The 115,343-nt window shown below is 56.2% G+C and carries 103 protein-coding genes, 1 other RNA gene, 3 pseudogenes, 1 riboswitch and 2 other annotated features (2 of these 110 only partly in view); of the genes and pseudogenes, 34 read left to right on the plus strand and 73 right to left on the minus strand.

The window, feature by feature from the left end:
* The 4 genes from ACOZ42_RS10350 to ACOZ42_RS10365 form a co-directional block, all read right to left on the minus strand.
* Positions 1-899 carry the start of a dipeptide ABC transporter ATP-binding protein gene (locus ACOZ42_RS10350; protein WP_426345107.1) on the minus strand. 988 nt of this gene lie to the left of the window's left edge, so only the first 899 of its 1,887 coding nucleotides appear in the window; it begins with the start codon at positions 897-899; its stop codon lies off the left edge, out of view.
* Positions 899-1,783: an ABC transporter permease gene (locus ACOZ42_RS10355; protein WP_003799258.1), complete on the minus strand. Its 885-nt coding sequence runs from the start codon at positions 1,781-1,783 to the stop codon at positions 899-901. The genes ACOZ42_RS10350 and ACOZ42_RS10355 overlap by 1 nt, the downstream gene beginning before the upstream one ends.
* Positions 1,780-2,793, minus strand: coding sequence for an ABC transporter permease (locus ACOZ42_RS10360; RefSeq protein WP_059318839.1), 1,014 nt, complete (start codon positions 2,791-2,793; stop codon positions 1,780-1,782). Before ACOZ42_RS10360 ends, ACOZ42_RS10355 begins: the two co-directional genes overlap by 4 nt.
* An 83-nt stretch (positions 2,794-2,876) precedes the next feature.
* Positions 2,877-4,400 (minus strand): ABC transporter substrate-binding protein, encoded by a 1,524-nt coding sequence (locus tag ACOZ42_RS10365; RefSeq protein ID WP_415301775.1) that lies wholly within the window; start codon positions 4,398-4,400, stop codon positions 2,877-2,879.
* 158 nt (positions 4,401-4,558) lie between these two features.
* On the opposite strand from ACOZ42_RS10365, the gene ACOZ42_RS10370 reads away from it, so the two are divergent.
* Both ACOZ42_RS10370 and ACOZ42_RS10375 read left to right on the plus strand, forming a co-directional pair.
* Positions 4,559-5,068: a 4-vinyl reductase gene (locus ACOZ42_RS10370; protein WP_240208577.1), complete on the plus strand. Its 510-nt coding sequence runs from the start codon at positions 4,559-4,561 to the stop codon at positions 5,066-5,068.
* Positions 5,061-5,741 (plus strand): GntR family transcriptional regulator, encoded by a 681-nt coding sequence (locus ACOZ42_RS10375; RefSeq protein WP_003799251.1) that lies wholly within the window; start codon positions 5,061-5,063, stop codon positions 5,739-5,741. The genes ACOZ42_RS10370 and ACOZ42_RS10375 overlap by 8 nt, the downstream gene beginning before the upstream one ends.
* Before the next feature lie 29 nt (positions 5,742-5,770).
* Here the strand turns inward: ACOZ42_RS10375 and bla are convergent, their stop codons facing one another.
* Both bla and ACOZ42_RS10385 read right to left on the minus strand, forming a co-directional pair.
* Positions 5,771-6,541, minus strand: a complete 771-nt coding sequence (gene bla, locus ACOZ42_RS10380; protein WP_426345108.1) for a class A beta-lactamase — start codon at positions 6,539-6,541, stop codon at positions 5,771-5,773.
* Between the two features lie 211 nt (positions 6,542-6,752).
* Positions 6,753-10,358 (minus strand): YhdP family protein, encoded by a 3,606-nt coding sequence (locus tag ACOZ42_RS10385; protein WP_426345109.1) that lies wholly within the window; start codon positions 10,356-10,358, stop codon positions 6,753-6,755.
* A gap of 100 nt (positions 10,359-10,458) precedes the next feature.
* Between ACOZ42_RS10385 and glnE the strand changes: the two genes are divergently transcribed.
* Positions 10,459-13,212: a bifunctional [glutamate--ammonia ligase]-adenylyl-L-tyrosine phosphorylase/[glutamate--ammonia-ligase] adenylyltransferase gene (gene glnE, locus ACOZ42_RS10390; RefSeq protein WP_003799245.1), complete on the plus strand. Its 2,754-nt coding sequence runs from the start codon at positions 10,459-10,461 to the stop codon at positions 13,210-13,212.
* A gap of 102 nt (positions 13,213-13,314) precedes the next feature.
* The gene (locus ACOZ42_RS10395) at positions 13,315-14,013 is read left to right on the plus strand and encodes an epoxyqueuosine reductase QueH (protein ID WP_003799242.1); all 699 of its coding nucleotides are present in this window, start codon (positions 13,315-13,317) and stop codon (positions 14,011-14,013) included.
* A gap of 291 nt (positions 14,014-14,304) precedes the next feature.
* On the opposite strand, the gene clpB is transcribed toward ACOZ42_RS10395, so the two are convergent.
* On the minus strand, positions 14,305-16,896 hold the full coding sequence (gene clpB, locus ACOZ42_RS10400; protein WP_003799240.1) for an ATP-dependent chaperone ClpB: 2,592 nt from the start codon (positions 16,894-16,896) through the stop codon (positions 14,305-14,307).
* A 324-nt stretch (positions 16,897-17,220) separates the two neighbouring features.
* On the opposite strand from clpB, the gene ACOZ42_RS10405 reads away from it, so the two are divergent.
* Entirely contained in the window at positions 17,221-17,949 is a 729-nt protein-coding gene (locus tag ACOZ42_RS10405; RefSeq protein ID WP_003799238.1) for a helix-turn-helix domain-containing protein, read from the plus strand.
* A gap of 139 nt (positions 17,950-18,088) precedes the next feature.
* On the opposite strand, the gene ACOZ42_RS10410 is transcribed toward ACOZ42_RS10405, so the two are convergent.
* The 10 genes from ACOZ42_RS10410 to aceA form a co-directional block, all read right to left on the minus strand.
* The gene (locus ACOZ42_RS10410; RefSeq protein WP_426345110.1) at positions 18,089-18,343 is read right to left on the minus strand and encodes a hypothetical protein; all 255 of its coding nucleotides are present in this window, start codon (positions 18,341-18,343) and stop codon (positions 18,089-18,091) included.
* 66 nt (positions 18,344-18,409) lie between these two features.
* Positions 18,410-18,613: a FixH family protein gene (locus ACOZ42_RS10415; RefSeq protein WP_003799234.1), complete on the minus strand. Its 204-nt coding sequence runs from the start codon at positions 18,611-18,613 to the stop codon at positions 18,410-18,412.
* 18 nt (positions 18,614-18,631) lie between these two features.
* Positions 18,632-20,131 (minus strand): cytochrome c oxidase accessory protein CcoG, encoded by a 1,500-nt coding sequence (gene ccoG, locus ACOZ42_RS10420; protein ID WP_003799232.1) that lies wholly within the window; start codon positions 20,129-20,131, stop codon positions 18,632-18,634.
* A 37-nt stretch (positions 20,132-20,168) separates the two neighbouring features.
* A complete protein-coding gene (gene ccoP, locus ACOZ42_RS10425) occupies positions 20,169-21,086 on the minus strand; it encodes a cytochrome-c oxidase, cbb3-type subunit III (RefSeq protein ID WP_059318834.1) in 918 nt (305 codons plus the stop codon).
* Positions 21,083-21,256 (minus strand): CcoQ/FixQ family Cbb3-type cytochrome c oxidase assembly chaperone, encoded by a 174-nt coding sequence (locus ACOZ42_RS10430; protein WP_003799228.1) that lies wholly within the window; start codon positions 21,254-21,256, stop codon positions 21,083-21,085. Before ACOZ42_RS10430 ends, ccoP begins: the two co-directional genes overlap by 4 nt.
* Positions 21,257-21,916: a cytochrome-c oxidase, cbb3-type subunit II gene (gene ccoO, locus ACOZ42_RS10435; protein ID WP_003799225.1), complete on the minus strand. Its 660-nt coding sequence runs from the start codon at positions 21,914-21,916 to the stop codon at positions 21,257-21,259.
* Between the two features lie 10 nt (positions 21,917-21,926).
* The gene (ccoN, locus tag ACOZ42_RS10440) at positions 21,927-23,414 is read right to left on the minus strand and encodes a cytochrome-c oxidase, cbb3-type subunit I (RefSeq protein WP_003799224.1); all 1,488 of its coding nucleotides are present in this window, start codon (positions 23,412-23,414) and stop codon (positions 21,927-21,929) included.
* Between the two features lie 174 nt (positions 23,415-23,588).
* Positions 23,589-23,774, minus strand: a complete 186-nt coding sequence (gene ccoS, locus ACOZ42_RS10445) for a cbb3-type cytochrome oxidase assembly protein CcoS (RefSeq protein ID WP_003799221.1) — start codon at positions 23,772-23,774, stop codon at positions 23,589-23,591.
* A gap of 1 nt (position 23,775) precedes the next feature.
* Positions 23,776-24,744 carry a hypothetical protein gene (locus ACOZ42_RS10450; RefSeq protein WP_051010383.1) on the minus strand — a complete coding sequence of 323 codons (969 nt, stop codon included), beginning with the start codon at positions 24,742-24,744 and terminating at the stop codon, positions 23,776-23,778.
* Between the two features lie 573 nt (positions 24,745-25,317).
* Positions 25,318-26,625 carry an isocitrate lyase gene (aceA, locus tag ACOZ42_RS10455; RefSeq protein WP_003799217.1) on the minus strand — a complete coding sequence of 436 codons (1,308 nt, stop codon included), beginning with the start codon at positions 26,623-26,625 and terminating at the stop codon, positions 25,318-25,320.
* 318 nt (positions 26,626-26,943) lie between these two features.
* On the opposite strand from aceA, the gene queF reads away from it, so the two are divergent.
* Positions 26,944-27,771, plus strand: a complete 828-nt coding sequence (queF, locus tag ACOZ42_RS10460; protein WP_003799215.1) for an NADPH-dependent 7-cyano-7-deazaguanine reductase QueF — start codon at positions 26,944-26,946, stop codon at positions 27,769-27,771.
* A 147-nt stretch (positions 27,772-27,918) separates the two neighbouring features.
* Here the strand turns inward: queF and ACOZ42_RS10465 are convergent, their stop codons facing one another.
* The 15 genes from ACOZ42_RS10465 to orn all read right to left on the minus strand — a co-directional run bounded on the left by ACOZ42_RS10465 (position 27,919) and on the right by orn (position 42,177).
* Positions 27,919-29,175: an MFS transporter gene (locus ACOZ42_RS10465; RefSeq protein WP_426345111.1), complete on the minus strand. Its 1,257-nt coding sequence runs from the start codon at positions 29,173-29,175 to the stop codon at positions 27,919-27,921.
* 5 nt (positions 29,176-29,180) lie between these two features.
* Positions 29,181-29,753 (minus strand): CDP-diacylglycerol--glycerol-3-phosphate 3-phosphatidyltransferase, encoded by a 573-nt coding sequence (gene pgsA / locus ACOZ42_RS10470; RefSeq protein WP_003799212.1) that lies wholly within the window; start codon positions 29,751-29,753, stop codon positions 29,181-29,183.
* Positions 29,754-29,795: 42 nt separating this feature from the next.
* Positions 29,796-31,619: an excinuclease ABC subunit UvrC gene (gene uvrC, locus ACOZ42_RS10475; protein ID WP_003799209.1), complete on the minus strand. Its 1,824-nt coding sequence runs from the start codon at positions 31,617-31,619 to the stop codon at positions 29,796-29,798.
* Positions 31,582-32,637: a beta-N-acetylhexosaminidase gene (gene nagZ, locus ACOZ42_RS10480; RefSeq protein WP_301605855.1), complete on the minus strand. Its 1,056-nt coding sequence runs from the start codon at positions 32,635-32,637 to the stop codon at positions 31,582-31,584. The genes uvrC and nagZ overlap by 38 nt, the downstream gene beginning before the upstream one ends.
* The gene (gene acpS / locus ACOZ42_RS10485) at positions 32,634-33,092 is read right to left on the minus strand and encodes a holo-ACP synthase (protein WP_240208571.1); all 459 of its coding nucleotides are present in this window, start codon (positions 33,090-33,092) and stop codon (positions 32,634-32,636) included. The genes nagZ and acpS overlap by 4 nt, the downstream gene beginning before the upstream one ends.
* Before the next feature lie 130 nt (positions 33,093-33,222).
* The gene (gene paaK / locus ACOZ42_RS10490; RefSeq protein ID WP_003799203.1) at positions 33,223-34,536 is read right to left on the minus strand and encodes a phenylacetate--CoA ligase PaaK; all 1,314 of its coding nucleotides are present in this window, start codon (positions 34,534-34,536) and stop codon (positions 33,223-33,225) included.
* Positions 34,537-34,609: 73 nt separating this feature from the next.
* Positions 34,610-35,071, minus strand: a complete 462-nt coding sequence (paaI, locus tag ACOZ42_RS10495; protein ID WP_003799201.1) for a hydroxyphenylacetyl-CoA thioesterase PaaI — start codon at positions 35,069-35,071, stop codon at positions 34,610-34,612.
* Positions 35,071-35,862, minus strand: a complete 792-nt coding sequence (gene paaG, locus ACOZ42_RS10500) for a 2-(1,2-epoxy-1,2-dihydrophenyl)acetyl-CoA isomerase PaaG (RefSeq protein WP_003799200.1) — start codon at positions 35,860-35,862, stop codon at positions 35,071-35,073. The genes paaI and paaG overlap by 1 nt, the downstream gene beginning before the upstream one ends.
* Before the next feature lie 14 nt (positions 35,863-35,876).
* The gene (paaN, locus tag ACOZ42_RS10505) at positions 35,877-37,541 is read right to left on the minus strand and encodes a phenylacetic acid degradation protein PaaN (protein ID WP_426345112.1); all 1,665 of its coding nucleotides are present in this window, start codon (positions 37,539-37,541) and stop codon (positions 35,877-35,879) included.
* An 82-nt stretch (positions 37,542-37,623) separates the two neighbouring features.
* The gene (gene paaE, locus ACOZ42_RS10510) at positions 37,624-38,706 is read right to left on the minus strand and encodes a 1,2-phenylacetyl-CoA epoxidase subunit PaaE (protein WP_131070683.1); all 1,083 of its coding nucleotides are present in this window, start codon (positions 38,704-38,706) and stop codon (positions 37,624-37,626) included.
* A gap of 4 nt (positions 38,707-38,710) precedes the next feature.
* Positions 38,711-39,211 carry a 1,2-phenylacetyl-CoA epoxidase subunit PaaD gene (gene paaD, locus ACOZ42_RS10515; RefSeq protein WP_003799195.1) on the minus strand — a complete coding sequence of 167 codons (501 nt, stop codon included), beginning with the start codon at positions 39,209-39,211 and terminating at the stop codon, positions 38,711-38,713.
* A 5-nt stretch (positions 39,212-39,216) separates the two neighbouring features.
* Entirely contained in the window at positions 39,217-39,981 is a 765-nt protein-coding gene (gene paaC, locus ACOZ42_RS10520; protein ID WP_003799193.1) for a 1,2-phenylacetyl-CoA epoxidase subunit PaaC, read from the minus strand.
* An 8-nt stretch (positions 39,982-39,989) separates the two neighbouring features.
* Entirely contained in the window at positions 39,990-40,274 is a 285-nt protein-coding gene (gene paaB, locus ACOZ42_RS10525; RefSeq protein ID WP_003799192.1) for a 1,2-phenylacetyl-CoA epoxidase subunit PaaB, read from the minus strand.
* A gap of 94 nt (positions 40,275-40,368) precedes the next feature.
* On the minus strand, positions 40,369-41,361 hold the full coding sequence (gene paaA, locus ACOZ42_RS10530; RefSeq protein ID WP_336579329.1) for a 1,2-phenylacetyl-CoA epoxidase subunit PaaA: 993 nt from the start codon (positions 41,359-41,361) through the stop codon (positions 40,369-40,371).
* A gap of 270 nt (positions 41,362-41,631) precedes the next feature.
* Complete coding sequence (gene orn / locus ACOZ42_RS10535; protein WP_003799188.1) at positions 41,632-42,177, minus strand: oligoribonuclease; 546 nt, start codon at positions 42,175-42,177, stop codon at positions 41,632-41,634.
* 43 nt (positions 42,178-42,220) lie between these two features.
* On the opposite strand from orn, the gene ACOZ42_RS10540 reads away from it, so the two are divergent.
* Positions 42,221-43,468: a M48 family metallopeptidase gene (locus tag ACOZ42_RS10540; RefSeq protein ID WP_301605857.1), complete on the plus strand. Its 1,248-nt coding sequence runs from the start codon at positions 42,221-42,223 to the stop codon at positions 43,466-43,468.
* Positions 43,465-44,364: a ribosome small subunit-dependent GTPase A gene (rsgA, locus tag ACOZ42_RS10545; RefSeq protein ID WP_003799185.1), complete on the plus strand. Its 900-nt coding sequence runs from the start codon at positions 43,465-43,467 to the stop codon at positions 44,362-44,364. Before ACOZ42_RS10540 ends, rsgA begins: the two co-directional genes overlap by 4 nt.
* Positions 44,365-44,443: 79 nt before the next feature.
* On the opposite strand, the gene ACOZ42_RS10550 is transcribed toward rsgA, so the two are convergent.
* Both ACOZ42_RS10550 and rplS read right to left on the minus strand, forming a co-directional pair.
* On the minus strand, positions 44,444-45,115 hold the full coding sequence (locus ACOZ42_RS10550) for an NUDIX hydrolase (RefSeq protein ID WP_003799183.1): 672 nt from the start codon (positions 45,113-45,115) through the stop codon (positions 44,444-44,446).
* Between the two features lie 153 nt (positions 45,116-45,268).
* Entirely contained in the window at positions 45,269-45,643 is a 375-nt protein-coding gene (rplS, locus tag ACOZ42_RS10555) for a 50S ribosomal protein L19 (protein ID WP_003799181.1), read from the minus strand.
* A gap of 274 nt (positions 45,644-45,917) precedes the next feature.
* Between rplS and ACOZ42_RS10560 the strand changes: the two genes are divergently transcribed.
* The gene (locus ACOZ42_RS10560) at positions 45,918-46,193 is read left to right on the plus strand and encodes a lipoate protein ligase C-terminal domain-containing protein (protein WP_003799175.1); all 276 of its coding nucleotides are present in this window, start codon (positions 45,918-45,920) and stop codon (positions 46,191-46,193) included.
* A complete protein-coding gene (locus ACOZ42_RS10565; protein ID WP_003799173.1) occupies positions 46,190-46,960 on the plus strand; it encodes a lipoate--protein ligase family protein in 771 nt (256 codons plus the stop codon). The genes ACOZ42_RS10560 and ACOZ42_RS10565 overlap by 4 nt, the downstream gene beginning before the upstream one ends.
* 31 nt (positions 46,961-46,991) lie before the next feature.
* Here the strand turns inward: ACOZ42_RS10565 and ACOZ42_RS10570 are convergent, their stop codons facing one another.
* The 6 genes from ACOZ42_RS10570 to ACOZ42_RS10595 all read right to left on the minus strand — a co-directional run bounded on the left by ACOZ42_RS10570 (position 46,992) and on the right by ACOZ42_RS10595 (position 52,933).
* Entirely contained in the window at positions 46,992-47,186 is a 195-nt protein-coding gene (locus ACOZ42_RS10570; RefSeq protein ID WP_003799172.1) for a hypothetical protein, read from the minus strand.
* Positions 47,187-47,491: 305 nt separating this feature from the next.
* Positions 47,492-48,133: a peroxiredoxin gene (locus ACOZ42_RS10575; RefSeq protein WP_003799170.1), complete on the minus strand. Its 642-nt coding sequence runs from the start codon at positions 48,131-48,133 to the stop codon at positions 47,492-47,494.
* Positions 48,134-48,317: 184 nt separating this feature from the next.
* Positions 48,318-50,135 carry an acyl-CoA dehydrogenase gene (locus ACOZ42_RS10580; RefSeq protein ID WP_131070685.1) on the minus strand — a complete coding sequence of 606 codons (1,818 nt, stop codon included), beginning with the start codon at positions 50,133-50,135 and terminating at the stop codon, positions 48,318-48,320.
* A 108-nt stretch (positions 50,136-50,243) separates the two neighbouring features.
* Positions 50,244-51,173, minus strand: a complete 930-nt coding sequence (locus ACOZ42_RS10585; RefSeq protein ID WP_131070686.1) for an electron transfer flavoprotein subunit alpha/FixB family protein — start codon at positions 51,171-51,173, stop codon at positions 50,244-50,246.
* Positions 51,174-51,923, minus strand: a complete 750-nt coding sequence (locus tag ACOZ42_RS10590; RefSeq protein WP_003799165.1) for an electron transfer flavoprotein subunit beta/FixA family protein — start codon at positions 51,921-51,923, stop codon at positions 51,174-51,176.
* 86 nt (positions 51,924-52,009) lie between these two features.
* The gene (locus ACOZ42_RS10595; RefSeq protein WP_301605859.1) at positions 52,010-52,933 is read right to left on the minus strand and encodes a histone deacetylase family protein; all 924 of its coding nucleotides are present in this window, start codon (positions 52,931-52,933) and stop codon (positions 52,010-52,012) included.
* Between the two features lie 11 nt (positions 52,934-52,944).
* On the opposite strand from ACOZ42_RS10595, the gene mltB reads away from it, so the two are divergent.
* The gene (gene mltB / locus ACOZ42_RS10600; RefSeq protein ID WP_131070688.1) at positions 52,945-54,138 is read left to right on the plus strand and encodes a lytic murein transglycosylase B; all 1,194 of its coding nucleotides are present in this window, start codon (positions 52,945-52,947) and stop codon (positions 54,136-54,138) included.
* On the opposite strand, the gene cysM is transcribed toward mltB, so the two are convergent.
* The 14 genes from cysM to gyrA form a co-directional block, all read right to left on the minus strand.
* Positions 54,135-55,040: a cysteine synthase CysM gene (gene cysM, locus ACOZ42_RS10605; RefSeq protein WP_059318826.1), complete on the minus strand. Its 906-nt coding sequence runs from the start codon at positions 55,038-55,040 to the stop codon at positions 54,135-54,137. The two genes, mltB and cysM, sit on opposite strands and share 4 nt — an antisense overlap.
* Positions 55,041-55,139: 99 nt before the next feature.
* Positions 55,140-55,526 (minus strand): ComEA family DNA-binding protein, encoded by a 387-nt coding sequence (locus ACOZ42_RS10610; RefSeq protein WP_003799156.1) that lies wholly within the window; start codon positions 55,524-55,526, stop codon positions 55,140-55,142.
* A 118-nt stretch (positions 55,527-55,644) separates the two neighbouring features.
* On the minus strand, positions 55,645-56,643 hold the full coding sequence (gene rfaD, locus ACOZ42_RS10615) for an ADP-glyceromanno-heptose 6-epimerase (RefSeq protein WP_003799154.1): 999 nt from the start codon (positions 56,641-56,643) through the stop codon (positions 55,645-55,647).
* Complete coding sequence (gene rfaE1, locus ACOZ42_RS10620; RefSeq protein ID WP_100214761.1) at positions 56,640-57,569, minus strand: D-glycero-beta-D-manno-heptose-7-phosphate kinase; 930 nt, start codon at positions 57,567-57,569, stop codon at positions 56,640-56,642. Before rfaE1 ends, rfaD begins: the two co-directional genes overlap by 4 nt.
* Positions 57,566-58,813, minus strand: a complete 1,248-nt coding sequence (lapB, locus tag ACOZ42_RS10625; protein WP_003799150.1) for a lipopolysaccharide assembly protein LapB — start codon at positions 58,811-58,813, stop codon at positions 57,566-57,568. Before lapB ends, rfaE1 begins: the two co-directional genes overlap by 4 nt.
* A gap of 16 nt (positions 58,814-58,829) precedes the next feature.
* Positions 58,830-59,165: a LapA family protein gene (locus tag ACOZ42_RS10630; RefSeq protein ID WP_003799149.1), complete on the minus strand. Its 336-nt coding sequence runs from the start codon at positions 59,163-59,165 to the stop codon at positions 58,830-58,832.
* A 114-nt stretch (positions 59,166-59,279) separates the two neighbouring features.
* On the minus strand, positions 59,280-59,639 hold the full coding sequence (locus ACOZ42_RS10635) for an integration host factor subunit beta (protein ID WP_003799146.1): 360 nt from the start codon (positions 59,637-59,639) through the stop codon (positions 59,280-59,282).
* Between the two features lie 5 nt (positions 59,640-59,644).
* A complete protein-coding gene (gene rpsA / locus ACOZ42_RS10640; protein WP_003799144.1) occupies positions 59,645-61,363 on the minus strand; it encodes a 30S ribosomal protein S1 in 1,719 nt (572 codons plus the stop codon).
* An 87-nt stretch (positions 61,364-61,450) separates the two neighbouring features.
* Positions 61,451-62,128, minus strand: a complete 678-nt coding sequence (gene cmk / locus ACOZ42_RS10645) for a (d)CMP kinase (RefSeq protein ID WP_003799142.1) — start codon at positions 62,126-62,128, stop codon at positions 61,451-61,453.
* Positions 62,125-63,447, minus strand: coding sequence for a 3-phosphoshikimate 1-carboxyvinyltransferase (aroA, locus tag ACOZ42_RS10650; RefSeq protein ID WP_059318824.1), 1,323 nt, complete (start codon positions 63,445-63,447; stop codon positions 62,125-62,127). The genes cmk and aroA overlap by 4 nt, the downstream gene beginning before the upstream one ends.
* Positions 63,444-64,328: a prephenate dehydrogenase gene (locus ACOZ42_RS10655; protein ID WP_131070690.1), complete on the minus strand. Its 885-nt coding sequence runs from the start codon at positions 64,326-64,328 to the stop codon at positions 63,444-63,446. The genes aroA and ACOZ42_RS10655 overlap by 4 nt, the downstream gene beginning before the upstream one ends.
* A gap of 290 nt (positions 64,329-64,618) precedes the next feature.
* Positions 64,619-65,710, minus strand: coding sequence for a prephenate dehydratase (pheA, locus tag ACOZ42_RS10660; RefSeq protein ID WP_003799136.1), 1,092 nt, complete (start codon positions 65,708-65,710; stop codon positions 64,619-64,621).
* On the minus strand, positions 65,703-66,812 hold the full coding sequence (gene serC / locus ACOZ42_RS10665; protein WP_003799135.1) for a 3-phosphoserine/phosphohydroxythreonine transaminase: 1,110 nt from the start codon (positions 66,810-66,812) through the stop codon (positions 65,703-65,705). The genes pheA and serC overlap by 8 nt, the downstream gene beginning before the upstream one ends.
* The gene (gyrA, locus tag ACOZ42_RS10670; RefSeq protein WP_003799132.1) at positions 66,812-69,505 is read right to left on the minus strand and encodes a DNA gyrase subunit A; all 2,694 of its coding nucleotides are present in this window, start codon (positions 69,503-69,505) and stop codon (positions 66,812-66,814) included. The genes serC and gyrA overlap by 1 nt, the downstream gene beginning before the upstream one ends.
* Positions 69,506-69,945: 440 nt before the next feature.
* Between gyrA and ompA the strand changes: the two genes are divergently transcribed.
* The 3 genes from ompA (at position 69,946) to gph (ending at position 72,053) form a co-directional block, all read left to right on the plus strand.
* Positions 69,946-70,542 (plus strand): outer membrane protein OmpA, encoded by a 597-nt coding sequence (ompA, locus tag ACOZ42_RS10675; RefSeq protein WP_003799131.1) that lies wholly within the window; start codon positions 69,946-69,948, stop codon positions 70,540-70,542.
* Positions 70,543-70,625: 83 nt separating this feature from the next.
* On the plus strand, positions 70,626-71,348 hold the full coding sequence (gene ubiG / locus ACOZ42_RS10680) for a bifunctional 2-polyprenyl-6-hydroxyphenol methylase/3-demethylubiquinol 3-O-methyltransferase UbiG (RefSeq protein WP_003799127.1): 723 nt from the start codon (positions 70,626-70,628) through the stop codon (positions 71,346-71,348).
* Positions 71,349-71,354: 6 nt separating this feature from the next.
* Positions 71,355-72,053: a phosphoglycolate phosphatase gene (gene gph / locus ACOZ42_RS10685; protein ID WP_219234927.1), complete on the plus strand. Its 699-nt coding sequence runs from the start codon at positions 71,355-71,357 to the stop codon at positions 72,051-72,053.
* Between the two features lie 6 nt (positions 72,054-72,059).
* Here the strand turns inward: gph and ACOZ42_RS10690 are convergent, their stop codons facing one another.
* Complete coding sequence (locus ACOZ42_RS10690) at positions 72,060-72,926, minus strand: LysR family transcriptional regulator (protein WP_131070693.1); 867 nt, start codon at positions 72,924-72,926, stop codon at positions 72,060-72,062.
* An 84-nt stretch (positions 72,927-73,010) separates the two neighbouring features.
* Between ACOZ42_RS10690 and ACOZ42_RS10695 the strand changes: the two genes are divergently transcribed.
* Positions 73,011-74,546 carry an MFS transporter gene (locus tag ACOZ42_RS10695; RefSeq protein ID WP_426345113.1) on the plus strand — a complete coding sequence of 512 codons (1,536 nt, stop codon included), beginning with the start codon at positions 73,011-73,013 and terminating at the stop codon, positions 74,544-74,546.
* Here ACOZ42_RS10695 and fdxA read toward each other — a convergent pair.
* From fdxA to ACOZ42_RS10710, 3 genes are all read right to left on the minus strand, one after another.
* Complete coding sequence (fdxA, locus tag ACOZ42_RS10700; protein WP_219234928.1) at positions 74,543-74,875, minus strand: ferredoxin FdxA; 333 nt, start codon at positions 74,873-74,875, stop codon at positions 74,543-74,545. The two genes, ACOZ42_RS10695 and fdxA, sit on opposite strands and share 4 nt — an antisense overlap.
* A 137-nt stretch (positions 74,876-75,012) precedes the next feature.
* Entirely contained in the window at positions 75,013-76,086 is a 1,074-nt protein-coding gene (locus ACOZ42_RS10705; RefSeq protein WP_003799119.1) for a linear amide C-N hydrolase, read from the minus strand.
* 252 nt (positions 76,087-76,338) lie between these two features.
* Complete coding sequence (locus tag ACOZ42_RS10710; RefSeq protein ID WP_426345114.1) at positions 76,339-76,668, minus strand: hypothetical protein; 330 nt, start codon at positions 76,666-76,668, stop codon at positions 76,339-76,341.
* A gap of 106 nt (positions 76,669-76,774) precedes the next feature.
* On the opposite strand from ACOZ42_RS10710, the gene ACOZ42_RS10715 reads away from it, so the two are divergent.
* Positions 76,775-77,578: a hypothetical protein gene (locus ACOZ42_RS10715; protein ID WP_426345115.1), complete on the plus strand. Its 804-nt coding sequence runs from the start codon at positions 76,775-76,777 to the stop codon at positions 77,576-77,578.
* A 45-nt stretch (positions 77,579-77,623) separates the two neighbouring features.
* On the opposite strand, the gene ACOZ42_RS10720 is transcribed toward ACOZ42_RS10715, so the two are convergent.
* On the minus strand, positions 77,624-79,699 hold the full coding sequence (locus ACOZ42_RS10720) for a catalase (protein WP_426345116.1): 2,076 nt from the start codon (positions 79,697-79,699) through the stop codon (positions 77,624-77,626).
* A gap of 386 nt (positions 79,700-80,085) precedes the next feature.
* Here ACOZ42_RS10720 and ACOZ42_RS10725 point away from each other — a divergent pair, with 386 nt between their 5' ends.
* Positions 80,086-81,210, plus strand: coding sequence for a metallophosphoesterase (locus ACOZ42_RS10725; RefSeq protein WP_426345117.1), 1,125 nt, complete (start codon positions 80,086-80,088; stop codon positions 81,208-81,210).
* A gap of 24 nt (positions 81,211-81,234) precedes the next feature.
* Here ACOZ42_RS10725 and ACOZ42_RS10730 read toward each other — a convergent pair whose 3' ends face one another.
* Positions 81,235-82,011, minus strand: a complete 777-nt coding sequence (locus ACOZ42_RS10730; protein WP_426345118.1) for a DNA alkylation repair protein — start codon at positions 82,009-82,011, stop codon at positions 81,235-81,237.
* Positions 82,008-82,496 carry a MarR family winged helix-turn-helix transcriptional regulator gene (locus ACOZ42_RS10735; RefSeq protein ID WP_003799107.1) on the minus strand — a complete coding sequence of 163 codons (489 nt, stop codon included), beginning with the start codon at positions 82,494-82,496 and terminating at the stop codon, positions 82,008-82,010. Before ACOZ42_RS10735 ends, ACOZ42_RS10730 begins: the two co-directional genes overlap by 4 nt.
* 417 nt (positions 82,497-82,913) lie before the next feature.
* Here ACOZ42_RS10735 and ACOZ42_RS10740 point away from each other — a divergent pair, with 417 nt between their 5' ends.
* Positions 82,914-84,197: a pyridoxal phosphate-dependent aminotransferase gene (locus tag ACOZ42_RS10740; RefSeq protein ID WP_003799106.1), complete on the plus strand. Its 1,284-nt coding sequence runs from the start codon at positions 82,914-82,916 to the stop codon at positions 84,195-84,197.
* Between the two features lie 151 nt (positions 84,198-84,348).
* On the opposite strand, the gene ACOZ42_RS10745 is transcribed toward ACOZ42_RS10740, so the two are convergent.
* Positions 84,349-85,251, minus strand: a complete 903-nt coding sequence (locus tag ACOZ42_RS10745; RefSeq protein ID WP_003799103.1) for a LysR family transcriptional regulator — start codon at positions 85,249-85,251, stop codon at positions 84,349-84,351.
* Between the two features lie 143 nt (positions 85,252-85,394).
* On the opposite strand from ACOZ42_RS10745, the gene ACOZ42_RS10750 reads away from it, so the two are divergent.
* Positions 85,395-85,796: a RidA family protein gene (locus tag ACOZ42_RS10750; RefSeq protein ID WP_003799101.1), complete on the plus strand. Its 402-nt coding sequence runs from the start codon at positions 85,395-85,397 to the stop codon at positions 85,794-85,796.
* 252 nt (positions 85,797-86,048) lie between these two features.
* Here ACOZ42_RS10750 and ACOZ42_RS10755 read toward each other — a convergent pair whose 3' ends face one another.
* On the minus strand, positions 86,049-86,663 hold the full coding sequence (locus tag ACOZ42_RS10755) for a LysE/ArgO family amino acid transporter (protein ID WP_003799097.1): 615 nt from the start codon (positions 86,661-86,663) through the stop codon (positions 86,049-86,051).
* 112 nt (positions 86,664-86,775) lie between these two features.
* On the opposite strand from ACOZ42_RS10755, the gene ACOZ42_RS10760 reads away from it, so the two are divergent.
* Entirely contained in the window at positions 86,776-87,675 is a 900-nt protein-coding gene (locus ACOZ42_RS10760; RefSeq protein ID WP_426345119.1) for a LysR family transcriptional regulator ArgP, read from the plus strand.
* 85 nt (positions 87,676-87,760) lie between these two features.
* Here the strand turns inward: ACOZ42_RS10760 and ACOZ42_RS10765 are convergent, their stop codons facing one another.
* On the minus strand, positions 87,761-88,384 hold the full coding sequence (locus ACOZ42_RS10765; protein ID WP_003799093.1) for a glutathione S-transferase family protein: 624 nt from the start codon (positions 88,382-88,384) through the stop codon (positions 87,761-87,763).
* A gap of 163 nt (positions 88,385-88,547) precedes the next feature.
* On the opposite strand from ACOZ42_RS10765, the pseudogene ACOZ42_RS10770 reads away from it, so the two are divergent.
* Positions 88,548-88,910 (plus strand): annotated as a pseudogene (locus ACOZ42_RS10770) (IS3 family transposase); the annotation flags it as partial.
* Positions 88,824-88,950: a sequence feature (AL1L pseudoknot), on the plus strand. It overlaps the preceding pseudogene by 87 nt.
* Positions 88,951-89,049: 99 nt before the next feature.
* Here ACOZ42_RS10770 and ACOZ42_RS10775 read toward each other — a convergent pair.
* The 4 genes and pseudogenes from ACOZ42_RS10775 to ACOZ42_RS10790 all read right to left on the minus strand — a co-directional run bounded on the left by ACOZ42_RS10775 (position 89,050) and on the right by ACOZ42_RS10790 (position 92,140).
* On the minus strand, positions 89,050-89,787 hold the full coding sequence (locus ACOZ42_RS10775) for an alanyl-tRNA editing protein (RefSeq protein WP_426345120.1): 738 nt from the start codon (positions 89,785-89,787) through the stop codon (positions 89,050-89,052).
* Between the two features lie 20 nt (positions 89,788-89,807).
* On the minus strand, positions 89,808-90,656 hold the full coding sequence (locus ACOZ42_RS10780; protein ID WP_426345121.1) for a DMT family transporter: 849 nt from the start codon (positions 90,654-90,656) through the stop codon (positions 89,808-89,810).
* Positions 90,656-91,315, minus strand: a complete 660-nt coding sequence (locus ACOZ42_RS10785) for a serine O-acetyltransferase (protein ID WP_426345122.1) — start codon at positions 91,313-91,315, stop codon at positions 90,656-90,658. Before ACOZ42_RS10785 ends, ACOZ42_RS10780 begins: the two co-directional genes overlap by 1 nt.
* Positions 91,308-92,140 (minus strand): annotated as a pseudogene (locus ACOZ42_RS10790) (PLP-dependent cysteine synthase family protein). The gene ACOZ42_RS10785 and the pseudogene ACOZ42_RS10790 overlap by 8 nt, the downstream one beginning before the upstream one ends.
* Before the next feature lie 233 nt (positions 92,141-92,373).
* On the opposite strand from ACOZ42_RS10790, the gene ACOZ42_RS10795 reads away from it, so the two are divergent.
* Complete coding sequence (locus ACOZ42_RS10795; protein ID WP_426345123.1) at positions 92,374-93,837, plus strand: PLP-dependent aminotransferase family protein; 1,464 nt, start codon at positions 92,374-92,376, stop codon at positions 93,835-93,837.
* A gap of 412 nt (positions 93,838-94,249) precedes the next feature.
* A pseudogene (locus ACOZ42_RS10800) lies at positions 94,250-94,612 on the plus strand (IS3 family transposase); the annotation flags it as partial.
* Positions 94,526-94,636, plus strand: a sequence feature (AL1L pseudoknot). Its footprint overlaps the pseudogene before it by 87 nt.
* A gap of 381 nt (positions 94,637-95,017) precedes the next feature.
* Here the strand turns inward: ACOZ42_RS10800 and ssrA are convergent.
* Positions 95,018-95,379: a transfer-messenger RNA gene (gene ssrA, locus ACOZ42_RS10805) on the minus strand.
* Positions 95,380-95,523: 144 nt separating this feature from the next.
* Between ssrA and sstT the strand changes: the two genes are divergently transcribed.
* From sstT to ACOZ42_RS10840, 7 genes are all read left to right on the plus strand, one after another.
* Positions 95,524-96,750, plus strand: a complete 1,227-nt coding sequence (gene sstT / locus ACOZ42_RS10810; protein WP_240208549.1) for a serine/threonine transporter SstT — start codon at positions 95,524-95,526, stop codon at positions 96,748-96,750.
* A 160-nt stretch (positions 96,751-96,910) separates the two neighbouring features.
* Positions 96,911-97,543, plus strand: a complete 633-nt coding sequence (locus ACOZ42_RS10815) for a LysE family translocator (protein WP_240208548.1) — start codon at positions 96,911-96,913, stop codon at positions 97,541-97,543.
* Positions 97,544-97,719: 176 nt separating this feature from the next.
* A complete protein-coding gene (locus ACOZ42_RS10820) occupies positions 97,720-98,223 on the plus strand; it encodes a nucleoside 2-deoxyribosyltransferase (protein ID WP_003802946.1) in 504 nt (167 codons plus the stop codon).
* A 128-nt stretch (positions 98,224-98,351) separates the two neighbouring features.
* Positions 98,352-99,191, plus strand: coding sequence for a MurR/RpiR family transcriptional regulator (locus tag ACOZ42_RS10825; protein WP_336579289.1), 840 nt, complete (start codon positions 98,352-98,354; stop codon positions 99,189-99,191).
* Positions 99,192-99,391: 200 nt separating this feature from the next.
* Entirely contained in the window at positions 99,392-99,703 is a 312-nt protein-coding gene (locus ACOZ42_RS10830; protein ID WP_240208545.1) for a DUF485 domain-containing protein, read from the plus strand.
* Complete coding sequence (actP, locus tag ACOZ42_RS10835) at positions 99,700-101,364, plus strand: cation/acetate symporter ActP (RefSeq protein WP_426345124.1); 1,665 nt, start codon at positions 99,700-99,702, stop codon at positions 101,362-101,364. Before ACOZ42_RS10830 ends, actP begins: the two co-directional genes overlap by 4 nt.
* A 125-nt stretch (positions 101,365-101,489) precedes the next feature.
* The gene (locus ACOZ42_RS10840; protein WP_003802940.1) at positions 101,490-102,152 is read left to right on the plus strand and encodes a response regulator transcription factor; all 663 of its coding nucleotides are present in this window, start codon (positions 101,490-101,492) and stop codon (positions 102,150-102,152) included.
* On the opposite strand, the gene ACOZ42_RS10845 is transcribed toward ACOZ42_RS10840, so the two are convergent.
* Positions 102,139-105,582 (minus strand): hybrid sensor histidine kinase/response regulator, encoded by a 3,444-nt coding sequence (locus ACOZ42_RS10845; protein WP_301605868.1) that lies wholly within the window; start codon positions 105,580-105,582, stop codon positions 102,139-102,141. The two genes, ACOZ42_RS10840 and ACOZ42_RS10845, sit on opposite strands and share 14 nt — an antisense overlap.
* 456 nt (positions 105,583-106,038) lie before the next feature.
* Between ACOZ42_RS10845 and ACOZ42_RS10850 the strand changes: the two genes are divergently transcribed.
* A complete protein-coding gene (locus tag ACOZ42_RS10850; protein WP_426345125.1) occupies positions 106,039-107,748 on the plus strand; it encodes a sulfate adenylyltransferase in 1,710 nt (569 codons plus the stop codon).
* A gap of 243 nt (positions 107,749-107,991) precedes the next feature.
* On the opposite strand, the gene speE is transcribed toward ACOZ42_RS10850, so the two are convergent.
* Positions 107,992-109,269, minus strand: coding sequence for a polyamine aminopropyltransferase (gene speE / locus ACOZ42_RS10855; protein WP_336579286.1), 1,278 nt, complete (start codon positions 109,267-109,269; stop codon positions 107,992-107,994).
* A 174-nt stretch (positions 109,270-109,443) separates the two neighbouring features.
* Positions 109,444-110,448 (minus strand): sensor histidine kinase, encoded by a 1,005-nt coding sequence (locus ACOZ42_RS10860; protein WP_230406176.1) that lies wholly within the window; start codon positions 110,446-110,448, stop codon positions 109,444-109,446.
* Positions 110,449-111,383: 935 nt separating this feature from the next.
* Here ACOZ42_RS10860 and ACOZ42_RS10865 point away from each other — a divergent pair.
* Positions 111,384-112,007: a helix-turn-helix domain-containing protein gene (locus ACOZ42_RS10865; protein ID WP_240208544.1), complete on the plus strand. Its 624-nt coding sequence runs from the start codon at positions 111,384-111,386 to the stop codon at positions 112,005-112,007.
* A 203-nt stretch (positions 112,008-112,210) separates the two neighbouring features.
* Positions 112,211-113,917 (plus strand): methyl-accepting chemotaxis protein, encoded by a 1,707-nt coding sequence (locus ACOZ42_RS10870; protein ID WP_131070708.1) that lies wholly within the window; start codon positions 112,211-112,213, stop codon positions 113,915-113,917.
* Here the strand turns inward: ACOZ42_RS10870 and ACOZ42_RS10875 are convergent.
* On the minus strand, positions 113,914-114,498 hold the full coding sequence (locus tag ACOZ42_RS10875) for a TMEM165/GDT1 family protein (protein ID WP_003802927.1): 585 nt from the start codon (positions 114,496-114,498) through the stop codon (positions 113,914-113,916). The two genes, ACOZ42_RS10870 and ACOZ42_RS10875, sit on opposite strands and share 4 nt — an antisense overlap.
* A riboswitch (yybP-ykoY riboswitch) is annotated at positions 114,499-114,676 on the minus strand.
* Between the two features lie 90 nt (positions 114,677-114,766).
* On the opposite strand from ACOZ42_RS10875, the gene ACOZ42_RS10880 reads away from it, so the two are divergent.
* Positions 114,767-115,343, plus strand: partial view of a glycosyltransferase family 39 protein gene (locus tag ACOZ42_RS10880; protein ID WP_426345126.1) — the 5' end (the start) only. It continues 986 nt past the right edge of the window; only the first 577 of its 1,563 coding nucleotides appear in the window; its start codon is at positions 114,767-114,769; its stop codon lies off the right edge, out of view.

The raw sequence follows: 115,343 nt of genomic DNA on the forward strand, positions 1-115,343 counted from the left end.
CGTTGTTCACAGCTTGCATTTCGAGTAGGACAACGCCGCGCAAAACGACAGCCGGGCAAATCCCGCATGTCTTTCAAACCCGGCATGATGTCAGCCAAAGAAGGCAAGGCATACAAGGGGCCATTCAAGGCCGGCGTCGCATTTTTCAAGGCCCAGGAATACGGATGCAAGGGCATGTCCAGAACATCGGCGGCAGGACCTTGCTCAACCACATCTCCGGCGTACAACACGGCGACCTCGTCACAGACATGGGCGGCCATGCGCAAGTCATGCGTAATCAAGATTACGGCAGTTTGGTGACGCTGCTGAACCTCACGCAAAATCCGGATAATTTGCGCTTGGGTAATCACATCCAGGGCTGTAGTGGGTTCGTCGGCCACAATCAGTTCGGGGTCGCCGGAAAAGGCCATGGCAATCAAGATACGCTGACACTGCCCTCCAGAAAGCTCATGGGCATAGCGTCCCAGCATGGACGGCGGATCAGGCAGCCCCACTTCATGCAGACGCTCCAGGCAGTATTGTTCACGCGATGCACGAGGAATACCCAGTCGAGCCAGGTGCTCGAACATTTGCTGACGTATGGTCAGCACCGGATTTAACGAGGACAAGGGTTCCTGCGGGACAAAGGCCACTTTGCGACCCAGCAGGCGGCGCATTTGTGCGCCCGTCACCACCGAGCCCTGAAAACGGACCTGCCCCGAGGACAAACGCAGATTGCTGGGCAACATGCCCGAGATCACCCGCCCTATCATGCTCTTGCCTGCACCAGACTCTCCGACCAGCCCCAAGGTACGACCCGCCTGCACCGCAAACGACACCTTGCGCAACAGCTCTACCGACTGCCCCTGTACCGGCACCGAGACACTGACTTGCTTGAATTCAATCACCGGCACGCTCATCAGTGTGCTCCCCGTTGCTTGAGCCGAGGATCGAGCGTGGTACGCAAGCCATCACTCAGCAAATTAAAACCCAGCACTGCAAACACAATGCCGATCACAGGCGCCATCAGTCCCCAGCCCGCCTGATAAATCTGGTCACGGCCATCGGCCAGCATCACTCCCCAGGCCACCACATCCGAAGGAACAGAGAGCCCGACAAAGCTCAGAATAGCTTCGACCACAATGGCCACCCCCATCTGCAGACTGAACAGGGTCACGATCAAGGGCGCCACGCTGGGCAGCACTTCGCGCAGCATGATACGCAGGTGCGAAAAACCCAGCAGATGTGCCGCATACACATAGTCACGCTGGCGCACCACCAGAACCTCGGCCCGGACCACGCGATAAAAACGGGTCCAGTCCACCAGCACCACAGCCAGAATCACATTGAACAAACCGGTTCCCAGACCGACCATCAGCATCATGGAAAACACCACGGGCGGAAAAGCCATCCACAACACGACCAGGGAACTGACACCCCGATCGAACCAGCCGCCCAGGTAGCCGGCCAAGATCGCCAGCACCGTACCCAGAATCATCGTGCCCGCTGCTGCCGTCACGGCAACCTGAAAGGCCACGCGACTGCCATAAATCAGCCGGGACAAAATGCAACGCCCCAGGCCATCCGTGCCCAAGGGGTACTGAGCCAACCCGCCTTCCTGCCAGGCCGGGGGCAAGAGTGTGGCCAGCAGATCCTGGGCATTGGGATCATTAGGCGCCAACAGAGGGGCAAACAAGGCCACCAGCGAGAAGATCAGAACCAGGACGCCGCCAATCAGCACCTTGGGATGGGCCAGCACCGGCCGCAGCCGCGCCTGCCAGAAAGAAGGTGAATGCGTGCTCATGCAGACCTCAAACGTGGATTCATAACGCTGTACAAACCATCGACACAGAAGTTGACGACCAGCACCATCAGACAGAACACCAGGGCCACCCCCTGAATCAGGGGAAGGTCATGGTTCTTGATGGCTTGCACCATCAGATTGCCGATGCCGGGGAAAGAGAAAATGACTTCGATCAGCAAGGTGCCGCCAAACAGAAAACCAAACTGCACCCCAATCAAGGTCAAAGTGGGCAGCGCCGCATTCTTGAGCATATGCCCCAGCAACACCCGCCACTCCGGTACACCGCGCAAACGCGCAACGTTCACGTACTGGCTGGTAGCCGTCTCGATCAGGCTGGAGCGCAGCACGCGAATCACAATGGGGCTAAATGCCAGCGCCAACGCCAAGGCCGGCAAGAGCAGATGGGAAAAGGCATCCCACCAGGCTTGCCATTGCCCCCGCAACAGCAGATCAAGCAAAAGAAAACCCGTGCCGCCGTCCACCACGGGCGTGCCTTCCATGCGCCCCATAAAAGGCAGCACCGGAAACAGCACGCCAAACACCACGATCAAAATGATGCCCCACAGAAAAGAGGGGACGGACAAGAGCAAGACCAGCACAAAATCGGCCACGAACTCGATCTTCTTCTTATCCAGCAGATACAACACAATGCCGCCGGGAATCGAGATCAACAAGGCCATCAGCAAGCTGACACCGACCAGCTCCAAAGTGGGTGGCAAAGCCTGGGCCAGCAAGCCAGTCACCGGCTGATGAAAGAAGATGGAGTTACCCAGATTGCCGCGAAACACACCGCTCAACCAAACCTGGTACTGGTGCAAGGCCGAGCCATCCATGCCCAGCTCGACACGCAGCGCCTGCGCATCGGCCTCGGTCGCCGAAGGCGGCAGCATCATGCCCAGCGAATCTGCTGGAATGACGCGCAGCATGAAGAACACAATCATGGACAGCACAAACGCCGTCACCAGCACGAAGACGAGCTTGCGCGCCATCAGGAAGCAAACGTTTTTCATGAAAAGAACCGCAGGAGAAAATACGTCCGGGGGGAGCCCGGTAGGTCACCCCACCGCCTGAGGCTGCGGGGTGCATGAACGGTTTACTGCCAGGAATACTCTTGCGGCAGAATGTAGCCGGTCTGATAGGTATTGAGCTTCAGGCCCTTCTTGTAGGCAATGGTGGAAATGGACTGCAGGACCGGTAGGCTCCATGCTTGTTGGGCCGCTTCGCGGTTCAAGGCCTGATAGCCCGCTACGCGTTTTTCCTCGTCCATCTGGCGATTCAGCTCATCAAGCGTGCCTGCCAGACGCTCCTCCTTCCAGGTGGAAAACCGCAGACGCGGGTCCAGAATACGGCCGGTAAAAATTTCCGGATCACCGGTGGCATTGGCCCAGCTATAGAGCATCACCCCCGTCAATTTGGACGAATGGCTCAGCTCCAAATACTTGGCCACGGTAATTTCCTCCACGGTGGTCTGCACGCCAATCTGGCTCCACATCTGCGCCACCGCACGGGCAAGGTCATAATCCGAGGGGAAGGTGTTATTGGTGGAATACAAGGTAATGGTCAACGGGTTTTGCGTGCTGTAGCCCGCTTTGGCCAGTTCCTCAACCGCCGCTTTCTTGTCGAAAGGAATGTTCAGATCAGGTACATCTCCGGGCGAGCCCTTGGTGGCCAGAACCGACAAGGGCTGGGCGACATTTTTGTAGAAGGCACGGGACAGGCCGGCCTTGTCGATTGCCATGTTCATGGCACGACGCACATGCACATCCTTGAAGCTGTCTACATAGCTGGGCATTTGCAAAATGTAGATCTCGCTATAGGGGTAGACCTTGGCTTCCAGCTTGGGATTCTTTTCCAGACGGCTGATTTCGCGCACCGGAATCTGAACCGAGACATCTGCCCGACCCGACTCAACCGCTGCGACGCGCGCTGAAGAGTCCGGCACAATTTCAAACACGACCTGCTTCAAGTCGGGCGCGCCTTGCCAGTAGTCCTCAAAGGCTTCCAGCGTGATGCGGGAACCCCGCTGATAATCGCTCAGCTTGTACGGGCCTGCGCCAATCGGACGCTTCAGGAATTGCTCCTCCCCGACCTTTTCGAAATAGGCTTTGGGCAGGATATAGGCCGACAAAAAGGCCAAACCTTTGGGAGCCGTTGGGGTGGGCGAGCTGAAATGGATAATCGCTTCCAGCGGGCCGGTCACCTCCACCGACTTCAAGGTGGGCAGCATGCCATTCAGTGCCAGGGTTTTCTTGTTGATCGCACGATCAAAGGTGAACTTCAAATCTTCGGCCGTCATGTCGCTGCCGTCATGAAATTTCACCTTGTCGCGCAGCTTCACCTTCAAGGCCTGGCCTTGCTCATCCACCCATTCCCAGGACTCAATCAGGCGTGGTGCCACCTGCAAGTCGTCACCCACAAACAGGGGGGAGTCAAACACGGCCTTGTAAATCGACTGACCAGCAGGAAAAGTGACCGAAGTCGGATCCCAGGAGGGAATATCCACGGGGAACGCAATTTTCAACTCGCTTCCCGCTGCCTGGCTGGCCGCTCCCCACCCCATCATCAAGGCCGCTCCCAAGGCCAGGCCCATCACGCTTTTTCGCAACGCTTTCACCATTTGTCCCCTTTTGTTATGACTTCATTCCAGCGTCAATCCGCCTCTCAAAAAGTATATAGTTTATTCTTAAATTAAATGGATAATGGTTTTCCCTATAATTTATTTTCTTTAATATCAATCTATTATCAGAAAACAAAACAATATACTTTTTATGAAAAATGACTAAATTTAGAGACAGATTGAACTGGGATACGGCTCAGGGCCAGATTTTGGATGCCGATCGGCGCTACGTGATGCTGCGTGCCGACGTGTTGATGGGGCTGTTTCGCCGGCTGGATGAGCCCGCTCGCACACAGGCGCTGGACGCCTTGGGACAGGCTGTCAGGGAGCAAGGCGGTTTGTCCGCCAAGGCCTACTGGGAAGCTATCCATCACGACCCGCAGGCTTTGCTCGACAGCATTGCCCACATCTCGGCACAACTGGGCTGGGGAAATTGGGATATTCAAACGCAGCGCGCAGGCGGTTTACAGGTCCGCGTGACAAACAGCCCCTTTGCCAAAGGATTTGGCGCCCATGATCGGCCCCTGTGCCGGCCTATCGTTGGTATGCTTACAGCCGTCGGCCAACTGATTTACGATCAGCACGTCCAGGTGCAGGAGAAACACTGCTGTGCACAGGGACGGCACGTCGACTGCCTGTTCACCGTCTTGCCCAAATCCAATGAGTAAAAACCAGCCTGCCGCCCCCAAACTGAACATACGCCAGCAGGTCTACAAACACCTGCGCAGCCGCATGCGCAGTGGTGACATCCGCTATGACGATCGCCTGGTCGACCACGAAATTGCAGCTGAGCTGCAGGTCTCACGCATGCCTGTGCGCGAAGCCTTGCTGCAACTGACCAACGAAGGGCTGTTGGAAGGCACCTCGCGCGGCTTCATGCTGCGGCGCTTCACCCCGGCTGATATTGCGCAGATTTTTGAAATACGGATGTTGCTGGAGCCTGAAGCGGCTGCCGCTGCCTGCCTGCAAGCCAGTCTGGAGGGGCTAGCCCTGATGAACAAGGCCGCCAATGCAGCCGAAAAAGCCCATGCCGCGGCAGACCCCATGCAATACATGATTGCCAACGATGCGTTTCGGGAAGGCTGGATCACCCTGTGCCCCAACCCGCACTTGAGCACCATGATTCTGCGTCTGAGCGATCACGTGGAAGCCGTGCGTCTGGCCACCTTGCGCGATACACGCTATCGGGAGCTATCCATGCAGGCAACCCGTGGCATCCTGCAATCCTTTCTGGACAAGAACCCGGAACAGGCGCGCGAGCATGTACGCACGAACCTGCGCCATGCGTCCATGAGCTATTACGCAACATTGGATGAAATGCTGGAGCGTCAGGCGGGTTAGGCATCCCGCCGCCGGTGCCTGCCCGGTGATCAGGGCTGCGCTTTCTGTTCCACCGCCGCTGCAATAGCCTTGCCAATCGTGGCGATGGCCGCGTTGCGCTCATCCATAGAAGCCTGGGTTTCCGTAATGTAGACGGCAGCCACCAGCGGCGCGCGTTCAGGGGGCCACATCACCGCCACGACACCGCGTGTGCCGTAAGCCGCTGCCCCGGTTCGGTCCGCCACCGCCCAGCGTTCAGGGACGCCAGCCCGCAACAAGGGTCCACCCACTTCGTTACGACGTAGCCAGCCAATCAGCTGATCGCGGCCCGCTGCTTTCAGTGCATCGCCCAGGGCCAGACGATGCAAGGTCTGCACCATGGCATAAGGGCTGGTCGTGTCACGCGGGTCGCCGGGCGCGGCTTCATTCAAGCTGGGCTCATTGCGATCCAGACGCGTCACCGTATCGCCCACGCTACGCAGGAAAGAAGTGACGGCCGCGGGCCCGCCAAGAATCTCCAGGACCCCATTGGCAGCCGTGTTGTCGCTGTTGCGCATCGTGATCGCACATAATTGATCCGCCGGTATCTGCTCACCCACCCGATCTTTGGTAGTGGGGGCATAAGACAGGACAGCCTCCTGCCTGACCCGCCAGGCCGCCTTCATGGTGCCTGGCCCTCCGGCCAGCAAAGCCGCACAGATCACTAGCTTGCTGGTGCTGGCCATGGGAAATCGTTCATTGGCCCGGTACTGCCATACATGCCCGTCCGCCGTATCGAGCACCGCCAAACCGACACGAGCGCCTAAGGATTGTTCGAGCATTTGCGCAGTCTGCACGACAGAGTGAGGACTGGCTGCCGCCCCCTTGAAAACCCATCCTGCCAAAAACAGCAAGGCTCCACATTGCTTCAGTCTTCTCACGCGCATCGGCCTGCCCTACAAAAACCAGCTCACACAAGGGAAACGGCCCCCAAAAACCATCGCCAGGCTTACCGGGCATCATGCCAGGCGCCTGGAAAGCCGATCGTGGCAATCAAGGCTCAATCCGGGGCTGCTTGTCTTTTCCAGCCGTATTCACAGCCGGGGCGTCCAGCTCTTTGAGCTGGGGATCATCTACCTTGCCGCTCACTGCATAAGTGACGGACAAGTGACTGCTCATCGGCACCTGCATCAACCACTGGGTCAGCATGGCCCCTACCCCCACCATCGGATTGACAGCAAAGTACGCCGCAATTGCTGCCCCGCTCATGTCCAGATTCGGGCTGACCACCGCAATCAGATCCAGGGTTTCATCCTTGATGTCGATCCAGCCTTTCAGCTTGATCTCCCCGGCTGGCCCCTTAATCTGGTAATTGTCCAACTCCAGCTTGCCCTGAGACAGATTCATGCGTCCGGTGAGACTATCAAAAGCAAAACCGTCTTTCACCGCCCCGAACAAATCCAGGTCAAGCCGGCTCAGGCGCGAGATGGACTGCAAGCTGAGCAACTCCAACAGTTTTGCCGAGCGTGAGTTCAAACTGATAAAGCGCCCTTTTTTCAGGTCCACGTTAAACTGGCCGCTGATATTGCGCTTGTCGCGCGACCAGGGGAAATCGCTCCAGAACAAGGCGGCCTGTATGGTCCCGTCCCCATTCTTGATCGACTCGGTCAGCAAGCCACTCACATCCACAAACTCACCCAGATTAGCCACCTGACTATTGGCAATCAGCTCCAGACCGCGCTGGGGCCCGCGCAAGGCCAGGGAACCCGAGCCCTGCAAATGCATGCCCTGAGCGCTAAGCGAAAAATTCTCCAGCCGCCACGTGGCCCCGGCGCCCGCCGGCTTACCCATGGCTTGCAAGGTGCCAAACCGTATGCCCTGAATCTGCAGGTCATCCACCTTCAGCGAGATAGCCGGCAGGCTCAAATCATCTTCCGTCGGCACATCGGCATCGGGCCACGCCCAATCGGGCCGCTGACCATCAATATGCAAATGGGAAAAATGGGCGTTAAACAAACCGGTATAACGACCATCACGATGCTGCGCCTGCACCTGCCCCTGGGCCTGCCGGGCCTTCAAGCGCAGGGACACCCTGCCTGCGGCATCCTCGTTGCTTTGCAGCTCCAGCTGATCCAGCCTCTGTCCCCGTAACCATGCCTGGTCTGCATTCAGCTGCACCCGTTCCAGCAAGGGCAGCAAAGGACGAGCGGAAGGGGCCACGGGACTGCCATCCAGATTCTGGCCAAACTCCTGAACCACCTGTTCCCACGCATCCAGATCCATGCGATCGTAGCGACTACGCAGTTCCAGACCACGTCGAGGCCATGTCACCCATTCTGGCGTTCCCATGCTGCCACTGTGGAAGTAGCTGCCCTGGCGCGAGCCTTGAGCGTGGAGCAAATTGAGCAAAAAGGTCTGCCTGTCTCTCAGAATGATCTGCAAGCGATCCATTTTGGCGGCAGAATCACTGCTCCAGTCCGCTTTCAATTGGGCTGCCCGTTCAGCCGGCTTCTGAAAAGGTTCGGGCAAATTCAATGCCAGCCCCTTCAGGTCGGACTCTGCCCCCAAGGAAAACGCTCCCTTGGCATCCAGTTTCATCAGCACGCTATAGGCTGTCTGACCCTGCAGACGCTGCAAGCCTTTCAACCCCAGATACTGCTCCAGGCCTTGCGAGGTCAGGGTGCCGCTCAGGCGCAGGCCAGGCCTACCTGGCTCCAGTATTCCCTGGATCTGCGCATCTCCTCCCAGCAGCCTGCCCGTCAAGGTCTGGGCGCTGACCCCCTTCTCATTAAAGGCCAGCTCCCCTTTCAATGCCGTCAAAGGGGGAGCCTCGGGCATGAACTGAAACTTGCCATCCTTCATCTGGATCAGGCCCTGGACCTGCGCATCGTCGGCATTGTCCAAAGGAATCTGCAATGTGATGGGCACCGTCCAGTCTCCCATCACCCGGCTGTCAGCCAGCAACCCATCTAACAGATCATTCAAGGGAGACTGATGCACCAAGGCCAGATAACTGCCGGCCGGCGCCTGCGACACCCCTTCCAGGGTCAAGACACTGTCTTGCTCCAGGGAGCGAATGTGGGTCTGAATATCACGCATGACGATATCCTGCTGCTGGGCAATAGGCATGCGAGCCTGCTGCGCCAGAATATCCAGATTGTCGTTATGCATGCGAATGCTGCCCTGCACGCCTTCCAGCCGAGGCCAGGCCAGACGCTGGGGGCGGGCCGGCTGATAATCCACAATCCCCTTATCCAGCGCACCGGCCACTTCAAACTGACCATCCTCCGGATTCAGACCGTAGGGAAAGGTATCCAGCCCGCCCCGTAGCCGAATCGTGCCCTGGGTGACAGCGCCTTGCACCAGCCCCGCCTGCATCCATTCACGCGCCAGAGGATTCACCGTCAAGGGCAGATAGTTCACTAAAGCGGCCAGATTCAGGTACTGGAATTGCCCTGTCCAATCCGCCACACCGGCCTCAAACTGGCCGTCCTCACGCCAGTTGCCGGACAGTTGCGCATCCAGATCCGCATTGCGCACATTTACCATCATCGTATTCAGGCCCAGTCTGGCCAGCTCATCGCGATGTGCTGTGCCCTGCGCTTTTAGCTGATCCACACCCACATGCTGAGCAAACAGGTCTGGTATCCGCAAGCCCAAGCCATCCATCGTCACCGCCCACTGCACATCGTCACTGGCTTTGCCCTGGACCAAGGCCTGCATATCGCTCAGGCTGCCTTCCAGCTCCACAACGGCATGCTCCAGCTGGACCCGCTCCTCATGCTCGGTGCGCACGGCAAGATCACGCAGTTGAGCCAACAGTTGCATCTGAATGGACGGGGCCGCGTCGGCTTGGCTGGCTTGGGCATGCAGATCCACCCAAGCCCTGTCCAGAGCCGCAGGGATGTCCAACCAGGGACGCAAGGCCGGCGTATCCACTGCCTTGGCCTGCACCGTCATTTCCCAGGGCAAGCCCATCACGTCCACATGCTCGGGCAAACGACGCTGGCCTTGCACCCGCAAGGCCAGGGCGACGGACTCGCCCAGATTGGTCGGCAAGGCCGTGGCCAGACTGACCTCATGCCAGCCCTGGCGATAGCCGATCTGCAGTTCAATGGACGGCAGATTCAAGGCCGGTGCGCCCCGCAAATCATCCTGCCATTGCAAGGAAGTACCCTGGATACGAACGCCCCGCTGTTGCAGCAGCCAACGAACCGGACCTTGCCAGGCCTGGGGGCTGGTATCGACGCTATCGTCGTTCATATCCAGCCTTTGTCCCATCACCAGAATCTGGCCCTGGGAATCGCGCCGTATGGGTATGGTCAAACCCTGCACATCGAGCTGGCGCAGCTGCAGCGAGCCGCTAAAGAGCGACTTCCAGCTGATGACGGCCTGCAAGCTGGGCAACTGCAACATAGGCGCCTGGCCCGGTTCGGTCACGGACAGCTGGGTTATGGACAGATGCGGGTTCCAGCCCTGCCAGCTGCCTTTTAACTCGTGCATCTGGACGTGCAGGCCGGTTTGCTCGGTGATTTTCTGCTCCAGATACGGACGCAGATTATCCAGTTGGGGAACGAGCAGGTAGCGCACGCCAACCAGGCCCAGCATCAGCGCAAAATAGAGCAATAGCGCCAGTCGCACAAGCCCTCGAACTACCATGCATTCAATTCCCGAGTATAGTTAAATGCGGCCATTTCCGGCCCAGTCAGACAAGTGATCCCACTTGCCGTCTTCCCTTCTCCGAAAAACCGCTTATCGTATGAGCCAGTCCATTATATTGAAGCCCGTGATGCAATGGTCCGGCCCCTTGCGTCGAAAAGTAAACGCTCAGCCACAATTTGGCACCTGGCTGCAAGAGCAGGCCCAGCACCCTGTCACCCCCGCTCTCATTGCTCAATGGTATCGGACTTTACTGCCAGAGCCCGACAATGATCGCCTGGCACAAGTGCGCCAGGCCTTGCGTCAACTGCGGGAACGCGTCTTTCTGGTGCTGATGATCCGGGATATCAATGGCCTGGCTCCGCTTGAAGAAGTCATGCTGGCCATGAGCAGCCTGGCCGATCTGGCAGTGGCGCAGGCCTATGAAACCGTGGCAAGGCAACTGGCCGAGATGCACGGCACCCCAAAAAATCCGCACACTGGCCTGCCCCAGGAAATGATTATTCTGGGTATGGGCAAGCTGGGCGGGGGGGAATTAAACGTCTCCTCGGATATTGATCTGATCATGCTCTACGACGAAGACGGCGAAACCGAGGGTCGCCGCCCGCTGAGTCATCATGAGTTCTACGGCAAGGTCACCCAGCGCATGATGCCCGTGCTGTCCGATACCGATGCTTTTGGACAGGTGTTTCGCACCGACCTGCGTCTGCGACCGGATGGCGACTCCGGACCACTGGCCTGGAGTATGCAGGCGCTGGAGAATTATCTGGTCAACCAGGGACGGGAATGGGAACGCTACGCCTGGATCAAAGCACGGCCCATCAAGGCACAGGCGTTTGAAGGCAGCCGCTGTGCGGCCGATATCCATCACTTCGAGGCCTTGCGTACGCCCTTTGTTTACCGCAAGTACTTCGATTTTGATGCCTTGTCTGCCCTGCGCGGCTTGCGGGAACGAATTCGCCAGGACTGGACACGCCGGGCCCTGAATCGCAATGGCGTGGAAACCTGGCACAACATCAAGCTGGGCGATGGCGGTATTCGGGAGATCGAATTCGTGGTCCAGCTCAATCAGCTGATACGTGGTGGCCGACAGCCTTCCTTGCAAACACCCAGTCTGCACAAGGCCTTGGAAGGCCAATGCGCGGCTGGCCTGCTCGATCAGGAAGTCTGCGACCAACTGCTGGCGGCCTACACCTTCTTGCGACGGGTCGAACACCGCTTGCAGTATCGGGAGGACGAGCAGACTCATTTGCTGCCGCAGGACGATGCGTTGCGCAGCGAGCTGGCTGCCACGCTGGGGCTGAGCCTAGCCGAGTTTGATGCGCAGCTGGGCCAGCACAGAAAATTTGTCTCGCATACCTTCCGCAACGCTTTTCGCCTGGCAGGCATGGGCGAAGAAGCAAGCGCCGAGCCCGCTGCGGCCGCCCCCCCGGTCGCGGAAATCAGCGCCCAGCAAGATCAGGCCTTGCAGCAGCGCATTGAACAGTTGCGTCAGGCGCTGCTGAACAGCCACCGTCTGCGCAGCCTGCCCAATGCCAGCCTGGACCGCGTGCAGCGTCTGATTCCCTTGGCCGAGGACTACGCCTACCGCTCGGAACACCCGGAAGTGACCGCCACCCGGCTATTTAATCTCATCGAGCTGATTGCCCAGCGCAGCGCCTATCTGGCCTTGCTGGCCGAGTACCCCGACACCCTGGCCCGTGTCGCCCGGATCGTCTCTGCCAGTCCGTGGGCCGCCCAATATCTGGCGCAATACCCCCTGCTGCTCGATAGCCTGATCGAATGGCATTCACTGATGGAAATTCCCGACTTTCCCGCGCTGTCCGAGCAAATGCGTCGGGACCTGGACGCCTGCCGACTGCCCGACGGGCAGGCCGATGTGGAACAGCAAATGAACATGATGCGGGACTGGCAGCATCAGATCACCTTCCAGTTGCTGGCCCAGGATCTGGAGGGCGTGCTGACGGTTGAGGCGCTGGCTGACCAGCTCTCAGCCCTGGCCGATATGATGCTGGCGGAGACATTGGAACGCACCTGGCCCCTGACGCGCCCCCGCAGCCTGGGCCCTGAACACGACACCCCGCCACGTTTCGCGGTTATTGCCTATGGCAAGCTGGGCGGCAAGGAAATCGGCTACGCCTCGGACCTGGATCTGGTGTTTTTGTACGACGACCCCAGCCAGGACAATGTAGAGCGCTACATCAAGCTGGCGCGCCGCATGACCAGTTGGTTGTCAGCGATGACCTCCTCCGGTCGGCTCTATGATATTGACCTGCGATTGCGCCCGGATGGCGATGCTGGTTTGCTGGCCGTCAGCGTGGATGCCTTTGAACAATACCAAACCCGCAGCGCCTGGTCGTGGGAGCATCAAGCCATCACTCGCGCCCGCTTTGTCACGGGCGATACGCAGATCAAACAACGGTTTGACGAAATCCGCCGCTCCATCTTGCTGATGGAGCGCGACCGTCGTAAATTGCGCGCGGACATTCTGGATATGCGTGACAAGATCAGTGCCGGGCACCCTAATCGCAGCGAACTATTTGACCTCAAGCACGACCGTGGTGGCATGGTGGACGTGGAGTTCATCACCCAGTATCTGGTGCTGTGCTATAGCCGTGAACACCCCAGGCTGCTGGAAAATCTGGGCAATATCGCCTTGCTGGGCATAGCTGCGCAAGCTGGTCTGATTGCCGTGGACCACGCCCAGGACGTGGCCGATGCCTATCGCGCGTTGCGCCGCCGCCAGCACGCCCTGCGCCTGGAGGGAGCGGAAAAAGCGCGTGTCCCCCTCACCGAGCTGACTCGGGAGCGACAAGCGGTCACCCGACTCTGGGACGAAGTACTGGGGTACTAAGGCAACAGATTGATTTCACTAAATATTGCCAAGAATCTACAATAGGCACATCGATTTATTGTGCGGCCAACTCGGCACGCCGTTTTTCCCGGATTCAGATTCATGTCCACTCAGCTCAATCGCCCCGTTTTAACCCTGCCGGAAAAACGCGAGAAACTGCTGTTGCATTCTTGCTGTGCCCCCTGTTCAGGCGAGGTCATGGAGGCACTGCACGCCTCAGGGATCGAATACACCGTTTTCTTCTACAACCCCAATATTCACCCCGTGCGCGAGTACGAGTTGCGCAAACAGGAAAATATCCGCTTTGCCCAGCAGCACGGCATCGAGTTCATTGACGCCGACTACGACGTGGACAACTGGTTTGAACGCGTACGTGGCCTGGAACACGCGCCTGAGCGTGGCGAGCGCTGCACGGTCTGCTTTGACATGCGTTTTGAGCGCACGGCCCTGTACGCCCATGAGCATGGCTACGACGTTATTTCCAGCGTCTTGGGTATTTCGCGCTGGAAAGACATGAACCAGATCAACGATTGCGGCGAACGGGCCGCAGCCCGTTACCCGGAGATGAAGTACTGGACTTATAACTGGCGCAAAGGCGGCGGCTCGCAACGCATGCTGGAAATCAGCAAGCGCGAGAACTTCTATCAACAGGAATACTGCGGCTGTGTGTATTCGCTGCGGGACACCAACCGCCACCGTCGATCCCAGGGCCGCCCGCGCATCGAGATCGGCGTGAAGTTCTATGGCAAGGATGAACTGGACCTGACGCCTCCCCCGGCGGCTGCTCCAAAGTCCGCTTGATCGAACAAGTCCCTCCGGACACGCGCACAGTAAAGAAGTTGGCACCCAAACAGCTTCCCCGAGCTTGAACAGCGATTATGCAAGTGTCCGTTCGTCGGTTCGGCCCCCAGAGCCGATACGAGGATGGCGACCGCCCCCCTCTTTCAGGGATCCGCTCAATCTGTTCTCACCAGTGTATCTGCGAACGGGGCACCCAAGGAAAAAGCGCCTTAGTTACCTAAGGCGCTTTTCTTTTGCACTCTGGCTGGCGGTGTTACAACCTGATTCCTACCAGCACAGCCACATGCTGCTTTACTGGATGCTGCGCGTAAATGTGAACTCGCCATCCTTCCAGTCCACAGGCACCACATCTTTAGGACCAAATCGGCCTTCCAGAATCAGGCGTGCCACCGGATTTTCAATGTGCTGTTGAATAGCACGCTTCAACGGACGTGCGCCAAACACGGGGTCAAATCCGGCCTTGGCCAATTGCGCCAAGGCAGCATCACTGACTTCCAGATGCATGTCACGCTGAGCCAAACGCTGATCCAAACGCTCGAGCTGGATGCGCGCAATAGACTCAATGTGCTCTGCCTCCAGACCGTGGAACACGACCACCTCGTCAATGCGGTTCAGGAATTCAGGACGGAAATGCTGTTTCACTTCCTCCCACACCACTTCCTTGATCACATCGTACGGCTCACCCGACAAACGCTGAATATGCTGCGAACCCAGGTTCGAAGTCATGATGATCACCGTGTTGCGGAAGTCCACCGTACGGCCCTGGCCATCGGTCAAACGACCATCGTCCAGCACCTGCAAGAGCACGTTAAAGACGTCGGGGTGTGCTTTCTCTACCTCGTCCAGCAAAATCACCGAATAAGGTTTGCGACGCACGGCCTCGGTCAGGTAACCGCCCTCCTCATAGCCCACGTAGCCAGGAGGCGCACCGATCAAGCGGGCCACCGAGTGTTTCTCCATGAATTCGCTCATATCGATACGAATCATGTGATCCTCGGAGTCAAAGAGGAAGTTGGCCAATGCCTTGGTCAACTCGGTCTTACCCACACCAGTTGGCCCCAGGAACAGGAAGGAACCATATGGGCGGGACGGATCAGACAGACCCGCACGCGAGCGACGGATGGCATCCGACACCAACCGTACTGCTTCACCCTGACCGACCACACGCTTATGCAGGTAGTCTTCCATCTGCAAGAGCTTTTCACGCTCGCCCTGCATCATCTTGGACACAGGAATACCGGTTGCACGCGAAACCACTTCCGCGATTTCCTCGGCACCGACCTGCGTACGCAACAGGCGCGGCTTGTCCTGATCGGCCTTGTCCATATTGGCTTCAGCCGCTTTCAGGCGCTCTTCCAGCTCGGGCAGCTTGCCATATTGCAGCTCGGCCAATTTGTCGAACTGACCCTTGCGTTGCAGCTCGGCCATTTCGGCACGCACCTTCTCGATTTCCTCTTTAACGACTTGCGAACCCTGGACCGCTGCTTTTTCAGCTTTCCAGACCTCCTCGTAGTCGTTGTACTCGCGCTGCAGCTTTTCCATCTCATCGTTGATGGCCTGCAAGCGACGTTGAGACGCCTCGTCTGTATCCTTGATAACTGCTTCGCGTTCGATCTTCAACTGAATAATGCGGCGATCCAGCTTGTCCATGACCTCGGGTTTGGAGTCGATCTCCATACGAATGCGGGCTGCCGCCTCGTCAATCAGGTCGATAGCCTTATCGGGCAGGAAGCGATCCGTAATGTAACGCTGCGACAGCTCGGCCGCCGCCACAATGGCCGGGTCAGTAATCGCCACACCGTGGTGCAGTTCGTAGCGCTCCTGCAAACCGCGCAGGATCGCAATGGTGGACTCCATATCGGGTTCGTTGACCAGCACTTTCTGGAAGCGACGCTCCAGGGCGGCGTCTTTCTCGATGTACTGGCGGTACTCGTTCAAGGTCGTGGCGCCAATGCAATGCAGCTCGCCCCGTGACAGAGCAGGCTTGAGCATATTGCCCGCGTCCATGGCGCCTTCCGCCTTGCCCGCGCCCACCATGGTGTGCAGCTCGTCAATGAAGACAATGGTTTTGCCATCATCCTTGGACAGCTCTTTCAAGACCGCTTTCAGGCGTTCCTCAAACTCACCACGATATTTGGCACCAGCCAGCAAGGCAGCCAGGTCCAGCACCAGGACACGCTTGCCCTTCAGGGTCTCGGGCACTTCATTGTTCACGATACGCTGGGCCAGACCTTCCACAATCGCCGTCTTGCCCACCCCGGGCTCACCAATCAGTACCGGATTGTTCTTGGTACGACGCTGCAGAATCTGGATGGTGCGACGAATTTCGTCGTCACGACCAATCACCGGGTCCAGCTTGCCCAGGCGGGCCCGCTCGGTCAGGTCAGTCGTATACTTTTCCAGCGCTTCCCGGTTGCTGTCCCCTTCAGCGTCATTCACATTGCTGCCACCGCGCACGGCCTCGATGGCCGCTTCAAGCGCACGGCGCTGCAGACCGGCATCGCGCAGGGCGCGACCGGTCTCGCCTTTATCATCGGCCAGGGCCAACAAGAACAGCTCGCTGGCGATATAGGTATCGCCCCGCTGCGCGGCTTCCTTGTCGGTTTTGGCCAAGGCAGCCTGCAAGGCGGAACTGAGCTGCTGCTGCCCCTCCGCCCCTTGCACCTTGGGCAAGTTGGAAATCAGACGATTGAGTTCATTTTCCAGACGGGGAATGGCCACCCCCGCACGGGCCAGCAAGCTGCCCGTGCCCGAGTCCGCATCCGCCAACAAGGCAACCAGCACGTGAGCCGGTTCGAGGTAAGGGTTATCTTCGCGAACAGCCAGGCTCTGCGCATCGGCCAGAGCCTGTTGAAACTTCGTTGTCAATTTATCGATTCGCATAGAATTTTCACTTGAGAAAATATGCGATAAGCTAAAGCAAACAGTTACTCAATACTGTTTGCCCAGATCTCGCAACAAATAACAGGATGAATTGAAGATAAGGACAAAAACCAAGTATTCAAGTGTTTGGATCGCTTTTAAACAACAACCCGGCAAAGGCAGACTGAGTGCGCCATACACGGCGTCCCTAGCGGCTTACTGCGCACCGCGAGCCTTAAGAACTAAACATATTAAGGATTAGCGGGAATAACAACCAATAAAAAGCTACAATTACACTTGATTTGACTCAAAGATTTAGCGTTTCGCCATCTGACATTATTCCTTATGCAAAAACGTATCTCGGTTACTGCTGACTCCATACGCTGCTCCAGCTGTATGCTCAATGAGGTATGTCTACCTCTTGGGATGCCTAAGCACGAAATGGAGCGGCTGGACGAACTGGTCAAGGAGCGCATCCGCATCCCGAAAGGCGGCGTGCTGTTCCGGCTGGCCGACTCGGTCGAAGGAATCTATGGGTTGCGCTCTGGCTCAATCAAGATGCAATTGGAAGATTCCACCGGCCACATCCAGATTACGGGCTTTTTGTTACCAGGGGAAATCCTGGGCATGGACAGCCTGGTTGAAAATCGCCATGTGTCCCATGCCATCGCTTTGGAAGACAGCGAAGTCTGCGTCATTCGTCTGGATGATCTGGACCGCCTCTCTGCCCAGTTGCCCATCTTGCAGCAACAATTCCGTCGCCTGATGAGCAAGGAAATCAACCGCGCCCATCAGTTGATGTTGACGCTCGCCGGACTGCGTTCCGAGCAGCGTCTGGCTGCTTTCTTGCTGAACCTGTCCCAGCGCTTGTCGCTGCTTGGCTACTCCCCCTACGAATTCATTTTGCGCATGAGCCGCGAAGAAATTGGCAATTTCCTGGGCTTGACACTGGAAACGGTCAGCCGCCTGTTCTCACGCTTTGCGCGTGAAGGCCTGCTGAAAATTTCCCAACGTGAAGTTCACCTGCTCGATCTGGCTGCCCTGCGCACGCTGGCCGGCACCGAATGCGATTAAGCCGGACGGCTCCACTGCAAAGCAGGTAAGCCGCCCCTGACAGGCTTGCGCGACCTGCACGCGTTCCCAGACAACAAGCCCAAAAAAAAGCACATGCTGTTTAGCATGTGCTTTTTTTATGGCCAGACCAGAGCTTGGGTCAGTCCAGACTATCTGCCGGTTCAGCCAATGCCGCAGGCGAACCGGAGGACATGTACAAACTAAGCGCACAGGCCACTGCGGCAGCCAGCCAGAACAGGAAAAACGCCACCGTATAAAAGGCCAGTCGATCTACTTGCAGATGTCCAAGCACAACGATGTCCAACGGGTCCACCAAAGCAAACACGATTGCACTGAGCACCCCGGCAACCAGGAATGAAGGCCACAGTATCCACATCAACGATCGGATGGTCATTCGTACCCCCTTCTTGAACGGAAACATACTTCTCTCAACCCTAGCGTAACGGTGAAACGACTACATTTAGTGCTGCTCGGGGGCAGACTCTACCTTGCTGACAACCAGACCCTGCTTGACCCCGCCATCGGTAATGCCTTGATTACTGAAATTCTGGAAGGCCAGCACAATCGTAATGACGCAGCCCACGATAGCCAGAGCCGGCCCCGCCATCAACAACCAGGGCCACGGCTCACGCCACCAGGGTCCACTGTCCTTTGATTCGTCCATGTTTTGCTCTTTATAAAATTACTGAGGAATGTAAAAACTACTGCGTTCGGTCACGTACGTCTTGCGGCCATCCTCGTGCTCGCCCACCGCCTGAATGGAAATATCATACAGGCCCGGCTTGGCACTACTAATTGGGACTTGCACCACGACAGGCAGCAGTCTATTGCCAGCAGGCGCCACCCGGATATGATCCTGGCCATTCTCGGTCAAGTGAATGCGCGCCCCTTCCAGCCCGGTAACGGATAACTGCAGCTCCATAGCCTCTTCCGAGGTATTGATCACCTGCAGACGGAACACGTTCTCAATCATGCCCCCCGGCACTTCACGGCCCAGGGCACCGCGATCACGAATGACGTCAACCCGCATCGGCGTGCGCGTGGCCAGGGTATAGACAAAGGCGCCACAGATTACGGCCAGAATCAGAATGTACGACACCACACGCGGGCGCAGCATCCGACGGCGTACCTGAGACTGGGTCATGCGCTCTTTGATGGCCCGCTCGGAGGTATAGCGGATCAGGCCCTTCTCGTACCCCATCTTGTCCATCACCTGATCACAGACGTCCACACAGGCACCACAGCCAATGCACATGTATTGCAGCCCGTCCCGGATATCAATGCCGGTCGGACAGACCTGGACACAAAGGCTGCAGTCCACACAGTCACCCATGCCGGCTTCTTTGTGGTCAATCTTGCGAGATCGTCCGCCGCGGGTTTCACCCCGCACGAAGTCGTAGGTCACCACAAAGGTATCGCTGTCCACCATGGCGCTTTGAAAGCGTGCATAGGGGCACATGTACTTGCAGACCGCCTCACGCATGAAACCCGCGTTACCCCAGGTGGCAAAGGCGTAGAACAACAGCCAGAACCACTGCCAGGGTCCCAGAGACAGATTGATCAGCTCGCCACCGAGCTCGCGGATAGGCGCAAAATAGCCGATGAAGGTAAAGCCGGTCCACAAAGCAATCACAATCCACAAAAAGTGCTTGGTTGCTTTGAGACGTAATTTTCTGGCATTCCAGGCTTGCTCATCCAAGCGGATACGTGCCAGGCGATCCCCTTCCACCTTGCGCTCGACCCACATGAAAATTTCAGTGTAGACCGTTTGCGGACAGGCGTAGCCACAGAACAGGCGGCCTGCCATGGCGGTGAAAAGAAACAGGGAAAAGGCCGATATCAGGAGCAGCACCGTCAGGTAGATCACATCCTGAGGCCACAGAATCATGCCAAAAATGTAGAACTTGCGCTCCAGCAGGTCAAACAGCACAGCCTGACGCCCATGCCATTCCAACCAGGGCAGACCATAGAAAATGATCTGCGTGAAATACACCATCCAGATCCGCCAGCGGGCGAAAACGCCCTTGACGGATCGTGGATAGATTTTACTGCGTACATCGACCAGCGCCTTCTCGACTTGCGGAGAGGTTCCACCCGCTCCCTTGGTGTTACGTGGAGGTTGCCACTTGGGCACATTTCCCTGCGCGTTATCAGCGCCGGGTTGGGAAGAATCGCTACTCATTGCAAGTCCTGAAGGCGTCAGATCAATTTAAAACACATTAGTTGGCCTGGGCAGGCTCGGCATTATTGGACAAACCCCAGACCCAACCGGCCAACAAACGAATCTGCTCGGGAGTCAGTGTGCCCTTTTGTGCCGGCATCTGGTTGGTGCGGCCCTGCAAGACTGTCTGCACAATCGTGGCTTCGGAACTGCCATACAGCCAGTAGTCATCAGTCAGGTCAGGGGCGCCCAACAAGGTGTTGCCCTTGCCATCAGCGCCGTGACAGGCAAAACATGCACTGTCATACACGCGTTTGCCAGCGACCAGCCGCAAAGGATCTGCTGCCAGGCCAGACAAGGAGCGCACGTACTGGGCCACATCCGAGGCTTCAGCGGGAGTGAACTGGGCTTGTGGCGGCATCATGCCGGTACGGCCTTCCGTAATGGTGTGCAGAATCTGCTCGGGTTCACCGCCCCACAACCAGGCTTTGTTGGCCAGGTTGGGAAAGCTGGGGGAACCTTGGGCATCCGATCCGTGGCATTGAGCACAGTTGTTCAGAAACAGGCGCTGGCCGATTTCCCGGGCTTCCTGATCGCGAGCGATCTCTTCGATGGGCATGTCACGGTAACGGGCATAAACCGGCTCCAGGCGAGCATTGATCTCGGCCTGTTGCTGTTTGACCTGCTGACCCGCGGTAAAGCCCAACGTGCCCTTGAAACTGCCCAGGCCGGGATACAGCACCAGATAACCCAGAGCAAACACACACAGACCGATGTACATCACGGTCCACCAGCGAGGCACCGGTGTATTGAGCTCTGTCAGATCACCGTCCCAGACGTGACCGGTCTCTTCTACATCGACTGTTTTGCCCAGAAATGCACGCTGGGTAAACAGCAACCACAAACAAAATATGATGCCAAGCAAGGCAATGCCGGAAATCCAGAGGCTCCAGCCATTATTAAAAAAGTCACTCATTCGGAACCCCCAGGGTTTTTATCGTTGCTTCCCTCGTCGGGCAAGGCGAAAGGCAGAAGCGCGGCTTCTTCGTTGGCCTGGCGGCGTCCCCGAGAGAACGCCCACCAGCAAATTCCAAGGAAGGTCGCCATCGCCAAAACAGTCATGACACCGTTGATGATGGCTACCATTTAGAAGCTCCCCTGCTCCACAGCCTTGGCAGCTGCGTCGCGACTGGCCACGCCCAGGCCCTGCAGATAGGCGACAACCGCGTCTTCTTCGGTCTTGCCTACCAGCTGCTCGGGAGCGGCATCAATTTGTTCTTGCGTGTAGGGCACGCCCAAGGTGCGCAGCACCTTCATGCGGTCCTGGATATTTGCACCTTCCACCGAGTTTTTCTGCAGCCATGGGTAGGCAGGCATATTGGACTCTTTAACTACATTGCGTGGATTGCGCAGGTGGATGCGGTGCCACTCATCGCTGTAGCGCTGACCGACGCGAGCCAGATCAGGACCGGTACGTTTGGAACCCCACAGGAAGGGGTGGTCGTAGACGGACTCCCCTGCCAGCGAATAGGGGCCGTAACGCTGCACTTCGGATTGCAGCATGCGGATTTGCTGCGAGTGACAGCCCACACACCCTTCACGGATGTAGATGTCACGCCCCATCAGTCGCAAAGGCTCGTAGGGCTCAATCCCTTCAGTGGGCTGCGTCGTCGAGTGTTGAAAGAACAAAGGAACGATCTGCACCAGACCCGCGAAGGAAATCACCAAAATACTCAGGATGATCAGCAGCCCGGTATTTCTCTCGATCGTGGCGTGCGAAAAGCGCTTATTAGTGTCATTAGCCATGATTTACTCCTTAGGCCAGCAAGGTGGTTGGGCCCACCAGCGCTGGGTCACGGGCATCCGGATTTTTCAGAGGCACAACGGGATTGATATTTTTCTGACCTGCACGAACGGTCAGGAACACGTTCCAGGACATCAGCAAGATACCAGCCACAAAGAAGGCGCCGCCCAAGGCCCGGATCGCGTAGAAGGGGTAGGTTGCCTTCACCACTTCCACAAAGCTGTAGGTCAAGGTGCCGTCCACACCGGTTGCACGCCACATCAGGCCCTGCATCACGCCAGCAATCCACATGGCGGCGATATACAGCACCACGCCCAGAGTCGCCAGCCAGAAGTGCAGGTCGATCAAACGAGGACGAGCCATTTCAGTGCGACCGTACAGGCGCGGAATCAGGTAATACAGAGAGCCGAAGGTAATCATGGCAACCCAGCCCAGCGCGCCGGAGTGCACGTGGCCCACGGTCCAGTCGGTGTAATGCGACAGCGCGTTCACCGTACGGATTGCCATCATGGAACCTTCAAACGTGGACATGCCGTAGAAGGACAAAGCCACCACCATGAATTTCAGAATCGCGTCGGTACGCAGCTTGTGCCAGGCGCCCGACAAGGTCATGATGCCGTTGATCATGCCGCCCCAGGAGGGAGCCAGCAAAATCAGGGAAAACGCCATGCCCAGGGACTGTGTCCAATCTGGCAGGGAGGTATACAGCAGGTGGTGAGGACCGGCCCACATGTAGGTAAAGCCCAGCGCCCAGAAGTGAACGATGGACAGACGGTAAGAATAAATGGGACGGTTAGCCTGTTTGGGGATGAAGTAGTACATCATGCCCAGAAAGGACGTGGTCAGGAAAAAGCCCACGGCATTATGGCCGTACCACCACTGAACCATGGCATCCTGCACACCGGCGTAAGCCGAGTAGGACTTCATGAAGCTGACGGGCAACTCCAGGTTGTTGAAAATGTGCAGAACAGCGATCGTGACGATGTAAGAACCGAAAAACCAGTTGGCCACATAAATGTGACGCACCCGGCGCTTGACGATCGTGCCAAAGAACACAATGGCATACGCCACCCAGACCAGCGTGATCAGGATGTCGATGGGCCACTCCAGTTCGGCGTACTCTTTGGAGCTGGTGTACCCCATAGGCAGGGTGATGACCGCTGCCACCAGCACGGCTTGCCAACCCCAGAAGGTAAAGGCAGCCAGCTTGTCGCAAAACAAACGGGCCTGACAGGTACGCTGTACCACATAGTAGGAAGTGGCAAACAAGCCCGTCCCACCAAAGGCGAAAATCACAGCGTTCGTATGCAATGGGCGCAGACGCCCAAAACTAAGCCACGGTGTGTCGAAATTGAGTTCTGGCCAAATCAACTGCAAGGCAATAAAAAGACCTATTGCCATGCCGATGACGCCCCAAAATACGGTCATGATGGCGAATTGCCTGACAATCCCGTAATTGAAGACTTCGGCGTTATTTCCGACTGCATCGGAAGTGCCCATTTGCTTCCCCTAAACAAACATTGTTAATACAAGCGACAACAAGATACATGATCCAGCAAGTCGGTAATCCGCTACTTGATGCTTATCAAAAAACTTCGGAAAGCACGCACTCACACGTGTTTCCGCCCCGCAGACTGTGTGTCGCCGACCATTTGCAGGACTAAAACCGGGAGGTCAGGTATCTGGTGGGCGCTCTGTCCCTGCAGGACTCGCTGTGGAGTCATCATCGAGCAAGATGGAGTCCGCCGCATTGCCGGTATCCTCAAACTGACCGGCAAAAATAGCCCACCAGAATGAAATACCAATGACAACGACCAGAAAGATGGAGATGGGGATCAGGACCAGCAAAGAGCCAAACATATCAGCCCTGCCTTGCCGCCGGGCCTGTCCACTGGGCAGGCACCATGCGGGTGCGGCTGCGGTAGATACGCCAGGAGTTGGCCGCTACGGCCAACGACGATACCAGCATGCTGACAGCCGCCAGCCAGGGAGCCACAATGCCCATGGCAGCCAGCGGTGTCATCAGCAAATGCCAGGCAATGGAACCATAGAGATTTTGACGGGCGATGCGACCGGTTTGCTGGGTCAACTGCACAACTTCAAATTCATTCTGAGCGGGTCGGGCCAGCAAACTGGCATGTGCCGAGGCGACGGCCGACGGCACGGACATGGACATGGCACAGGGACAGCTCATGACCAACATGGCGACCACCACAGGCACAACGTGCGAGGGGTCTATCCAGTACCAGACCAGACCGAATGCAGCAGCCAGCACCAGTTGAATACTGACAAACCAGAATGCCAAGGTATTCGCATGCCCTGTCACTGTCTGGCGAAAACGTTCTATCAGATCGTGGGACGCGGACTGGGTCACCGACTGGCGTGCGCAAAGCTCCAGATAGCGGGCCGTCAACAAAAAGGCCACGAACATCGTGACCGAGTCGTAATACACCTCGCCTTGCTGCATCCAGGTGTTGTACACACTGGGCAGGAACGCGCCCACAATCCCCAGCGCCACGGGTACATCCATACCGACGCGACCCTCAGACAGGCTTTTGAACGCGCCTTTTAGAATCGGCCAGGAACAGTACAGCACCACCGGCATGGTCAGACACAGCCCGGCCCAGTTCATGAGCACAATGACCTGCGACAGGGATTCAATATCCTCAGCTCGGGTGCTGAAGGAACGCATGTAGCCTGGAAACGCAAACATCATCACCTGCATGGCTGCCAGCCACGACAGGCCTAGACGGGCCAATGTATGACGCCGATGTGATCGCTGCTCGTCAGTGAGCGGCTTGGGGAGAGAAAAAATCGAATATGCGCGCATGGATGGACTATAAGCCACTGATATTTCTTCATTCTTGATTTAAATCAATACGACTTTGCTTCGATCCTTTATCGTTGTCCCTATGCATCTTGTTCAGGCCGTTACCCCCCCAACGCGGCGCTAACTGTTCAATGCTTTCAAGGCTGCTCATTGGCAGCCTTTTTTTTATGCGCGCCTGGACGCAAAGCTCACTTTTCAGGTCCCTTCATAAATCGCTTGCGCGGCCAAAGTCTACCATGTCTTGCACTAGGAAAACGCCTTGATTATCAAGACTTTCATGACAAAAGTAGCGTACTTTGAGAATACCAATCAATTCACTGACTATTGAGTCCTCAATCTTAAACGGACAATCGCTCGGCAAGCCTTTTCAGACCGGCTTCCCCGCACAGTCTCTGACAGACAATGAGTCATCCAATCCCCCACTTTCTTAAGCGCACCGCCCACAAATTTTATATTTGAAATATGTAGCTTTTAAGCAAAATGACATGGGCAAAAAAAAGCAGCCCACCGACTGGAGCGTGCGGTGGGCTGCCTGCTATCGGAAAAGGGGCTATCTACCCTTTCCCGTCCTGCTTATGCCTCGGAAGCGGCAAACTGTTCGGCTTCGGTAGAGCCGGCCAGAGCCGTAGTCGAGGACTTACCGGCTTCCACTGTCTGAGTGACAGCATCAAAGTAACCCGTCCCCACTTCACGCTGGTGCTTCACAGCGGTAAAGCCCAATGGTGCAGCCGCGAACTCTTTTTCCTGCAGTTGAACGAAAGCGCTCATCTGGTTGCGGGCGTAGCCGTGGGCCAGTTCGAACATGCCGTAGTTCAGTGCGTGGAACCCAGCCAGCGTGATGAACTGGAACTTGTAACCCATGGCACCCAGCTCGCGCTGGAATTTGGCGATCGTGGCATCGTCCAGGTTCTTTTTCCAGTTGAACGATGGCGAGCAGTTGTAGGACAGCAGCTTGCCAGGGAACTGACGGTGGATAGCTTCCGCAAAGCGGCGAGCGTATTCCAGATCCGGCGTAGAAGTTTCGCACCAGACCAGGTCTGCGTAAGGAGCGTAAGCCAGTCCACGGGCAATAGCTTGATCCAGACCGGCACGAGTACGGTAGAAACCTTCCACTGTGCGTTCTTCCAGAATGAAGGGGCGATCGTATTCATCCACATCGCTGGTGATCAGGTCTGCTGCGTCCGCATCGGTACGAGCAACCAGAATGGTGGGAACGTCCAGGACGTCTGCCGCCAGACGGGCCGCGACCAGCTTGGACACCGCTTCACGCGTGGGCACCAATACCTTGCCACCCAAGTGGCCGCATTTCTTGGCCGATGCCAGTTGATCCTCAAAGTGAACACCTGCCGCACCCGCCACAATCATGGCCTTCATCAGCTCAAAGGCATTGAGCACGCCGCCAAAACCCGCTTCAGCGTCGGCCACAATAGGAGCGAAGTAATCGATGTAACCCTCATCGCCCGGGTTCACACCCTCCATCCACTGAATCTGATCGCAACGGGCCAGAGAGTTATTGATGCGACGCACCACCGAGGGCACCGAATTCACGGGGTACAGCGATTGGTCGGGGTACATTTCACCAGCGCTGTTGGCGTCGCCCGCCACCTGCCAGCCCGACAAGTAAATCGCTTTCAAGCCGGCCTTGACCTGTTGCATGGCCTGGTTACCCGTCAGTGCACCCAATGCGTTCACAAAGGGTTCCTGATTAATGGACTGCCACAGACGCTCTGCGCCACGCCGTGCCAAAGTGTGCTCCTCAACCAGAGAGCCACGCAAACGAATCACTTCCTCAGCGGTGTAACCACGCTTGATACCTTGCCAGCGCGGGTCTTCAGCCCAGCGTTTTTGCAAATTACGGATCTCAGTTTCTCGTGCATTCATGGTGAACTCCTAAGATGGATTTAACAGTGAACTAGATTGAACAGGATGACTACAGTCTACCCAAATGTTGCACCGCAACCATGTTTTCTATCTTATATAAGAGTAATTATTTTTTTGTTTTAAATCATATACATAAATAATTAATTTCGAGATATGAAATGCATTATCTGCTTATGAAATAAAAAACAGTGCACCGCGACAGTCGTTTTTTGCATACTGAGACAAGGATTTCACAATGTGGGATAATCGCCTGTATGCCTTCCGGTGAATGCGTGTTCGCTGCACCGGTTTCCTGTTTTATTTCTGCAGCACCTGCCCATGAGCAACACCTCCCCACTTAAAGATTCGCCGCTCGGACACGATGTGGTTTATCCCACACGTTACGATCCCAACGTCCTGTTTGGTATCGAGCGCTCGCTTAATCGTCAGGCCCTTGAGCTACCTGAACAATGGTATGGCGCTGATATCTGGAACGGTTACGAGGTCTCCTGGCTCAACCCCAAGGGCAAACCCGTGGTCGCCCTGGCCCGCTTTGTCATCCCCTGGAACAGCCCGCGCATTATCGAGTCCAAATCCTTCAAGCTCTATCTGAACTCATTTAATGATGAAGTCGTGCAGGACAGCGACAGTCTCGCTGGACGCATGGAGCAGGATCTGAGCGCCATAGCCGGCGCCCCTGTCCAGGTGACACTATGGCCCTTGAGCGCTCTGAGCGGTCAGACCATCGCCCAACTGGAAGGTCGGAGCATTGATGAGCTCGATATCAGCATCCAGGACTACACGCCACAAAGCGGTTTATTGGCCTGCTTGCCTGACGCCCCGCTCGTGACCGAGTCGCTGGTTTCGGATTTACTCAAATCCAACTGTCCCGTTACGGGCCAGCCGGACTGGGGCAGCGTCCAAGTGCGTTATACGGGCCCTCAAATCGACCCCGCCTCTCTTTTACGCTATATCGTTTCGCTACGCCGCCACACGGAATTTCATGAGCATTGTGTGGAGCGTCTTTACAGCGATATCTGGCAAAGCTGCCAACCCGAACGTTTGCTGGTGTATGCCCGTTACACGCGGCGTGGGGGGCTCGACATCAATCCCTGGCGCAGCAGCCATGCAGATAGCGTGCAAGAGCCACGGCTGGCACGTCAGTAAGGTTGCAACTGGCAGGCGCACCTCCCGCTGACCTGTGCACCTTCCAGGGGGCGCCCCCTACTTTCTAACAAAAAAGAAACCCCAAAATGCGATACGTTTTTGGGGTTTGTTATCAAGCGGTCTCGAGCCAAGCGGCAAAGGATACCGTCAGGCTTTCGCTTTAGTCGATCGGGTGACGGTGGACGCCACATAGACGGCCAGGCCCGCCGCAGTCCAGTATCCGATGGCCGCCCCATACCAAGGGGCCTGCGTCAGACCCACATCCAGCATCAATCCAAAACCCACCGGCGCCAAGGACGAGCCCACGTCCATGCCCGAATACACCAGGCCGTATACAGCCCCAGTCGCCCCCTTGGGCGTAACGCGCCGTATCAGCATATCGCGCGAAGGCGAAGCAATACCCGAGCAAAACCCGGCTGCCCCCACAAAAAACAGAGCCATCGATGGCATCACCCAGCCTGCGCCCAGCACCAAAAGCAGCCCACCCGACACGCACAGGGACACAAATACAATCAGCTCAGAGCGTGGCGTGGTAGAAGCAATAAAACCGCCCACAAACATGCCTGCGGCAGACGCCAGCATAAAACCGGACAAGGCCGTACCCGCCACGACCTTATCGATACCGTAGGTGGTGTGCAGCATGGGGATGGTGTAATTCTGCACGACTGCCATGGCCGCCGTGGCAAAGGCAAAGAACAGGAACGCGCCCCATAAAGAGGAACGGGACAACAACGTAGACAGCGTGGTCCAGACCGACTCCTTGTTTGGTGGACGCGCCGGCATCGACCCGGAGGCGGTGCGTCCAGCCAGTGCATCCCGGTTTACCAGAACAAGCACCAAAACAGCCGCAATCAGAGCGGCCGCCGACAGCACGGCAACACGCCAGTTGAAGTAAATGGTCAGCGTGGTGATAAAGACCGGCGTCAAGGCCCAGCCCAGGTTACCTGTCAAACCGTGAGCACTGAAGGCATGGCCCAAACGCGCCGGGCTGACACGGTGATTGAGAATGGAGTAATCCACCGGGTGAAAGACCGCATTGCCCACCCCGCCAATCAGGGCAGCCGCCAACAGCATGCCATAGCCATTGGCCGTTCCGATCAACAAGGCGGCCGCTACAAAGCAGGACAGGCCTACTTTCAGCACCGGCAAGGCCCCGATCCGGTCAACCAGAAAACCCGAAGAGGCCTGCCCAAAGCAGGACACCAGATAAAAAGCGGTGACCAAACCTCCCAACTTCAGAAAGTCATAACCGAACTCTTGCCCCAGGGAAATGTACAGCGTGGGCAAGATAAGTTGAAAAAAGTGCGAACTGGCGTGCGCGATACCGATCACGCCAATGACCTGCCAGTCCTGCGACCCGTCCGGTCCCGCCCCGGCCAGCGTCCTTGTCGATGAGTTAGTCATTTGTCTCACAGCTGCTTTTTCTTGATCTCAGGCCAGGCTTTTTGCAGGTAGTAGCACATGGACCAGACCGTCAGGACCGCTGCAACGATAATAAGAGCTTGCCCGATGATCCGTGTAGGCAGCCCCATGACAGGCGACCAGTACAACAGGCAGGGAATGGCAACCATTTGCGCGGCGGTTTTGAATTTACCCAAGCGATGAACCGCTACACTGCCGCTGGCGCCAATCTTGGCCATCCACTCCCGCAAGGCAGAAATGGTAATTTCACGACCGATAATAATCAGCGCGATAAAGGCGTCCACTCGCCCCAGATCCAGTAACACCAGCAAGGCGGCGCTGACCATCAGTTTGTCGGCAACCGGGTCCAGAAAGGCGCCAAACGAGGACGTCTGGTTCCAGCGTCGCGCCAGCCAGCCGTCGAACCAGTCGGTCGCAGCGGCAACGACAAAGACAGCCGCTGCCCACAGATCGCGCGTTTCGATGCTCAGCCAGTGTTCCGGCAAATAAAACAGGGCAACGATCAGGGGAATCAGGACGATACGAAGCCACGTCAGGGCAATGGGCAGATTTAAAGGCATAGCTTGGGTACCAACCTAATTTAAAACAACAAAGGCTCTCGCCTATCGTAAAGCATGATAAATACGTTCGGCCAGCTCCGTGGATATTCCATCAACCGCACTAAGCTCATCGATACTGGCATCGGCAACGCCACTAAAGCCCCCAAAGCGAGCCAGCAGACGCTGGCGACGCTTGGCGCCAATCCCATCAATATCCTCCAGACGCGACACGTTGCGCGTTTTGGCACGCTGAGCGCGCATGCCCGTAATCGCAAAGCGGTGGGCCTCGTCACGCACCTGGGCAACCAGCATCAAGGCAGCTGACTCCACGCCTAGGGCCACAGGCGGTCGATCATCGGCAAACACCAGGGTCTCCAGACCTACTTTACGCTTTTCTCCCTTGGCCACACCAACCAGAACATGAATATCCAGGCCCAATTCGACAAAGACCTGCCGAGCGATTTCTACCTGCCCTTTGCCACCGTCGATCAGGACAATGTCGGGCAAAGGCGCCAGACCTTCGGCAACCCGCGAGAACCGTCGGTTCAGTACTTGGCGCATGGCTGCGTAATCATCACCGGGGGTGATGCCGGCAATGTTGTAGCGACGATAAAGGGAGTTCTGCATTTCGTGGTGCTTATAAACCACACACGAGGCCTGCGTGGCCTCCCCAGCCGTATGGCTGATGTCAAAGCATTCGATGTGCAACGCATCGAGCTGGGCCTCATCCAGGTCCAGTTGCAATACTTCAGCCAGAGCCCGGGTACGATCCGCACGGGCCGTCGATTCGCTCAAGACCCGGGCAAGCGCCAGGCCGGCATTCTTCGTTGCCTGTTCCAGCCAGATCTTGCGCACGCCTTGAGGGCGCACCACAATGCGCGCCTTCACACCGGTTTGCTCCGCCAGCAAAGGCATCAGATCAGGATCAGGCAGGGCGTGCGAGCAAACCAGCACGGGTGGCATGCGACGTTCCAGGTAGTGCTGGGCGATAAAGGCCGCAAGCACCTCGCTTGGGGTGTCATCGTTGATCTGGGTAGGGAAAAAGGCACGATCTCCCAGATGACGGCCCCCGCGCACCATGGCCAGGTTCACACAGAACTTGCCCCCGGCATTGAGGACCACAATAACGTCGACATCTTCCTTGCCCACCTGCTCCATGCTTTGCTGCTGCAACACGGCTGACAAGGCTTTCATCTGGTCGCGCAAAATCGCGGCCTGCTCAAAATCCAGCGAGTCCGAGGCCTGCATCATGCGCTCTTGCAACTCACTCAGGATTTGCGTGGTGTGACCATCCAGAAAGCTGATGGCGCGCTGCACATCCCGCTGATACTGCTCAGGCGAGATCAGATTGACGCACGGCGCCGAACAGCGCCCGATCTGATGCAGCAGACAGGGGCGACTGCGATTGGCGTAGACGCTGTCCTCACAGGTGCGCAACCGAAACACCTTTTGCAGGATCTGAATGGTTTCACGCACCGCCCAGGAGTTGGGATAAGGGCCAAAGAAATGGCCCTTCCCGCTGGTACTGCCCCGGTAATAGGCAATACGAGGCGCCTGGTGCGCGCTGATCATCAGGTAGGGGTAGGACTTGTCATCCCGGAAAAGAATGTTGTAGCGTGGCCGCAGACGCTTGATGAGGTTATTTTCCAGCAGCAAGGCCTCGGCCTCGCTGCGGGTAACAGTCACCTCGATGCGCGCGACACGCGCCACCATATGGGCAATGCGGGGACTGCTCAGCGTTTTTTGAAAGTACGAGCTGACACGACGCTTGAGATCCCGCGCCTTGCCCACATACAGTACCTCGCCCTGTTCATCGAGATGCCGGTATACGCCCGGCAAATTCGGTAAATCAGACAGATAGGATTTTAGATTGAAGTCCGCGGGCATATTGATAGTGTTCATCCGCTTGCAAGGCGTCCCAATCCAAAGCGGGCGTGCTAGGCATGAGACGACGAATGCGGTTTTGCGATTCCTCGGAAATCGTGAAATCCAGGCGCGAGAGCAAGTCGTCGGCCAGATCAGGACGATTGCAGACCAGCACCATGTCGCAGCCCGCCCCCAAGGCCGCTTGAGCGCGTGCCAGGATGTCGCCCACAACGGTGGCGCCTTCCATGGTCAGGTCGTCGGAAAAAATGACGCCGTCATAGGCCAGGGCCTTGCGCAGCACACGCTGAATCCAGTATGGCGAGAAGCCGGCTGGCAGCGGGTCTACTTTGGAATAGATCACGTGTGCAGGCATTACGGAGGGCAACTGCAAGGTGCCAAGCCAACCGTAAGGGGCAGCATCCTCGTCCAGAATCTCTTCCAGTGTACGGTCGTCCACGGGAATCTCGTGGTGCGAATCCGCCTCTACGCCGCCATGACCGGGAAAGTGCTTGCCGCAGGCAGCCATACCGGCCTTGTTCAAACCACGGATCAAGCCAGCGGCCAACATGGACACTGCCCGCGGATTGCGATGGAAAGACCGATCGCCAATAACCTTGCTGACTCCCCAGTCCAGATCCAGCACCGGCGTAAAGCTCATATCCACACCACAGGCGCGCAGCTCGGCAGCCAGCACATAGCCCGTATCGGCAGCAACAGCCGCCGCCTTGACGGCATCACGCGTCCAGAGCTGGCCCAACTGGCTCATGGCGGGCAGCGTGGTAAAGCCATCCTCGCGGAAACGCTGCACCCGCCCCCCCTCGTGATCCACCGCAATCAGCAAGGGCTCGTTACGCGCCTCGTGAATCGACTGGCACAGGGCGGTCAGTTGCGCACGGTTTTCAAAGTTGCGGCTAAACAGAATCACGCCACCGACCAGCGGATGGCGCAGGCGCTCGCGCTCGTGGTCCGTCAGAACCGTGCCCTGCACATCGACCATGACCGGGCCCGGTGGCAGTACTGCTTGTGGGGAAGAACTCATTTAGTATCAGACTCAGCTAAGGATAAGGAAGAAATGGCCGGCGCTTTGACTTCCAGCACCACAAAGGCCATGGCCATATCGGATTCATCAGTCAGGGAAATATGAACCGCCCCGAAACGGGCGTCAAACCAGCTTTGCAGGTCCGCAGACAAGCGCACCATCGGACGCCCACCGGGCGCATTCAGGGTTTGCATGCGCGACCACGCCATGGGCATGCGCATGCCCAACCCGACCGCTTTGGAAAAAGCTTCTTTAGCCGCAAAGCGGGTTGCCAGATAGCGCAGTCCCCTTACCGGGTCGCGCGCCTGACGGCGGGCATAGACCTGCTGCTCCTGCTCGCCCAGGATGCGTTTTACAAAACGATCGCCGTGACGAGCCAGGGCGCGCTCGATCCGTTCCACACGAATCAGGTCGGTGCCAATGCCGGCAATCAAACCTGGCTGTATTGGGGGCATGATGTGATCAGAAAAAAAATACGAAAACGGCGTGAGCCGCCTACTAGCTTGCAATGATACCGTGAGAGCGCCGAATACAAAAACGGCCCTGCCAGAGCAGAGCCGTTGTGGAGTCCGGACGCAATCGTGCCTAAAACGCGCGCTTGTCGATCACGCGCTTGGCTTTACCCGTTACCGTACGCTCGACCATACCCGAGGACTGCACGCGAATACGTGCACTCACACCAATAAAGGTCTTGATGGAGTGGCTCAGGCGGCGGGCCATTTGCTCACGCTCGGCATCATTTAAGTGATTGAACTCCGGGCGAACCTCCACCAGAATTTCCAGCTCGTCCATATTGCCATTACGACTCAAGACCAGTTGGTACTGGGCAGCCAGCTCGGGCATCTTCAGAACCAGCTCCTCGACCTGCGTCGGGAACAGGTTCACACCACGCACAATCACCATATCGTCGCTGCGGCCCGTGATCTTGCCGATCCGGCGCATGCTGCGCGAGGTAGGTGGCAGCAACTGGGTCAGGTCACGAGTACGGTAGCGAATGACCGGCATGGCTTCCTTGCTCAGCGAGGTAAAGACCAGTTCTCCGCTCTCACCCTCGGCCACGGGCTCGCCGGTTTCAGGGTTGATGATTTCCGGGTAGAAATGGTCTTCCCAGACCACTGGACCGTCCTTGCTTTCCACACATTCCATGGCCACGCCAGGCCCCATTACCTCGGACAGACCATAAATATCCACAGCATCGATACCGGCACGCTGCTCAATATCCAGACGCATCTGCCCTGTCCAGGGTTCAGCGCCAAAAATACCGATGCGCAAGGAAGTATCGCGTGGGTCCATGCCCTGACGCTCGATCTCTTCCACGATATTGCAGAAGTAGGAAGGCGTGACCAGAATCACGTCGGGACGGAAGTCCTGAATCAGTTGAACCTGCTTTTCAGTCTGACCACCGGACATGGGAACCACCGTGCATCCCAGACGCTCAGCACCGTAGTGGGCACCCAGGCCGCCTGTGAACAGACCATAGCCGTAGGCCACATGGGCAATGTCGCCAGGACGGGCGCCAGCTGCCCACATGGAACGGGCAAACAGGTCTGCCCAGGTGGAGATGTCCTTGGCCGTGTAGCCAACCACGGTGGGCTTGCCCGTTGTGCCACTGGACGCGTGCACGCGTGCTACCTGTTCGCGAGGAACCGCAAACATTTTGAAGGGGTAGTTGTCACGCAGATCCTGCTTGGTCGTGAAGGGAAACTTGGAAATATCCGACAACTGCTTCAAATCGTCGGGGTGCACGCCCGCTTCATCAAATTTCTGCCGATAGTGCGGCACATTCTCGTAAGCATGCCGCAACGTCCACTTCAGACGTTCCAGCTGCAAGTTGCGGATCTCGTCAACACTTGCATGCTCGATGGCATCGCGGCCAACCTGTTCTTTAATTGCTGTCATGGTGTACTCCTGCCCTGCCGCTGGTGTGGTACTTCCGACCCCCCCGGGTCCACAGGGTATGTATCGTCAAAGATTATTTTTTTTCAATTCCGCCCAATACCGTGCCATTGAGCCGGTACGAGCGTCCACGGAACAAGGCAATGCGCTTGTTGTTCTGGTTGACCACCTCGATGTCATACACACCGGTGCGGCCTGCCAGGGAAGCCTCAACCGCACGAGCAGTCAGGACATCCCCTTCAAAGGCAGGCGCCAGGTAATCGATGGTGCAACCCGACGCAACGGTCGGTGCATTGCGGGAATTGCAGGCAAACGCAAAGGTGCTGTCGGCCAACGCAAAAATGAAACCACCATGACAGGTCTTGTGGCCGTTGAGCATGTCGGCACGTACCGTCATGCTCATGTCCGCCCTGCCCGGTGCGACGCTATCCAGGCTCAGGCCCAAAGCCTGAGATGCCTGGTCATTGCCAAACATATGGTCACTGACCTGCTGAGCCAGTGCCTGGGGGTCTTCAACAGCCATTGCGTTGCTTTGCATTACTTTCCTTTAAATTGGGGGGCACGTTTGCCCAGGAATGCATTAACACCCTCACGATAATCTTCGGAGGCACCCAGTTCACGCATCAAATCGCGTTCCAGATCCAACTGTTGATCAAGCGAATGGGCATCACTGGCATAAATCGCTTTCTTGGCGTAAGCCAGACCTTTGGTCGGCGCCTGGGCAAAATGAGCGGCCAGCTCGTTCAGACGAGCCTGGAAAGCCTCATCGTCCACGCATTCCCAGATCAGCCCCCACTGTGCAGCCTGTTCGGCCGAGAGCTTGTCGCCCAGCAAAGACAGACCCATGGCGCGGGCGGTGCCCACCAGACGCGGCAAGAAGAATGTACCGCCGGTGTCCGGCAACAAGCCAAGACGGCAGAAAGGCTGGATGAAGCTGGCCGAACGGGCGGCAATCACAATATCGCCCGCCAGAGCCAGGTTCGCTCCAGCACCCGCAGCCACGCCGTTGACCCCCACTACCACCGGCGCAGCCAATGCGCGCAGACGACGCACCAGCGGTGCGTAGAATTTCTCAATGGTTGCACCCAGATCGACGGGGGCATCGCCAGCACTCATCTGACGCTCGGACAGGTCCTGGCCGGCGCAAAAGCCGCGTCCATTACCGGTCAGAATCAGCACACGCAAATCGGCGCACTGTTCCACCTTGTCCAGAGCCTGAGCCAGCTCACCGTGCATGTCGGCCGTGAAGCTGTTGAGCTTGTCGGGACGATTCAAGGTAATGCGTGCTACGCCGTTTTCCAGTTGAAATTGAATACTTTGGTCAGTCACCTGGCCATCCTCCTTTAGAAATGCCAGCGGGTCTGAACGACACGGAAACGGTTAGCCACATAGGCCGAGTCCGACAGAGAGGCGTTGGCAGCCGGGTTGGCGCCCGTACCATGGAAGTCGCTGTAGGCTGCGGTCTGATTAATGAACACGGCGCCGGTCAGGTTCAGGGACAGGGACACACCGGAACGCTCGGCCATGCGCTGGATCTGGGCAGTCACGGCATCATCGGTGCTGTACGCCGACAAGGTCAGTGCGCCGTGCTCGATCACGTTGCGTCCTGCCACTTCAATGCTTTGCTCGGTCGAATCGGTTTGCACCACAAATACGATGGGGCCAAACCATTCTTGCTGAATCTCGGGCTGGTCCACACGGGCCTGCAAGATCAGAGGTGTGCGTACGCGGGCACCGGGAAATGCAGGGTGCTCCAGTGTCTGGCTGTCAGCCAGGATAGGCATGCCCAGCTGGCGTGCCTGATCGATACGCTGTGCGCAGGCTTCGTTTTGCACGGCACCGGTAATTTCAACGGCGCGGGCCGGATCGGACACCAGTTTTTGTACGGCCTGGGCCAGACCTTGAGCCACTTCGTCAAAACTCATCACACCATCAGCCGTGCGGATACCGTCACGAGGCACGTAGATGTTTTGAGGAGCAGTACACATCTGGCCGGAATACAGGGCAAAGGAGAAAGCCAGATTGCGGGCAACCGCCTTGAAATCGTCAACCGAATCAATAATGACCTGGTTCACACCGGCTTTTTCGGTGTAGACCAACGCGTGGCGCGCATTTGCTTCCAGCCAGTTGCCGTTTTGGCTACTGCCGGTAAAGTCGATCAGCTTGACGGCCTTGTTCATGGCCAATCGCTGTGCCGTATCTTCCGAAGGCTCGTGAGCCGCCAGCAAAACCACGTTGGGATTGAAACCGGCCTCGGCCAGCACTTCGCGCGCGACAGCCACGGTAATGGCCAGAGGCAGGATCGCGCCAGGATGCGGCTTCACAATCACGGTGTTGCCGGTGGCCAAGGAAGCAAACAGGCCAGGGTAACCATTCCAGGTCGGGAAGGTGGAGCAACCAATGACCAGACCAATGCCACGGGGCACAACTTTGAACTGTTTCTTCATCTGGATGGGATCATGCTTGCCCTGGGGCTTGATCCAGTCAACCAGACCGGGGATGCGGGACATTTCCTGCCAGGCGTAGGCCACGGCTTCCAGCGCACGTTCCTGAGCGTGAGGGCCACCGGCCTGGAAGGCCATCATGAAACCCTGGCCCGTTGTGTGCTGCACGGCATGAGCAATCTCGAAGCTGCGCTGGTTCAAGCGATGCAGAATTTCCAGACAAATGCCCACCCAGGCCTGCGGGCCCGCATCGCGCCAGCTGTCCAGCGCCAGTTGCGACTGGGCCACCAACTGATCCACGGGGACTTTGGGGTAACGGATGCCCAGATCAAAACCAAAAGGCGAGCGCTCATTACCCACTTCTCCTTGGGCGCCTTCCAGCGTCAAGGGAAAGGCTTTGTCGCGGTAGGCTTCAAATGCAGCCTGACCTTCCTGAGCCGCGGTTTCACCGTAAGCGCGCGGGCTGGGATTTTCAGGATAAGCGCTCCAGAAATTGCGTGCTAGGATGCTGCTCAAAGCCTGATCCAGCGTCGCCTGATGCGTTTTGAAAAAATCTGCTGCCATACAATGTGCTCCTGAAACTAGTAGGACGCCAAGCTGGGAAGCTGGCGTCCAGATTCTTGGAAAACCGCTATTTTTGGCGGTCTTAGGTTTCCTGATCGAAGTCAATCACTACCCGGTCGGTTACCGGAAAGCTTTGGCAACTGAGCACGAAACCGCGGGCTACTTCGTAATCTTCCAGCGCAAAGTTGGCGTCCATGTCCACTTCGCCCTCTACCACTTTGCAACGGCAGGTGGAGCAAACACCACCTTTACAGGAATACGGCAATTCCAGACCTTGCTCGAGCGCTGCATCCAAAATGCTGCTGTTGCTCTTGCTGATGGTCAGGTTGCGTGTGATGCCATCCTGAATCACGGTCAGCTCGCACTCTTCCTTGCCCGGTGCCTTGCGCGACTCCTCACCCGTACGCAGCGCACGTGGCCCTTTGGGAGCGCCAAACAGCTCGAACTTGATCTGGGATTTTTGCAGACCGTTTTCCTGCAAGGCGGCCACCACCTGCTCGCTCATGTCCTGGGGACCGCACACAAAGGCCACATCCACACTGGCCGGATCGAACCATTGCTGCATCAGCTGGCGGACTTTCTCACCGTCCAGGCGACCGTTGAACAGATCAATATCCTGCGTTTCCCGGCTCATGATATACACGATGGAGAAACGTTCCATATAGGTGTTTTTCAGGTCCTCGATCTCTTCGCGAAACATGATGGCCGAAGAGGCGCGGTTACCGAAAAACAGCGTGAAGGTGGAATTGGGCTCGGTATCCAACGCGGTCTTGACCAGCGACAGAATGGGGGTGATACCGCTCCCCACCGCAAAGGCAACATAACGGTGCGCGTTGCTGGGGTCAAAATCTACGGTGAAGTTGCCATCAGGAGGCATGACCTCCAGCGAAGCACCTGCCTGCAGATGGCTGTTGGCCCAGGTAGAGAAAGCACCATCATTGACGCGCTTGATCGCCACCCGCAGCAAGCGGTCGTGCGGAGCGGCACAGATCGAGTAGGAGCGGCGCAGTTCCTGGCCGTCCAGATGGGTGCGCAGGGTCAGATACTGACCGGGGCGAAACTGAAACACATCCTGCAAATTGTCGGGCACATCAAAAGCTACCACCACAGCATCGCGGGTGCTGCGCGAGACCGATGCCACAGGAAGAGAATAAAACTGACTCATAGGACTAATGCGCCTTAAAGTAATCGAATGGTTCGCCACAGCTGATGCAGCGGTACAGCGCCTTGCACGGCGTCGAGCCAAACTGGCTGATGACCCGTGTATGCGTGGAGCCACACTGAGGACAGGCCACCACGGGCGCCTCGGGCTGGCGCAGCAAACCAGAAATATCAACTGCACTTTGGGCCGGGGGAGCGATACCGTAATCACGCAGGGCCAGCTTGCCTTGCTCACTCATCCAATCGGTCGTCCAGGCCGGCGACAACTTCGTATCGACTCGAACCTGCTCGATGCCGGCCTGCTGCAAGGCTTGCTCAATCGAGTGGCTCATCTCGTACATCGCCGGACAACCAGAGTACGTCGGTGTGATGGTGACCACGCACACGCCCTCCTCCCAGTTCACGTCACGCACAATGCCCAGGTCCAGCAAGGAGATCACGGGGATCTCCGGATCTGGAACCGTGGCCAGTATCTGCATGACTTGCTCGGTGCTCCAGGTCTGTGTCATGACGATCACCAGGTGGCGTCGGGGTACATACGTGGCAGATGCTGCATTTCCGCCAGCAGATACCCTAATGCTTCCGTATGACGGCCTTGCGGACCGCCACGGTATGCCTTGTGCTGGGCATCCTGTTCGGCTGGACAACGCAAGGTAGCGCGCTCCAGGGCGGTCCGGATGTACTCCAGGCAGGGCTGCCACAGGCTGGCCATCAAGGGCACGGCCTGACGCTGAGCCAGCTCCTGGGTGACCTCATCATCCAGGAACAGTTCACCCAGATAGAACCAGGCATCGTCTATCGCTTTTTGCATGCGCTTGTGGCTCTCGGCAGTACCATCACCCAGACGCACGATCAGATCGGTCGAGCGGCGCAAGTGGTACAGCACTTCCTTGTGCGCTTTCTGGGCGATGGCCCGAATTTGCTCATCGGTGGATTGCAGCAACTGCTCCAGCAAGAAACAGTGCCAGGCATCAAAGAGAAACTGACGCGCCAAGGTATCGCCATAGTGACCGTTCTCACGTTCGACCAACAGATAGTTGGTGTACTCGTGAGCGTCACGATGATAGGCCAGACGATCTTCGTCGCGGCCTTGGCCTTCGGTCTCGCCGGCCAGCGTCAGCCACATGCGGGCCTGACCCAACAGGTCCAGGGCGGTATTGGCACAGGCCAGCTCTTCTTCCAGAGCCGGGCCATGTCCAGTCCACTCACCCAGACGCTGAGCCAGCACCAGGGTGGAATCGCCCATGCGTAGGGCGTAGGAAAACAGGGCTTTGTCCATACCGATTCCTACATATTGATGCCGTCAGGCATGGGGAAAAAGGTAGGGTGACGGTAGACCTTGGTGTTGGAGGGCTCAAACAGCGGCCCTTTGTCACCCGGACTGGAGGCCGCGATATCGGCAGCACGCACCACCCAGATGCTCACGCCTTCATTACGGCGGGTATAGACATCACGCGCATTGTTAATGGCCATTTCGGCATCCGGCGCGTGCAGGCTGCCTACATGCTTGTGAGCCAAACCATGCTGGCTGCGAATGAAAACTTCCCACAGGGGCCAATCGTTCTTGCTCATAACTGAAAATTCCTTGCTGTGCAGCCGCGCTCTTACTGCGCGGACTGCGAATCGGATCGGATCAGAAACCGTCACGGTTTCCTGGCCTTAGGGATCAGGCCACCTTGCGGATGGCTTCTTGCTTCTGGGCATGGGCATCCAGTGCCTGACGGAACCACGCGCCGTTTTCGTGGGCGTCCACCCGGGCCTGGAGTCGTTCACGATTACAGGGGCCATTGCCCTTGATCACCGCCCAGAACTCATCCCAGTCAATCTCGCCAAAGTCGTAGTGGCCGCGCTCTTCGTTCCAGCGCAGATCAGGATCAGGAATGGTCAGGCCCAGATACTCGGCCTGCGGCACGGTCTGATCCACCATTTTCTGGCGCAACTCATCATTCGAGAACAGCTTGATCTTCCACTGCATGGACTGGGCGCTGTTGGTGGAGTCTGCATCGGAGGGGCCGAACATCATTAGCGCGGGCCACCACCAACGGTTGATGGAGTCCTGCGCCATGGCCTTCTGTTCCGGGGTGCCATGCAGGCACATCTGGATCAAAAGATCGTAACCCTGGCGCTGGTGGAAAGACTCTTCCTTGCATACCCGCACCATGGCACGGGCGTAAGGACCGTAAGAGCAGCGGCACAAGGGAATCTGGTTAATGATGGCCGAGCCGTCAACCAGCCAGCCGATCATGCCGATGTCGGCCCAATTCAGGGTGGGGTAATTAAAAATACTGGAGTACTTGGCTTTGCCCGACAACAGATCATCGACCAGCTTGTCACGGCTGACACCCAGTGTTTCGGCAGCGCTATACAGATACAGACCGTGACCGGCCTCGTCCTGCACCTTGGCCATCAAGATCGCTTTACGCTTGAGCGAAGGAGCGCGGGTAATCCAGTTGCCTTCGGGCAGCATCCCGACAACCTCGGAGTGCGCGTGCTGAGAAATCTGGCGCACCAGGGTTTTGCGATAGGCTTCGGGCATCCAGTCCCTGGCTTCGATGCGGACACCCTCATCGATGCGCTCTTGAAACCGACGCTCTTCGTCGGACATCTGCTCGATATCCCGGACCTGCTTGACGCCTGTCTCTACAAGTTGTGCATACATGACCATCCCCGGTAAGAGTACTGAAAGCGTTCAACAAAATTTTGTTTTGACGCAAACCATATACACTTCATTATTTAATACGAAAAATGTGATGTCAATCGCAAAACCGTATCATATAACCCGGAAACGGATACTTTAAGGGTAAATACTTAGACGTAAAAAAACCGAGGTGCGATAAATCGCTGCCCTCGGTTTTGGTCCCGCCCGCATGCCCTTGCCTGCCCTGGCAGACGCGCTTAACGCGCTTGCGCCTTGACCGGCGCGCTGTGTTTACAGGCGGATGAAATGCTCGCGGTAGTGTTTAAGTTCGTCGATGGACTCGTAAATGTCGGCCAAGGCTTCGTGGCGGCTTTGCTTGACGAAACTTTTAACGACGTCGGGTTTCCAACGCAGAGCCAGCTCTTTCAAGGTGCTGACATCCAGATTGCGATAATGGAAGAAGGCCTCCAGGCGGGGCATGTAGCGGTACATGAAACGACGGTCCTGGCTGATGGTGTTGCCACACAGGGGCGACTTGCCCGCTGGTACATGCTCTTTCAGAAACTCCAGCAACTGATCCTCGGCCTGCGCTTCAGTCAGGGTCGACGCTTTGACCTTGTCGATCAGGCCACTGCGGCCATGTGTCCCCTTGTTCCAGGCGTCCATGCCATCGAGCAATGTGTTGCTTTGATGAACCACCAGAACCGGGCCTTCGGCTACCAGGGTCAAGTCTGCTTCTGTTACCACGACCGCAACTTCGATAATGCGCTCTTTGTCCGGGTCCAGTCCTGTCATCTCCATATCGAGCCAGACCAGACGCTGTGTGTGAACCGCCATATAATCATTCCTCAAAACGCCCATTTTACATATAGCCGCCTCCATGCTGACTTTGTTGTTCATTATCTTTCTGCTGGCAGACGTTTTGCTGCGCTTTTATCTCGGTCTGCGGCAGATCCGGCACGTTTATCGACATCAGAACGAGGTGCCTGCCGAGTTTTCCGAACGCATCGGCCTGCATAGTCATCAGCGCGCGGCGCGTTACACCATTGCACGCACACGGCTGGGCTTGAGCGAACGCTTGGTGGAAGCCCTGGTGTTGCTGGGCTTTACCTTGCTGGGTGGCTTGCAATGGCTGGATATCACCCTGGGCCACTGGATCAGCCACGAACTGCTGCGGCAGCTTGCCCTGATTGGCGCCGTGCTGGCGATTATGGGTCTGGTCGGCCTGCCCTTTGCCTGGTATCGCAAGTTCGTACTGGAGGCGCGCTTTGGCTTTAACCGCATGACACCTGCCTTGTTTTTTGCGGATACCGCCAAAACACTGCTCATCATCTTGGTGCTGGGCACACCCCTGTGCGCCGCCCTGCTCAGCCTGATGGATTGGGCCGGACCCTCCTGGCCGTGGTATGGCTGGGGCTTGTGGCTGGCCTTCAATCTACTGGTGCTATGGTTGTACCCGCGTGTTATCGCCCCGCTCTTCAACACGTTTAAACCACTGGAAGATGCCGGCCTGCGGGATCGCATCAACGCTTTGGCGCAACGTTGTGGCTTCCAGACCAGTGGCTTGTACGTAATGGATGGCTCGCGCCGCTCCGCCCACGGCAATGCGTACTTCACCGGGCTAGGGCGCCAAAAACGTATCGTGTTTTTTGACACCTTGCTCAACAAACTCCAGCCCGAAGAAGTCGAGGCCGTGCTGGCGCATGAACTGGGCCACTTCAAGCATCGGCATATACAACGCCGCCTCTTGATCAGTGTGCTGACATCGCTGGTCTTTTTCCTGCTGGCAGGCTGGGCCTGGGGCAAAGTGGGCTTTTACACCGGCCTGGGTGTCATCCCTCAACTAGGCCGCCCCAATGATGCGCTGGCTCTGATCCTGTTCTTTATGGTGGTGCCCACCTTTACCTTCTGGATGGGTCCTTTGAGCGCCCTGCTCTCACGCCGTGACGAATATCAGGCCGACCATTTTGCGGCCCAGCACAGTGGTGCCCAGGACTTGATCAGCGCCTTGCTCAAGCTCTATAACGACAATGCTGCAACGCTGACACCTGATCCGCTACACTCTGCCTTCTACGACAGCCACCCCAACGCGATTGATCGCATTCGACACCTGAAAAGCCTGGCATGACATCCACAACCATTAGCGGTCTGGTGACCGCCGCCCACGGTCGCCACTACTTTGTCGAGCTGCCCGATGGCCAAACCATCAAATGTTTCCCGCGTGGAAAAAAAGCGGGGATTGCGGTGGGCGACCAGGTCGATGTCATGATGCAGGCCAAAGGCGAAGGCTCCATTGAGCAGGTACAGGAGCGGCGCAATTTGCTGTATCGCTCTGACGACTTCCGTACCAAGCAATTTGCCGCCAATATCGATCAGCTCCTGATCGTGGTGGCGCCCGAACCCGCCTATTCCGAAGACCTGCTGGGGCGAGCGCTGGTTGCCGCCTGGAGCGTGGATATTGATCCGGTCATTATCTTGAACAAGGCGGACCTGGGCACGCATCTGGAGCGCGCCCGACGCAAACTGGCTCCGATTGCCGCGCTGGGGGTGCCTATTTTAGAAATGGTGGCCTTGGAACCCGAACAGACCCGGGAAGCACTGGCTCCCTGGCTGGCGAACAAACGCACGCTACTGCTCGGTCAGAGTGGCATGGGCAAATCCACATTGCTCAATGCCCTGGTTCCGGATGCAGGCGCACTGACCCAGGAATACTCGCAAGCCTTGGGGGCAGGTCGGCACACGACCACCAGCACCCGTCTCTATCACCTGCCCAATAGCGGCGACCTGATCGACAGCCCCGGCTTCCAGGCCTTTGGCCTGTCGCATATGACGCAAGAAGATATTGCTCACGGCTTCCCCGACTTTCGCAAAGCCGTGGAATCCTGCCGCTTTTATAACTGCACCCACAGGCATGAGCCAGGCTGTGGCGTGCTGGCGGCCATCGAGGCGGGCAGCATTCACCCTGAGCGTCACGCGCTGTACCAGCGCTTGCTGGCCGAACACGAAAACAAACCCCGCTACTAAGAGAACAAGGGGGAGAGGCAAAACGCGCTGTTTTGTGAAAGCGGGATTCGGCGTCGGAGCGATCGACCGCCCAGCCTGACTACAGACCTGTGGCGCGCGTATCCCCGCCGGCAGACAATTGCACCCAGGCGGCGGACAGATGGTGGTAGAGATTGCGAATCAAGACCGCGGTGGCGCCCCAAATAAAATAAGGCCCCCACGGAATCGAAAAGTAATAGCGACCCGCCCCGTCGGGCAAATCCGCATGATGCAATTGATGACGCTGCGGGTCCAGCAGGACTGACAGGGGCACCTCAAAGACTTCGGCGACCTCGGAACTGTCAGGCAGCACCTGAAAGCCCTCTTGCAGCTCACCAATAACAGGACGCATCGCAAACTGGGTGCTGGTGACAAAAATGGGATGCTGGCCTAGATAACGCACAAAGCGCGGCTCAATACCGATCTCTTCCTGGGTTTCACGCAAGGCGGCTTCCACCGGCCCCAGGTCCGAGGCCTCAATACGCCCCCCAGGAAAACTGATCTGCCCGGCATGGTTGTGCAGGTGCATGGCCCGGCGCGTAAAAATGACGGTAGGCCCCTCGGGTCGCTGCATCACGCCAATACAGACGGCGGAGCGCACATTCATGGAACCGGGCAAAAACTCGGGATAAAACGAACTGCGAAATAAAGGCTCGACCTGCCACTGTATGGGCTGGGAAAAAGCGCTACGCAGAAAATCCAATTGCTGGGCTTGCGCAGGCAAATCAGGCAAAGGGTCTAATGCAACCAGGGGTTGGCTGCGAGGGTCGAATCCAGGAACGATAACGGGCCTGATACGAGGCTTATCCATAAGAACTGGTATGTGATCCCACATAAAAACAAAGGCACCCGCCTGGGTGCCTTTGCATCGCTGTTCGCTGGGAAATTAATTGCCCGAACGACGAACGAGTTTTTCTTTGATGCGAGCGGCTTTACCCGAGCGATCGCGCAGATAGTACAGTTTAGCACGACGAACAGCGCCACGACGCTTGACTTCGATGCTGGCGATCTGAGGGGAATACAGCTGGAATGTACGCTCAACGGCTTCGCCAGAAGAAATCTTGCGAACGATGAAGGAAGAATTCAGACCACGGTTGCGACGGCCAATAACCACGCCTTCGTAAGCCTGGACACGCTTGCGCGTACCTTCAACCACGTTTACGTTCACCACAACGGTGTCACCAGGACCGAACTCGGGAGGCAGTTTGCCACCGGTCAGGCGCTGGATTTCTTCTTGCTCAAGAATAGCGATCAAATCCACGATTGACTCCAAAACCATCGTATCAGCCGCACACATTATAAGAATCGCGCTGACAGAGGATGAAAAATGATTAGCCCACGATTCTACCAGTAAATATTGTGAATGACCAAATTTTTTGACAGCGTGCCCATGCGTCCCTGCGCGTTTAACTACGCTAAAATACGACACTTTGGGCATCCTGCCCCTGTATTAAACGCAGCACGAGCGATTGCTTACTCGCTTAGCCCTCCCTTTTGCCCAAAAGGGTCCGCGCCTATCAAAGGACACACCGTCTATGCATGCTGAATACAAAGTTCCTGGCGGCAAGCTGGTCGTGGTCGATCTGGATGTCAAAGACAATATGATCGAACAAGCACGACTGAGCGGCGACTTTTTTCTGGAACCCCCCGAAGCATTGGGTCTGATCAATCAGGCCTTGCAAGGCCTGTCCGTCAACAGCAGTGCCGAAGAAATTGCCGCTTACGTCAGCCGCGCTCTGCCTGCCGAGGTTGAAATGTTCGGTCTGGACCCACAGGCTATTGGCGTAGTCGTGCGGAGGGCCCTGGCATGACAGGTTGGAACGAATTGCCCTGGGAACTGATCCATATGGAGCCGCAGCCTGCTGCTCTGCACATGGCATTGGATGAAATCATTACCCAGGAAGTCAGCGAGGGCACCCGCGCCCCTACCCTGCGCATCTGGGAGTGGCAAGAAGCTGCGGTTGTCATCGGACGATTCCAGTCCCTGCGCAATGAAATTGAAGCTGAGGCTGCAACCCGTCATGGCATTCGAGTCGTACGGCGCATCAGCGGAGGGGGCGCCATGTTCATCGAACCGGGCAACACCATTACCTACTCTTTAAGCGTGCCCAAGCAGTTTGTTGCCGGCATGACGTTTCAAGAATCCTACGAGTTTCTGGATTCCTGGGTGATTGAGGCCCTGCGCGACATTGGCATTGATGCCTGGTACCAGCCCCTAAACGATATCACCAGCGCAGGCGGAAAAATCGGTGGCGCAGCCCAGGCACGCCGTGGCAATGCGGTTTTGCACCATGTGACCATGGCCTACGACATTGATGCCGACAAAATGCTGGAAGTCCTGCGCATCGGCAAGGAAAAACTGTCTGACAAAGGCACCACCAGTGCCAAAAAACGGGTGGACCCTATCCGCAGTCAAACGGGCATGAGCCGTGAAGCGGTGATTAAGGCCATGCTGGATGCTTTTCGTAAAAAAACGGCCCTCAAAACCAGCACACTGGATACATCGACACTGGAACAGGCCGAAAAACTGGCCCGCGACCGCTTCCTGTCAAACGACTGGACACAGCTGGTGCCCTGATCGCCCCTTGGAGCAGCACACGGGCGTGGCCTTAAAACCCACCCATGCTGCCCAACCACAGCAAGCCGGGAATACTGGCACCCCACACGGCAACCAAACACACATCCATCACCTTGGCCTTGAACGACAAAGGCTGGGTGAACGGGCTGGACGAAGCCGCGGAGCGTACTGGGCCCCGGAAACGAGGAGTGGCTTGAGGACGGTAATGACGGCTTGGACGGGACATGGCTAACTCCGTTTACTGTTTTCTTATACAGTACTGTACTTAAAACCAGCCTTTAGTGCAATCAGCGCTTGCAGTGATGTTGCGCCTGCCCCACTGAGCAGCTGAAACCTGGTCCTGGCGCCAGTCACAGCCCATTCACTACCAATCCTGCCATACCTCTCCCACGAGTTTTCGGGGCTCGCAAGCCACGCTAACCCAGCACTTTACACAGTCGTTCTGTGCGGCAACTCTTCCTGCAAGACCCACAAAAAAGCCCTCGTGCCGCAATGGCACGAGGGCTTTTTGTCGGAACCTAAGCGCAATATTTACTTGTTGGGCTGAGGCGTCACACGCAGGTAAGGACGGATCTCGGTGTAGCCCTTAGGGAACTTCTGCTTTAACACTTCGGGGTCTTTCAGGCTTGGAACGATAATCACGTCGTCGCCATCTTCCCAGTTAACCGGAGTGGCCACGCTGTGGCTGTCAGTCAATTGCAGAGAGTCAATTACGCGCAGGATTTCGTTGAAGTTACGGCCCGTGCTGGCTGGGTAAGTAATGATCAGACGGACTTTCTTGGCCGGGTCAATGATGAACACCGAACGAACCGTCACCGTGGTGCTGGCGTTGGGGTGAATCATGTCGTATAGATCCGATACCTTACGGTCAGCATCGGCCAGGATGGGGAAGTTCACCGTGGTGTGTTGAGTCTCGTTGATGTCGTCAATCCACTTGCCGTGGGAATCCACATCATCCACGGAGACAGCAATCACCTTCACGTTGCGCTTGGCAAATTCGTCGGCCAGCTTGGCGGTGTAGCCCAATTCGGTCGTGCAAACCGGCGTGAAGTCAGCTGGGTGGGAGAACAAGACGCCCCAGCTATCACCCAGGAACTCGTGAAACTTGATGGTGCCAACGGAGGATTTTTGTTCAAAATCAGGGGCCAGGTCGCCCAGACGAAGTGTAGCCATTATGTTCCTCTTTCTAAATGCAGTGGCGATCAAGGGATCACCGACTTGAATAATCAGGACTAGTCAGATGATTTTGTCAGTATAAAGACAGCGCTTCAAATAATTAAAAGTCATATCAATATACCTAAAAAAGGCCCGATAGCCAAAGCGACTAGACGGGCCTTGCACTGCACGCCTTGAGAGCTTACAGCAGCTCGGGCGACAGGTAGGGGGTCAACTGCGCCCCATCCGCCACGGAATGCGCCAGAGCCGTCGCGCGCGGCAGCAAGTGGCTGGCAAAAAACACGCTGGTAGACAGCTTGCGGCGCAGGAATGGGTCCTGATTGCCTTCACTCAATGCCTTCTCGGCCGCTAACGCGGCACGGGCCATCTGCCAGCCAGTCAACACATAACCGGACAGCATCAGGAAGGGCACACTGCCCAGGAAAACGGCAGCCAGATCTTTTTGCGCATTCATCAAGGTAAAGGTGGCAGCCTGCTCCACACTTTTCACCCCGGCTTCCAGCCGATCTGCGATCAGTGTCAACGCCGCTTTGTGTTCGCCATCCTGGGCGGCGCGCTCACGCAGCTTGGCCACGGTGGCACCCAGTTCAGGGGCCAGGCCCTGAATAACCGCACCCGCATCACGCAACACCTTGCGACCGATAAAGTCGTTGGCCTGAATGGCGGTCGTCCCCTCGTAGATGGGCAAAATGCGGGAGTCACGGTAATGCTGAGCTGCGCCGGTTTCCTCGATGAAGCCCATACCACCATGCACCTGTACTCCCAGGGAGGTCACCTCAAGAGACATCTCGGTGCTAAACCCCTTGACCACGGGTACCAGGAACTCATAGAGGGCCTGATACCGCTTGCGAGCGTTTTCGTCCGCGCTATGGCGCGCCTTGTCATTGACGCCAGCGGCAAAATAAGCCAACGCGCGCGATCCCTCGGTCAGCGCACGCATTTGCATCAACATGCGCTGGACATCCGGGTGATGGGCAATTGAAACCGCCTTGCCACCGCTCAAGGGGGCACCCTGGACACGATCATTGGCATACCCGATAGCCTGCTGTAGGGCGCGCTCGGCCACGGCAATACCCTGCACACCTACCGCATAACGGGCGGCATTCATCATGATGAACATGTACTTCAGGCCTTCGTTTTCCTTGCCCACCAGGTAGCCGACCGCGCCCTCGCCCACCTCGCCTTTACCGGACCCATACAGCAGCACGGCAGTCGGACTGCCATGGATACCCAGCTTGTGCTCCAGCGAGGCACACCAGACGTCGTTGCGGGCACCCAAAGACCCATCTTCGTTCACCAGGAACTTGGGCACGATAAATAGCGAAATCCCCTTCACACCGGCCGGTGCATCCGGGGTACGAGCCAACACCAGATGAATGATGTTTTCGGCCATATCATGTTCACCGTAGGTGATGAAAATCTTTTGGCCGCTGATGCGGTAGCTACCATCATCCTGAGGAACCGCACGGCTGGCCACCTGGGCCAGATCGGAACCGGCCTGGGGCTCAGTCAAGTTCATGGTCCCGGTCCAGCGGCCTTCAAGCAAGGCGGGCAGGAAGCGGGTTTTTTGCTCGTCCGAGCCCACCATGGACACGGCCTCAATCACCCCATCGGTCAGCAAAGGGCACAAAGAAAAGGCCAGGTTGGCAGCGTTGATATTTTCACACGCCACAGCACCGATCAGCTTGGGCAGACCTTGCCCGCCCAGCTCGGCTTCGTGCTGCAGTCCTTGCCAACCGGCTTTTGCAAATTCCTCAAAGGCTTTCTTAAACCCGGGTGTCGTCGTGACCACACCGTCATTCCACTTGGCGCCATTCTGATCTCCGGCGCGGTTCAACGGCGCTACTTCCTGCTCAACGAAACGGGCGTTCTCATCAATAATGGCATCGATCAACTCGGCCGAGAAATCCTCAAAGCCAGGCAATTCCAGCACACCAGGCAGATCAGCCAGCTCTGTCAGAGCAAAGCGGATGTCTTGGGTGGGTACACGATACGTCATGAACACTCCTACACAGAAACGAAAAGGACCGACACGGCAAGCAGTCCCCTGGGAATATACGCACTGAAAAAAGCCTGCTGGAAAAAAATCCAGCAGGCCGATAGGCGCTTAGAGCGCTTTTTCCAACTCAGGCACCGCTTCGAACAGGTCTGCAACCAGACCGTAGTCGGCCACACCGAAAATCGGCGCCTCAGGGTCTTTATTGATCGCCACAATGACCTTGGAGTCCTTCATGCCAGCCAGGTGCTGGATGGCGCCCGAAATACCGACTGCCACATAAAGCTGAGGGGCGACGATCTTGCCCGTCTGTCCCACTTGCCAGTCATTAGGGGCATAGCCGGCGTCGACGGCGGCACGAGATGCCCCCAATGCCGCACCCAGCTTGTCTGCAAGACCGTCCAGCAATTTGAAGTTCTCGGCACTACCCAAACCGCGGCCACCCGACACCACCACACCGGCACCGGCCAGTTCAGGGCGATCGCTCTTGGCAACTTCACGGCTGACAAATGCAGAACGTCCCGAGTCAGCCACCGCCGTCAATTCCTCGACAGCAGCACTGCCACCTTCAGCGGCCACTGCATCAAAGGCCGTGGTACGCACCGTAATGACTTTGACAGCGTCGCCGGACTGAACGGTTGCCACCGCATTGCCTGCATAAATGGGGCGGGTGAAGGTATCAGCGGACTCAACGGACAAAATATCCGACAGTTGGCCCACATCCAGCTTGGCCGCCACACGAGGGGCGATATTCTTGCCCGAGGCCGTTGCCGGGAACAGAATATGGCTGTAGTTGGAGGCGATGCCCAACACCTGGGCAGCCACGTTTTCTGCCAGGCCTTCAGCCAGCGCTGGGCCATCGGCCAACAGCACTTTGCTGACCCCCTGGGCTTGGGCAGCCGCCTGAGCAACACCGGCGGCCTGATGACCGGCAACCAGAACATGAATATCGCCACCGATCTTCTGAGCGGCAGCCAGGGCATTGAGTGTTGCAGCCTTGAGCTGCTGATTGTCGTGCTCGGCAATAACAAGGATAGCCATTTAAATCACCTTCGCTTCGTTCTTCAGTTTCTCGACCAGCGTAGCCACATCGGGCACCATGATGCCAGCGGCCCGCGCTGGGGGCTCGGTCACTTTCAGAGTCTTGATCCGGGGCGTCACATCAATACCCAGCTCTTCGGGTGTCAGGGTCTCCAAAGGCTTTTTCTTGGCCTTCATGATGTTGGGAAGTGTCACGTAACGAGGCTCGTTCAAGCGCAGGTCCGTCGTGATCACGGCAGGCAGACTGAGCTTTAGCGTTTCCAGACCACCGTCCACTTCACGCGTGACCAAAACGCTATCGCCCGCCACCTCCACTTTGCTGGCAAAGGTGGCTTGAGGCCAGTCCAGCAAGGCGGCCAGCATCTGGCCGGTCTGGTTGGCATCGTCGTCAATGGCCTGTTTACCCAGGATCACAAGCTGAGGCTGCTCCTTGTCCACGACGGCTTTGATCAACTTGGCCACAGCCAGGGGCTGCAGTTCTGCATCGGTTTGCACCAGAGTGGCCCGATCAGCACCGATAGCCAGGGCCGTACGCAAGGTTTCCTGGCTTTGCGCCACACCGCAAGAGACGGCGATAACCTCAGTGGCAGCACCGCTTTCTTTGAGGCGGGTGGCCTCTTCGACGGCGATTTCATCAAAAGGGTTCATGGACATTTTCACATTGGCAATGTCCACCCCGGTTTGGTCGGATTTCACGCGCACCTTGACGTTATAGTCAACTACGCGTTTCACGGGTACTAACACCTTCATGTAATGTTCTCCAGTGCAGTCTTAATTAAAAAATTGTTCTGTTGAAATAGGGCTCGGGAAGAATTCCAAAGCCCGAGGCCGCTCGCCTAAAGCCCGGCGAGTGCCTTGATATGAGCCACCACGCTGCGTCCCAGGGACGAGGGATCGTACCCCCCTTCCAGCATGCTGACCAGACGATGGCCGGCACTAGGCGCACAAGCCCGGACAACCATCGCGGTCAATTCCGCATAATCGGCCTCAACCAAACTGAGCTGCCCCATCTCATCTTCACGGTGAGCGTCAAAGCCTGCCGAAAAAAAGACGATCTCTGGGGCAAATGCCTCGATGCGAGGCAAGCAAACTTGTTTGAACAGATCGATAATCTGAGCAGACTTGGTGTAGGCCTCAACCGGTATATTTACCATGTTTTGCGCTGCCGGGTCCTGAAAGGAATCAGGAAAAAATGGCGACTGAAAGAAACTGCACATCAGAACGCGCTCATCACCGGCAAAAATCTGCTCGGTGCCATTGCCGTGGTGTACGTCGAAATCCACAATCAACACACGCTTGAGATCATACTTCTCCATCGCATACGCCGCGGCAACAGCGATATTGTTGAAAAAGCAAAACCCCATGGCCCGCGCCCGCTCGGCATGGTGCCCGGGAGGGCGAACGGCACAAAATGCCCCAGTCGCGTCCTCGGTCATGACCCCGTCGACGGCGTCCAGGCCCGCACCAGCGGCTGCATAGGCCGCTTCCAGGGTATGAGGATTCATCAAGGTATCGGGGTCTATATTGAAATAGCCCTGACGCGGCACCTGTTCTTTGAGTTTTTGCAAATAGGCGCGGTCATGGACTCGCAAGATATCCTCATCCGTCGCCAGCCGGGCTTGTCGCTGGGCCAGATAGGATGCCAGACCGCTCGAGAGCAGTTGATCGTTTATGGCATCGAGTCGCTGCGGACTTTCCGGATGCCATCTCCCCATCTCATGCAAATGGCATGATGGATGGATAAAATATAGTGTCTCCATGAGGATGGATTATGTTCAGACCCACTCGAATTTTGCAAGCAGTACTGATCGCGCTGAGCACTGCCGGCTGCGCCACCCCCACTTCCCAGCCCCCGTCTTCGGACACCAAACCCAGCAACAACGCGACCTTTCAAGCCCCATCCCCAGCAACAGCTGCCATCACCATCAAGGCTCTGCCCGAACCGAGGTCAATTCAGGCCGGCCAGTCCCGTTCCGGGCGGACGCAGTTTTTTCAATTAAACGGTCAATTAAACGAGGATATCGCCGCCTATGCGCAAGAGGTAGCATTCGCACGCAACATCCCCCAGGATTTGGTTATCGATCTGCTGCAGCAGGCTCAATATAACGAAACCGCGGCTAAATTAATGCGCCCCACCAAAGGGCGCATCAAGCGCAGCTGGGTCACCTACCGGCAGCGCAATGTCGATCCGGCACGCATTCAAGGGGGGGTTCAGTTCTGGCAGAAGCATCGTCTGACACTGGACAGAATCGCCCAGGACTACGGTGTACCGCCTTCCATTATTGTCGCTATTTTGGGCGTGGAAACCGTCTACGGAAAAATCATGGGGGACTTCAAGGTACTGGACGCCCTGTTTACACTAGGCTTCGCTTATCCGGACAACAGTCGGCCCGAGCGCGGCCAACTGTTTCGGGATCAACTGGCGGATCTGATCGAACTGCATCATCAAGGTGAACTGGATGCACGGATTGCCCAGGGCTCGTTTGCCGGCGCGATGGGAATGTCCCAATTCATGCCTGGCAGCCTGATACGTTACGCCGTGGACGGAGACGGCGATGGCCGTATAGATTTGCGCAACAATCCGGCCGACGCCATGGCCTCGATCGCCAATTTCCTGCGTGCCCATGGCTGGGAGCCTGGACTGCCAGTTTTTGCCCCGGTGGCGCTGAGCACGGCCAATAAAGAGATGGTCGATGGCGGCATTTACCCCAAGCTGAACTGGGCGCAACTGCACCATGCCGGGGCCAGTGTCAAAGGCCAAGCCCAGAACACGGGCCTGTGGCAGCAGGCCAAACTAGGGGTAGTCAACCTGGTGGACGAGCCCCGCAATACCACTGAATACCGTCTGGGCACGCCCAACTTCTTTGCCATTACCCATTACAACCGCAGCTATTTTTATGCCAGCTCGGTTGCCGACCTGGCGTCCGAACTGGCCTGGCAGATGGGTTACGGCAACCCTAATTAATTGAAGATACCAGTGGACAAATAGCGGTCGCCACGATCGCACACTATAAAAACGATGGTGGCGTTTTGCACGCGCTGGGCCACGCGCATGGCCGCCACCAGCGCGCCGCCAGACGAAATACCGGCACAGATCCCCTCTTCGGCCGCCATACGGCGTGTCATGACTTCGGCCTCCTGCTGGCCGATTTCCTCGAACATATCCACCTTGGAGGGGTCGTAGATCTTGGGCAGATAATGCTCCGGCCACTTACGAATGCCCGCAATTTGCGCTCCCGGCGCAGGCTGCGCCCCCACCACGACAATGCCGCTATTTTGGCTGCGCAAATAATTGCCGACTCCCATGATGGTGCCTGTGGTCCCCATGGCACTGACAAAGTGCGTAACCTGGCCATCTGTCTGCTGCCAGATCTCCGGGCCAGTACTGTGTATGTGCGCGTCCGGATTATCCTTATTGGCAAACTGATCCAGCACCTTGCCCTGCCCCTGGGCCTGCATCTTCAAAGCCAGATCACGAGCGTATTCCATACCGCCTTGATCGGCGGGTGTCAGAATCAGCTGGGCCCCGTAAGCCGTCATGGAGGCACGACGCTCCAGCGACAGATTATCGGGCATGATCAAAATCATCTTGTAGCCACGAACGGCCGCAATCATGGCAAGGGCAATCCCGGTGTTGCCGCTGGTGGCCTCGATCAAGGTGTCCCCCGGCTTGATATCACCGCGGCGCTCGGCCTGCTGAATCATGGAGCGGGCAGCGCGATCTTTCACCGAACCTGCCGGGTTATTGCCCTCCAGCTTGGCCAACAAGACGTTACCGCGCGCCTGTCCGAACTCACCTGGTATGCGTTGCAACCGTACCAGAGGGGTCTGACCGACGGTATCTTCAATGGTGGGATAGTTTTTCATCAATAAATCTCTTACCTTGCGCAAAACAGCAGCCAGCTCACACTGGCTGCCCCTGCAGACTAAACAAACTACTAGCTTAAAACGAGTCTACGCCCAGAGCTACGGCTTTCTTCGTATATCCGCATCGGTCTTATTGGCAAGCGCCTTGCCCGCGGCTTTGCCGGTCTCCACTTTCAGACCTGACTGCTCCATCGTGATAATTTTTTTTGCGCCTATTCCCTTGACCCGATCGGCCAAGTCCTGCAAGGAGTCAAAAGGCCCACCGCGCTGGCGCTCCTCCAGGATCAGTTCAGCCGTGCGGGGACCTATGCCTTTGATTTGTTGCAGCTCCTGGGCATTGGCCGTATTGAGATCCAGCGCGACCGCCAGGCCCCAGGGACCCAACATCCACAGCGCAACTAACACACGCAGCACGCTACTGCGCCAACTGGGCTGCTGGCGCGTACGACCATGGAACACGGGAAATACATTGAGCGGAATACACATAATAAAGGCTCCTTGGAAAGAAGCCTTTATGGTGCTGCCAATGGAAAGGAAAAATCGGCCCGCAAACCGCTTTTAGCCATGCGTGGCAGTCCGCATGGACACCGTCATCCTGGCCTGCTTAGCGCAGCGCACCCGATTGCAATAAACGACGCACGTATTCGGCCACGCCAGTCTGCACATCATGGAAAGGTTTGTCATAGCCAGCCGCGCGCAACTGGGTCAAGTCTGCCTGAGTATGGCTTTGATAGCGCCCCTTCAAATCATCCGGGAAGGGTATGTACTGCAGAAACTGCTGCGATACCAGATCCTCCAGCTCAAGCGCTGGCAAGCCGTCGTGCTCGCGCAAGGTGTTGACGACCGTTTGTGCCACATCATTGAAAGGTTGGGCGCGACCCGAACCACAATTGAAGACACCCGACTGCTTGTCCTGCCCGAGAAAATGCAGATTCACCGACACGACATCGTCAATAAAAACGAAGTCGCGCTGCTGGCCGCCATTCACATACCCGTCCCAGCCGCCAAACAAGAGGACATGACCGTCGCGGCGGTACTGAAGCATATTATGGTAGGCCACCGAGGCCATCCGGCCTTTATGCTGCTCTTGCGGACCATAGACATTAAAGTAACGCAATCCCACCACAGGTGCGCGCAGGCTGTCCAGATGGCGGCGCAACACCTGGTCGAACAGGAACTTGGAGTATCCGTAGACATTCAACGGCGCTTCGTTGCTCAGGTCTTCGGCATACAGCGGACCGGCACCATAAACCGCCGCTGAGGAGGCATATAACAACGGGATGCGCTTGGCCTGACAGTATTCAAAGATCTCCAGGGTTACCCGGTAGTTATTGTCCATCATGAACTGGCCATTGCGCTCGGTAGTGTCCGAGCAGGCTCCCTGATGCAGCACGGCTTCGATATTGGAGAACTCGTCACGCGCCAAGCGGGCACGAAAATCATCCTTATCCATGTAGTCGGCAATCTGACCCTGAACCAGATTGACGAACTTGTCGCCATCGCTCAGGTCATCCACGACCAGAATGTCGCTTATCCCCTGCTGGTTAAGGCCTTTCACCAAATTGCTGCCAATAAAACCAGCGCCACCGGTCACTACAATCATGCCAATTCCTTTGCCGTCACAATCGACGTACCCAATTTTCCGACCACGATACCTCCCGCGCGATTCGCCCAACGCATGGCTTGCAACCAGTCCAGGCCAGCGGCACGCATCACTGCCAAGGTTGCCAATACCGTGTCCCCAGCACCCGAGACATCAAACACCTCTTGGGCCTGTGCCTCTACGTGCTCACGTCCTTGTTCGGTGAACAAGGTCATGCCTTGTTCGGAGCGCGTAATCAGCAAACACTCCAGATTCAGTTTGCGACGCAGGTCCTGAGCGCGTCGCATCAAATCATCCTCATCTTTCCAGGCACCTACCGCTTCTTGCATTTCCGAACGGTTTGGCGTCAGGATTGTGGCCCCTTGATAGCGTTCGTACGTTTTGCCCTTGGGATCAACCAGAACGGGGATATTCTTCGATCGCGCCAGGGCGATCAAGCTTTCCACCTGCGCCAACGCGCCTTTTGCGTAGTCCGACAAGACCAACACCTGATGCTGGTCCAGCAAATCACTCATGGTTTGCTGCAACTGATCCAGCGCAGAGAGGGCGGGACTTTCTTCAAAATCCACCCGCAGCAATTGCTGCTGCCGACCCAGAACGCGTAACTTCAAGGAAGTGGGCATGACCGGGTCCTGCACCCAATGAGCCTGCACGTGGTCCGCTTTGGCCAGTTCCTGCACCGTCCTGCCAGCCTCGTCCTGTCCGATTACACCCAGCAAGCTGGCCTGTGCCCCCAAAGCCGCAATATTGCGGGCAACGTTGGCCGCGCCGCCAAGGCGATCCTCGACCCGTCCCATCTTGACCACAGGAACTGGCGCTTCGGGAGAAATACGGTCCACGTCACCAAACCAATAGCGGTCCAGCATGACATCCCCCACCACCAGCACACGGCTGGCGGCAACAGCTTGCGCTGGGAAGCTCATCATTTCAGCTCCTCAAGACGTCGAGGAGCATAGGTCTCCCAGGAATTACAACCGGGACATTGCCAGTAGAAATGGCGCGCCTCAAAGCCGCAAGAACTGCATGAATAACGGTCCAGGCGCTGAGTATGCCGATGGATCAAAGAGCGCAACAGGCTTAAATCGGCCCCCGCAATGATCTGGTCCACACCAACTGCTTGCCCCCCGTCGCCTCCTTCTTTGTCCTGACCTTGATCCTGAAGCTCGACTTCCAGCATCTTGTCCAGTCCCAGCAAGGATGGATGGGCTCGCAGCGCATCCCGGGCAAAGGCCCATGCCTGCAAGTGGCCTTCCTGCTCACGCAAAACACGGAACAACACATTGAAAATATCCAGGCTGGGATGCTGCTGATAGTGGCTGCGCAGCATGGCAACCCCCTCTTCGGCCCGTCCCAGTTTACGGTAACTGTCCAGTAACTCGGTCGCATACAAGCCCACATACTCCGGGGCGCTGCTCAAAATGGACACCAGATAAGCCCGCTCCTGCTCGTTTTGCCCTTGCATGCGAGCCAGACGCGCACGCAAACCCGCAACCCGCGCCTGGGAAGCATACATGCCTTGCCCCGTTCCCAATTTTCGGATGGCGTTTTCCGCCTCATCCAAGGCTTTTGCAGCCCGGTCAAAGTCCGGCTGCTTGCCCTGCAAAGCGCCTTCAGCCTGCTCACACTGGTAATGCACCAGTTGGGGGACCGGCTCGTCGACCAGCGCCCGCAAACGACGCACGGCCTCAATCGCCCGCGGCCAATCGTGCTCGGACTCGTAAATGCGAATCAGGGCGCGCATGGCAGGAATAGCAAAGCGCGTCTCACGTACTGCCTCAAACGCCGCTTCGGCCCGATCCAGCATACCGGCCTTCAAGAAATCCTGGGCGATCTGAAATTGTGCGTTTTCACGATCGGCCACCGGCAAGTCAGCGCGCGACAGCAGACTTTGATGCACACGGATGGCGCGCTCCATCTCGCCGCGGCGACGAAACAGACTGCCCAACGCAAAGTGAAGTTCGGTGGTTTCAGGGTCCAGCTTGGCTACTTCCACAAACGCATCAATGGCACGATCCGGCTCTTCATTGAGCAGAAAGTTCAAGCCCTTGAAGTACGAGTCGGGCAAGCTGCGGGTTTCGGACATCATTTGCCGAAAATCCACCCGCGCCGCGACCCAGCCCAAGCCAAAAAGAAGGGGTACAAAAACCAACCACCAGGTTTCAAAATCCACTGTTTACTCCAAGGGCTTACAAAGGCGCCAGAGGGGCGACGGTCTCAGGCGCAACAGCGGCCGCCGTGTTCCCAGGCGAAGGCTGTGCCTGTTCCAGCCTGTCTTGCAGACGATCCATTTCGCGTCGCAGGCGGTTGACCTCGCGACGGCGACGCATCACGGCACCGACCATCAGCAGCAGCCCCAACACCAAGCCTAAAATAAACGCGGCCAGCATCACGACGATCAAGGGAACGTCTTGAATAATATGCTCGGCAAAAAAGCTGACTTGCACCGGTTCGGTGTTTTTTAGTGCGAACAGCAGCACGATCACAAAAACGAGCAGACGCAATACCCAGACTAGATAGCGCATTTTTAGGGCTCCAACAGTGTTTTTATAATGTCTGATTGTACGTGCAAGCGGAATTTAGCGCACACGCAAAACAGGCCCTGTAAAGGGCCTGTGTCATCAGTGTGCAAGTAGGTCTTAACCGTGACGGACTCTCGCATTGAGCTGCTCGAAGGCAGAGGACTGGTCATCTGCCTCGATGTGCTCTTGCTCAAGAAAGACAGAATCGACTCGCTCACGCAATTCCTTGCCGGCCTTAAAGTGTGGCACCTGTTTACCAGGCACCATCACTTTTTCACCGGATTTGGGATTGCGCCCTACCCGCGGCGAGCGGGTAGAAAGCGAAAAGCTGCCAAACCCTCGGATTTCGATCCGCTGACCACTGGCCAGAGCCTGGGTCATCGAATCCAAAACCGTTTTCACGGCGAAATCCATATCGCGCAGAGCCAGCTGCGGATAGCGGCTGGCCAACAACGCGATCAGCTCAGACTTTGTCACGCTGATTAACCGTCGTCACGTTGCTGCTGGTCCAGCTTGGCACGCAGCAGAGCACCCAGGTTGGTCGTACCGGACGAAGCGCTGGCTTCGGTCAGACGGGCCATGGATTGAGCGGTTTCGGCGGTATCACGTGCCTTGATGGACAACTGAATCGAACGGGTCTTGCGATCCACGCTCAAGATCATGGTTTCGATTTCCTGACCTTCTTTCAGTGCGGTGGTGGCATCTTCCACACGGCCCGAGGAGATCTCGGAGGCACGCAGGTAGCCCTCAACGTCCAGCGACAGCGTTACAACAGCACCCTTAGGCTCGACCGATTTGACAACACCGCTCACCACGGCGCCCTTGTCGTAGGTAGCCACGAAGTTGTTGAACGGATCGCCTTCCAGCTGTTTGATACCCAGGGAGATACGCTCTTTGTCGGTGTCGATGCCCAGAACCACGGCGTCAACTTCGTCACCCTTCTTGAAGTTGCGAACGGCTTCTTCGCCCGTCTCGGACCAGGACAGGTCGGACAGGTGAACCAGACCATCGATGCCGCCTGGCAGACCAACAAACACGCCGAAGTCGGTGATGGACTTGATGCCACCGCGAACCTTGTCGCCGCGCTTGAAGTTGATGGCGAAATCTTCCCATGGGTTGGCACGGCACTGCTTCATGCCCAAGGAGATGCGACGACGATCTTCGTCGATTTCCAGAACCATGACTTCGACTTCTTCACCCAAGGTCACAACCTTGCGTGGGTCAACGTTCTTGTTGGTCCAATCCATTTCGGATACGTGAACCAGACCTTCGATACCGTCTTCCACTTCAACAAATGCACCGTAATCGGTCAGGTTGGTCACCTTGCCGAACAGACGGGTGTTTTGTGGGTAGCGACGTGCCAGACCGATCCAGGGATCTTCGCCCAGTTGCTTGACGCCCAGGGAGACGCGGCTCTTTTCCTGATCGAACTTGAGAACCTTGGCTTCGATTTCCTGACCCACCTGCAGAACTTCGGATGGGTGACGGACACGGCGCCAGGCCATGTCGGTGATGTGCAGCAGACCGTCGATGCCGCCCAGATCCACGAACGCACCGTAATCGGTGATGTTCTTGACGATACCTTTGACGATAGCGCCTTCGGACAGGGTTTCCAGCAGTTTCTGACGCTCTTCGCCCATGGAGGCTTCCAGCACGGCGCGACGCGACAACACAACGTTGTTACGCTTGCGATCGAGCTTGATGACCTTGAATTCCAGGGTCTTGCCTTCGTATGGCGTGGTGTCTTTGACAGGGCGCAGATCAACCAGCGAACCGGGCAAGAATGCACGGATGCCGTTGGTCATGACCGTCAGGCCACCCTTGACCTTACCGGTGATGGTACCGTTGACCAGTTCGCCGGACTCAAGCGCTTGCTCGAGGGACAACCAGGCCGACAGACGCTTGGCGCGGTCGCGGGACAGAATGGTGTCGCCGTAGCCGTTTTCAAAGGCATCGATAGCCACGGAAACGAAGTCACCTGCCTGAACTTCCAGTTCGCCCTGATCGTTCAGGAACTCTTCCAGAGGAATCAGTGCCTCGGACTTCAGGCCAGCATTGACCAGCACGTAGTTGTGGTCAATACGCAGAACCTCGGCGGAGATAACTTCGCCGCTTTTGAGGTCTTGGTTTTTAATGCTTTCTGCAAACAAATCGGCAAAGCTTTCGCCGCCCGTTGCGTCTGTGTGAAGGTTAGTGGACATTAAATCAATCCGTCAGCCAAAATGGCCGTTAAAAAAAACACACCAGGCAGAACCCGGTGGAGTGAACAAAGCCCGATCAGCACGGGATTAGGCTGTCGGGACCGCGATGCCCGACCAGAGGTCGAGCACTTTATCTACAACTTCCTGAATGCTGAGCTGGGAAGAATCCACGATGTGGGCACCCGGCGCAGGCACAAGCGGCGCATGAGTTCGGGAACGATCTCGCTCGTCGCGCTCACGCAAGTCCGCCAAAAGACTCGTAAGATTAGCAGAAATACCCTTTTCGCTCAACTGTTTACAGCGTCTTTGGGCACGCACCTGCGCGTCTGCCAGCAAAAATATCTTTAAGGGTGCGTCCGGAAACACCACGGTGCCCATATCGCGTCCATCGCCCACCAGTCCAGGAGCGACGCGAAAATCCCGCTGACGTTGCAAAAGCGCCTCACGCACCAGCGGCAGGGCCGCCACCCGGGAAGCCAGATTACCCACCTCTTCCTGGCGAATGGCGTCCGTGACATCCTCACCGTCCATGTAAATCTGGGGGTAGTCAAAACGGACATTCAGATTCTGGGCGGCCTGCTGGACCTGCGCCTGATCCTGCACATCTACGCCGCGACGCAGGCAAGACAGCGCTGTCAAGCGATACAAGGCACCACTGTCAAGCGTGTGCCAGCCCAAGCGCTGCGCGACCAGGGAAGCAATCGTCCCCTTCCCTGAGGCGGTCGGGCCATCAATGGTAATGACGGGAATGCTCTGCGCTGTCATGCCTGCACCAAGTGTTCAAAAACAGAAAAATAATCGGGAAATGTCTTGCTGACGCAGGCGGGGTCCAGAATGGTGACCGCCACCGGGCCGAAGCTGGCCAGTGAAAAACACATGGCAATGCGGTGATCATCATACGTCGCGATGCGGGCCGAACGCCATTGATCTGCCGCAATGGGATGCACGGTCAACCAGTCTGGGCCTGACTCTACTCGGGCACCGAGCTTGCGCAGCTCGGCCTGCATCGCGTCAATACGGTCCGTTTCCTTCACGCGCCAGCTGGCAATATTGCGCAAGGTACAAGGACCATCCGCAAACATGGCCATGGCCGCGGCCGTCATGGCCGCGTCCGGTATGTGATTGAAATCCAGATCGAACGCCTTGAGCTTGTCGCCGCGCGCCACACACAGACCGGAGACAATCAACTCATTGGCATGACGCTCAATACGGGCGCCCATCGCCTCTGCCACATCGGCAAACTGAATATCGCCTTGCAGACTGTCGCTGCCCGCCCCCTGAATACGTAGCGGGCCACCGCCGATTGTCCCCAACGCGATGAAGTACGACGCAGATGACGCGTCTCCTTCCACCGAGTACGTGCCGGGGCTGAGATAGGCAGCATCGGCTGGCACAGTAAAGCTGCTCCAGCCCTCCCGCTCGACCTGCACACCAAAACGCGCCATCATGGCCAGCGTTATGTGGATATAAGGCTGGGATATCAGCTCCCCTTCGACCTCGATGCGCAAGGGCTGAGCAGTACGAGCCGTCAACAAAGGCGCAGCCATCAGCAGTGCGGTCAGGAACTGACTGGACACCGAGCCGTTCACCGACACGCGCTGTTGATCCACCTGGGCCAATTCCCCGATTGCCAGGGGTGGATAACCCTCCGCTCCCAGATACTGCACATCTGCACCCAGACTGCGCAGCGCATCGACCAGATCCCCGATAGGACGCTCATGCATACGGGCAATGCCGCTCAGATTGAAGCGCCCTCCCATCAGGCCCAAGGCCGCGGTCAAGGAGCGGAACGCCGTACCGGCATTACCCAAAAACAGATCGGCGTCGCGATGCGCAAACGGCGCTCCGCCGTCGATCACCACCACGCCCTGGCCCAGGTCCTGTACGGTCACGCCCATTTGCTGCAACGCGGCCATCATGACGCGGGTGTCGTCCGAATGCAGCAAGCCTTCCAGTCGCGTTTGCCCCTGAGCCAACGCGGCCAACAACAGGGCCCGATTGGAAATGCTCTTGGACCCCGGCAATTGCAGCTCGCCGCACGCACGGCTGACGGGATTCAAAACAAGACTGTCGCTCTGGCTCATTGCAAACCACTCCTACTTGCCCAAAAACGGCGCGCCAAGGCAGCACGCTCTAAAAATTCGTATAAAGCCTGGCCGTCCTGATCCTGCAAAGCCTGTTCAGCCTGATCCAGGGCCTGACGTACTTCTTGCAGTTGGCCCAGAACGGCCTGGCGATTGCTCAGAAAAATATCGCGCCACACTTCGGCCGAGCCCGCAGCGATACGGGTGAAGTCGCGAAAACCCGTCCCGGCCAAGGCAAAGCGTTGGTCCGAGTTGGCGCTGGAGGCAATCTGCCACATAAAAACCGAGGACAGAAAGTGCGGCACATGGCTGACCGAGGCCAGCACCTCATCATGCGTAGCCGGGTCCATCAGCATGACCCGCGCTCCGCAGGCTTCCCAGACAGCGATCAAACGCTCGCGCGCACTGGCTGGGTTCTCTTCCAGAGGTGTCAGAATAACGTTGCGACCGTCGTACAGATCGGCACGGGCCGCCTCGGGGCCTACCGTTTCCGCACCGGCAATCGGATGACCAGGAACAAATTGTCCAATACGATCGCCCAGCGCGTCACGCGCCACGCGAACCACATCCGCTTTGGTGCTGCCCGCATCGCTAATCAAGGTGCTGTCACGCAAATGGGGGCGCAGCGTTTTCAACACCGAAGCCATTGCACCGATAGGCGTGGCCAACATGATCAAATCCGCTTGTTGAGCGGCCTGCTCCAGCGTGGCGACCTCATCGATCAAGCCCAGTTCCTGGGCTCGCCGCAGGCTTTTGAGCTGTCGACCGACGCCCAGCACTTTGCCTACCGCTCCGTAGCGTTTGAGTGCCAATGCCAGGGAGCCGCCGATCAAACCGACCCCAACAACTGCCAGCACCGGAACCAAAGGCGCAGACGCCATAGTTTCTGATGACGCTATCATGATTAATTACGTTCCCTCCCAGACCGTCCATGCTTGGCGTATTACGTGCAATGCCGCTGGAAAACCGGGTGTCAATGCAGATACTGCCAGACTATTGCGCGACCATCGACGAAAGAGCGAGGCGACCTGCAAGCTCGGTATTTTGTATCGTTATGCCCTAATGACACAGCCGGTCCCATGCCTTGTTAAAACAAGCCGCCCCCCCTATCAGGGCAAGCTGACCGTGGGCGGGAACGCTTCCCCGCCCAGACCCGTCGTGTCTTGGGTGCTTAAAAGTCGTTTACAGGGTATGAGCCCAGAATTTTGAAAAAAGCGACTTGTTTCTTCAGCTCTGCCAGCGCAGCAGCCATGGCAGGCTCGTCGCGATGCCCAATGAGATCTACGTAAAAATAATATTCCCACTGGCCTGTCCGGGCAGGACGCGACTCCAGGCGGGTCATGGACACCCCATGCACGGCCAGGGGAGAGAGCATGTCGTAAACGGCGCCTGCACGGTTGGGTACGGCCAGAATGATACTGGTCTTGTCATTGCCGCTGGGCAAGGACTCGATGTTGCCAATTGCCAGGAAACGCGTGCGGTTATGCGGATCGTCCTGAATGCCCGCCTCCACGACACCCAGATTCCAGGCAGTGACGGCGGTATTACCGGCAATCGCGGCCACGGTAGGATCGCTGGACGCAATGCGGGCGGCCTCGGCATTGCTGGAGGCTGCCTCGCGCAAAAGCTGCGGATAGTGCTTTTGCAGCCAGTTCTGACACTGGGCCAAAGCCTGGGGGTGCGCCATGACGCGCGTCACACCTTCCATCGTGCCGCTTTTGGTCAGCAAATTGTGGTGGACGCGAATCGAGCGCTCACCCAAAACACGCAGGGGCGAGTTCAGCAACAGATCCAGCGTGCGATTCACGGCGCCTTCGGTGGAGTTCTCAACCGGCACCATGCCTACCTCCGCCTGACCGACCTCCACACTGCGAAACACCTCATCAAAGGAGTCGCATTGCAGGCCGTCCAGAGCATGACCGAAATGCTCATAGGCAGCCTGTTCCGAAAAAGAGCCTTGGGGCCCCAGATAGGCCACGCGCAATACGCTTTCCAGGCCCCGGCAGGCAGAGATGATCTGTCCCCATACGGCCTCGACCGCAGCGGACGTAAAAGGCCCACCGTTTTCAGACTGCAGACGACGCACAATACGGGCTTCGCGCTCGGGCTTGAGGATGACTTCCTCGGTATTGAAGTCCTGCTTGATCTTGCCCACTTCCAAAGCCGCACGAGCACGCTCGTTAAGCAACTCCAGGATCTGGCGATCCAGCTCATCAATACGATTGCGCCAAGGGAGCAGGCGCTCAGTTAAGGTATTAGCCATTCCGTCGTTCAAAATCAGTCATGAATTCGATAAGTGCCAGCACGCCCTCCAGCGGCATGGCGTTATAGATCGAGGCACGCATGCCGCCCACGCTCTTGTGTCCTTTCAGGGACGTCAAACCCGCGGCCGTGGCCTGTTCCAGAAACAGGGAATCCAAAGACTGATCACGCAACAGGAACGGAACATTCATGCGTGAGCGATACGCAGGATGCACGGTGTTGGTGTAGAACTCGGAGGCATCCAGAAAACCGTACAGGGCTTGAGCCTTGGCTGCATTACGCGCCTGCATGGCAGCTACGCCGCCCTGGCGCTCCAGCCACTTGAACATCAGGCCCGCCATATAGATCGAGTAGGTGGGCGGCGTGTTGAACATGGACTGCTGCTTTTCAATATTGGCGTAGTTGAACGCCGACGGGCACAGATCCATGGCGTGCCCCAGCAAGTCCTTGCGTATCATCATCAGGGCGATGCCCGACATGCCTGCATTTTTTTGCGCGCCGGCATAGGCGACGGACACACGCGAGAAATCAATCGGGCAGGACAAGATATTGGAGGACACGTCAGCAACAACGGGCACATCCAGCTTGGGAATATCGTTGAACTCCACGCCACCAATGGTTTCATTGGTACAGACGTGCAAGTAAGCGGCATCGGGGCGCACATCCCATTGAGAGGGCTCAGGGAACCAGGTCCAGGGAGCCCACTCTTTGCCTTGATCCTGCCAGGCCTGCCCACTGGTGCCGGCAACATGAATGTCGCCATAGCGCTGAGCCTCCTCGCAGGACTTGACTGACCAGCTGCCCGACAGCACGTAGTCAGCCTTGCCACTGCCATTGCGCTGGATCAGGTTCAAGGGCAGAAGGCCATTCTGGCCCTGCGCCCCGCCCTGAACAAACAGCACCGCAAAGTCATCCGGCACGGACAACAGGGCACGCAAATCGGCTTCCGCCTCGTCGCGCACGCCCATATAGTCCTTGCTGCGGTGACTCATCTCCATGATGGACATGCCCGTGCCATGCCAGTCCGTCATTTCAGCGGCGGCTTGCTCCAGCACTTCCAACGGCAGCATCGAGGGGCCCGCCGAAAAATTCCATACACGCATTACTCGTTTTCCTCGCCGGAAGAGTCCGCCTGGTCTTGGGCGGCATCAGATTGATTATCCTGCTCAAGACTGTCTGGAGCCTGCGCCTGCTCAGCCTGATCGGCCAGTTCGGCGTCCACCTCGTCATCGGTCTCCACCACGCGATACACACCAGAGAGTTCGCTGTCGTCATCCACGCTGATCAAGGTGACACCCTGAGTGGCTCGACCCATCTCGCGAATTTCCGCAACACGAGTACGGACCAGCACACCCGCATTGGTAATCAGCATGATTTCGTCGGTTTCACGGACCAGCACGGCACCCACAACCTTGCCGTTACGAGCCGAGGTCTGGATGGCAATCATGCCCTTGGTGCCACGGCCGTGACGGGTGTATTCGCCAATCGGGGTGCGCTTGCCGAAACCGTTCTGGGTGGCAGTCAGCACGGATTGGGTTTCGTCTTCGGCCACCAGCAAGGCGATCACAGACTGGCCCTCTTCCAGCGTCATGCCGCGCACACCGCGAGCCGCACGGCCCATTGGGCGCACATCGCCTTCATCAAAGCGGACCGCCTTGCCTGCATCGGAGAACAACATGACGTCATGAACACCGTCGGTCAGTTGAGCACCGATCAGGTAGTCGCCCTCGTCTAGGCCCACAGCAATGATGCCGGCCTTGCGAGGGTTGGAGAAGTCGGACAGCGGGGTCTTCTTGACCGTGCCGCGCGAGGTCGCCATGAACACGAACTGATCTTCGCTGAATTCCTTGACGGACAGCACCACGTTGATCTTCTCGCCCTCTTCCAGAGGGAACATATTGACGATGGGACGGCCACGCGAGTTGCGCGAACCTTGAGGCACTTCCCAGACCTTGAGCCAGTACACACGGCCCCGATTGGAAAAGCACAGCAGGTAATCGTGCGTGTTGGCGATGAACAGCTTGTCGATCCAGTCGTCCTCTTTCATGGCGGTAGCTTGCTTGCCACGGCCACCACGACGCTGTGCCCGGTATTCGGACAGCGGCTGGCTCTTGATATAGCCGGTATGCGAGAGCGTCACCACCATATCCATAGGGGTAATCAAGTCTTCGGTATCCAGCTCGGTGGCGTTGTGTTCGATTTGCGAACGACGAACGTCCTTGCCGGTGGCCGAGAACTCGTCACGCACCGCGATCAGCTCGTCGCCAATGATGGCGGACACACGGGTGGGGTTGGACAAAATGTCCAGCAGATCAGAAATCTTGTCCATGACCTCACGGTATTCCTGAACAATCTTGTCCTGCTCCAGGCCCGTCAAGCGCTGCAAGCGCATGTTCAGGATTTCCTGAGCTTGCACGTCACTCAGACGATACAGGCCGTCCGAGCTCATGCCGAACTCGTCGCCCAGATCATCAGGACGATAAGCCTGCCGGCCACCCACAATGGCGCTGGTGTCGGCTCGCGCCAGCATCTCGCGCACCAGACCGGAATCCCAGGAGCGAGCCATCAGTTCGACGCGCGCGACCGGAGGAGTCGGGGCGGCCTTGATGATTGCAATGAACTCATCAATATTGGCCAGGGCCACAGCCAGGCCTTCCAGCACATGGCCGCGCTCGCGTGCCTTACGCAACTGAAATACGGTACGACGTGTGACCACCTCACGGCGGTGGCTCAGGAAGTAATCCACCAACTGCTTCAGGTTGAGCAAACGGGGCTGGCCATCGACCAGGGCCACCATGTTCATCCCGAAGGTTTCTTGCAGCTGCGTATTCTTGTAGAGATTGTTCAGCACCACTTCCGGCACTTCGCCACGCTTGAGCTCGATCACCAGGCGCATCCCGTCCTTGTCAGACTCGTCGCGAATATCGGAGATACCCTCGATGCGCTTTTCATTGACCAGTTCGGCAATGCGTTCCTGCAGCGACTTCTTGTTGACCTGATAAGGAATGGCGTCGACCACGATGGCCTGACGGTTGCCCTTTTCCATGTCTTCAAAGTGCGTGCTGGCGCGCATGATGACGCGGCCACGGCCCGTACGGTAGCCTTCGCGCACGCCGGACATGCCGTAGATGATGGCGCCAGTCGGAAAGTCAGGAGCCGGTATGTATTCAATCAGTTCATCTACTGTGCACTCGGGATGACTCAGGCAATACAGACAGCCGTTGACCACTTCGGCCAGGTTATGCGGCGGAATATTGGTCGCCATGCCCACGGCAATGCCGGAGCTGCCGTTAACCAGCAGATTGGGCAGGCGGGAAGGCAACAGGGCCGGCTCTTTTTCGCTGCCATCGTAGTTGGGCACGAAATCCACGGTTTCCTGGTCAATATCAGCCAGCAACTCGTGAGCAATCTTGGCCAGGCGGATTTCGGTGTAACGCATGGCCGCGGCGTTATCGCCGTCGATGGAACCGAAGTTGCCCTGCCCATCGACCAGGGTGTAGCGCATGGAAAAGTCCTGCGCCAGACGCACGATAGTGTCATAGACGGCAGAGTCACCATGCGGGTGGTACTTACCGATCACGTCACCGACGATACGAGCCGACTTCTTATAGGCACGATTCCAGTCGTTATTGAGTTCATGCATGGCGAACAGAACACGTCGATGCACGGGCTTCAAACCATCTCGCACGTCGGGAAGAGCACGGCCCACAATCACGCTCATGGCGTAATCGAGGTAGCTGCGGCGCATCTCCTCTTCAAGCGAAACGGGAAGCGTCTCCTTGGCAAAGGAATCCATAGGTCAATTCTTTATAGATATGGGTTAAGCAGTAAGCCAGCCGTAAACGGACAAGAGGAAATTCTAGCACTTTCACATAGGGGGACGCAGCGTGGCGCGGCGACAGGCCCGGCGATCAGCGATTGAAAGCGGTGAATCATCAAAAAACCGTCATTCATGAATCGTATCGGCCACCGATCCGCTCATCCGGCCAGCCCTTATCCTGTTGCCTAAAACCAACAATAACAGGAAAGAACAAGCCTAATTCCACGCAAGTTCGCGAATCGTTCCCCGTCCCCCTCACGCATGTGGCCGAAATGTCTTAAGATTCGACCTAACACGCATGAAACCCAGCGCAAGCAAGTCTTTGTTCCGTGCAAAGGATTGCTATACTGGTTCCGTTAATCAGCGGCAGGGGTTCGCTGCGGTCACTTAACAGCATCAGCTCAACGAGGAGAAATATGAACAAACCCTCCAAAATCGCACTTGTACTCGCCATTGCCGCCGCATCGGCTACCGGTGCAGTTTCCGCACAAGAGTCCGGCGAAGTTAACAACTGGCGCAACCCGTTTGGCGACGTTTGGAAAAACGGCACCAACGAACTGTGCTGGCGCAACAACTTCTGGACCCCTGCTACGGGTATTCCAGGTTGTGACGGTGTGCCCGTTGCCCAAGCCCCCGAAGCTCCTGTCGTCGCTCCTACCGTCACTAAAGTGACTCTGAACGCTGACACTTTCTTCGACTTTGATAAATCCACCATCAAGCCAGAAGGTCGCCAGGTTCTGGATCAAGTGGCTGACACTGTTCAGTCCATCGATCTGGAAACCCTGATTGCTACCGGTTACACTGACTCGATCGGCACCGAAGCTTACAACCTGAAGTTGTCCGAGCGTCGTGCCAATGCTGTTAAAGCATACCTGGTCAACAAGGGCGTTCCTGCTGACCGTATCTACACCGAAGGCAAGGGCGAAGCTAACCCCGTGGCGTCCAACAAGACCCGCGAAGGCCGCGCTCAAAACCGTCGCGTAGAAATCGAAATCGTGGGCAACCGCAAGTAATTCTTGCTGCACCACGTATTTCTGTAGCTAAGGCTACAATTAAGGCTCCGCTTTTGCGGGGCCTTAATTTTTTTGGATGAGCCATGACCGCTTCCACCGTCACTAACGTCAATGTCGATCCGGCAGAGATCGATAAATTCAGTGCACTGGCATCTCGCTGGTGGGACCCTGACAGCGAATTCAAACCGCTGCACGCCATCAACCCTTTGCGTCTGGACTGGATTCTGTCCTACACCGGCTCCCTGGCTGGAAAACAGGTATTGGATGTCGGTTGTGGAGGCGGGATTCTGTCCGAAAGCCTGGCCCAGTCGGGCGCCGAAGTCACCGGCATTGATCTGGCTGAGCGTTCCTTGAAAATTGCCCGTCTGCACAGCCTGGAGTCGGGTGTGCCGGTCAAGTACGAGATGATCAGCGCTGAAGACATGGCCGATCAGCATCCTGGCCGCTTTGACGTTGTCACCTGCATGGAAATGCTGGAACACGTCCCAGACCCCGGCTCCATCATTGCGGCCTGCGCCAAGCTGGTCAAACCCGGTGGCTGGGTGTTTTTCTCGACCCTTAACCGCAATCCCAAATCTTTTCTGTTTGCCATCGTGGGGGCCGAATACCTGCTGCGCCTGATCCCCAAAGGCACGCACAGCTACGAAGGTTTCATCAAGCCCAGCGAACTGATTTCCTCGGCCCGTCGCAGCGGCCTGGACGCACTGGCCCTGAAAGGCCTGGAATACAACCCGATTACCGAGCACTATCGTCTGTCGGACGACACCTCCGTCAATTACCTGCTGGCCAGCCGCCGCCAACGCTAAGCCCTTATGAATAAACTTGTTCTATTCGATTTTGACGGCACCCTGGCCGACTCTGCTCCCGATCTGGCGGCTACCGCCAATCGCATGCGCAAGGAACGAGGCCTGCCTGAACTGCCGTACGATGCCCTGCGACCCTACGCCTCGCACGGCGCCCGTGGTCTGCTCAAGGTAGCACTGGATATCAACACCGATCATCCGGACTATGCGCAACTGAGGGCACAGTTTTTGCAGGATTACCACGATCACATGACGGAGCTGACCTATTTGTTCGACGGTGTGGCTCCCATGCTCAGCCAGCTAGAACAAGCTGGCTATACCTGGGGTATTGTCACCAACAAGCTCGAATACCTGGCTCTGCCCCTGATTCGTCATCTGGGCTTGGAAGAGACTTGCGCAGTCACAGTAGGTGGCGACACCACGCAACACACCAAGCCGCACCCGGAGCCCTTGCTGCATGCCGCCAGCAAGGCCGGCTTCGCACCTGCAGACTGTCTGTATGTAGGCGATGATCTACGTGACATTCAGGCAGGCCGGGCTGCCGGCATGGCAACCATGATTGCTGCCTACGGCTATTGCGCAGGTGACGACAGCATCGGTACCTGGCAGGCGGATCTGACCGTTCATCATGCCAACGATATCTGGGACGGCGTACAACGCTGGGCCACGGGTCAACTTTCCCACCCCAGCCACTCGGCCACCTGCTAGGCAAAACTACGGCAGCAGCTCCGACAGGCGCTGCTGCATCCACAGGGCCGCAGGCGGCAAAGATTGCCCCTGCCGCCACAACATTCGCACTGGCAAGGGGGGCAGCATCATCTCCTGGCAATGCAATTGCGCCAGTTTGTTGCGCAGATTTTCATACTCGGCAATATTAAGCGGCAATATCGCCCAGCCCAGACCATCCGCCACCATATCGGCAATCACGTAAAAGCTGTCTGAACGCCAGACGCTGGGACTGACGACCGTCTGCTCCATGCCTTCAATGTGAATCAGCAACTGTCTGTGCGCAGTCAACTCTTTGCGGCTGACCTGGTCCTGACCCGCCAAGAGATGAGTTCGCGACACGCAGATTGCCTGAGGGACAGCCCCAATATACCGTTGCGCAAAGGATGTCACGTCAGCGCCGCGATCAAATTGAAGCGCTACATCCGAGCGCCCCTCATTCATGTAGTCGATCACTTCAGAGGCGGTGCCATTCCAGATCGTCAACTCCAAGCCCGGCCAACGTTCTGCCAGCTCCTTGAGCAATAGGCGCAGGGGCTCCTGGGGCAAGGCCTCATCCAGGCTGATCTCCAGCCGGGCAGATTGCCCCTGCGACAAATCCAGCGCACGCCGGTTCAGCACGTCGGCCTGACGCAGCAGCGCTTTGGCCTCCAACAGCATGATTTCACCCGGAACGGTCAGGCTCAAGGTTCTGCGCGAACGGTCAAACAGGGCCAGATTCAAGTCTGCCTCCAGTAAGGCGATAGAGGTGCTGACCGCTGATTGCACCTTGCCCAGGTCTTTGGCCGCCTGCGTCATGGAGCCCGTCTCTGCTACGGCCACAAAGTGTCGAATACGTTCCAGTGTCCAGTCCATGTATCTATTCCATCGATGCTAATCAACTTTGTCGGTTGATAATATTGATGGATCATACGGGTTTTGCCACTCCTTTGCGTTGTTATGCTGCACAGTCCGACTCACCGTCACCTCTCACCCGTTCCCTTGTCCCCCGGCCGTCGCTGGCTGATTCTGGCCATTGTATCGGCGGCACTCTTGTTGATTGTGGTGGACATGACGGTGCTCTACACCGCCCTTCCCCGGCTGACCCATGACCTGCAGGCGTCGGCCTCCGACAAGCTCTGGATCATTAACAGTTACGCGCTGGTCGTCTCTGGCCTGCTGCTTGGCATGGGCACGCTGGGAGATCGTCTCGGCCATAAGCGCCTGTTTCTGTCTGGTCTGGCCATGTTTGGAGTGGCCTCGGTAGCAGCGGCCTATTCCCCCAACCCGACCTTTCTGATCGCGGCACGGGCATTTCTGGGCGTGGCTGCCGCCATGATGATGCCCGCCACGTTGTCATTGATTCGCATCACTTTTCACGATGAGCGTGAACGCGCAGTGGCCTTTGGTGTGTGGTCCTCCATCGCCTCGGGCGGCGCGGCCTTTGGACCGGTCCTGGGGGGCTTTCTGCTGGAGCACTTCTGGTGGGGCTCGGTCTTTCTGATCAACGTCCCTATCGTACTGATCGCCCTGCCCATGGGCTGGCTGCTGGTGCCGCGTTCCACGCCGGACAGTTCCCGACCCTGGGATATCAAAGGTTCCGTGCTGATTATGGTGGGGCTGGTTGCCAGTACCTTGGCGATCAAGGAAATGGGCAAGCTTTATACCGATTGGGGACTGGCAGCGGGAGCCCTGGTGGTCGGCGTCCTCTTTCTGGGCTGGTTTGTCCGGCAGCAAAATCGCAGTCCCTTTCCTTTGCTGGATTTTGCCCTGTTCAAAAATGCCACGCTCAGTACGGCTGTTCTGTCCGCCCTGAGCGCTTCGGCCGCCCTGATTGGCATGGAGCTCGTTTTTAGCCAACGCCTCCAACTGGTACTGGGCTTCTCGCCGCTGCGGGCGGGTCTGGCCATTATTCCCTTGCCATTGGCCGCCTTCCTGGCCGGTCCCCTGGCAGGTCGTTTGCTGATGGTTATTGGCAGCAAGCGTCTGCTGATCGGCTCCCTAAGCCTGGCAGCGGCAGGCATGGCGGCTTACCTGCTCTGGCACAACAGTGCCCAGTTTTTGCAGGTAATCAGCCTGGTCATGCTGGGTCTGGGTATAGGCGCGGCCATGACTGCCGCCTCCAGCACCATCATGCAAAGTGTGCCCCCCTCACGTGCCGGGATGGTGGCCTCTGTCGAAGAAATGTCGTATGAACTGGGCGGCGCCTTGGGCGTGACCCTCATGGGCAGCCTGCTGTCGTTCGTTTATAGCGCCAGCCTGATCTTGCCCGAGGCATTGAGCGCTCATCCCCTGGCCTACGACAGCCTGGATCAGGCCCTGTTGATAACGGAGAACCTGCCACAAGAGCAGGCCTTCGGATTGGCGGAGTTGGCTCGCGATGCCTTCGACCGAGGCTATGTCGCCGTGCTGGCCAGTTGTACTGTGCTACTGGCAATGGCTGCGCTGGCGGTCTGGTACTTTCAGCGCTCCCCCGGGCGTTCGCACGCCGATTAGTCTTTTTTCAATAGCGCCAACTTGTCGGGCTGGCTTGCCCAATACTCATGGTCTGGCAACGGCGCTTTTTGTTCAGTGATGCGCCTCCAGGCTGGATGTGCGCTCAAGCTGCGGTTCAGTTCCACATACACCTGCTGCTCGGGCGTGACATCCTGATCACTGACAATCGCCCCCACTGGGCACTCTGCCACACAGATGGAGCAATCAATGCACTCATCAGGGTGAATAACAAGAAAATTGGGGCCTTCAAAAAAACAGTCCATGGGGCACACCGTCACACAATCGGTGTACTTGCACTGAATACAGGCTTGCGTTACTACGTAGGTCATTCAACAACAGCTTTAACAAATCAAGACGGGGCATAGCATAACAGCTGAACATGACTCGTTTTCATGTCCTACATGCCCTACCCCTTTTTTCTAGTGCCGCCTACTCAGCTGGACACAGAAGTCTGTGTCCAACCGTCTTAAATAGCAGGTGCTTTCACGGACAGAAAACGGAAAGGCTGGGAAGGCTTGAAATGCTCCAGCACTTCACCCATGTAAACCGTGCTTTGCTCAGGCCCCAGATCCAGCTTCATCACCTTGCCAGTTTCGGCAGAGAAATCCACCTTCTTCATATCCAGCCAGAAAGCGCCAGGCGACAAAACCGAGTCAAAATAATACAAGCTGCGTTGGTGGTCGAACACCGTGCGCCAGCGGGTCGATGAGTTATTCGGCTGATCGGGAACCGTCATACCGTAAGGCGTCGAGGCATTGCGAATCACGCTCAAGACACTGGCAACCGCTTTGTCATCGCTCAGATTGCGCGGCACTGCATTGATGTAAAACGACGCGCGTGCAAAGCGATCGGCCGCCCGACTCGTTCCGGGCAACAAATTAAGCCCTCCCACGTCCTGCCAGTAATCCCGGATCGCCAATTGCTTGTCAAAGGTGGGCGAGTTGGTCATGACCTGATATTGGCGACTGTGATGAATGCGCTGCTTGCCATCGATATATTCGATAATTGCGCTGTCACCAGAGGCATCCGACATCGACAGATGCAAGGTCGCCAGACGATCCTCGTCGGGCAGGGAGTCGGTCAGCACAACAAAGGGGGTTTTCTCCAGCGCAGCGACTGCCTCTGCCACCGTTGCGAAATTATCCAGCACATACTGCCCCCACAAAGACAAGCTCAAGGTCTTGTCGCCCTTTGCCGGGGTGGGAAACTGCGACTCCGGCAACCACAAGAGATTGACGTTCAGGCCCTTTTCATTGGCGCCGTCGGTCGATGCAATATCGTAGCCAGAGGCAATCACACTGCCATACTTTGATGTCCATTCAATGGAAGCCGGCCCAGCCTCTCCAGTACGCTTGGCACCACGCGGAAAGATCCAGAGGTTGGTCCCGACATCCCTTTTCCAGTCCATGGAACGGCCCGTAATCACCTGCCCGTTGTCACCCAGAAAAACAGCGCGAGTACAGGCCTGGGAAACTGCCGGCGCCAAAGCCAGACCAAGCGCACACGCCACCAAGGTACGACGACATTTGTTTAACAACATCTTTTTCTCCAGAGACGGCGAGCCGCCCAACCAATGAAACAAAGAACAGACTGCTTCCACAGTCGACACATTGGACATGGACGTAACAAAAACAGGATTACGGCGCCACGTCAAGCGACATGGGTGCTTGTGGTACGGGTCCGACAAAAACAGGGTCGCAAACGGAGTCACGCAGGCTGACAGCGTCAACACGGTCATAAAGAGCCTCCCCAAAAAAAATGGCCCTTCAATGGGCCATTTTTGCGCATCGGACTAAAACTCCAGACAGTTAAAAAAACCAGGCAAGCGTGCATAGTTATTCATTAACTGAGCCAGGACATAGGTGCTGTCAAACGTCTCCAAGGCCAGCAGATTTTCCCGATAATCCTCATCAGCCAGGCCAACCGCACTGCGGCCTGGGTCCACCAACGCGCCGGCCAAGAGTTCGGACAATTTGGGGTCAGGCAGCTTTTCCAGCGCTGAACGCAAGGCCAACTCCTCATTCGTGAAGCCGACTTGTCCACCACGATCAGCTTGTAACGCTGCTTGCACCAAGGGCAACAACTTATCAATATCTTGCTTGCTAAGGTAAAACACATGCATGACACGCTCTCCACAAATTGGTGATCGACTTGTCCAGCATACCGAAAGAAACACGGCAGGCGCCAGTGCGCCGTCACTGCTTACCGCTAAAAAGGGCCTCAGAACAATGACACGGACACTCACGCATTTGCGCTATGAACAATTGGCTGCCTTGCTCCTGGCCGCCCTGCTTCATACCCAGGTGAACGCCCAGCAACCAGAACCTCTGCACGATAACCCCCCCTCATCCCGCTACGCCGTGCAGATCACCCCTTACGCCTGGATCACCGGCCTGTCTGGAGAGAGCTCTCCCTTCAAACGCGCCCCTTCACTGGATATTGAAAAGTCGTTCTCGGATGTATGGCACAGTCTGCGCGCAGCTGCTTTTCTCAATACCTGGATGCGTCGCGACCGCTATGTGCTCAACAGCGACCTGCTTTATGTGAACACCCGTGAAAGTGAAGTGGTGGGCGGGCTGCCCTTGGTGGGTGCGGCAGAAGGAACGATGGACACGCGTCTCTTTATGGGAACCCTGCAAGGCGGCTATCGCTTCTATGATTCCGAGCAAGCCAGCCTGGACGCACTGGCCGGCTTTTCCTTCTGGGACATCCGCAGCCGTGCCCACCTGCGCATCGCGGGCCGAAACCGTCACCATCAGGAAAGCTTCAACTGGGTAGACCCCATGGTGGGACTGCGCGCGTTTTATCGTTTCAACCCGGAGCTCTCCACGCAGGCGCAAATTCACGTGGGCGGATTTAACGTGGGCTCACGTCTGAGCTATCAGGCCACCCTGACCCTGAACTACGATCTGTCAGAGAACTTTTCATTGACGGCCGGATACAAGATGCTGGATGTGAACTACCGCCGATCCGGCCAAATCTTTGATGCACACCTGTCCGGTCCGGTGCTGGGTCTGAGCTGGCGTTACTAGGAAAATAGGAAAAGGGGCGCTCGAAAGCGCCCCTTTTCCCCGCTATCAGGCCATTCCATCGACCTGATGACGGCGCTCCCAGAAACGCGTGGCTACCTTGCCAAGCAGGTCTTCTCCCGTCTTGATCACGAATACCCCCTTGTCTGCCGACACGCCTGCCCGATCCAGCAAAGGCTGCGCCCCCCCATCGTGACCGATGGCTTTGAGGTGACCATAAGCATCAGCCACGAAATCAACCGCCGCCTTGTTGGTACACAGTTTCAAGGCCTGTCCCTGTCCCAGCAACAAGGCCACCGCATCAAACAGGACCGACGGTGCCCCAGCAATCTTCTCATCGGCAGCCAGCGCCGTCCCGTCTGACAGCGTCACGCCTCCTACCTGAGGCGCAATCAGCTTGACCGCCACTCCCGCCTCCTGCGCACCGGTCAGCAGCATCTGCAGCAATTCCTTGTCAGCTCCATCCGTCAGCAAAATGCCCAGCATCCGGCCTGCGACGGGTGGCTTTTGAGCCAGTATCGACAAAGCCTTGGACGGTGGCATGTCTACTGGCGGGCGGGCTGGTTTGGCCGCTGCCGGCAGCGTCAGGCCCAAGCCCTGGGCAGCCCGCTTGGCCAGATCCTCATCAATGGTCCGCATATGCGAGAGCACGCGCAGGCGAACATGATTGAGCTGGACCTTGGACAGCTCAAAGACCAGGCCCGCAATCAGATGCTCCTGCTCCACCTCCGTCTGGGAACGGTAAAACAGGCGTGCCTGGCTGTAATGATCAGCGAACGACTCTGCCCGGACACGCAGTTTCGCCCCGTCCTCCACGGTACTGGGAAAGCTGCGAAACCCCTGAGCCTGGGCACGAGGTCCACCCGGCTCACCGACCTCATCCAGACTGTTGGGCTCATAGGTCGCACGGCCTTTGGGAACCTGCATTTGCATCATGCCGTCGCGCTGCATATTGCTAAAGGGGCAACGTGGCGCATTAATCGGGATCTGATGGAAGTTGACTGTTCCCAGTCGAGATTTCTGGGTATCCAGGTAAGAAAACAGTCGGCCCTGCAACAAAGGATCGTCGGTAAAGTCGATGCCGGGAATCACGTTGGAAGGCAGGAAAGCAACCTGTTCGGTTTCTGCAAAGAAATTGTCGGGGTAGCGATCGAGCACCATACGGCCCACAATCTTGACGGGTACACTCTCCTCGGGGATCAGCTTGGTGGCGTCCAGCACATCGTAATCCTGCCGGTCCGCCCACTCTTGATCAAACACCTGCACGCCCAGCTCCCACTCCGGAAAAGCGCCGCTTTGAATGGCTTCGTATAAATCACGTCGCAGGTAGTCCGAATCCGCACCTGAAATCTTGACGGCCTCATCCCACAAGGTCGACTGCAATCCCTGCTTGGGTTTCCAGTGAAACTTCACAAAATGCGACTTGCCCTGCGCATTCACGAAACGGAAGGTGTGTACGCCAAAACCCTGCATCATGCGAAAGGAACGAGGCAAGGCGCGATCCGACATCAGCCACATCACCGTATGTAACGATTCGGGCATCAGCGAGACAAAGTCCCAGAACGTGTCATGGGCAGAGGCCGCCTGGGGAAAACCGCGGTCAGCCTCGGGCTTGACGGCATGAATCAGGTCCGGAAACTTGATGGCATCCTGAATAAAGAACACGGGCATATTGTTGCCGACCAGATCCCAGTTGCCCTGTTCGGTATAGAACTTGACCGCAAAACCACGCACGTCACGCGGCGTGTCCTTGGATCCCTTGGAACCCGCTACGGTTGAAAAGCGGCAAAACACCGGCACCCGATGCCCTTCCTTTTGAAACACACAGGCCTGGGTCAGCTCCGGAATCGCCTGCGTACACTCAAAATAGCCATGCGCCCCCGTGCCACGAGCATGCACGATGCGCTCTGGAATGCGTTCGTGATCGAAATGAAATATTTTCTCTCGCAGGACAAAATCTTCCAGCAAAGTAGGACCGCGAGCCCCCAGGCGCAGGGAGTTCTGATTATCCGAAATCGGCATGCCATGATTGCTGGTCAAGGCGGTATGGCCCGCCTGATGCAACTCCCCTCCCTGACCCAGGGAGTCCTGATTGTTCGTCGCCGCTGATTTTTTCGTCACCATATGTCCTCCAATCGAATCACACAACAAACCTCGTCCTTCAGAAGCGGCCTTAGCCGGTCTGCATGGCATGACCATTGCTACGCCCACGCGTTCGCATAACTGGCCAGAGGCTGGCAAACGATCTTTGCTCCTGACGGAACAAGGCACTTGTCACTCGGGACCGCTACCCTGACCAAGCGGGCAGTCTTAAAAGAGCCTAGAGGCTTTGCACAAGGCATGTGCGAATCGATTTCTCGAAACGTAATCAAGCATGTCCACATTTTTTTATGCGAGCATTCGGCCCGGAAAGGCTGAGCTCTGGCATCATGCACGTGCTGTCGCTCTGTACGGCCCCTCATTACAGCCGCGCGGTCTGCGCGGCCTCGGTTTCTTTTTGGAATAACCTTGTGTTTCAAGTCGCTGCTCTCTGTTTTGCCCTGTACGTCGCCTGGCGATTGATCAAACCTCTGAAACTTCGGCCCTGGATCAAATATCTGCTCAGCGCGTTGGCGCTGGCCGCCACCCTGCATCACTATACGGTTGCTCTGTTCTGGGGCACGCGCGCCTCGCCGGAGATCCCTGCCGCCCTTATCATGGTCCTGGGCTGGGCATTTGGCAGTGTCCTGCTGGCCGCCAGCCTGACCCTGTTCACGGATCTGACCGGCCTGCTGATGCGTGTTCTTTACAAGCCACTTGGCCTGGTAATGCTGCGCTCGCCAACACTGCGCGCCGCTCTGGGTATCACGGCGCTGAGTTTGTCCGCACTAGCAGTGTGGCAAGCCGTGCAAGTACCCGAGGTGAAAACGGTCGAGGTGACCATTAAGGGCTTGCCACCCGATCTGGATGGTTTCCGGATCGTTCAACTAACGGATCTGCACGCCAGCCGCCTGCTGCAAGGTCCTTGGATTGAGGCGATCGTGGAAAAGACACAGGCCTTGAATCCAGATCTGGTTGCCATTACCGGGGATCTGGTCGATGGCACTGTCGATGCGCGTCGGGACGATGTGGCTCCCTTGCACGCTTTGTCAGCCCCTCAGGGAGTCTGGGTCATTGCCGGTAACCACGAGTACTACACTCAGTACCAGCCCTGGATAGCGCATTTCAAGAGTCTGGGGCTACGTTTGCTGTTGAACGAGCACAGCATTATTCAGCGAAATGGCGCAGCCTTTGCCTTGGCGGGGATTACCGACAAGTCGGCTGCGGTGCACGGGCAGCCCATGCCGGATGTCGGTGCTGCCGTGGCCGGTATTCCGGCTGGCATGCCCATCATTATGCTGGGCCATCGACCAGACACCGCCAAAACAAGCGCTGCGGCAGGCGTGGCCTTGCAACTGTCCGGCCATACGCACGGCGGTCATATTCTGGGCATGCACAAGATCGTGCAGATGGCCAATGACGGATATGTAGGTGGACTGTATCAAGTCGGCAGCATGCAACTGTATGTCAGTTATGGAGCGGGACTATGGGCCGGCTTTCCGCTACGCCTGGGACGCGCATCAGAAATCACCTTGATTACCCTGCGCGCCCCTTAAGACCGACCGCAACCCTTTCCCTTTTCAGGACACGCTGCGCAGCGCCCGTTTGCACACGCGCTGCACAGCCTTATCCTGCGGCGACTGCGTCTGCCATTGAGCGCATAACGACCTTGCCCACTGCGGCTGGTCCTTGGCCGCATCGTTCAGGTAGTTGGCGACCGAGTCTTGCACATAGACGCTATCATCCCGGTGCAACACCTGCAGGATGGGCAACATACGCTCTGGCTCCTTTTTCAGAACGGCGATATGTGCGCACCACACCCCTCGGGGGCGCAGGGCTTCACAGGCAAAACGGCGTAAATACGCTGAGTCCTCGTGCGCCCACCGTTGCAAGGTTCGGATCGATAGGTCCAGCTCGGCTACCAAGTGGGGACGCACCGCCATCCAGGCCCATTCGCGTACTCCAAAGTGTGGATCGTCCGCCAAGGGACGCAGCGCCTCCAGACGTTCCGGCACGCTTAGCGATTCACGCGCGCCCACCATAAAACAGGCCCAACCTCGCACCACATCGGCGCGATGACTCAGGCAGCGCTTCCAGGCCCGTTCGCCGTAGCGTTGCCACAGATACTCGCCCAGGCCTTTCATGCGTTTGAGTATGCCCAGCTGGGCCAGCGACTGAATATGCCGGACCGCGTGCTCATCGAGTTCAGGAAATACCACGGCCGCCAACACCCGCTGATCAATAGCCAAGGACTCGGTGAGGGTAGCGGCCGACATTTCTCCTGTTGATAAAGCCTGGAGAACCTCAGCCGGTATATCCGCAACTTTGGCATAGCCAATGCGATTTTCTGTGTTCATGATGCCTGCTCTCCACCCGCTGCCTTGCTCAACAGGGCCCCAAGCTGGACGCACTCCGCCGCCGACAAATGGCTGAACAACTGACCAATCCAGCGGGCGTGGGTTGCCACCAGCTGTTTCGCCAGCTCAGCACCTTGGGGACTGAGTTTCACCATGACAGAACGTCGATCCGCTTGGGCTGCAAAACGCTGCACCAAACCCGCTTTCAGCAAGCCATCCACCAGGGTTGTCACCGTTGCCCGCGTAATTCCGGCCCGCTCGGCCAATCGGTGGGAGGCCATGCCCTCGGGGGCGTTTTCCAATAAAAACAGCAGCACGAAACGCGCTTCGCTCAAACCGTGAGGGGCCAGCAAGGCCGCACAATCCCGATCAATCCGGGCCGATAAAGACAAGAGCTGAAAACAGAGCTCCATACCCTGAATGTTGATGCCCTTTTGCTGCCGGGCATGAGAGAGCAGAGCTTGGTATTTGGCGTCCAGTTTCATAATTCGATATCAAATAGTTTGATATCGAATCTTAATGTTTGACTCCATCAAAAACAAGCCCAATAACAAAGACGATTCCACGGTGCCAGCGTCAGGCTCCCTCTTTTTCCTTGGCACGGCCGCCCCGGCTCGCCAAGCTCGGCATTGCCCCCCCCAACAGGAAACTTTTTGCCTCCAGAGTGTCGCCAAAACTCGACAATGCCAAATTTTAAGGATGATGCGCACAAGACAGGCCCACGCATGCGGTAAGGTATAAGGCTGGCCGGACTATGACACGCCATCTTGCAGACATAGCCCCGCACCCGCCCCACCGCCCCCGGCGGAACAGGCAAGGTATTGAACCGGCATCGGGATAAGGATCTGCTCCGGGCAGCCACCGATCATCAGCAGCACACATGGAATCCGTTTACTAGCATCATGAACAGCATCAAGAAATCGAGCAAATTGGCGAATGTTTTGTACGATATTCGCGGCCCCATCATGGACCGGGCCAAGCAAATGGAAGACGAGGGCCAGCAACTGATCAAACTGAATATCGGCAATCTGGCGGTGTTCGGTTTTGATGCCCCGGAAGAGATCCAGCTCGATATGATTCGTAACCTGCCCAACTCGGCGGGTTACTCGGACAGCAAAGGTATTTTTGCCGCGCGCAAAGCCGTCATGCACTACACCCAGCAACAGGGCATCAAGGGCGTGACGCTGGAAGATATTTACCTGGGCAATGGCGCTTCGGAGTTGATCGCCATGGCGACCAACGCGCTGCTGGACGATGGGGACGAGCTGCTTCTGCCCATGCCCGACTATCCCTTATGGACGGCTGTCACCAGCCTGTCAGGCGGCACACCCGTTCATTATCTGTGCGACGAATCCAATGGCTGGATTCCGGACCTGAACGACATCCGCGCCAAAATCACGCCGCGGACCAAAGGCCTGGTGGTCATCAACCCCAACAACCCCACTGGCGTGCTCTACCCTGATTCGGTCTTGCAAGCCCTGGTGGACATTGCACGCGAGTTCAATCTGGTGCTGCTGGCGGACGAAGTCTACGACAAGGTCCTGTTCGACGACATGAAGCACACCGCCATGGCCAGCCTGTCCTCCGACGTACTGACACTGACCTTCAACTCCCTGTCCAAGAGTTACCGCGCCTGTGGTTACCGCGCCGGCTGGCTGGTGATCTCCGGGGACAAGAAAGCCGGTGCCGACTATATCGAAGGCCTGAGCATGCTGGCCAATATGAAGCTGTGTGCCAACGTTCCCGGCCAATGGGCTATCCAGACTGCGCTGGGCGGCTACCAGAGCATTAATGACCTGGTTTGCGAAGGCGGCCGTCTGCGTCGTCAGCGCGATCTGGCCTATGAGCTGATTACGGCCATTCCGGGAGTCAGCTGCGTCATGCCTCACGCTGCCTTGTATATGTTCCCCCGTCTGGACCCCGAAATTTATCCCATCAAGGATGATCGTCAATTTTTCCTGCAACTGCTCGAAGCCACTCGCGTCATGCTGGTTCAGGGTACCGGCTTTAACTGGCCCCACCCCGACCACTTTCGCATGGTCTTTTTGCCGCACGAGCCCGACTTGCGCGAGGCAATCAACCGCATCGCCAAGTTCCTGAAAGAGTATCGGATCAAGCACGGCACGGAACGCCCCGAGTTTTCTCAAACCCCGCTGGCCGCTGTAGACAGTACCGACGCCTCCTAAGCGAGAACTCGCCCAAAAACCAAGGATGACCCATCCTTGGTTTTTTTATAAGCCACTTCAATTCAGGAAAAACGCATCAGCAACCGCACTCGATTCGGGCGCAACCCCAGGAGCGACAGCACCCCTGCCTGGATATGCGCCGCTGCGACTTTCAAGAGAGCGGCGCGAGCAGTTCCCCAACCCACTCAATAAACGCCCGCAAGCGCACATTCGTATGCTTGTTACGGTGAAACGCCACATGCAAAGGCATGGGGTCCATGCTCCAGTCAGCAAACAAGGCTACCAAGCGGTTTTCCTGCACAGCTGCATTAGCCAGATAGTCGGGCAGACAAACCAGTCCCAGACCAGCCTCACCCGCTGCCAGATAGGCATTGCCATCGTTGACAGCCAACCCGCTACATCCCCGCACAACTACGCTTTCCTTGTGACGACGCAAGGCATACGGAAACGGTTTGTTCTGATGCTCCCAAAGATAGCCCACCACCGAATGCTGCGAGCTATCCAGTTCGGTAGGATGGACTGGCGTCCCACACCGCTTCAGGTACGCCGGGGCGGCATATATCGCCAGACGCAAGCTCCCCACTCGCCTGGCTACTAAAGCCTGATCCTGAATCGGGCCACCTCGAACCACGCAATCCACACTCTCATCGAGTAGATCCACAGCTTTATCACCCACCCCCATATCCAGTTGAATATCAGGGTAACGCTGATAAAAAGACGGTAAGGCAGGCACTAGCACGCGACTGGCCAACGGGCTGGGCACATCGACTCGCAAACGCCCGGCAGGCAAGGCCAAGACGTGCGCCAGATCCCGTTCTGTATTGTCCAGATCAGTCAGCAGTTGCTGCACGCGCTCCACGTACAAGGCGCCTGCGCTGGTCAGACTGACCTTGCGCGTCGTGCGATTGAGCAGACTCACCCGCAAGTGGGCCTCCAGTTGCTGCACCAGATGCGTGGCCCGTGTCCGGCTGATATGCAAGGCCTGAGCCGCTTTGGTAAAGCTGCCGGTTTCCACCACCTTGGCGAAGGTGCGCATCGCTTCAAAACGGTCCACGCATTATCTCCAAAGCGTAGTGGTCATTGTTTTGATTATAGAAACAGTGTGGTTCGTCATCCAGGGTTTATCCGCCCACGCCCAACGCCTACAGTAAATGACTTGATCAACTTCACCCACTCAAGCCGGTAGAGGAACCCCGAATGACTCCCTTACGCCAAGCCGTATTTCCTTCTGAGCGCCACGCCTTGTATGAACGTGCTCATTATTCGCCTGCGGTGCGCTGCAATGGCTTTTTGTTTGTATCAGGGCAGGTGGGCAGCCATCCAGATGGCACGCCCGAACCCGATCTGGAACAACAGATGCGTCTGGCCTTCGAGAACCTGCGTGCCGTATTGGCGGCCGCTGGCTGCACCTTCGCGCATGTGCTGGACGTGACCCTCTTTCTGGTCGACCCCGAGAAGAATCTGGACACCTTGTGGAAAGTCTTGCCAGATTACTGGGGTGATGCGCCCTACCCGGCCCTGACCGGCCTCGGCGTGCCCTGGCTATCGGGTTTTCAGTTCGAGATCAAGGTGGTAGCCCAGCTTCCCCAGGGTGAATAGAGGCCGGGCAATGCAGGGCAGCAAACCCCATCCCGACCTCTCGGCGCGAACGGTAGACACCTCGGCCATCTCCCCCCTCTCGACCATCTCAGGGTGGGAGGCAAGGTGTCTGCATCAGGACTCGTCCGCACGTCTGTTTGACGGGGGACACCATTTGCCAGGGCCGATCGAATCTCAGAAAGCTGTCCCACGATGCAGCCCCACTCTTGGATTCCACAAAAAGATCGGGCCTGGGCAGAACCTGGCTCACTCTCACAACGGCCGCAACAGCAATAAAGCGCACAAGGCCCACATAAAAAACGCAATACAGGCGTCCAGTACTCGCCAAGCAAAGGACTGACGAAAAACCGGCTGCAGCAAACGTGCCCCATAGCCCAGGGCCAGGAACCAGCACAGGCTGGCGGCACAGGCGCCCAAGGCAAACGCCCATTGCAAATGACCCGGATAGGGCATGGACAAGCTACCCAACAGCACCATCGTATCCAGATAAACGTGGGGATTCAAAAAAGTAAACGCCAGACACATTAGCACTATACGGCGGCGATTGCGCTCGCTTCCCTGACCGGCTAGCAAACTGCCCGTGCCCGCCCAGGCCCGCTGGGCGGCCCTCCATCCATACCAGGCCAGAAAGACTGCGGCCCCCCAACGCAGAACTTGCAACAGACCTGGCCACTCATGCACCAAGGTACCAATACCAGCAACGCCTCCCAGAATCAGGACAATATCAGCCAGCGCACAAATACCGACCACCAGACCCACATGGCGACGCTCCAGACCTTGCCGCAACACGAAGGCATTTTGAGAGCCAATAGCGATAATCAGGCCGGCTCCGCTCAAAAAACCCGTCGCTGCAACAGAGAAAAACATACCGCTCCCCTCTCGGAACTTGAAAACCGCCTTATAGTGCTATCCTTTAGCTATTAAGAAAAGCTAATTATTCTTTACATAGTTAAGAAAAACTAATCACTCCGGACTTGTCATGGATTTACTGCACCCACAGCTAAGAGCCTTTACAGCAGTCCTGGAGGAAGGCAGTTTCGAGGCAGCTGGACGTAGGCTGCACATCACGAGCTCTGCCATCTCACAACGGATCAAGGCACTGGAAGACAGGCTGGGGCAGGTTCTGGTCCTGCGCCAACCGCCTTGTCGCCCCACACCGGCAGGCGAACTGCTGCTGCGTCGTGTCCGTCCCATGCAGGCTCTGGAAGCAGAGGCCCTCGCCGATTTCCTGCCCGAGAAAAATGGAACGAACCGCCCCATCGCTATTGCGGTCAACAGCGATTCACTGGACACCTGGTTCCTTCAAGCTCTGGCCCAGCTCAGTCAGGCACACGGCTACTTGTTTGATGTACGGGTTGATGACCAGGACCATACGCTGGAGCTGATACGAAATGGCTCTGTGCTGGGCGCGGTCACTGCCGAGCCCACACCCTTGCAAGGCTGTGAGGTTCAGGCTTTGGGCATCATGCGTTATCAGGCCATTGCCTCGGCGGCCTTTGTCAGCCGACACTTTAGTCAAGGGGCACAGGCAGACTCACTGGCTCAAGCCCCCATGATTGTCTTTAATCGCAAAGACGAGTTGCAATGGCGTTTTATACGTCAGATCACCGATGTGACGCTTGCCCCCCCCATCCACTATCTGCCCACCTCGACCGGCTTTGTGAAGGCAGCAGCCTTGGGGCTGGGCTGGTGCCTGGCCCCGGACTCCATGGTTTGCGACGCTCTGGCAGCCCGGGAACTGGCCTTGGTCGCCCCGGGCCTTTGGCTGGATGTCCCCCTGTACTGGCAGCATGCCGCGATCCGATCTGACACCTTGCGTAATATAGGTGCCGCGCTGCAAAACGCCGCCAGCAGCTCTTTAGGCCCTGTACAGGACTGATCAAGGACGGATCGGATCCATCCCGATCTGATCTGATCGGCCCCAGTCTGGTCGTGCGCGGCACGCTCGATCCAGCACGACGCCTTCAGGCCGCCGCCTCGGCCACGGCTCTGCGCACAGCCTCACGCTCGCCAACCCGCTGAAGATAGGCTACCAGCCTGGGGAATCTGCTCATCTCCACCTCATCGCCTTCAAGCCAGCTCCCCACGGTGTAAAGATAGCCATCGGAAACGGTAAATTGCTCGCCCATCACCCAAGGTCCAACAATAAGGGACTCCAGAAAGGCAGCACACGCCGTCATATTTTGTGGAACCTTAAGGCGCATGGCCTCGTGGGCCGCGGGATCATCGGCCCAGCGGGCACCCCGGCGCTTGTGTGCATGGGCGACATGCACCGTCGATGCCAGATAACTGTTGAGCTCCTGCAAACGAGCAAAAGCAAAAGGGTCGTCCAGAGGCGCCAACTGTGCCTGCGGAAAGCGTTGTGCCACAAAGGCCAGCAAAGCCGGAGTTTCAGTCAATGTCCCCTGTTCAGTCACCAGCGCCGGGACACGCCCCTTGGGGTTGATACGCAAAAACTCCGGGCTTTGCTGCTGATTAGCCGCGAAATCCAGCTTGACCACCTCGACATCCGCACCTGCCTCATACAAGGCAATGTGTGTTGCCAGCGCACAGGTACCTGCTGCGGAATAAAACACCCAACGTGCCATCTTGTGCTCCTCTTTTATTGTCGTTAAAGAGGCCATTATGACGCTGTAAATCCCGGGTTCGGGAAAAATGATGCGAGGCTTGGACCACGGAGCATCACAAACAGGCTCTCATTCGCCCTGTTGAATCGCCCCAGGTTTAGAGTAGGCTCCAAGCTTCGAGGGAATGAGGCACGAACAAGCTCCCCCTGAAGTCCGTGAGCGTGTCGTGCGCTTGGTACAGGAGCACACCGTGGTGAGTACCCGTCGCTGTGGGCGGGTGTTGAGTCTATTGCGCCGAAAATCGGTTGCGTACCGGCCGCTTTGCTCGATTAGGTCAAGCGCAGCGAGATCGACAGCGGCAGGCGTGATGGCATGACCAGCAGCGAACGCGAACGCAGGAAGGCATGGAGCGCGAAAACAGGGCGCTACGCCGGACCAACAAGTTATTGGAGTCGGCCAGCGCTTTTATTGACCAGGCGGCACTCGACCGCGAGCTCAAGAAGTAAATGCCTATATAGACCGACACCGGGGCGTCTACGGGGTCGAGCGGAGCCATCGTCAAGCGCGCTGAAGAAACTCTATCACCGTACCCACTCTAGCGCGCTGTGCCGGTGAAGGCCGTATTTTAACCAAACAGCTCCTCGACTCCTGGAGTGATTCATATGAAACCAGAGAAGAAAACTCATTTAAGAAGATTGGCTTATAGGCTCTAAAATCAATCTTTCTTTACCTTTACCAATATTCTTCCTCTGCACTTTCAGCAGAGGCAGCTCGTTAGTATTTTTTACATGCGTCCCGCCACACGGTATTACATATCCATTACATTCCCAATAACGGGCATCCGGATAGTCCTCTCGTGAACTCATCGTTATCGAACATCCCCCTCTGATTAATTCATTAGCAAGCTCTTCAATCTTATTTATTTCCTCTTGATTGAAACGGTCTTCAACCAAAAAATCTAATCTGGCACCATCAGTTTTAATGTGGCAACCAATCGTATTTCCAACTACCCCAGGACGACATAGATCAATAGCCCAGTACAAAATATGCGCTGCGCTATGGTTTAAAGACATTTTTCTTCTACGATCACGATCAATTCTCAACAAAACCTCATCACCAACGTTAAAATTAATTAACCCATCCCTATTTTCAACTTTATGCAATATTATTCCACCAGTTTTAATACCTGAAAACCCATCAATAAAAATAGGTATAGCATCACAAATTTGAGTATCATTAAATTCGATAGCTATATTAGGGTTCTCAATCAATCGAATCTTGCCATGATCACCTTCTTGCCCCCCACCCTCCGGGTACGCTATAGTTTGATCAAGCTCAATTGCTAAATCATAGATACCCACTATTCTAGCCTTACATTCTAATTCTTCTGGCTTTTCATAATAACGCTTGATTGTTGTACGCATTATTTACCTTTCAATATCTTTTAACCTTCTTTTTTTACTAAAAAAATACCTGTCAATACAATAAAAATTCCAAACATTTCTTGTGCAGTTAATGTTTCATAAAAAATAAAATAAGATAAAATCGCTGAAATTACAGGCTGCATCAGAACGAGAACAGCAGCTAAGTTGACAGATATACCACCTAAAACATAGCTAAGACCGCCTTGCCCTAATATCTGAGAAAATATGGCCAAACCCAACAATGGCCACAAAGCTTCAAAATCATTAGGATAGGAAACTCCTTCCATGAGAAGGCTACTTATAAGAAGTACCACTATAGATCCGTATGCACTGTAATACATTACCTGAATAGCACTTGCCTTTTCTCTGACCTTATAAACAATAAGCAAAAAAATAGCATAGAAAATAGATGTAGCGAACGCTAACATATCACCATATAAGCTACCGTTCGATAAATCCCCCTTCCCTTCTATCAAAACCACTAACCCAATTAATGCAACCATCAAACTAATTAAAAAATTACGAGAAATTTTTTCTTTATAAATAAAATAAGCAGCCGGAACAATAGTAAATGGAACTAAGTTAGCCAATAAGTTTGCGTTAGCTACCGTTGTATAATGAAAAGAAATATTCCATAAAATTAAATCTCCTGCCAGGAACATACCAGCAACAAATATCAACGACTTATCTCTTATAGATAAATGATTTCCTTTTTCAAACTTAAGCAATGGATACAATATTGGAATGCTAAATAGAACCCTATAAAACCCAGTTGCAACAGGCCCCAAATCACTTAATTTTACAAATATCCCTCCGGTCGCCAGACATGAAACAAAAAAAATAGTTAAAAAAAACGAACGACTTTTCATTAATTTCTCAAAATTATTTTCTGCTCATTACTTTCCATTACTACTGAACAGTTATCAGGAATATCAGATCTAATTATAGAGTGAGGTGAAATTTTGACATTATTGCCAATACGGACCTTACCAAAAATTCGAGCAAACCCTCCAATTTCAACATTATTCCCAACAATAGGGTGGCGGCTTTTTTTTTCGTTAAATGCAATATGAGAAGAGCCTAAAATAACTTGCTGTAAAAAATAACAATTATCTCCAATAACGCAAGTTTCTCCAATTACGGTACCAACCCCGTGATCAATCACGAAACTATGACCTATACTGGCTGCTGGATGTATCTCAATCCCTGTTCTAACCTTAAAATATTCCGATATTTTTTTTGCTTCGATAACCTTTCCGTAATTAAATAAAATATAATTTGATATCCGGTATCCAATCACCGCATCAAATGACGAATAAGACAGCAAAAGAAATCTATAATCATTATTTGCAGATGGATTTTTCTCAAGAAACGCGTTCATATCCATAATTAACATTGAACATAAATCAAGAATTTCACTCCTTTTCAAATAATAAATACTATATCTACTTAACACCCCAACCACTTTTGAAAGAATTATCTCCTCATCTGAAATAGCAAGCATAGGCATATTTTTACATTTACTCATAGCCTATATAGCTCCTACCACTATCAGGGGCAACAGTAACAATAATCTTTCCTTTTTTATACTTTTTAGCCTCTTTAAGAGAAGCAAGAATATTTGCTCCTGATGACACACCTACAAAAATACCTTTATTTTTACTTAACCAACTCCTCAATTCCATTACCTCATTGAAATCAACATTTATCATATGATCAATAAGATTAAAATTTACTATTGGAGGAATAAAACCCACCGCTATAGCTTCAATCTTATGCGGAATAAAAATATTATTTTTAAAATCACATCCACTGGGTTGAACACCTATTACCTTTGTGTCCGAACTAATCCCTTTTAAATACCTACCCACTCCCATTAAAGTTCCGCCAGTTCCAATTCCAGCGACAAAGGATTAGCTGGATTAGAGAACTGATCTAGAGAAATATAATTATTATCAGAATTCAATATTTCTCTCGCCAGCCTAACATGCGACCCTGGCCCAGTATTGTGATCAGACAATATAATTTTAGCCCCATAACTTTCTAAATTTTTTATTTTCTCTTTACTGAAGTTATCAGGAATTACTAAATTAACTTTATACCCCAAAGCTATAGCGGCAATAGTAATTCCCAAACCAGTATTACCACCTGTCGGCTCCAGAATTATTTTGTCTTTCGTTAATAATTTTTTTTCTTGTGCATCTAATACCATATGCACTCCAGGTCTAGATTTAATACTCCCACCAGGATTGAACTCTTCTAACTTTACATAAACACCAGCTCTATCCGGATTAAATATATTTTCTATTTTTATAATTGGAGTATTTCCCACATAGTTTAGCAACTCAGTCATAGCCAGCCCTTAATACTTTTCTACCCAATCATTATTTAGATAAACATAATAAAAATGAATTTTTCCTAAACAGTTTTGTTTATATCCATCCACCTAAGATTAATCTAAATTTTTTAGTTGATATAGCAGCAGTGCTAGGCTATTGTTATGGTTACAGTTGACTATAGATAGACCGGAAGTCAAAAAAATGGCCGAGCGTGCCTATACAACCCTATATTTACAGGAAGTATTCTATGGATGAATCACTGTATTTGACGTTGAGTAATAAGCTAAACCAGGCGATTAGCTCAGGAACTTTTAAAGCCGGCTCAAGACTTCCGTCGGTAAGGCAAACCGCAAAAACTTACTCAGTTAGTGCCAACACTGTTGTTGCCGCATACCGCCATTTAGAAGACCAAGGACTGATACAGGCACGGCCACAATCAGGTTTTTATGTACGTGAACAAGTCCCTCGCCTTAAACAAACGTTTCCTATAGAAAGTGCCAGCGCACCTCCTACTCAAGGCGTATTGCAGCTAATTGAAACGACTTTTGCCACTCAACAAAATCCAGCTTTCACAAATATTTCTCTAGCCTGCCCAAAGCATGACTCTGAGTTTTATCCAAGTGAAAAGCTGAGTAGAATCATGAGTCAGATCGTCCGGCGCCAACACAATATGATTTGTGAGTACGCATTGCCACCTGGTAGCTTAAATTTACGACACCAGATAGCCAGACGGATGCTCGATGTTGGTGCTATTACTGATATCACCGAAATCACTATTACACACGGTTGTATAGATGCATTGCATTTGGCGCTCTTGGCAACCACCAAATCTGGTGATTGCGTTGCCCTAGAGTCCCCTACTTATTTTTATTTAATACCTTTATTAGCCACATTAGGATTGAATGTAATTGAAGTTCCCACGGATTCTGAGACCGGCTTAGACCTTACAGCTTTAGAGTTATTAATGAAGGACCATAAAATTCAGGCCATTGTCTGCATGCCTAATTTGCACAATCCTCTTGGTTGCAGCATGCCTCTCAAATCCAAGCAACAGTTGGCCAAATTAGTGAACAAATATCAGGTTCCTCTTATTGAAGATGGGCTGTATTGTGAACTTCATTTTGATCAGACCTTACCAGCGGTTAAGGCATTTGATTCCGATGGCTGGATTATTTTTTGCTCAAGTTTCACTAAAACCCTAGCCCCAGACTTCCGAATTGGTTGGATCTGCGCTGGACGCTTCAATCAAGAAGTACAGCGTCTTAAAAACCAGCTTTCAATGACCGAGTCTAGGTTACTGTGCGAGACCATCGCCTTATTTTTAGAATCTGGTGGCTACGATCATCATTTGCGAAAACTACGTAAACGCTACCAACAAAATATGGCTCAAGCACAATCGCTAATAGCGAACTATTTCCCTGCAGGAACCCGCACCACAAAACCACAAGGTGGATTTGTTTTCTGGGTAGAAATACCTGGAAATATAGATACCGTTGAGCTACATATCGAGATGCTTAAAGAAAATATTTGCCTTACTCCAGGCGCATTATATTCACCTAACTCTCGATATAACAACGCATTACGAATATCATGCTGCTATCCGTTTAATGAAAAATATCGTTTTTCTATTGAACGTGTCGGCGCTAAGGCATGTGCACTGACTGGCATATCTTCAAATCGAAATCATGAATCCATTCAACATAAGCCGTAGAAAGAGTTTTTATTCAAAACGTTATTCTTTGAATTTTAGCCACCTCTGGGCCGCTTCGTCTGAACAATAACTTTCTATCCGCAATTTTTTTCCTCGTCCACCTACTTAATGTCCGTTTATATCCCTGTGAGAACATAACTTCGCCCCATAATTGATACGTTATAACATAATGTTTATATAATGATGTGTACTTGGGATACAACCTACCATCAATCAGCAACGAGTCGTTATGACATAGGAGCAGTCAGACGCACTCTTAATCGCTGATGCCCTCCTAGACAAACTGCGGGAACATGTCCAAACGGCCCCAACGCAGGTTTATCGAGCGCTTAAGCCTTTGGAAACTTACGGGCTTTTCCATCGCATGAAATGAATCGCCCCAGGTTTAGAGTAGGCTCCAAGCGTCGAGGGAATGGGGCACGAACAAGCTCCCCCTGAAGTCCGTGAGCGTGTCGTGCGCTTGGTAAAGGAGCACACCGTGGTGAGTACCCGTCGCTGTGGGCGGGTGTTGAGTCTATTGCGCCGAAAATCGGTTGCGTACCGGCCGCTTTGCTCGATTAGGTCAAGCGCAGCGAGATCGACAGCGGCAGGCGTGATGGCATGACCAGCAGCGAACGCGAACGCAGGAAGGCATAGAGCGCGAAAACAGGGCGCTACGCCGGACCAACAAGTTATTGGAGTCGGCCAGCGCTTTTATTGACCAGGCGGCACTCGACCGCGAGCTCAAGAAGTAAATGCCTATATAGACCGACACCGGGGCGTCTACGGGGTCGAGCGCACTGAAAAACCAGGGCTGCCGTAGAATTGGCCACGCTGGACTGGCGACCAGCAGTTTCGGAAAGTGTGGGTATCAATTCTGAAAAAAGCAGATGGGCGTTACAGGTGCCCTTACCAAACCCGCCACACCTATGCTTCCATGATGCTGTCGGCGGGTGAGCACCCGTTGTGGGTGCTCAGTCAGATGGGCAGCAGTGACTGAACAATGATCGCCAGAATTTATGGAAGATGGATGCCGGACGCGGACATTGGGACAGAGTCCAGGGCCGAACAAGCATTCAGTCCCGCCATTGCTGGATCTGCTATTAAAAAGGTCATCTGATGATCGTGCCCAGCCCATGCTAAAACAGCCCCAAAAAGAAAAAACCAATGACCGCTAAGTCATTGGTTTTTCAGGATTTCTTGGTGGAGTCGGGGGGAATTGAACCCCCGTCCGCAAGCCGTCCACAGACAGTTCTACATGTGTAGTCAATTAACTTTAAGTTTTAACCTTGGATTATGCCAATTGACAGGCCTTTCCTTGGCGATCCACTAAGTTTTAGAACCGGACTTCGTGGCGCAGCCCGATTCGATTCTTTGTAAATAACACTGCTGTAGGTTGCCCTACCTAACCCAAAGACAAATTAGTGCAGTGGCCCAGCCTTAAGCGGCTAGAGCGAAACGCTCGTCGTTGGCGTTTGTAGTTTTCCAGTGGATTTACGAGCGTACTGGTGCTCGACACGCCCTGATCTGCTTCTTGACCCACGTCGAAGCCATGTCGACCCCATGTGGATTAGTAACCATACCACATTGGCTACAAATTGCATAGCCCAAAGTGCTAGAATAAACCTCTTTCGCGCTCTGGCTGAGTCCTCGCCAGGGCGTTTTTCACGTACCTCATCCCTCCCCTTTTGTCTGGAGTCGCTTTTCATGGCCCACCCCGCCCATCAAGCCAGAGGCCTACTAGGCTTTATCCTGCATGGCAGCCTTGTAACGCAAATTGTGATCGGTTTGATCGCCGGTATTTTGCTGGGGCGCTTTGCGCCGGACGCCGCGCACTCCATCGCCCTGCTCGGTCAGTTGTTTGTCTCTGCCTTGAAGTCGGTCGCGCCCATTTTGGTGTTCGTGCTGGTGATGTCCTCCATCGCCAATCAAAAGGTCCAGTCCTCTACCCGCATGGGTCCTATCCTGGTGCTGTATGTGTTGGGAACTTTTCTGGCCGCTCTGGTGGCCGTCATCGCCAGCTTCGCGTTTCCCGTCACGCTGAAACTGGATCTGGCCAACTCTACCTTGAACCCGCCCGGCAATATTATTGAAGTCTTGCTCGACCTGCTGACCAGCATTGTCGTGAACCCGGTCGATGCCCTGCTCAACGCCAACTACATGGGTATCCTGGCCTGGGCCATTGCGCTGGGCCTGGCCTTGAAGCACGGCTCCCAAGGCTCACGTGATTTGCTCACTGATATGGCCAATGCCGTCTCCTCCTTGGTGCGTCTGGTCATCCGCTTTGCGCCTTTGGGGATTTTTGGGCTGGTGGCGGTCACCATTGCAGAGTCCGGTTTTGAGGCGCTGCGCCAGTACGGCCTGCTGCTGATCGTGCTGGTGGGTTGCATGCTGGTTGTTGCCCTGATCATCAATCCCATCATCGTGTTTGCCAAACTGCGTCGCAACCCCTATCCACTGGTCTTTACCTGCCTGCGTGAAAGCGGGATCACCGCTTTTTTCACCCGCAGCTCCGCCGCCAATATTCCGGTGAACATGGCATTGTGCGAGCGCTTGGGCTTGCACAAGGACACGTACTCGGTCTCTATTCCGCTTGGTGCCACCATCAATATGGCCGGCGCAGCCGTCACCATTACCGTTCTGACCCTGGCTGCGGTACATACGCTGGAAATCCCCGCCGACCTGCCTACCGCGCTGTTGTTGAGCCTGGTGGCCACCATTGCCGCTTGCGGCGCCTCCGGTGTGGCTGGTGGCTCTTTGCTGCTGATTCCTCTGGCATGTAATATGTTCGGAATTTCCAATGATGTCGCCATGCAAGTGGTCGGAGTCGGGTTTGTGATTGGGGTGGTGCAGGACTCCGTAGAGACTGCCTTGAACTCATCTACCGACGTGCTGTTCACGGCTGCGGCAACGCTCGAACCAGGCCAGGCCTGATTGAATGAGGGCCTAATGCAACGGGGGCCAGCCATTCAGGCTGGCCTTTTTTATGCTTAACTCCTGCTGAACGACTGCATCCATTCAAAACCCGGCCCTGCTCCCGCGTGGCCCCTCTTACCGCCCACTTTTGTCGCCCGGTTCTTTTCAAGGAGTCTTTGTGGATTTAACCAGTCTCTCTCTGTATGTCGTTGCCGTGGCCGCTGTCACCGTCATGCCTGGGCCGACCATGCTGCTCGCCCTGAACAATGGCGCCCATGGCGGCAAACGCATTGCCGCCTGCGGAATTGCGGGTGCCGCGCTCTCGGATCTGATTCTGATCGCCGCGGTAGGCGGGGGGCTGGGCGCCCTGCTGCTGGCTTCCGAGCAGCTTTTCACGTTGGTGAAATGGGTTGGCGCCGGCTATCTGCTTTATCTGGCCTATGGTCTTTGGCATGCCCCTGTAAGCGCCGTCCCGTCGCAACCCTCCACAGAGAAAGTCCGTACGGGTCGGGCCGCCTTCCTGCGTTCTTTACTGGTGGCTCTGTCCAACCCCAAAGCCTTGCTGTTTTTTTCGGCCTTTTTACCCCAGTTCATCCGGCCTGAAAGCCCGATCGCCATTCAATACATTACGCTGGCATTGGTCACCGCCCTGATTGATATTGCCTTAATGAGTGTCTACGCCCTGGGAGGACATCACGCCATGCGCCTGCTCTCGGGCCAGGCCATGCGCTGGCTAAACCGAGGCTGTGCAGGCATGCTGGCCGGGCTGGGGCTTGCCCTTAGCGTGTACCGCCGCAGCGAATCCGATTGAGTCCTGGTGGCCGGAAAAACCTCTCGCCGATGTTCTGCTCCCACGGTTTGAATCGTATATCATCACGTAGATCATGACCGACACCACAGGGCCTCGTTGTGCCTCCGCTGCAGATCAGCGTCCGGGCCCACGCGGCCCCTGGTTGCCTGCCTTCCCAAAACCAACAAGGAGCCACGATGAAGCGTATCTATTTAGCGGGTCCTGATGTGTTTTTCAGCGACGCTGTCGAGCGTGCCAAACTGCACAAGCAACTGGTGCGAGACTTTGGTTTTCAGCCTCTGCACCCCGTTGATCAGGAAGAGATTGAGGCCTCTGCCATCTATCACCACAATATCCGCCTACTGGATCAGGCCGATGCAGTCGTGGCCAATATCACGGCGTTCAGGGGCGCGGAGATCGACACGGGCACGGCTTTTGAAATCGGCTACGCGGTAGCTCAGGGCCTGCCGGTATTCACATACCGCTCCACAGCCGATACGGTACTGGATCTGGTGCGCGAGCACTACAGCCCAGTCGTTCTGGACCCTGCCAGCCAGACCTGGCGCGACCGCAACGGCGCCCTGATCGAGGACTTCGGTCTGCCTGCGAACCTGATGGTCGCGATCAGCACGGAATTTGTGCATGGCTCCTTGAGCGATGCCTTGCTTGCCGCACAGGATTACTTCAAAGCCATCAGCTGACTTTCTATAGAACAAACTACCGGCTTACCTTGTGAATCAATGACACGCCGTCAAACAAGACGAACCCAACCCGCGGTTCCCTGCAGGCTCGTTTTTCGCAACTCCAAAACAGGGCCTCGCCCCACACCATGCCCGACAAGCGCCCACTCTCTTTTCTTGACCGCGTCCGCGCCATCCTTACTGATCTACCCGCCTCCGAGCGCCGTCTGGCCCAGTTCGCGCTGGATTTCCCCGGTGATCTGTCCAGTTATAACGCCTCGGAACTGGCCAGCCTGGCGCAAGTCTCCAACGCAACCGTCACGCGCCTCATTCGTCGCCTGGACTACGCCAACTACGAGGCGGCACGCAGGCAGATTCGCACGGAAAAAACCGATGACACTCTTCTCTCGCCGAGCCCCCAACTGTCTGTGGGTGAGGCAAGCCTGCAATCCCATTTGCAAGATGGCTACAACAAGCTGAGCAACACGTATCGTCATCTGTCCCATTCAGTCCTGCAAGAGGCCAGCCAGGCCATCCGTGGCGCACGACAAATCTGGGTACTGGGCTTGCAGGCAAACTACTTTCTGGCAGGGCATTTCTACTGGCATCTGTCCAAGCTCATGCCCGGGGTGCGGCTGATCCCGGGCGCCGGTCAGACGGTCTGCGAATACCTGGCGGACATTCAGCACCAGGATGTCGTGATAATTTTCAACCTGCATCCCCGAGCTGAGGGCATGCCAGCGCTCATGCTTCGCCTGGAAACACGCTGCGCAAACATCGTGCTGATCACCGACCAGGATTACAAGGAACGCCCCAAAAGCCGCTGGCCCCTGCCCTGTCAGCCCGGTTCTGAACAGACGCCTGACAATGCGCTGGCGGCGGCAAGCCTATCTCATCTGCTGTTGTCCGAGATCGCGAACGTATGCAACGCCCTTGATCGGGATGAGTCGAAACAAGCACCATCACCGGCCGAGACAGTATTTGAATGACACGGGCAGGGGCACCCAAGAAGTCGCCCAACGCGCCGCCCTGCCCCCCTCCTCTACGACCAAAGTCGCCTGTCGGGAAAAGCTGATTCGTTTTATACATGCTGTACACAGAGCGCCCTCACGCGCCCACTCTCTGTACGTCCTGTAGGTAGAGAGCCTCGATGCCAAGAATCATCAAACCCCATAAGGAGACACCAACCATGAATTCAGCCCATCCTGCCGTCACGGCAGTGACCCAACACCCGGCCTATCAAGAGCTGCTTCGAAAACGCAACCGCATGAGCCTGATCTTCTTTGGTCTGACCGTGATTGTGTACGCCGGCTTTATTCTGACACTGGCTTTTGACCCCGAGCTTTTCAGCCGTCCCGTCGGCTCCATGACAATGACGATTGGCGTGCTGAGCGCCGCCATTGTGCTGCTCAGCGCGGTTGTTCTGGTGTCCCTGTTCGTCTACATCTCCAACAAGGTCTATGACCCCTTGCTGGCGCAAATCATGAGGGACGTGACATGAGAACCTTACTCATGAGCTTGGGCCTGTTCAGCTTGGCCAGCAGCCATGCAATGGCCGCCTCGCCCGGTCAGGCCAATACCTCTGCCATTGTCATGTTCCTGATCTTCATTGCCGGGACCATGGCCATTACCTGGTGGGCCGCACGACGCACCCGCACCACATCAGACTTTTATACCGCGGGCGGTGGCCTGACCGGCTTTCAGAACGGACTGGCGATTGCCGGGGATTATCTGTCCGCCGCCTCTTTTCTGGGGATTGCGGGCATGGTGTACGTCAGCGGCTTTGACGGCATGATCTATGCCATCGGCTTTATGTTTGGCTGGCCGGTCGTCATGTTTCTGATTGCCGAGCGACTGCGCAATCTGGGCCGCTACAACTTTGCCGACGTGACCTCGTTTCGTCTGTCCCAAAATCCCATGCGCATTCTGGCGGCCAGCGCATCCTTGCTGATTATTGCCCTGTACCTGATCGCACAAATGGTGGGGGCTGGCAAACTGATCGTGCTGCTGTTCGGGCTGGACTACAACGTGGCGGTGGTCATTGTCGGTTCGCTGATGATGATTTACGTGACCTTTGGCGGCATGACCGCCACGACCTGGGTACAGATCATCAAGGCCGTACTGATGCTGGTTGGCGCCACTTTGATGACGGTTCTGGTGCTGGCTGCTTTCCATTGGGACGTGGATACCATGCTGGCGAAGGCCGTTGCCACTCACCCGACCGGCCATGCCATTCTGGAGCCGGGCGCGGCGGTCAGTCGCAACCCACTTAACGTGCTGTCCCTGGGCATTGCCTTGGCCTTTGGTACAGCCGGCCTGCCGCATATCCTGATGCGCTTTTTCACCGTGGCCGACGCCAAGGAAGCCCGTAAATCGGTGATTTATGCCAGCAGCTTCATTGGCTACTTCTACCTGCTGACCTTCATCATCGGCTTTGGCGCCATTGCCTTGCTGGTCAGACACCCCGAGTACTTCCATACCGGCCCTGACGGTTCCTTCAATATGTTGACCGACCTGATTGGCGGCACCAATATGGTCGCGGTCCACCTGGCCAATGCTGTCGGTGGCAACCTGCTGCTGGGCTTTCTGGCCGCCGTCACTTTCGCCACCATTGTCGCCGTGGTGGCCGGCCTGGCGCTGGCGGGCGCTGCCGCGATTTCGCATGACTTGTACGCCAACGTCATTGCCAAGGGACGAGCCACCGAGACAGACCAGATGCGCATTTCGCGCATCTCCACCGTGGTCTTGGGCGTACTGGCCATTTTGCTGGGCATCATTTTTGAAAACCAAAACGTGGCCTTTATGGTGGGGTTGGCCTTTGCGATTGCGGCCAGCGCCAACTTCCCGGTTCTGGTGTTGTCGATCGCCTGGCGTGGCTGCACCACCCGTGGTGCCACCATTGGCGGCTTTCTGGGGCTGGTCACCGCCACCGCATGGGTCGTTTTGAGCAGCACCGTCTGGGTAGATGTCTTCGGATTTGCCGAGCCTATCACCCCTTTCCCCAACCCAGGCATTTTGTCCATCCCGCTGGCCTTCTTCTCGATCTGGCTGTTCTCAACACTGGATAACAGCGCACGCGCAGTCAAAGAGCGCGCCGCGTTCGAGGCCCTGACCGTACGCAGTCAAACCGGTATTGGGGCTGCCAGCGCCAGCGCTCACTAAGGCTTTGACGCTGATTCAGTCAGCATGCAAGAAAAAACAGGGCATTTCGGTGCCCTGTTTTTACGGATACACAGCTCATCCGGGCGGGCATCCTTGCAGATACTTGAACATGGCATAATCCCCACATGAATGAACTGCTCATTGCGGACGATCACCCGCTATTTCGGGAAGCGTTACGAGGTGTCGTAGCCAGTCTGTTTCCCGGCACGGCCATCTACGAAGCGGATCGCATCTCCAATCTATATCCGCTGGTCGACGACCATCCTGACGCCGATTTGCTCTTGCTGGACCTGGATATACCTGGGGCAATCGGCTTCAGTGCACTGGTCCATTTGCGTGCGACCTACCCCTGCCTGCCCATCATTCTGGTCACGGCCCATGAAGAGGCCCGCTTCATGCGCCGCGCCATGGATCACGGCGCCATGGGCTTCATTCCCAAATCCATTGATGCGCAAACGCTGGGTATCGCCCTGCAAGTCGTTCTGGATGGCGGCACCTGGCTGCCGGAAATCGGTTCTTCCGCCCCCGGCATCAGCCTGGACGAGCGTGAAGTCGCCGCGAAGTTGCGCGAGCTGACCCCTCAGCAATTTCGCGTACTGCAAATGCTCAGCACCGGGCAACTGAACAAGCAGATTGCCTACGAGCTCAATGTCTCGGAGGCCACCATCAAGGCACACATGACGGCCATTTTGCGCAAGCTGGGTGCTTCCAATCGCACCCAGGCCGTCTTGATGGCCAGCCATCTTGGCCTGAACCAGGACGAATCCCAGGACGCTAATACGTTTTAATTTGCGCGGTCAAAAAAGCTCGCAGCGAAGCGGGCTTTACCGGCTTGGTCAACACCAGATAGCCATATTGTCGAGCTGCTGCTTTCAGCTCATCACTCCCATCCGCCGTCAACAACGCGCCTTGCGCATGAGGCAAATGCAGGCGCAACAATTGCAGTGCCTGCAAACCGTCCAGCCGATCATGCAAGTGATAATCCACCAGCAAGACATCGGGGTTCAAGGAAATGGTCTCCAAAGCACGATCTACCGTATTGGCGGTAATGATTTGCGCTCCCCAGCGGCCCAGCAGCACTTCCATACCCGCGATAATATCCAGATCATTGTCCAGACACAGCACTCGCAAGCCCTTTAACGGCAAGCCATCGGCAGGCTTGCTGGAATCGTTACTTGGGTGACTGCTGGCTTGCGTCGCGTGGCTCAAGGGAACGCGAATGGAGAACATGCTGCCGCGCCCCACCTCGGATCGCACATCCAGCGTGTGCCCCAGCAAGACCGCAATACGCTGGCAAATGGACAGGCCCAATCCCAGGCCCCGGCCATCCCAGTCGAAGGCTTGCTCGTAACGATGGAACTCCGCATAAATCTGCTGAATATGATGCGGCGGAATGCCCTGGCCTGAATCCCAGACCTGGAACTCCAGCTCTTCGCCCCGAACCCGCACGCCAAACACCACCCGGCCTTCCTGTGTGTAGCGCAAGGCATTGGCCAGAAAATTCTGCAGCACCCGCCGCAGCAGGCGATGATCGCTATACACCGACAAAGGACGGGCGTGAATCCGCAATTGAATGCCGCGCCGAGCCGCCATGGGCGCATATTGATCCGCCAGATGCTGCAACAAGTGCTGAACATTGATCACCCCCAGATCGGGCTTCAAGGCTCCGGCATCCAGACGGGAAATATCCAGCAGACCCTCCAGCAATTCCTCCGCGGTACGCAAAGATGTATCGACGCGCTCGGCCAGATTGGGCATTTCGGCAAGATCGTGTGTATCGCGCAAGGCCGAAGCAAACAGACGTGCGGCGTTAATCGGTTGCAGGACATCGTGGCTGACAGCCGTCAAGAAACGGGTTCGGGACTCCTGAGCTTTTTCCGCCTCTTGCGTACGCACGGCGACGCGCTGCTCCAGACTGTCATTCATCTCCCGCAACTCACGCTCGACCCGCTTGTAATGGGTGATGTCGCTATAGCTGGTGACATAGCCGCCGCCGGGCAGGGGCCGGCCTCGCAGTTCGATCACTTGCCGGTCATTGAGCATGCGTTGGGTCACATAAGAGGAACCCTCGCGCATAAACTGAATCCGGCGAGCAATGGCCTGTTCCACCCCGATGCTCTCTACGCCATCGACCTTGCCCCGTTCGGCATTAAAGCGAATCAGGTCGGCCACGGACCGTCCCACATACAACATACTGGGCGGGTAATCGAATAACTGCTGGTAGCGCTGGTTCCAGGCGACCAGACGCATATCTGCATCGACCACACTGACGCCCTGATCAATATTTTCCAGCGTCGCCAACAAGATATCCCGATTAAAACGCAACTCCTGACCGGCCTCATCCAGCACGGCCATGATAGCGGCCACCTCCATGCCTGAACCGCGCAAGGCACTGGTCAAAACCAGACGAGCCGAGGCCGCCCCCACCGCTGCCGCCAACAACAGTTCCGTGAAATGCACCCAGGCGCTATCTGCCCGCAGTCCCGGCTCCAGCGGCTGTTTCATTTGCCGTGCCTGGGTCTCAAACGCCCGCCTTGCCATTTTTTTACCAACAATCCGTTCAGCCAACACCTGCAGATCCTGCACCGACAAATCCCCATAAGCATGACGAGCTGCCAGGGTTTGCCGCTCCGCATAGGGATTCAGGAAAGGCTCGGCGCGCAGGCGCTCGCCCAGGCTCGGCCGCCGGCGCCAGGACACCCACAAGAATGCGCTGATATTGCATAGCAGAGACCAGAAAGTGCCGTGGGTTAAGGGGTCCCACCCTTCAACGCCAAACAGATGATAAGGTCGTAGCCAGGCCAATCCCCAGGGCCCCTGGTGCAGCCAGTCATCCGCCAACCATCCCACCTCGGCCAAGGTAGGCAACAGCAAGGTATAGACCCAGATGGCAAAGCCCAGCAAAAGCCCCGCCTCCACGCCCTGTCGGCTGGCTCCTCGCCAATACAGCCCTCCTATCAGGCCAGGCCCGAACTGGGCGACCGCCACAAACGCCATCAAGCCATAGGCCGCCAAGGTCGTATCGCTGCCGCTAAGCATGTAATAGCCGTAAGCCACGCCGGCCAGCACCATAATGGCGACACGCCGAATCCAAAGAACCGTAGAAGCCACTGTGCTTTGCTGATACTGCGCCCAGCCACGACGCAGCAGCAAGGGCATCACCAGATCATTGCTCACCATGGTCGAGAGCGCCACACTGGTCACAATGACCATGCCTGTCGCCGCCGAGAAACCACCGATATACACCATCAGGGCCAGTCCCACCTGGTTTTGCGACAAGGGCAAGGCGAGCACAAAACTATCCGGCGCCACCCCCTGGGCTCCAGTACCAAACAAGCTGACCCCGGCCGCGGCAATCGGCAAGACCATAAGACTGACCACGATCAGGTAGGCTCCAAACAGCCAGCGTGCGCGCCGTATGTCCACCACGTCTCCACACTCCACAATAGCCACATGGAACTGCCGGGGCAGGCAAATGATCGCCGCAAATGCCAACAGGGTTTGACCGACGAATCCCACCGGTGGACTGTTTTCGAACAAGGTGCTGACCGCCCCCACCATATCGAGCTCCGTGTGGGCAAACCAGCGCACCGCAAACAGGCCTACCGCGAGCAAAGCCACCAGTTTGACCACCGACTCAAACGCCACGGCCAGCATCAGACCCGGTCTGTGCTCGGTGGCATCGACTTGCCGCGTTCCGAACAAAATGGAAAACAGGGCCATCAGGATCGCCACGTACAGGGCCGGGTCGCCCAACAGGCCTGCATGAAACTCGGTCCCGGCCAGCACGCTCAGACTTAGGGCCACCGCCTTGTACTGCAGGGCCAAGTACGGCACGGCCGCCACCACGGCAATACCTGCCACCATCGCCGCCAGACGTTGAGAGCGTCCGTAACGACTGGCCATAAAGTCCGCAATGGACACGGTATTTTGGGATTGGGCGACCAGCGCCAGACGTTCGATGATTCGCCAGCCAAACAGCAGCATCAATATCGGGCCCAGATAAATAGGCAGAAAACCGATGCCGTACCGGACCGCCGACCCTACCGCGCCGTAAAACGTCCACGAGGAACAGTACACCGCCAAAGCCAGGCTATAGACCATGGGCCGCAGCCAGGGGCGCTGGGTATACAAGGGGTTTCTATCCCCGAACCAGGCAATCGCAAACAAAATCGCAGCGTAAATCAAGGAAGCCAACACCACCCAAGCCGGCGTCATCTGCACTGTCTCCTACTTTGGTATAACGCGATGATTTTTCTCGCGATTGTGAGTAATACTAAGGCAGTTCCGGCGGGATCTGGTCATGGAAAGCTAGGGCTTATCACCTATACCCAATTTGATTTTCAAGACGGTTCTCCTGGGGCAAGCAGCAGCATCATGAGCCATGGGTAACGATCACCCCACCGGCCAAGCAGCCCGGCACGATGCCTGTTTCCTTGTCGTCATGCCGTATCAAACGACCGCAACACAACGATGCGCATACGGCATGCAAACCAGCGCGGCATCACCTGTTCGGACGAGGATTTTTCGTTCGACATCCCAAGAAGAAATAGAGCATTTGCAATCCAGGGGCCTGTCCCGCGGCCTGCAACTCATCTATCACTGGCAAACGAAAACGCCCCGACAAAAAAACTATCTCTCATCGTCACCGCGGGGCACCTTAAAGGAGGCAATATGAACCATTCCACATTGAATTTTGATCGCTACCCACAGCAACCGCACGGTGGAACGCTGGTCAACCAGGTCGTCCCGCAAGATCGCGTCAAGAACGAGATTGAACGTGCGCGCTCCCTGCCCAGCATCCGCGTGGATCTGGAGGCGGTGATCACCATAGAGATGATCGCCACGGGTGTGCTGTCCCCCAACAAAGGCTTCATGAACGAGGCCGACTACAACTCCGTGCTCAAAGAGGGTCGTTTGAGTAATGGTGTGGTGTGGCCTGTGCCGCTGAGCTTCGCCCCGATTGGCGATCGCAACCGCGACATTATTAAAAGACTTTCGGTCAGCTCTGAAGTGGCGCTGACCAATAGCGACAACGAGCCGGTAGCCATCCTGAGCGTAGAGGACATCTTCTCCTACGACAAAGAGCAACGCGCCCAGCAACTGTTTGGCACCACGGACAGAAACCATCCCGGCGTGGACTCCATTTACCGGCGCATGGGCGACGTGTCCCTGGGTGGCACCTTGCACCTGCTGCAGCGTGTGGACTGGGGGCCGTTCGAGAAGCTGCGGCGCGAACCCAAAGACACCTGGCGCCTGTTCTACGAAGACAAGAAATTCAATTCCGTGGCCGGATTTATCACCGGCGCGAACCCGCTGCACCGGGGCCATGAATACATACACCGCAATGCGCTGGAAGGGATTGATGGCCTGTTCCTGCAGCCATTGGTGGAAATGGCCAAGCGTGAGTACGTGCGCCATGAGTTCCGCATGATGGCCTACCGGAATGTGCTGGATACCTACTATCCCAAAGACCGCGCCATCCTCTCGCCGCTGCGCGTCACCTATATTTTTGCCGGTCCGCGCGAAACCATTTTGCATGCCCTGATCATGAAGAACTATGGGTGTACGCATGCGCTGATTGGCCGCGATCACGCCGGCATTGGCAGCTACTACGACAAGTACGCCAGCCACAGCATTTTTGACCAGTTCAGTCCGCAGGAAATGGGCATTGATGTGCGTCTGTTTCACGAGGTGTTCTATTGCACGCGCTGCGCCTGCCACGCCACTTCCGAAACCTGTCCACATGACGAGCGCTTCAGACTGACCATCTCCGGCACCGGCATTCGCGAGATGCTGCGTCACGGCATCATGCCGCCCAAAGAGATCTGCCGCCCCGAATCCATCTTGCCCGCCATGCAGGGTGTTCAACCCAAAGGGCTATGCGAACAAGGGGAAGCCATCCAGCCCGTGGGCAAGCTGATCCAGAGCATGTTTCCCTACTACACGCACTATACGCGTCTGGGCGGGGCCAAGCGCAGCGAACCCCTGGACCCGACCCAACTGACGGTGCGCGATCTGGAAATAGCCAACCACGATGTGCGGCATCACGCTGCCGATATCTACAACGGGGTGTACACCGAATACAGTGCCGTCATGGATCACAACCGCAGCATGCAGGCCGCCTGGATTGAGGACGCACGCGCTGCCCTGCGCCTGCAACAGGAACGTCTGATCGGCGACCTGGAAGAAAAACAGCAGCAGGCGCCGGAGGAAGCCTCGGACGAATTCATGTACCAGGATAAACACGAAGTCGTGCGGGAGCTGCATTCCGCCCGCAGCCTGCTCGATGATATTCCGGCGGTGATCTCTGCCAAGCAGCTCAGCATACGTACCTGGAACGTACTGCCCTATCAGCGCTATCGTGGCGCCGATAAAGAATAGGACCGTCTGCGTCCCATACACGGCTTTGCACGGATGCCAGCCCGGCCAAACACCCCAGAAAAACCCGGGCACAGCCTGCCCGGTCAGAGGGTGCCCATCCCGTGACGAAGCGTTCAAGGACTTGGGTCGGTTCAACGCAGGTGTATTGCCGGCACAAAAAAAATCCCCTGATCGACACACGATCAGGGGTTTTTTCCATTGCAGAGTTTGCCCGTCGTCAGACCCTAACGGTACAGAACCGTCTTAGCAGACCTCTTCCAGCTTGACTTCATTGACCGGCACCAGACGGCGGTAGAACGTTGGCAGTGCAAACAAGGCGCCATGCACATCGGCATTGTAAAACTGCAGCGAATCCTGATTATCGCGGCTCATGCGCTGCTGTAGACGATCCTGGATCTGCTCGGCAGAGAAAGCACGAGGGTTCAGTTCGTCAGATGCAATCGCCAGCCCCCAGTACGAGCCGTAAAGCGGAATATGCAGACCATAAGCATGAACCTGAGCAAATACGCTGGCGAGCGAGTGGCTCAGGTCTTGGACCTGCTGGCTTTCATGGAACGGCGATCCCAGATGCAGTACCAAGGCTCCACCACTGGCCAACGCACCTTTGCAGGACTCAAAGAATGCTGTTGTGTACAAGGGGCCTGCCGGTGTTTCCGGATCGGTCAGATCCAGATAGATCAGATCAAACCGGTCCTGGGTATTAGCCAAGAACTGAGCGCCGTCTTCAATCTGAATCCGTACCCGCGGGTTGTCAAACGCCCCCTTGTGAATGGACTGCAGGTGCTCACGAGCCACCTCGATCACCTCGCCATCCAGCTCCACCAAAGAGACATGCTCCAGGCTGGGGTATTTCAGCAGCTCTTCCAATGCGCCGCCATCACCGCCACCCACGATCAGGGCGCGACGGGGTTCAGGATGTGCCATGGCGGCCGGGTGGATCAGGCCCTCATGGTAGAAAAATTCCTCGGCCTCGGACGTCATCATGCAGCCATCCAGACGCAAGGTAGTACCCAGGGTTTCGGAACGCAGCAGCTCCAGGCGCTGAAAGGCGGTCTGGCGCTCGAGCAGGCGCTCGGTAAAGCGAAAGCCATACAGGGCGTCTTTGTTCAGGTTTTCAGTCAGCAGCTCGCCCGCATGAGCCGGGCCATCCGCTTCACCACGCCACAAACGGTTGCGCTGTGCTTGGCCTGGCTTGAAAGCCTGTTCAATCCCGTTAATTAGACGGGTCGCCTTGCCGGAGTTGTCCTGCATGAAGTTGCAGACATAAACGTCCAGCGTCACGCCACCCCGCTCGGGCCAGGTATGAATGGCCAAATGAGACTCGGCCAGCAACAGGACGCCGGTTACTCCGCCGGGCTGCCCCTCGAAATCGGGAAATGCCTGCCACTCCTCACCCACGATCGTCAGCCCAGCATCAACAGTTTGCTGGCGGCAAAAATCAGCCAGTTTCTGGGCATCGATCAGCAGCTCGGGGCTGCATGCACATTGGTAAAGGTCTGCGGTCAAGTGCAAGCCTTGCATAATCGTGTGCTCCTTTAACGGATTTTGCGCTCCCTACCAACGAGATGACCGCAACGTAAAAACTGTAAAGCGAGGTGCACCTGGAATGGCGATCACCTCGCTTCATCGAAAAGAGCGCAAATTGTACCTTATATCAAACTTAAATATATGAAAATAACCCTATTTTAGAGAAGATTAAGGTATATACGCTGCGGAAGGCAGCAGAACCAACTCCATGACCAAATGAGCCCCGGGACCGGGGCGCTCCTTGAAATAGACTCGGCCACCATGATGCCGCAGCACTGATCGCAAGATAGACAGGCCGAGCCCACTGCCTTGCACCTGCTGACCGGGTAGACGAAAGAACTTGTCAAAGACCTTCTCTTTATAAAGTGGGTCAATGCCCGGCCCCTGGTCCAGCACTTCAATACAGGCCCATCCGGGTTCTCCAACTTGCAAACGCACGGTCACCATCGTATCGGGGGCGGAATACTTAAGCGCGTTCTCCAGGGCATTGCGCAAACCCACCTGCAAAGGAACCATATCCACACGAGCCCATAAGCCATGCGAAGGCAGCTCCAGACGCAGGCGGTGGCGCTGATCGTGAAAAGCACGCAGACTCAAACGCAACACGGCCCGTAAATCTGCTTCGCGCCACTCTTTGCCGTCGCCTGCCTCATACTCCAGACGGTTCAGGCGCGCCAGATCATTAAGCAGCACATCCACACCGCGAACTTTTTCATGTAATTGTGTGTAAATTTTGTTGGTTCGCGCCGTGGGCGGAGTTTCCAGCTGCAGCAACTGGATATAGCCGCTAATGGCGGCCAAGGGAGAGCGTATTTCATGGGCTGCCACCGCAAAACAGTCCGCACGCTCCCGCTCCTGCTGCACTTTGGCACTGACATCGCGAATCATCAGCAAGGTAGCCTTATCCGGCGCAGGCGCGGCGTAAGCATGAAACTCCAAGGCCCGTACCTGCTCCCCTTCCCCGTCTTGATGAAGATAAAAAAAAGGATTCTGAATCCGTTGAATTACCCGGCTAATGCCGGGCAACAGATAGGTCAAGTCCACCCGCAAACTTTTTTCCAGTCCCTGAAAAAAATCGAACAAGTCAGAGACCCCCTTTTTGATATCCGCCTGATCGAGCAAATCGCGCATGGCCCGATTGCTACCTTCTATATGTCCACAGGAGTCAAACATAATGACCGCGTCGGGCAAGGCATCGAGCATCTGTTCAGAGCGGCGTACTCTTGTATAAGCAAGCCGGGGCCGTACGGGTACCGCCGTTTTGCTAAACGAGCGTTGCCCGATCAAAAAACTCGCAAATAGTGTGAGCAACAATCCAATCCCCTATTTCCGTCCCAAAACAAGCACTGCGCCTGCCTCAGTGCATTTGTCATCACCATGCAGCAAAAAAGCAGGTCCAAGCCAGGAGCCAGACATTTTTTCGATGGGATGAGTGACATGCCGATGCTTTCGTGTCGGCTAAGGTGAAATTAACGATTAAGCGCCTAATAACTTTAATTTATGACAATTAAGCGCGACGATGGGAAAGGTATCTGTATTTTTAAAAATATCGGCACCAGACGAACCCGTCCTACTGCTCAGAAACGTAAACAGCCGTACCATAAGGCGCATAAAATTTCTTTGAGAAAAACAGCAGTCTTGGACAAAATATCGCCCTATTTATTTCATAAACACTGATTAGAATCAAGGTTAGCATCCAAAATAAATGCTAGGGTGCTAACACCCTTTCGGGCTGCTCTCCTGCGGCCAGCTACGCGCTGGAACCCAAGCACGACGTCACACTCCAAGTGTGTTCAGCGGCCCACACTGGGTTCGTCCGGTAACACGACAGCGCAAGGGTTACGCGTAAAATCAGCAAGGCGAGTCCAGGTTCACAGACCCGCCAGATTGAAGTGGCTCCCTGAAGAAGCATGAACATCTGAAAAACGGAGATATTAGAAGCGTGTGTGTCGAATACTCTGCCTATCACTTGGCATGAACAGGCCCCTTATCATTGCCATTATTAGTATTTTTCTACTTACTAATATCGTCTCTACACTCTGCACTGCTACATCGGGGCGCATTGACTGGACTGCCCCGGTCTGGCCTGCTTTCAATTATTTGACTCCATGAACGACGCCGTTTACTCCACTCGGCAGGCTGCTGATTTACTGGGTGTGTCTGTACGCACCGTACAACTTTGGGTAGAAGCCGGGACCCTGAAGGCCTGGAAAACCCAAGGCGGGCACCGACGCATTGACCGTGCGTCCGTACAAGCCGTCTTGCAAGAGCGACAGGGGCACACCGGGGTGCAAGCCGCCGAACCCCCACTCTCCCCCGATGCACCCGCTTGCAGCGGTGAGCCGTGCTTGCGTGTGCTGGTCGTTGAAGACGACCCGGATTTGCTGGCGATTTACCGTATGGCTATGGAGCATCTGCCCTTTCCGATCGAACTACGTTGTGAGCAAGACGGACTAAAGGGTCTGATCGCCGCCGGCAACTTTCATCCCGATGTTCTGATTGTGGATTTGAATCTGCCCAAGCTCGATGGGTTTGCCATGCTCAAAGCCCTGGCAGACGCTCGTGAAACCGAACACACCCAGATCTATGTCATTTCCGCTTTGAGTGCGGCTGACATCCATGCCCGCGGGGGTCTGCCCAGCAACGCGACCGCTTTGTCCAAGCCCATCCCTATTGCCTTGCTGCTGCAGCTGCTCAGCGAAGCCTTCCACGCCCAGTATCTGCCATCCTGACCGCACGCCCTTCCCGGCACCCACATGGATCATTTATTTCAATTTATATCGTTTTATGGTGAAAAACCTCATTTAATTATCATTTTTTTATTTTTTGACATAGAAAATGATTCAAATGATACTATTCACGAAAAAACGCAACAAGAAATTGATCAGTTCCATCTGGAGTCTGTTTCTGATCCAAAAGTGCAAGGGGGAAGGCCATGCGCAAGAATCTGCCCGTTACCGGCATCGAGACCGAGTTGCTGGACGAACAGTACCTGATTTCCAAGACAGATCTGGCGGGACGCATTGTTTATGCAAACCCGGCATTTGTGGAAGTCAGCGGTTTCAGTCGGCAAGAACTCATCGGTGCTCCGCACAACATCGTGCGCCATCCTGACATGCCTGCCGAAGTCTTTGCCGACTTATGGCATACGCTCAAGCAACGGCGCTCGTGGGTGGGGATCGTGAAGAATCGCCGTAAAGATGGTGGTTTTTACTGGGTCATGGCCCATGCCAGTCCGATTATTGAACAAGGTGAATTGACCGGCTTTGCTTCAGTGCGCGTGCGAGCCAAATCTCAGGATATTCAAACGGCTGAGCAGTTTTACCAGGAGTTGCGTCAAGGTCGCCTCGGTTCGCGAGCCTTGCGTGCTGGCCAGATCGTCGCCCGCAGTTGGCGGCGCCCTTTTGCCGCCCTTCGTTTCCTGGGTGGCCCCAGTCTGCTGGCAGCGTTCTTACGTAAAGGCCTGTTGAATCTGGGCATTACCGGCACCATCATCGCCATGATCCTGAATACGGAGATGCCTGAGCGCAGCATGTTTCTGTTGGCCGGTGCACTAGGTGCAGGAACCTTGGTGATCCTGGGCTACCAGGCGCTTTTGATGCGGCGCGTTCTGGGCTCATTCAGAACCGCCACCCACATTGCCCAACAGATTGCCGCAGGCAACCTGACCGTCAATACTCGTGGGCCCGAGGTCAGCAAGCTCGAAACACTGGGGCAAAACCTGGATTTGATGCGCAAAAGCCTGATGAGCATCAGCACGGATGTCGACAACAGTTGTGCAAACAATCAGCAAGTGGCCCGGCAACTGTCCGACAACAGCACCTTGCTGGAGGCCCGCACGCACGAGCAGGCCGCGTCCATACAAGAGACCACGGCCAGCATGAGCTCCTTTGGTCAAACTGTTTTGCAGACAGCGGAAAACGCTAAAGCCAGCCATGAGCTGGCCAGCCGCAGCGCTGATATTGCCAGTCGCGGCAACGAGGCGGTACAGAAGGTGACCGTGTCCATGCAGCAGATCCTGGAGAGCTCGCAACATATTGGCACGATCGTGGCGATGATCAACAACATCGCCTTTCAAACCAACATCCTGTCGATCAATGCCTCTATTGAATCGGCCCGAGCTGGCGAGGCCGGCAAAGGCTTTGCGGTGGTTGCCTCAGCAGTGCGCTCGCTGGCCCAGCAAGCGGCACAAGCGGCTGATGAGATCAAGCAACTGGTGACGCAAACCCAGGCTTTGAGTGCTGAAGGTGCAGACCATGCCGCCCATGCGGGCCAGACCATGCAGGAAATTCTGACCTCTGTGTCCGAGGTCGCCCATTTAATGGGCGAGATTTCAGCCGCCACCGGCGAGCAAAGTATCGGTCTGGGCCAACTGACTCAGGCCTTGCGGCAGGTGGACCAAATTACCAGCGATAATGCCGTGCTGGTCCAGGATCTGAGTGAAACCGCCCGGGAATTAAACCTGAACGGCGCCGAGCTGCAGGAAGCCATCAGCGTTCTGAATCATGGTGACAAGGAAAAGGCTCACCATGCCCCTGTTCCCGCCCATTCCCGTGCTCTGGCACCCGTTGTCACCTTGGAAAGCGCTCGTCGCCAGCCCGTTCCCCCAGGCCGGCCACGACAGCGGGCATCAGGGACCTAGCTGGCCTGGAAACCCAGGCTTTCTACTCCGCCCAGCAAGGCTACCAGGCCCAACACAGCAAAGATACAGGCGGCAATCCGGTGCACCAGTTGGGTGGGCAAACGGCGGGCGATGCGCTCGCCAAACAGAACAGCAGGCGCATTGGCCAGCATCATGCCCAAGGTCGTCCCGAGCACAACCCACCAGAACTGCTGATATTGAGCCGCCAAGGCAACCGTAGCGATCTGGGTTTTATCGCCCATCTCGGCCAGAAAAAAAGTAATCAAGGTCGTTCCAAACACGCCAAACCGTGTCCGTGTCGCTTCAGCGTCATCGATCTTGTCGGGAATCAGAATCCAGATGGCCATCGCAAGAAAGGAAATGCCCAGCACCCAGCGCAATACGTTCGGGTCCAACAGCGCAGGAACCCAGGTTCCAATGGCACCTGCCAAACCGTGATTGACAAGGGTTGCGATGAAAATGGCGAGAATGATGGGCCAAGGGCGTTTGTAGCGGGCCGCAAGAATAAAGGCAAGTAACTGGGTTTTGTCCCCAATTTCTGCCAAGGCAACCACACCCGTGGAGATAAACAACGCTTCCATAACAACTCCTGGCCGGATAAGAGACAGATGACCACAAACCCCCCCGGCCAAACGCGAAGGTCTATGGTCAAAAGTCTTGCCAGGCTAAGTTGCTACCAGCGCCATGACCTTGTGTAGGTCAAGTATGTTGACGCTGATCTTCGATAAGTCGAAGCGGCTACTCCCTAATGACGAAGCGCATCGTAGCCCAGATTATCGTCCCTGTCCAATTGAAGCGTTTCAACGTAGACACAGTACACTTGCTGATTTACACCTACGCACTCCAAGCATGACTGTCCAAACCCCAGCATCTGCCCGATCCGACGCCTATCAGCGCTCCGTATTGCTGTATTTGTTGTTTATGGTGTTGCTGTGGACCATTTTGATGGCCATCAGCCACAAAGCACCAGACCTGGACGGCATGGAAGAGCTGGTCTGGTCGGCCAGCTTCGAGCTGGGTTACCTGAAACACCCCCCCTTACCCTCCTGGGTGATGGCAGCCTTGACCAGTGTGGTCGGGCGCCCTGCCTGGCTGAGCTTCGCCGCCGGCATGAGCGCTTCTGTTCTGGGTCTGTGGTTCATCTGGAAACTGGCCTGCGAGTTTCTGAACCCCGAGCGCGCTTTTATGGTGCTGCTCATCAGCTCGGTCAGCATCTACTTTTCTTTGCGCGGAACCATTTTCAATCACAACACCGCTCAACTATGGTCCGTCACCGCAGCCACCTGGTTTTTCTATCGGGCGGGGCGAGACCAGAGACCGGCTGACTGGTTATGGCTAGGTGCCGTCGCGGCCCTGTCTACGGTCACCAAGTACAGTGCCGTTATTTTGTTCACGGCATTTTTCCTGTATTTTTTGCGCAGCGGTA

Source organism: Alcaligenes sp. HNGD-HTN06 (genome assembly GCF_049932565.1).
Taxonomy (GTDB): domain Bacteria; phylum Pseudomonadota; class Gammaproteobacteria; order Burkholderiales; family Burkholderiaceae_B; genus Alcaligenes; species Alcaligenes ammonioxydans.

Bases quoted from the DNA above. Each gene is read 5' to 3' on its own strand.
- ACOZ42_RS10355 (WP_003799258.1), bottom strand. From the start codon at position 1,783: ATGAGCACGCATTCACCTTCTTTCTGGCAGGCGCGGCTGCGGCCGGTG.
- ACOZ42_RS10360 (WP_059318839.1), bottom strand. From the start codon at position 2,793: ATGAAAAACGTTTGCTTCCTGATGGCGCGCAAGCTCGTCTTCGTGCTG.
- ACOZ42_RS10365 (WP_415301775.1), bottom strand. From the start codon at position 4,400: ATGGTGAAAGCGTTGCGAAAAAGCGTGATGGGCCTGGCCTTGGGAGCG.
- ACOZ42_RS10370 (WP_240208577.1), top strand. From the start codon at position 4,559: ATGACTAAATTTAGAGACAGATTGAACTGGGATACGGCTCAGGGCCAG.
- ACOZ42_RS10375 (WP_003799251.1), top strand. From the start codon at position 5,061: ATGAGTAAAAACCAGCCTGCCGCCCCCAAACTGAACATACGCCAGCAG.
- bla (WP_426345108.1), bottom strand. From the start codon at position 6,541: ATGCTCGAACAATCCTTAGGCGCTCGTGTCGGTTTGGCGGTGCTCGAT.
- ACOZ42_RS10385 (WP_426345109.1), bottom strand. From the start codon at position 10,358: ATGGTAGTTCGAGGGCTTGTGCGACTGGCGCTATTGCTCTATTTTGCG.
- glnE (WP_003799245.1), top strand. From the start codon at position 10,459: ATGAGCCAGTCCATTATATTGAAGCCCGTGATGCAATGGTCCGGCCCC.
- ACOZ42_RS10395 (WP_003799242.1), top strand. From the start codon at position 13,315: ATGTCCACTCAGCTCAATCGCCCCGTTTTAACCCTGCCGGAAAAACGC.
- clpB (WP_003799240.1), bottom strand. From the start codon at position 16,896: ATGCGAATCGATAAATTGACAACGAAGTTTCAACAGGCTCTGGCCGAT.
- ACOZ42_RS10405 (WP_003799238.1), top strand. From the start codon at position 17,221: ATGCAAAAACGTATCTCGGTTACTGCTGACTCCATACGCTGCTCCAGC.
- ACOZ42_RS10410 (WP_426345110.1), bottom strand. From the start codon at position 18,343: ATGACCATCCGATCGTTGATGTGGATACTGTGGCCTTCATTCCTGGTT.
- ACOZ42_RS10415 (WP_003799234.1), bottom strand. From the start codon at position 18,613: ATGGACGAATCAAAGGACAGTGGACCCTGGTGGCGTGAGCCGTGGCCC.
- ccoG (WP_003799232.1), bottom strand. From the start codon at position 20,131: ATGAGTAGCGATTCTTCCCAACCCGGCGCTGATAACGCGCAGGGAAAT.
- ccoP (WP_059318834.1), bottom strand. From the start codon at position 21,086: ATGAGTGACTTTTTTAATAATGGCTGGAGCCTCTGGATTTCCGGCATT.
- ACOZ42_RS10430 (WP_003799228.1), bottom strand. From the start codon at position 21,256: ATGGTAGCCATCATCAACGGTGTCATGACTGTTTTGGCGATGGCGACC.
- ccoO (WP_003799225.1), bottom strand. From the start codon at position 21,916: ATGGCTAATGACACTAATAAGCGCTTTTCGCACGCCACGATCGAGAGA.
- ccoN (WP_003799224.1), bottom strand. From the start codon at position 23,414: ATGGGCACTTCCGATGCAGTCGGAAATAACGCCGAAGTCTTCAATTAC.
- ccoS (WP_003799221.1), bottom strand. From the start codon at position 23,774: ATGTTTGGCTCTTTGCTGGTCCTGATCCCCATCTCCATCTTTCTGGTC.
- ACOZ42_RS10450 (WP_051010383.1), bottom strand. From the start codon at position 24,744: ATGCGCGCATATTCGATTTTTTCTCTCCCCAAGCCGCTCACTGACGAG.
- aceA (WP_003799217.1), bottom strand. From the start codon at position 26,625: ATGAATGCACGAGAAACTGAGATCCGTAATTTGCAAAAACGCTGGGCT.
- queF (WP_003799215.1), top strand. From the start codon at position 26,944: ATGAGCAACACCTCCCCACTTAAAGATTCGCCGCTCGGACACGATGTG.
- ACOZ42_RS10465 (WP_426345111.1), bottom strand. From the start codon at position 29,175: ATGACTAACTCATCGACAAGGACGCTGGCCGGGGCGGGACCGGACGGG.
- pgsA (WP_003799212.1), bottom strand. From the start codon at position 29,753: ATGCCTTTAAATCTGCCCATTGCCCTGACGTGGCTTCGTATCGTCCTG.
- uvrC (WP_003799209.1), bottom strand. From the start codon at position 31,619: ATGCCCGCGGACTTCAATCTAAAATCCTATCTGTCTGATTTACCGAAT.
- nagZ (WP_301605855.1), bottom strand. From the start codon at position 32,637: ATGAGTTCTTCCCCACAAGCAGTACTGCCACCGGGCCCGGTCATGGTC.
- acpS (WP_240208571.1), bottom strand. From the start codon at position 33,092: ATGCCCCCAATACAGCCAGGTTTGATTGCCGGCATTGGCACCGACCTG.
- paaK (WP_003799203.1), bottom strand. From the start codon at position 34,536: ATGACAGCAATTAAAGAACAGGTTGGCCGCGATGCCATCGAGCATGCA.
- paaI (WP_003799201.1), bottom strand. From the start codon at position 35,071: ATGCAAAGCAACGCAATGGCTGTTGAAGACCCCCAGGCACTGGCTCAG.
- paaN (WP_426345112.1), bottom strand. From the start codon at position 37,541: ATGGCAGCAGATTTTTTCAAAACGCATCAGGCGACGCTGGATCAGGCT.
- paaE (WP_131070683.1), bottom strand. From the start codon at position 38,706: ATGAGTCAGTTTTATTCTCTTCCTGTGGCATCGGTCTCGCGCAGCACC.
- paaD (WP_003799195.1), bottom strand. From the start codon at position 39,211: ATGACACAGACCTGGAGCACCGAGCAAGTCATGCAGATACTGGCCACG.
- paaC (WP_003799193.1), bottom strand. From the start codon at position 39,981: ATGGACAAAGCCCTGTTTTCCTACGCCCTACGCATGGGCGATTCCACC.
- paaB (WP_003799192.1), bottom strand. From the start codon at position 40,274: ATGAGCAAGAACGATTGGCCCCTGTGGGAAGTTTTCATTCGCAGCCAG.
- paaA (WP_336579329.1), bottom strand. From the start codon at position 41,361: ATGTATGCACAACTTGTAGAGACAGGCGTCAAGCAGGTCCGGGATATC.
- orn (WP_003799188.1), bottom strand. From the start codon at position 42,177: ATGGCGGTTCACACACAGCGTCTGGTCTGGCTCGATATGGAGATGACA.
- ACOZ42_RS10540 (WP_301605857.1), top strand. From the start codon at position 42,221: ATGCTGACTTTGTTGTTCATTATCTTTCTGCTGGCAGACGTTTTGCTG.
- rsgA (WP_003799185.1), top strand. From the start codon at position 43,465: ATGACATCCACAACCATTAGCGGTCTGGTGACCGCCGCCCACGGTCGC.
- ACOZ42_RS10560 (WP_003799175.1), top strand. From the start codon at position 45,918: ATGCATGCTGAATACAAAGTTCCTGGCGGCAAGCTGGTCGTGGTCGAT.
- ACOZ42_RS10565 (WP_003799173.1), top strand. From the start codon at position 46,190: ATGACAGGTTGGAACGAATTGCCCTGGGAACTGATCCATATGGAGCCG.
- ACOZ42_RS10570 (WP_003799172.1), bottom strand. From the start codon at position 47,186: ATGTCCCGTCCAAGCCGTCATTACCGTCCTCAAGCCACTCCTCGTTTC.
- ACOZ42_RS10575 (WP_003799170.1), bottom strand. From the start codon at position 48,133: ATGGCTACACTTCGTCTGGGCGACCTGGCCCCTGATTTTGAACAAAAA.
- ACOZ42_RS10580 (WP_131070685.1), bottom strand. From the start codon at position 50,135: ATGACGTATCGTGTACCCACCCAAGACATCCGCTTTGCTCTGACAGAG.
- ACOZ42_RS10585 (WP_131070686.1), bottom strand. From the start codon at position 51,173: ATGGCTATCCTTGTTATTGCCGAGCACGACAATCAGCAGCTCAAGGCT.
- ACOZ42_RS10590 (WP_003799165.1), bottom strand. From the start codon at position 51,923: ATGAAGGTGTTAGTACCCGTGAAACGCGTAGTTGACTATAACGTCAAG.
- ACOZ42_RS10595 (WP_301605859.1), bottom strand. From the start codon at position 52,933: ATGGAGACACTATATTTTATCCATCCATCATGCCATTTGCATGAGATG.
- mltB (WP_131070688.1), top strand. From the start codon at position 52,945: ATGTTCAGACCCACTCGAATTTTGCAAGCAGTACTGATCGCGCTGAGC.
- cysM (WP_059318826.1), bottom strand. From the start codon at position 55,040: ATGAAAAACTATCCCACCATTGAAGATACCGTCGGTCAGACCCCTCTG.
- ACOZ42_RS10610 (WP_003799156.1), bottom strand. From the start codon at position 55,526: ATGTGTATTCCGCTCAATGTATTTCCCGTGTTCCATGGTCGTACGCGC.
- rfaD (WP_003799154.1), bottom strand. From the start codon at position 56,643: ATGATTGTAGTGACCGGTGGCGCTGGTTTTATTGGCAGCAATTTGGTG.
- rfaE1 (WP_100214761.1), bottom strand. From the start codon at position 57,569: ATGATGAGCTTCCCAGCGCAAGCTGTTGCCGCCAGCCGTGTGCTGGTG.
- ACOZ42_RS10630 (WP_003799149.1), bottom strand. From the start codon at position 59,165: ATGCGCTATCTAGTCTGGGTATTGCGTCTGCTCGTTTTTGTGATCGTG.
- rpsA (WP_003799144.1), bottom strand. From the start codon at position 61,363: ATGTCCACTAACCTTCACACAGACGCAACGGGCGGCGAAAGCTTTGCC.
- cmk (WP_003799142.1), bottom strand. From the start codon at position 62,128: ATGACAGCGCAGAGCATTCCCGTCATTACCATTGATGGCCCGACCGCC.
- aroA (WP_059318824.1), bottom strand. From the start codon at position 63,447: ATGAGCCAGAGCGACAGTCTTGTTTTGAATCCCGTCAGCCGTGCGTGC.
- ACOZ42_RS10655 (WP_131070690.1), bottom strand. From the start codon at position 64,328: ATGGCGTCTGCGCCTTTGGTTCCGGTGCTGGCAGTTGTTGGGGTCGGT.
- pheA (WP_003799136.1), bottom strand. From the start codon at position 65,710: ATGGCTAATACCTTAACTGAGCGCCTGCTCCCTTGGCGCAATCGTATT.
- serC (WP_003799135.1), bottom strand. From the start codon at position 66,812: ATGCGTGTATGGAATTTTTCGGCGGGCCCCTCGATGCTGCCGTTGGAA.
- gyrA (WP_003799132.1), bottom strand. From the start codon at position 69,505: ATGGATTCCTTTGCCAAGGAGACGCTTCCCGTTTCGCTTGAAGAGGAG.
- ompA (WP_003799131.1), top strand. From the start codon at position 69,946: ATGAACAAACCCTCCAAAATCGCACTTGTACTCGCCATTGCCGCCGCA.
- ubiG (WP_003799127.1), top strand. From the start codon at position 70,626: ATGACCGCTTCCACCGTCACTAACGTCAATGTCGATCCGGCAGAGATC.
- gph (WP_219234927.1), top strand. From the start codon at position 71,355: ATGAATAAACTTGTTCTATTCGATTTTGACGGCACCCTGGCCGACTCT.
- ACOZ42_RS10690 (WP_131070693.1), bottom strand. From the start codon at position 72,926: ATGGACTGGACACTGGAACGTATTCGACACTTTGTGGCCGTAGCAGAG.
- ACOZ42_RS10695 (WP_426345113.1), top strand. From the start codon at position 73,011: ATGCTGCACAGTCCGACTCACCGTCACCTCTCACCCGTTCCCTTGTCC.
- fdxA (WP_219234928.1), bottom strand. From the start codon at position 74,875: ATGACCTACGTAGTAACGCAAGCCTGTATTCAGTGCAAGTACACCGAT.
- ACOZ42_RS10705 (WP_003799119.1), bottom strand. From the start codon at position 76,086: ATGTTGTTAAACAAATGTCGTCGTACCTTGGTGGCGTGTGCGCTTGGT.
- ACOZ42_RS10710 (WP_426345114.1), bottom strand. From the start codon at position 76,668: ATGCATGTGTTTTACCTTAGCAAGCAAGATATTGATAAGTTGTTGCCC.
- ACOZ42_RS10715 (WP_426345115.1), top strand. From the start codon at position 76,775: ATGACACGGACACTCACGCATTTGCGCTATGAACAATTGGCTGCCTTG.
- ACOZ42_RS10720 (WP_426345116.1), bottom strand. From the start codon at position 79,699: ATGGTGACGAAAAAATCAGCGGCGACGAACAATCAGGACTCCCTGGGT.
- ACOZ42_RS10730 (WP_426345118.1), bottom strand. From the start codon at position 82,011: ATGAACACAGAAAATCGCATTGGCTATGCCAAAGTTGCGGATATACCG.
- ACOZ42_RS10735 (WP_003799107.1), bottom strand. From the start codon at position 82,496: ATGAAACTGGACGCCAAATACCAAGCTCTGCTCTCTCATGCCCGGCAG.
- ACOZ42_RS10740 (WP_003799106.1), top strand. From the start codon at position 82,914: ATGAACAGCATCAAGAAATCGAGCAAATTGGCGAATGTTTTGTACGAT.
- ACOZ42_RS10750 (WP_003799101.1), top strand. From the start codon at position 85,395: ATGACTCCCTTACGCCAAGCCGTATTTCCTTCTGAGCGCCACGCCTTG.
- ACOZ42_RS10755 (WP_003799097.1), bottom strand. From the start codon at position 86,663: ATGTTTTTCTCTGTTGCAGCGACGGGTTTTTTGAGCGGAGCCGGCCTG.
- ACOZ42_RS10760 (WP_426345119.1), top strand. From the start codon at position 86,776: ATGGATTTACTGCACCCACAGCTAAGAGCCTTTACAGCAGTCCTGGAG.
- ACOZ42_RS10765 (WP_003799093.1), bottom strand. From the start codon at position 88,384: ATGGCACGTTGGGTGTTTTATTCCGCAGCAGGTACCTGTGCGCTGGCA.
- ACOZ42_RS10775 (WP_426345120.1), bottom strand. From the start codon at position 89,787: ATGCGTACAACAATCAAGCGTTATTATGAAAAGCCAGAAGAATTAGAA.
- ACOZ42_RS10780 (WP_426345121.1), bottom strand. From the start codon at position 90,656: ATGAAAAGTCGTTCGTTTTTTTTAACTATTTTTTTTGTTTCATGTCTG.
- ACOZ42_RS10785 (WP_426345122.1), bottom strand. From the start codon at position 91,315: ATGAGTAAATGTAAAAATATGCCTATGCTTGCTATTTCAGATGAGGAG.
- ACOZ42_RS10795 (WP_426345123.1), top strand. From the start codon at position 92,374: ATGGATGAATCACTGTATTTGACGTTGAGTAATAAGCTAAACCAGGCG.
- sstT (WP_240208549.1), top strand. From the start codon at position 95,524: ATGGCCCACCCCGCCCATCAAGCCAGAGGCCTACTAGGCTTTATCCTG.
- ACOZ42_RS10820 (WP_003802946.1), top strand. From the start codon at position 97,720: ATGAAGCGTATCTATTTAGCGGGTCCTGATGTGTTTTTCAGCGACGCT.
- ACOZ42_RS10825 (WP_336579289.1), top strand. From the start codon at position 98,352: ATGCCCGACAAGCGCCCACTCTCTTTTCTTGACCGCGTCCGCGCCATC.
- ACOZ42_RS10830 (WP_240208545.1), top strand. From the start codon at position 99,392: ATGAATTCAGCCCATCCTGCCGTCACGGCAGTGACCCAACACCCGGCC.
- actP (WP_426345124.1), top strand. From the start codon at position 99,700: ATGAGAACCTTACTCATGAGCTTGGGCCTGTTCAGCTTGGCCAGCAGC.
- ACOZ42_RS10840 (WP_003802940.1), top strand. From the start codon at position 101,490: ATGAATGAACTGCTCATTGCGGACGATCACCCGCTATTTCGGGAAGCG.
- ACOZ42_RS10845 (WP_301605868.1), bottom strand. From the start codon at position 105,582: ATGACGCCGGCTTGGGTGGTGTTGGCTTCCTTGATTTACGCTGCGATT.
- ACOZ42_RS10850 (WP_426345125.1), top strand. From the start codon at position 106,039: ATGAACCATTCCACATTGAATTTTGATCGCTACCCACAGCAACCGCAC.
- speE (WP_336579286.1), bottom strand. From the start codon at position 109,269: ATGCAAGGCTTGCACTTGACCGCAGACCTTTACCAATGTGCATGCAGC.
- ACOZ42_RS10860 (WP_230406176.1), bottom strand. From the start codon at position 110,448: ATGTTTGACTCCTGTGGACATATAGAAGGTAGCAATCGGGCCATGCGC.
- ACOZ42_RS10865 (WP_240208544.1), top strand. From the start codon at position 111,384: ATGAACGACGCCGTTTACTCCACTCGGCAGGCTGCTGATTTACTGGGT.
- ACOZ42_RS10870 (WP_131070708.1), top strand. From the start codon at position 112,211: ATGCGCAAGAATCTGCCCGTTACCGGCATCGAGACCGAGTTGCTGGAC.
- ACOZ42_RS10875 (WP_003802927.1), bottom strand. From the start codon at position 114,498: ATGGAAGCGTTGTTTATCTCCACGGGTGTGGTTGCCTTGGCAGAAATT.